We start from the raw sequence: 115,343 nt of genomic DNA, 5'->3' as shown, positions 1-115,343 counted from the left end.
CGGGACTATCACACGCTGTGGGACATCGCGGAATACTGGCGGTTGTGCGGAATCAAAAAAAAGACATTGTCGGCATGATGGCAATGTCGCGCTTCCCTAATCAGCCTAGACTGATAGTACATTTCTATTACATCTCGAGGCTGTTTCAGGGCGCAGAGCGCAATGACGTGCGTTACCGGCTTTTCTGTCAAGGTGCAGATATTGTTCGGGCGCTTGGCAACGAGTTTACGGCCGTTTCGTTTCCGCTCGTCACCGAACGGATTAATCGACACCTGCTTAGGCTGCCTGAAGTGACAGCAGATGCACGCAGAGCTGGTCTTAAATGGCTCAGATTGCCAGAGGTAGACATGCGTGACGTCTTGCGATCCTTCACGCGGGATGCGGAATCGCCAAGGTTGTCGGCATGAACATGACCATAATTAAAAGCGCCTTTGTACCACTGGTACAAAGGCGCTGTTTTATTTGCAGGAGGTTTGAACTGATACCTCTTGAGCCAGTATGCCGCGATGGTCAATGCTGGCTTTTGATGTAACTGTGCCATCGATTTTAAGCGATGCTTTTGCGTCAACCTGCGGACAGTTCAGTTTTGGCATGGTGTTTAGCCGTGTATTAATGACCGCTTCGTTGAAGCCAGCGTATGGGCTCGTCACTTTGACGAACCCGCTGGTGTGTCGAAGGCATCCTGCGAGCAGCATGCATGCGCACACTGCTGCTATTGCTTGGGTGTACGTTCGCATGACAGTCTGATCCTTGTTCTTGCGCCAGAATGGTAATCATACTCGTCGTATGTTCCATGACGATTTCGGCGATCACCAAAGCCGTAGTTTGACTCAGCCTCAGCGTCAACGGTAATCCGCTCTTTTACTGTTCTGGTTGTCAGCTCTGGGCAAGTAATGGTGTTTACTGCGCTATCGACTGACATTTTGTGTACACGGTTTGATTCGTCAATGTTTTGACGAATCAATTCTTGGCGAGACAGACAGCCTGTCAGCAGGGTGCCTGCAACGAGCAAAAGAAAAATACGCAGAATCGGATTCATGATTCGTGCCTCCTCAAAATATGATTTGTGAGTGCTCACTCAAAAATGAGCAAACTACTATACTGTTTGCTATTATACATGAAAAAGTATATTTGTCAACGGTTTACACCGCTCTCCTGCCGAGGTTTTCTGCAGTTTTCTGCCATTTTTGACGAACGGTATCGTCTACCTTTTCACATGGCCCAAAGGCACTAACTTCAGTCTTGATGCCGGCAAACTCAAGGATGCCGTACTGAATTTCGTTGGTGTAATCACCAAACTGCCACCAAGTCTTAAATGGGCTGTGTGAGCCAGAGAGAATGAAAACACGAGCTGTTTTGCCTTTAAGATGTTGTTCAATTTTCTTTGTTTCCTTATTAAAATTGAACGCAAAACCAGGTAACCAAAAACGGTCAAACAAGCCTTTAAGAAGAGCTGGCATGGTACACCACCAGTTTGGGTAGCCAATTACGACATGGTCGCATTCGCGAATAGCGTCTTGCAGCATGAGCAAGTCTGGCTCAAGATGCTGAATCTCCTTATAGCCCTTGTGGAGAATGGGGTCGAATTGTAGCTCGCCGAGATTGAAACGGTGGACTTGATGACCAACCGCTTCAGCTCCCCCTTGGTAGCTTTCGAGCATGGCGCCAGTGAAAGTGTCTGCGTCCGGGTGCCCGCAAATAATAACGATTTTTTTAGGTTCCATACGCTCCATTGTAACGCCAAAGGGCGCGAGCGAAGCTCGCGCCCTGTTGATTATGCACCTCAAGTTACTGCCGGAAGCTTCCGTCAGCGTTAAATTGCCCTTGCGCGCCCATGTGCATTTTCATGAGCTTTTCTTTCATTTCTGGGCTCATGATGGCCATTATTTGCTGCTGGTATTTAGGAAGCACCTTGGCGGCGGCGGCCATCTGGTTGTTACCATTATTTTTAAGCTCTTCCTGCATTTCTTTAGCAATTTTTTCAAAGAGAGCCGGGTCTTTCTCAAGCATCTCCATAATCATCTGCTGCTGATCCTCAGGGACGTTTTTCATTTGCGACTGAAGAACTTTCTTCATCGCGAATTGCTTCATTTTTCCAAACATATGCGGCAGATTGTACCATACGTTTCACTCTCAAAAGCCTCGGTAAACTATGGACAAATTGACTGAAATATGGTATTGTGGCGCAATTATTTTGCAGTATAAATAGTAAACTAACAGTGTATATGAAAGTTATTAATGATTTGAAGGTAAAACTGAAGCTGAAGCGCGCACGTCAGGTGCTCATTGCTGTCGTAGTAATTGCACTGCTTGTAGTGTTATTCGGAGGAAAATCAGCTGATGAAGCGGTGACTTCTAATTCTAAACCACAAGTATCGCTCACTACTCCGCTTGAATACTCTGGAGGTCAGTCGCTCTCACTTATTGGAACCGTGCGTGCTTTTTCTGAAGCTGAAATTACTTCTGAAAAGTCTGGTCGTGTGGTCGGTGTAAACGTTTCGCTTGGTCAGTGGGTATCGGCTGGTCAGGTGATTGGTAGTTTAGAAAATGCCGCTGAGCGCGCATCTGTCCTTCAAGCTGAAGGTGTCTATGACGCTGCAGTAGCTGCTGCGGCTCAAAGTGGTGTGGGAGTTGATGAAGCGAAAAATGGTCTGGTGAGTGCACAAAATAACGCTGTAGCTACCTTCCAGTCTTCATACAACACAACCAACGGCATCGTGCGAAACAATATTGATACGTTCTTCAGCGATCCAGATGCACGTGTGCCAGGGTTGCGTATTGATGGTAAAGGCATGACTACGTCTCTCAATGCTGAGCGTGTAGCGTACCAAACTCTCTTGCCAGAATGGCAGGCAAAATCAAATACTATTTCTATCACTGCAAATCTCGAAGCTGAATTGGCATACGCAAAGACACAAGTACAGCGTACGACAGCTTTTGTAGACTCATTCTTAACGCTATTTGCGAACCAGGATAACGGAAGTCGGTATAGCGATGCTGAACTACAAGGTTTCGTAACGTCATTTACAGCGCTCCGCGCTAATCTCATTGGGGTTGAGTCAAACATTAATGCTGCCCTAACTTCTCTTCAATCTGCGAAGGATGGTGTGCGCCGTGCTGAACTAGCTGCGCAAGGTGGTACTACTTCTGCTGCAGACGCGCAGGTAAAGCAGGCGCTTGGTGCGCTACGTGCCGCGCAAGCAAACCTCTCAAAGACTATTTTCCGCACACCAATTAGCGGTACGGTTAATTCTCTCTCAATCCGCCAGGGTGACTTTATCAATTCATTCGTGCCAGTGGCAATTGTGGCTAATAATAATGCGCTTGAAATTGTGACCTATGTAAGTGACTCAGAACGTTCACTGATCGCTGAAGGCGACGAGGTGTTGGTAGAAGGTGCCTACACTGGCGTGGTGACACATATCTCGCCAGCGGTGAACGCAAACACTGGTAAAACAGAAGTGCGTATTGCTACTGAAAATACTGACATTGTAAACGGTGATACCGTTCGCGTGACAAAGCAGGCTTCAAAAGCGCAAGCTGCTACCAAAACAATCATTGTGCCACTTTCAGCAGTGAAGTTTGATATCGCTGATGGATTTGTTTTTGTGGTTGAGGATGGTCGCTTGGTAGAACGTCCCGTTATGCTTGGTATTGTTCGCGGAGGTTCTGTAGAGATTACCAATGGTCTGGCGGCTACTGACGCGTTTGTTAAGGATGCGCGTGGACTCAAGGCTGATATTGAAGTAGAAATCACAAACTAGCTATGTGGGATTTTTTCATTAGAAACGATAAATTTGCGTATCTCTTTCTTGTCGCACTGATGGCAGTAGGTACGTTTAGTATCGTTAGTATTCCAAAAGAATCTGCACCAGAAGTGGTCATTCCGGTTGGAGTGGTAAGTGTAGGCTTTCCCGGTGCTCCAGCGGCTGATGTAGAGTCACTTGTAACCAATGAGATCGAGCGTGGCCTAACCAGCCTAGAAAATGTAAAGAAAATTACGTCTACTTCACGTGAGAGCTTTTCTTCAGTGGTAGTGGAATTTGAGGCTGATGCAGACCTCGATGCTTCGATTCAAGACCTAAAAGATAAGGTTGATGTGATTAAGAACGACCTGCCTGATGATGCTAATGATCCAAACGTGTCGGAGGTAAACTTTGTTGATCAACCGATTCTTACGGTGTCGCTTTCAGGTGAGCTCACTGATTTTGACTTTACACAACTTGCTAAGGATATTGAGATTCAAATCGAGTCAATTTCGGGTGTGTCTCGCGTTGAGTTTGCGGGCGTTCGTGATCGAGAAGTATCGGTAATTGTCGACCAAACTGCGCTTGCTCGCTACGACCTCACTTTGAATGAAGTAGTGGCTGGGATTCGAAATGCCAATCTCACCTTCCCGATTGGGCAGATTGTAAATGATGGGATTTCGTATAACGTTGCGTTTGAGGGCGATATTCCAGACAGCTCGTATATTAAAGATATCAGCATCGCAGCGCGCGGTGGTCAGCCGGTGTATGTGCGTGATGTGGCGATTGTAGAAGATGGTTTGACGCCAGCTTCATCACTTTCACGCCTGAGTGTGGCTGGTAAGCCGTCTGAAAGCGCCATCACCATGAATGTGTACAAACAGTCAGGTGGTGATATTACGACACTTACAGCAACGGTGCTTGAGCGTATTCACGAGCTAGAACAGCCAGGTGAACTGCTTGATGGTATCGAGGCAGCGACGGTGCTCGACTCAGGTGACCTTATTAAGCAAGACCTTACGCGCCTCTCTTCTTCTGGCTTTCAGACGATTGTGCTGGTAGTGCTTTTGCTTGTACTAGCAATCGGCTGGCGTGAAGGACTCTTGGCTGGTGCAGCGATTCCACTTTCGTTCCTTTTCGGATTTATTGGGTTGTATTTCTCAGGCAATACTATCAACTTCCTTAGTCTCTTTTCACTCATTCTCGGTATTGGTATTTTGGTGGACTCGGCAATTGTGATGGTTGAAGGTATCAATCGCAAAATGAAGGATCATCCGACGATTGATAAAAAGCAGGCGGCGGTTGAAGCGATTCATGAATTTGCGGCGCCGCTTATCTCTGGAACCCTTACAACCGTAGCGATGTTCGCAGGACTCTTTATCGTGAGCGGTGTGATTGGGCAGTTTATTTCAAGCATTCCATTTACGCTCATTTTCTTGCTCTTTGCTTCTCTCTTTGTGTCACTCGCCATTTTGCCACTGTTTGCTGCTTCATTCTTGCACCGCAAGAATACGTCTAAGCTGGAAGAAAAGCAGGTAGCGTTTGCGCACCAGCTTGAGTCTTGGTACCGCGCTCACTTGAGTCCATACCTCCATAGCGAGCATAAGCAGCAGCAGTTCTTAGCGGCGCTTTTTGCGGCACTTATCTTTGCTGTTTCGCTGGCTATCAATGCCTTTGCAGGGCTAGTGGTGGCGCCACTTCTCTACGTGCTCTCAATGAAGATTCGTGACGTACAGCTGAAGCGCGGCTGGGCAAACTGGAAGCGCGGCCTTGTGTGGTACCCGAGCGCACTCGTGACAATCGTGCTTGTCTTTACGATTGTTGGTACAGTGCTTCCAGCTTGGAATCCAGTTAAGGTGACTTTCTTTGAACAGAGTGATGTTGATTACATTATTGTTGAACTAGAAAACCCTGAAGGCACTACGAAAGATGTAACTGATATCGGCATTCGTCGTATCGAGGAATTCCTCTATGGTGAAGCTGATATTGATTCATTTACTGTTACTGTCGGTAGTGGAAGTGAGTTTGGTTCTGGTGGTACTGGTGAGAAGTTTGCAAATATTTTTGTGAACTTGAGTAAAGATCGTGAGCGCACCAGTACGGAAGTGGTTGAAGATCTTCGTGCAAAATTTGCAGTACTCAAGGATCTTAATGTTACGGTAGCGCAGCCTAGCGACGGACCGCCAACTGGTGCAGCGATTGTGATTAAGTACCTTGGTGCTGATTTGCATGAGATTACTGCACTCGCCAATGACTCAGCCGAGCTCCTAAAAAGCCTTGATGGTGTGGTAAATGTAGAGACAAGTACCAATAACAACAGTACTGAATTTGTACTAAATCTCGACCGTGCAAAGACGGCTGCCCTAGGGCTGAGTGCCTTTGAGGTATCGCAAATCGCTCGTACGGCCGTGTATGGCACTGACGCAACCTCTCTCACCACACTTGATGAGGATATTGATGTGACGGTACGTCTTAATGTAAATAACTCCGACGCGGTGACAGCAGATACTGCCAACATAACAACTATCAATGCGCTTGAGCAAATTAGCATTCCGACTCGTGATGGCAATGTGCCGCTTTCGAGCTTGGTAGATGTGACGCTTCGTGAATCAAGCACGGCTATCTCTCATGAAGACAGTAAGCGTGTGGTAAGTGTAGAAGCTGACGTGGCTGAGGATGCAAATGCACGCGAGCTACAAGCGGCAGCTCTAGAGAAAATCAATACTGAGCTTTCTGTGCCTGCTGGAGTAGAAATCAGTACTGGTGGCGGTGAGACTGAAGAGTCAAATAAGGCATTCTTAGAAATGTTCATGGCGCTTATTGTGGGAATGATTTTGATGGTTGGTATCTTGGTGCTGCAGTTCAATTCATACCTACACATGCGTTACGTACTTTCGATTTTGCCGTACTCACTCATCGGTATTATGGTTGGTCTTGCGGTCACGGCAAATCCACTTTCCTTCCCTTCAATTATGGGCTTCATTGCGCTCTCAGGAATTGTGGTAAACAACTCAATTCTGCTCATCGACATCATGAATCGACTGCGAGTTGAGCAGCCTGAACGTGATATTGCCGAAGTGGTAGTGGATGCTGCTGGTCAGCGTATTCGGCCAATTCTCCTTACTTCTATCACGACAGTGATTGGTATCTTCCCGCTTTCATACGCGGGAGATATGTGGGCGCCACTCGCGTACGCGGTGATGTTTGGACTCATTTTCTCGGTCATTATTACTCTGCTCCTTGTGCCAATCTTGTACTTGCGCAAGCCTGGTACGGTTGAGCGATAGTAAATACAAAATGGGCGGCACCCAAAGGGTGCCGCCCGTTTTGTATTTACTACCCCCGCTTTGCTTTCAAAATTGCCATGATGAAATTCACGATGCCGATAGCTAAAATAACCCATGCAACATAGCTCACCAGAAACTGAACATACGTAAATCCAGCGTGTGACGCCGCTGCGAGTGCGGTGAGTGTGCCGAGTGCGTACCAACTTCCGGCTTGAAATGCTGGGCCAACTGTCGTGGGTACTAAATGGGCGCTCATGAGGAGCGCGTTTAGATACAACACAAAAAGCACGGTGAGCTCGGCTAATGAATATGCCGACAGATGGGCAATGCCTACAGCACTATATTCAGTGCCGACGAGGAGCGCCACTGTGGTAAGAATAAGCACCATGGCAATGCGTAGAACAATATACACAACGCCCATCATGCGTCGCTCGGTTTCGTCTATTTCACCGTCAGCGATGGCGACGAAGAAGTTGGTAATGGCGAGCGTTGATGAGCCAACACCAAGTGATATAGCAAAGGTCTTGAGAATAGTAGTAAGCAAAAGAAAGGTTTCCATTACTCTATGATATCAAACACTAGAGCATAGCTTATCCTGGTCTGTGAATTTACACTGACTTCAAATACCTTTATGCTACTGGCATGAAAACCTACAAGCACCTTTTCTTTGATATGGATCAGACAATTGCGCCAGCTCGTCAGCTTATTCTTCCAGAAATGTTTACGCTGCTGAATGAGTTGCCGCAGGATATTATCATTGTATCTGGACAAGAGGTGCCGAAGATCGGCTGGCAAAGTAATGGTTTGCCGGCGTATACACTGGGCCAAAATGGAAATCATGCCACTGACGTGGCTGATGAAGAATTGTGGAATATTCCGCTTGATGAAACGCATCGTGCTGAGATTCTTGCGCACATCGATGCGCTCCTTGGTGAGCTGGGTGAGGCTCCCAATCCAGACTGGTCGCCGGTTGAAGACCGTGGTGCGCAAATTACGTTTAGTCCGATTGGTAATACTGCTCCAGCTGAGCTTAAGATGTCGTACGACCCAAATCGTGTAAAGCGCGAGGCACTTATGGCGGCTGTGCCGTTTGAATCAGAAGAGTTGGTGGTGAAAATCGGTGGCTCTACTAGCTTTGATTATATTCATAAAGATAGACACAAGGGTACCAATGTCCAAAAGCTTATTGATCTAATGAATTGGAGCAAGGACGAGTGTATCTACTTTGGTGATGGACTTTTCCCCGGCGGCAATGATGAAGCAGTCATTGGCGTGATTGAGACAGTCTTGGTCGAAGATCATCACGACACGTATAGGAAACTACGGACATTGTTTGGTTAGTGAAGCGTGTTTTGCCTAGTTTTCAATACTCTTCCGTTTAGCCACCTTTCGTGTACATCGGGTTCATGAAGCTATAGTATTTAAAACGCCCTGAGCGCTTTGCGTCAGGGCGTTTTTACAAAGCGCTACTGTCAGTCAGTTTCTTCCGGCTTGAGCAGATTCTTTGATTTTACAAAGTACGAGAAGAGCAGCATAGCACCACCTACCATCATGAGTACGATAATCTTACTTTGCATTGACATGGTTGCAATGTCATACAAGATAACCTTGATAAGTGTGATGCCGAGTAGGAGCAGTCCGAGCAACTTTTCAGAATGATAATTCCTACCTAGCTTGATGCCTTTGTAGAGCATGAAGATGGCAATTGCCGCCCACCATAATGTAGTAGCTAGCGCACGTGGTCCGCCATCTATATGCGCGATGTTTAAGTCATTTGCAATCGCAGAAATGAGATAGTTACCAGTAAGTAGCAGTGTCGAGAAGCCAAAGATTACCAGAATGAATGATGGACGCTTAATGACCTGTTCTTTTTGAAGTTGCCTGCTGAGCCATAGACCGATGAACATAATCGCGGTCGCAGTAGTACCCTTGATCATCAGCCAGTCGATTGGCATTTCAGGGTGTGTGAACAAGTATACATTTGTTGGAGCTGGATACACATTCGTCACCAGCATAAAGAACGGGGCAATGAAGCCAATTCCGAACCACACCATTATTACACGGAAAATACGAGACCGTACGTCATGTGACATCTGCCTTTGCGCTTCTGGGCCAACCCACACTAAGTACAATAGTACAGATAGCGGCGTAAGATAGAAGAGTAAGAAATCAACGTCAATGTAGTCAATAAACTCTGCAATTACAAAGAGTGATGCAACAATCGTCCAGACAAATGAGTAAGCCGCAGCGGCCGGTATAATTCTCTGATCACCAACCTTTCTAGCAATGAAGAAGCCAAGCATGGCAGGAATCAAGGCAATGACTACAAGTAGTGTTTCGTAATCTAAACTAGCCTCCAGAATATGTTTCATTGAAAGCACTGAACCAGTCAAAGAGACGATAGTGTAACTGACGAAACGTTCCAGCTTCCCTGCTCCAGTCATGTAGAGAACTCCGAAAATAAGACTTGAGTATGCCATAAGCATGCTCGTGTACACATTAAATTCATCAAAGAGCGCGAAGACTGCTAGAAAAGCTGACAAAAGTCCAGCTGCGTAGACAGCGGTGTGTTGGAACTTTGTTTCGGTGTCTTGCAAAATATGCCAGCCCGTAAAACAGCAACCCGCAATAAATGCATACAAAAGACCGATTGCCACATCAGGCACCGTTTCTAGATTGCTGACATTGAGTGCAAACCAAATCACTGGCGCAATGTAGCCAAGTGAAAGGTATCCATCGTCTTGTTCCTTAAATCGTTTGGCTGATAGCAAAATGCTCAAAATTGAGAATCCTACCAACACTGCAAATAATACTGCCGTGAAGAGTTCACTCGTAAAGAAGTCACCTGTGTGTACTTGGTTTATGTCGTCTGAAGCAGAAAGTCCCCACAGGGTCGTGACACCAATGAAGAGGCCTGCGATGTTGAGTGGAATAACTTCTCTAACGGAGATTTCTCTACCCATCAAAAATACAGCAGCGTTAATTGCAAGGAAGTACAAGAGATAAGCATTGAAGGAAATATTCTCCACCCAAACATCATTCTGACCAATCACAAATGGCGTGATGTAGGCGCCAATCATGCCAAGCATGAGAATTACTTTTGAGCTGCGCTTGGATGCAAAATACGCAATAGCAATGGTGAATAATAAGGCGGTAACCAACGTTACTACTTCTGGAATCATGGCGGTGGCAAGATCGGTAGTGCGCGAACCGTAAATGAGTGTTCCGTACAACAACAAAATACCTGAACCAATGCCGATATCTGTAAAATATCGCATTCGCTCTGAAAAAGAAAACGAACCCCCAATAATCACAACACTAAAGAAGAATCCAAGCGTTAGACGAATCTCCATTGAAAGGTGTATCCACGCGTTGGCGTAGATTAAGTATCCAAAACCAATAATCAGAAACAGCGCTCCCGCAATTGGGATAAATTTGTCAATTATCTTATCCATAGTGAGTTCTTCCTGAACGAAAGATTTCTCAACCAGCTTTTCCTCAATTATTACTGTTTCCTGTTCCACTGGCGCAGGAATGCGAGTTTGTGCGACATGATCGCGAATATCAATTCCTAAATCAGCAAATGCAGCCGTTGCTTGCTCAGGGGACCACTGATTATCCAGTAGTATCTGGTAGATGTCCCGAACTGAAACCCCGCTGTTTAGCTGCTCGCGTATGTAAACAATCAAGCGTTGATAAACATTATCCATACATTATTTCTTACTAGTAACCTTAGTGCAAATCTATCGCTAATCATAGCACTAAAGTCAGCTTTTAATCGCTGGAGTTCACAATAAGCAAAATGTTCGTTTGTGTCGTGTACAATTAAAAGCATGTCACGCAAGAAAAAATTATTTAGGTACGTACTGATATGTCTTTCAGTAATTACCGTTTTTTATCTGTCTCTATTACTCATATTCCAACCATCGCATGACCGGGATTGGGAATTGGGTCACGAGGAGCTTCCACGTATTGTGTACTCAGCGACAAGTAGTGGTGTCACGGTTGAGAACTATCGTGACTTTTCTTGGACAACAGCTTCATCAGCCGATGTGATGTACACAACCAGGTCCTTTGATCTTGATGAAATGACAGGGGTCGATGTGTTTATTTCACACTTTGCTGATTTTGAAGGGCTGGCGCACATATTCCTCAGCTTTACCTTTAGTGACGGAGAACACATCGCGGTATCTCTTGAGACGCGTCGTGAGTCAGACGAAACCTTCTCTCCCCTTCTTGGCATACTTCGTCAGTTTGAAATTATTTATGTGGTTGGTTCTGAAGATGACGTGGTTGGTGTGCGTACTGGTCACCGCAACGAGCGAGTGTATTTGTATCCAACCAAAGCAACTCCGCAACAGGCTAGGCAATTATTTGATCTCCTTGCAGCTGACATTAACAATATCCACGAGACACCGCGTATGTATAACACTCTCACTCACAACTGTACCAACGAACTTACGCGCCCTGTTGAAAAGATGTCTGACGTTACGTTCCCGCTCACCTGGAAGACCATCTTACCTGGATACTTTGATGAAATTCTGTACGAGCTAGAATTGATTGAAACCAGCTTCTCGTTTGCGGAAACCAAGGCTAGACACCTCATCGACAACAATCTGGTAGATGTAGAAAGTGATACTTACAGCGCTGATTTGCGGACGTCGATAGTTGGTGGACCATAGCGGACTCGAACCGCTCGCCTCATCCATGCCATGGATGCGCTCTACCGGATGAGCTAATGGCCCGGTGGCAGCATAGTAGCATAAAGTTACGCAGGAGCCGAATTGCAATCTGAGCGTAATTTGATTTACTGAACATAGATCGGTAACAAGGAGGTTGTCATGAAGAAAATCACTTTTCTTTACATGTTCTTTCTACTTGCTTTTCCATGCTCTACGCACGCATCGTCTGACAGTTTTCTCATTAGTGTCAATTTCAAGACAGCGACGCTTTTCCTTAGTAAAGCTCACCAAATCATTGCTGCGTATCCGGTGGTGCTGCCACGCGCTACGGTGCAGACGAGAATGCGCCTGACAAAAGTTATCTACGGTGAAGTCACGCAGGTTGACTATAAGCCGACATGGTGGCCAACCGAGAATATGCTCCGGCATAATCCTGCATTACCTACTGCAATTCCGTATGGCCACCCGAAGCACCCGATTGGTTTGTACCGCATTCGTGTACATTGGATTAACCCTGAAAATCCTAGTTTTTGGGTGCCGATACGGATTCATGGAGGAGCAAAAGATCAGCATCTAACTGGCAAGTTTTCTTCCGGTTGTGTGCGCATGAAGGATGAGGATATTAGTTCGCTTGTTGAGCATATTGATTCAGGAGAAGCTCGTGTCAGTATTGAAATCCTTCCCTAAGAATGAGCCGCGTACATGACAGCACGCGGCTCTTACAATTCAACCATTCCTCCTTCAAGTAGGTCGGTGTGAAAGCCGTTTTGCTCGAGCCAAGCATTTGCCGTGTGACAACGACCACCACTCATGCAGATTGTTACGATGGTTTTGTCGTGTGGTATTTGACCAGCAGCCAAGACAGCTGGAAGTTGACTCATCGGAATATGAACAGCTTGTGCAATTGATGGCAGCATTCGTACTTCGTCATCTTCACGGATATCAACGAGCAGAAACTTGTCATGGTCGAAGCTGGCGAGGTCTTCTTTTTTCATAAATTCTGACTACTGTACTACAAAATAAGCATAGCGTCACCAAAGGAATAAAAGCGGAATTTTTCCTCAATGGCAATGTTGTACAGATCAACTAACGAGTGCTTTGCTCCTTTGCTTTGAAGAAACGCTTCAACCAAGCACATCAGGCTTGATTTTGGCACGTGAAAGTTGGTCAGTAATGCGTCTGCGTGGGTGAAAGAATACGGTGGCCGAATAAAAATTTCAGTACTGCCGAAGGCACCGGTACCAGCTTTGATCTCATCTTTAAAGCTCTCTAGAGTGCGCATGACAGTGGTGCCAATAGCGACAACTGGTTTGCCAGCATCTCTTGCCTGCAGGATTGCTTTTGCGGTACCTTCTGGCACAGAGCAGAATTCTGTGTGGAGTTTGCCGCTTTCAAAGTGCTCTGGAAAAATTGGCGCAAAGGTACCAAGTCCGACCTGAAGTGTTACCGGAGCAAGGTGTGCGCCGGTGGTGTGTAATGACTCAATTAATTCACGTGTGAAGTGTAGTGAGGCCGTCGGTGCAGCAATTGATGCTGCGTCTTCAGCGAAGATGGTTTGATACCTGGTGCGCTTAACTTCCTCGCTCTCAGTAGAGTGAATGTATGGTGGTAAGGGTGTTTCCCCAGACGTTTCTAGTAGTTGCGAGAGCTCCGTCCTGCTGCCGCTAAACTGCATAAGCATGCTTTTTTCGTTATTTTCAAGTATGGAAAAAATGTACCCGTCGACGTGGATTGCTTCGCCAGTGGGTGTAAATCGGTTTACGAGCGAGCGGACTTCCCCATGCTCGCCAAATCCTTGGTCTACCAGAACTAAGAGCTCTACGGGTTTATTGGCATTCCCAATCCCTTTGAGCCTGGCCGGCTCTACTCGTGTGTTGTTGTAGATAAACTGAGCGCCAGGCAGCAATACGGACAGGTCGCGCACGGTGTGAAATGATACAGCGTTAGTCTTGGTGTCATAGACAAACAATCGCGCACTGTCACGCGGTGAGGCTGGCTCATGAGCCACGAGCTCTTCCGGTATTGAGTAATTGTATTCCTCAAGAAATGACATCGGCAGTACTATATAACAAAACACCCGCTAATGCAGGTGTTTTGAATAGTGGACCAGACAGGATTCGGTCACAAGTCACTCCTTTCAGTCGTGCTCGCGACCCCGCCTCCTTCGCAAGCTCAGTCCGGCTTTCGAATTCGCTCCCAGCGATCCAAAGCCGCAAAAATAAAACCAGCACAAGGCTGGTTTTATTTTTACGGTGGACCAGACAGGATTCGAACCCGCTGCCTCCTCAGTGCAAATGAGGCGCTCTACCAATTGAGCTACTGGCCCGAGTGAGTAGCTATATACAAGCTTGCTTGTATATACGCTGCGAACGACGGGCCAGAAAACTTGTTTACTGGCCAAACGAGGTTGCTCGCTCGGACTTGGTTTATTCCCAAGTGCCGCCTATATTAATGGTCTTCAGCGTGTAAGTCAAGGACTTTTACTCGTTGTTAGTGTGCTTAGTGTGTAAGCGCTGTTTTGACTAAGTGGTCTATGAGTTGGGGGTATTCAAGCCCAACTGCCGCTGCTGCTTTTGGAAACAGTGATTCTGCCGTGAGTCCGGGAAGTGTGTTTACTTCTAGGAAGTACACCTCTCCGTCCTTTACGATAAAATCGCTACGTGAGTAATGGCGACAGCCAACAATTTCATGCACTTCGGCCGCTACGCGGGTAAGCTCAGCTTTCTCATGATATGAAAAACGACCAGGTACAATTTCATCGGTCTTGCCATTATACTTATCTTCATGAGAGAAAAGCGGCAGGCCGTTTGGCGGAACGATTTCAATCACCGGCAAAACATAGGCTGATTCGTTGCGGAAATTGCTGAGGACGCCCACTGTCGCCTCTTTGCCGCGAATAAATTGTTCCACCAAAACAGTTTCATATTGTTGAAGAAGCTCTTCAAGGGCAGTTCGGAGAACAGTCTCAGTGGGAACGTACTGGGCTCCAAATGATGATCCACTAGCAAGCGGTTTAACGAATAGTTCGGCACCGATTTCCTTGAAAATGTTAGGCAACTCTTCGTCCAGCTGATCTAGGTCGGCTCGTGTTACGCGCCGGTGGCGTGGCATTTTAATTTGGTGTGGGAGAAGAGTTTGTTTGGTAAGCTCTTTATTAAATGCGATGGCTGAGGTGAGAGCAGCACTGCCAGTGTACGGGATACATTTACGTTCCAGAATACGCTGTACTTGCCCGTCTTCGCCATAGGTGCCGTGTAAGGCAATAAACACCACATCAACGGCTTCTAAGGCACGTTCAGGCGCTTTTACGAAGCCGTTGTCGAGCCACTCGCCTTTCTTGGTAATCACGATGTCTTTTCGAGGGTATTCAAGTGCGTCTAAAGCAGCTAAGACTCGTGAGCCAGATTGCATTGAAACAGCGTATTCTTCGCTTGGGCCACCGCGTAAAACTGCGACTCGAATGTCGTTCATGTGGTCATTTTAACATGCTTCGGCTGTTGTTGTGACTGAGGCTGGGAATTCACTTTAAGAAAGCATTTTGCTCAGCACCAAACCAAACATGGCTACGATCGCCAAAGCTGCAAGCACTACCTTTAATGACAGTCGAGATGTGTTTGACTCATCATCTTCTGCTTCAGGCATCTGGTCGTGTAATTCGTTCTCGTTTGTGGTCATTGGTTCATTATCCATATTCAAAACTTATGATTGCAATTACTTAATCATAAGTTATCACTGCTCATCTAAATATTTTTATACACACTACGTGCCGTATACTCCTTCTAGGAGGTCAAGGTCCTTCTCTGATTCTCGTAAGAGCTGATTGTTGTATGAGCGCATGCTGGTCAGCATTTTGTATCCAGTGTCTTCTCCCATACGTTGTGCGTAGATTCGCAGAAACGCTTCGAAATCTTTGATAAAACAGTGACCACCAGCTCCTCGCCCGCTATCATGCACCGGCTTGGTGTGACTCTCGCCAATGCGTGGATCGTGTACCACGGCTTCACGGATAGTTTCGTAATCTGCGCCACTTTGCTCAACCAAGTCATACAGCGCATTCATAAAGAGCACTTTGGTATAGAGAAAGCAGTTTCCAGCGTATTTTACTAATTCCGATTCCTTGGCGGTCATAATCTTTTGGTACGGTGCCTTTGGCAGCACCGCCAACACAGCTTCTGCCGCCATGCGGTGTTTTGGCGTTTCTATTGGTAAACCAATAATATTTCGGTTCGGGTTGGCAGCATCGTGAGCAGCTGTTTTCTCTACCAAGAACTCAGGACTATGAAGCAAAATAATATCTGGAAAATCAGTCTGGAGTGTAGCGATGAGGCCTGGTATGGTAGTTGATTTAACTACTGCAATCTTGCCTTTACCAACGACGCTCAATGCGTCACGAAGCATACTGTCGTCAAAACCATCAGGAGTAGTGGGAGTTGGTACCGCGATGAACGTGATAGCGCACGTAGCAATCTTTCTCTTGTTCTGTACGTACGGCTCTTCAAGTGCGTAGCGTACAGTGGTGTATTCACGTGCTTCAAAATCATCTGCGTAGTGTTTACCAATCCAGCCCTGACCAATAAATCCAATGGTTTGTGTGCTATTCATGTTGTTTGAAACGAAGTATGTCAGTAATTAGTTACGGAGGTGTTTGCGACGCTTTTCCTGGTGGTACGTAATGGCGAAGCGATGCGATTCTGCATTGGCCAGTAAAATGGAATACTGGTGCTTTTCGATGATGCTCTTTTGTCCAATGAGACGAATTGGTTTGTGCTTGTCGTCTTTTACGACACCTACTACCGGAATAACAAGTTGTTTGGTGCGGAGCGCCGCCTCCAGTGCGTTTTTCTGAGCAGTAGAGCCGTCGACGACGATGAGTTGCGGGAAGGGCCACTCAGGATGTGCGAGGCGGCGCAAGAGTACTTCTCTAAGTGCTGCTGGGTCATTGGCGACTGTGAGTGACTGAATTTTAAACTTACGGTACTCACTTTTTACGGCTTCCCCGCCTTCGACGACCGTCATGACGCCAACCATGTCTTGGCTTTGGAGATGTGCGACATCGTAGGCTTCAATGCGCATATTCCGGTCGTCACGGTAAATCCGCATATCATCCTTGATAAGCGCAATGTCTTGAATGTGTGTGAGCGCAAAAATGCGTTTCTTGATACTGCCGGCTGCCTCGAATTCTTCCTTTTTGGCGCATGCCATCATTTCCTTCTCCAGTTCTTTGATGATTTGCTGCTTTTTGCCTTCAAAAAAAAGCTTGATGTGGCGAATGGTCTTAGCGTATTCTGCCTTTGATTGTTGGCCTGGATAGAGTCCAATTTGGCGATTAAAATCTATTTTTCCACGAGCCATTTTTGTTTTCTCGCTACCGACTGGCACTCTGGTGTCATAAAACTGAAAGAGTTTACGGATAATTTTAAGCGCCTCGCGGAATAGTGAGCCACTCGGAAATGGACCGAACTCATACTTAATGTCGTCGTTACTAAACTTTTCGGTCAGGTCTTTACCACGTACTACTAGTACTCGTGGAAATTCCTCATTAGTGATTACCAGATGGTTGTAACTTTTGTCGTCTTTGCTGCGAGTGTTGAAATGAGGCTTGTGACTGCGAATGAGATTGGTTTCAAGGATAAGCGCTTCAAGCACGCTGTCGGTTTCGGTCCATTCGACAGTCACAGCTTCCTTTACCATCTTGTCGATAAGCTCGGAGCGCTTCTCGATGAGGTCGTCTGAGAAATAGCTGCGGACGCGGTTCTTGAGTGAAGTTGCCTTTCCGATATAAAGGATTTTCTTTTTTGATCCAAGAAAAAAATACACACCAGGTGCATCAGGTAGCTTTTTCTTGGCCAAATCCGCTTTTTTCATGCTGCTAACTATAGCAATTTTAGAATTGTGCACAAATGCGCAGATTAGTTTCGTTACTGGTGGTATAGTTAGTTTTTAGAGTGTTCTAGTTGTCATATGGAGGTGCGCAATGACTGTAAAAGTTGCTGTTCATAAGCGGTCTGATCCCATGTATCGCGCTACGCGCAAGCGGCTGCTGCGCTTTATTCGCAAGTCAAACAATTGCGAGTTGGTTCGCCAAACCACTTCATCAGTAGACGAAGTATTTTGGCGAGAATTTTTCATCTGGGTGTACGGTGATACGCCAAAGTCAGCAACTGATCCACGTTGGGACGAGCTTTTCCACGAGCATGGCGCAATGCAAGCATTTGGACGCATTACAGCTGCACTCGAGCGGAAACATGGCTCCCCTTTGCTTTCGCCACTCCTTGATGTGGCATAACCAAAAGCGGCCCTTTGGCCGCTTTTACAATTACAATATTTTCTTTAAGTATCGTCCGGTGTGTGACTTTTCTACCTCGGCGACTTCCTCAGGGGTGCCTTTGGCAACAATCTGACCGCCGCCTGCTCCGCCTTCAGGGCCAATATCAATGATGTAATCAGCACTTTTGACGAGATCAAGGTTGTGCTCAATTACCATTACGGTATTACCACGGTCGACGAGCTGCTGCAAGATTTCAATCAGCTTGCGCACATCTTCGTAATGAAGACCAATGGTCGGCTCATCGAGAAGATAAATCGTCTTCTGGGTGTGTGGTCGGTAGAGTTCAGACGCAATCTTTACGCGCTGTGCTTCGCCACCAGAAAGTGTAGTAGCGCTCTGGCCGAGCTCGAGGTAGCTGAGTCCCACATCAAGGAGTGACTTCAAGCGCTCCTGAATTGCCGGGACATCAATGAAGAAATCATGTGCTTCCTCGATGGTCATGTGGAGCACTTCGTGGATATTTTTCTTCTTGTAGTAGACTTCAAGCGTCTCTTTGGTGAAACGCTTGCCGTCACAGACGTCACAGGTCACAAACACCGTCGGCAAGAAATGCATTTCAACCGCGATCACGCCATTACCCTGACACGCCTCACAGCGTCCGCCCTTCACGTTGAAGCTGAAGCGGCCTGGCTTCCAGCCACGCGCTCGCGCTTCGCTCGTGGCCGCAAATAAGTCGCGAATGTGCGTAAACGCACCGGTGTAGGTAGCGGGGTTTGAGCGTGGTGTACGCCCAATCGGAGATTGATCAATCAGCACTGAACGTCCGAGGTATTCGGTACCCGTGAAAGTTTTGCAGTTGTAAATTTTTGCCGTGCGGTGACGTTTCTCAAGGCGTGCCTTAAGATTGCGGTCTACGATCTCGTACATGAAGGTAGATTTACCAGAGCCAGAAACCCCAGTGACACAGATGAGGCGGCCGAGTGGAATATCGACATTTAAGTTTTTAATATTAAAGGCTTTGCCACCCTTAATTTGAATCTTTCCTTTTTCACTCGTACGACGTTCTGGAATTTCAATTTTTCGGTCGCCACGCAAGTAGTCGAGTGTGATTGAGCCGGACTCATTTTTCTTATCACTAAGGAGCTTCTCCAGATAGTCAGCTACAATTACATTACCGCCATGAACACCGGCTCCAGGACCAATGTCTACCAAATAGTCAGCAGCGTAAATGGTATCTTCATCGTGTTCAACAACCACAATGGTATTTCCGAGGTCGCGCAACTCCTGCAGGGTTTTAATCAGCTTGTCATTATCGCGCTGATGAAGACCAATCGTTGGCTCATCGAGCACGTAGAGCGCTCCTACGAGTCCTGAGCCGAGCTGAGAAGCTAAGCGAATACGCTGTGCTTCGCCACCAGAAAGTGTGTTGGCTCGACGATCAAGCGTGAGATACTCAATTCCTACATCCTTCATAAAGTCGAGCCGTTCGATTACTTCACGAAGCGCTGGCCAGGCAATTTCTTCATCTTTCTTTGAGAGCTTGAGGTTTGACACAAAATCGGCTGCTTCTGCTACCGTCATATTGGTAAAACCAACAATATTCGTACCTAAGTTCTTTTTACCATCGCCACCGAGGTAGACACGCAGCGCTTCTTTGCGCAAACGCGCACCCTTACAGACTGGACACTCGTCGTTTTGAAAAATTCCCACTACACCCAGGCCATTACACTCTGGGCAGGCTCCGTACGGTGAGTTAAATGAAAAGAGACGTGGTTCTACTTCTGGAAATGATGACCCGTCGACTGGACAAATAAATTTTGCTGAGAGTGTGCGCTCTCCGCCATCGGGGCTTTCGATTTTCACCAGACCATTAGCTTCATGCAGTGCAATTTCCACCGCTTCAGACAATCGCTCACGTGATCCTTTCGGATCGTCAGTAAATTCGCTGACATAAATCTCATCAATAAGAACATCGATATCATGTCGCTTTGTCTTCGTCAGCTCAATGCGTTCACGTAGCTGCTTAATTTGGCCGTCGATCTTTACTGTCTCGAATCCCTTGCCGAGCAAATCATAGAGGAGTTGATAGTATTCGCCTTTACGCCCCACTACCATCGGAGCAAAAATTGCCACGCGACCCTTTGAGACCTCAATCCCCATCACCTTTTCCGACTGCTTTTTAGTAGCAGCTTTTACTTCTTTTTCCTCGATTGATTTAAGGACGATATTGAGGATTTCGTCTTGAGACAGCTTCTGAATTGGCGTGTCAACATCAAGACAGTACGGCTGACCAATACGCGCGTAGACGATACGGAGGTAGTCGTAAATTTCAGTGATGGTAGCAACTGTTGAACGTGGGTTTCGTGAGGCAGATTTTTGATCGATAGAAATGGCTGGTGAAAGACCAGAGATTTCGTCGACGTCAGGCTTTTGCATTTTGTTGAGGAACTGACGCGCATACGGCGAAAGTGACTCGACATAACGCCGTTGTCCTTCGGCGAAGATGGTGTCAAACGCTAAAGATGACTTTCCTGAGCCTGATGGACCAGTAATCGCAATCATCTTGCCGCGAGGCATCTCGACATCGATATTTTTTAGATTGTGTGTGCGCGCACCGCGAATTGAGAGCTTGCCACCGCCTACTCCTGTATCATCTTCCCACTTTGTTTTAGTTGTTTTTTTCTTGTTGTTTTCTGCCATATGAGCATACCTTCACATGATGGTGAAGGTCGTATAGTCATTATACAAATAAGCGGCCTAGGTGCAATTACTTGCAAGTAGTCGAGCGAATGAGCGCACGACACACTTTTGAGCAGTGCAGCAAAATAGTGCGTTACTTTGTTTTAATGGTAATCACCACGTGACTGCCGACACCTTTAATTGATTCAATTCCAATGGTGCCGTGTAAAATCCCTACCAACTGTTTCGTGATGTACATGCCGAGACCGGTGCCGGTAATCTTTGCATTATCAACGCCCCCGACGCGCATGAATGGAGTAAAAAGCTTTTTTTGATCTTCGGCGCTAATGCCCATTCCCGTGTCCATAACTCTAATGCTCACTGTGTTGTAGTCTGAATCACACCGGAGTTTAACAGAGCCGTGATTGGTGTACTTAATAGCATTTGAAATGATGTTGGTCAGCACTTGCGATAAGCGGGCCGGATCAGTATGAAGTTCGAGTGGGGCGCTCGGCTCCTCGAATTCGAGTGCCAACCCCTTTTCTTGCGCTAGTGATTGCATGTTTTCAAGGGTGTTTGCTACGAGCGTGCGCACGTCCACCGTCTCTAGGTTTAGCTTCAAAGTACCAGACTGTAGGCGAGCTACCTCGAGGAAATCGCTCACAAGTGCGATAAGTCCTTGAGCAGATTTATGGATATTCCCTGCAAAACGACGTTCGTCAGGAGGTAGGTTTTGTGATTCCTCAAGAAAACTTGCGTAGCCCTTGATAGCTGTTAGTGGAGACCTAAATTCATGGGCAATCATGTTAGAAAAAAGGTCACGCTCGTGCATGAGTTCAGACAAATGCTCGTGTTTAGCCTTCCAGTCAACTTGCTTACGTAGCCAATATGCCAGCGCCAGCAAAAAAATAAAGATGCCAGTCAGTCCGAAGTACGACTGCTGACGACGATATGACATGGTGCGGTCCACGCGAGATAGGTCGAGTTCCGTAAAAATATAGTAATCGTTACTTGCAACGGGCACCCATTTATAGGCTTGCCAAACCCTATTGCCATCAATCAGAAATTCTAAGAGCTGGAAGTCTAACACATTTGAGAAACCAAGCTTTTTGATCTCTTCGGCAGTAGGATCATAATTCCCAATCAGTGCATCATCAGCCGCAGCTACCACCAGGAGGCCGTTTGGCGTCTGTAGATATACTCTAAACTTTGAAACGTCCTCGTTATCGGTTTTCACCTTTTTTATGACGGATGTTAGGAGCTGCCTGTCTGATTCGGCATTCAGGAGAAGTGCGGTGACTGTGTCGTGTGCCATTCCTACTCGCTGTTTTTGCACAGTGTGAATATTCTCGTATGAGGCGCTAAAAAAGCTCTCGGTGATCCAAATAAATGCTAGAGGAAATACAAATACAAGCACTCCAACGAGCATGAACCGAGTATTCAAGCGCATCGTGCGTAAACCGTTTTCTAGTGCTGTGAGTACACGTGAAATCATATATTTTCAGTGTCGTCATTCAGTACAGTATCTTCAGGTACAATAATTTCCTCGTTACGCTTTCGGAGGCTGATGCCAAGCATGAAGAGAATTAATCCGAATGCGAGTACACCAATCCCTAGTGCTGCATTATAGCCACTTTGCTTAGACTCTGTCACAGCAAGTGGAGATGGAGAAACCGATTCTGCCCCAGCGGCAGCAATCGGTGTGATAGCTTGTGCCTCTTTCACAAAAGAAAATGGACTGCTCTGTGCAAGAATTTCTCCCGCATTGTCCGTGATGGCTACATATACGTCATGAGTACCATCTTCGAGCTCTTTATCAAAAGAATAAACAAATGAACCATCAGCATCAGTGCGCACAGTAACAACTGTTGGAGAACTAAAGATATAAATAGTCACATAACTATTTGGTAGTGCAGTGCCGCGAATTTCTGCGTTTAGCGTACCTGAGGTGGTATTTGCGGCAATCACTTCCACTGGAGTTACTGTCACACTGAGAACATCATCTCGAACAAGGCCAACTGACTCCTTTGGCGACTCAAAAGAAATAACGGCTTCGACGGCAGGGTCAATAGGATTGTAGCCACGCACAATTTCTATACCGTCGGCAAAACCATCTCCGTCGGTGTCAGGTGATGATGGGTCAGTTTTATACAAGTTCACCTCATCAACGTCTGAAATGCCGTCGTTATCGCTATCCTTCGAACTATTACCGCCAGATTGCTCTTTCCGAAGTGATTCAAAAGTATCGATGCGATCTTGCAAATCGATAAGCCGTTCTTGCAGCTCCGTGTCGATGCTGTCTGAAATATCCCTGGTGCGAAGATTGGTTGTGGTTTTGATGGCAATGCGTTCCTGTTCTTCAGATAAAGCATTGCGTGCCGCCTGCACCAATGAGTCATCGCCGGCTTGCTTCGCTGTGGCGTAGCGTTTGAGCAGTTCGTTGATGCTTTCTTCGTTTTCTTTAATAATCAAATCTGTTTCGTGCGCAACTTCTGGTAATGAAGCTGCTTTTGATGATGGAAGGAAATCCGCTGTTGTAATTACTGGCCGATCTTCAGTGCTTGGAAGTGATACGGTGTTGGATGTCGTGTTGACTGTATTTGCAACGCGAAGTGTGAGTGATGGTGAAACTACTGATTTTCCGTCAACCTTTGTTTTGACAAAAAAAGCGTAGCTTCCGTTCGGAAGATTGCTACTGTCAAACTGAAAAACCCATCGATCAAGTCGCTCCACTCCTAAAGTGACAAATGTTGGCGTGGTCGCTGATGTCGATCGTGCGTACAGTTCCACAAATGGGGGTGTTGCAGATGTCCGTAAAGAAAGAACGGTAGTGCCGGTAAGTATGTCAGCGGGAGGAGTCAATAATTGTAGGGTTAGCGCCTCCTCGTCTGTTGTCGCAGCAGTGTCAGTGTTTTCCGCAGAAGGTGCATCCTCAGGAGGCTCAATTTCATCTTTGTTGATAACTTCAGGAGTGACTTCTTGCTTTACTGAAATTTCATCAACAGGCTCAGCATGAGACTCTTCGGAAATGATTCCTGACTCTGTGACTGCCTCCACTGGCTTATTGTACCAAGCTTCAACATCTTGATTGCCCATGAAGAAAAGATCACTACGCTTCTGGTATCGCTCTCCTGAGGGGGTCTTAATAAAGAAAAGCAGCGTGTAATAGCCAGCAGAAATTTTATCTGGACCACTGAACGTTACCGAGTATTTGCTGTCACTAATTTTCTTAAGCTCAGTGGAGTAACCATTAAATTTGTCTTTTGGCGCCACCACTACTTTTACATCCGCTGCATTTGTGACTTCAAAAGCAACTTGAGTCGGTGCGGTGATGTTTGCTGGTATATCAGAAATAAGTCTAAATGTTGAGGCAGAATTGTCGACAAGACTATCAGCAGCGCCAAGAATGTTGTCTGCAGTACTCTCAATCACTGTCGCTCTCTGCAGTTTCGTGTCAGCAATGTGTCCTAAACTCAAATATGAAATGCCAACCAACAAAAAACAAAGGCCGCTTGCATACGCGATTTTATACATCGCATTGCGGTAGAAGTAATCGAATTCCCTCTGATAGACCAAGCTCTTTTCGATTGAGCGGACGCTCATATTTTGGGGAAGATGTATGTCATTTTCGGCTGGTTTCTTAGGTTGCTTGGATTCGCTTTTCTTAGGAGCAGATTTCGGTGCAACTTTTCTAGCAGCGCGCTTTCGGGGAGCTCGTTTAGGAACAGCTTTCACAGCCGCTTGCTTGGTGGCATTTTTTTTCTTAGATGCTACACTGCGCTTTCGTTCAGAATCCGCCATATGTAAAGTATACACGAGCTCGCGTCAGGCTCGTGCGTTGCATGTTACTTAACTAAAGACTCGATTAATTCAATAAGTTCAGAGAGATCAGTCATTGCTTTTACATAAAAACCTCGAGCTCCCATCTCTTGAGCCTTTTGCTTATCCTCCTGAGTGTCTTTATTTGAAAAGATAACAACTGGTACTGATTTTAGTTTTTCATCTCCCTTTATTTCAGCTAAGACATCAAAGCCACTTCTGCCTGGAAGCATGAGATCTAGTACAACAATATCTGGCTTAAACTGACGCATCGCTGGCAGCACGTTCATGCCGTCCTTGCTGAATTCATATGGAAACTTTGATTTATCCATCTTAAGCGACAAGAGATTGCGTAAAAGAGGATCGTCTTCAACCACAAACACGCGAATGCCAGTAGCAGTCACTTCTGCATCAACGGTTGAGATGTCGATTGCGGTACTGCCAGAAAACGCGTCGCCTTGCCCAAACACCGCTTTCATTTTTGCTACCACAGATTCGTGGTCTTCTTGCGGAGTAATGTAATCAGCAGCGCCAAGGGCGAGCACCTCCTGGATTCGCTCTGAATCGTCATTAATTAGTACGAACACAGGAATGGCCTTTTCAGTGAAAAAGTCACGAATCATATGCAGCGCTTCATTGCAAGCTGGGTCTACGATTAAGTCGTTTACTAGAATGAGCTCAATATGTAATTCTTCAATTAAACTGGCACTAAAATCAGCACAGCTAGTGTGATGAAGCTTAGCGTCCTCTGCGACAAGTACTTCTGAAAGTTTTGTGACGTACACATGTTCGCTTCCAACGATAAGAATATTTTTGTGAGTTAGTACCGACATATCTAAATATTAGCACCTTAGAGACGTTAGTATTTAGAGTAACTCACAGCTATTTCTTGGCTGCCAATTCTTCTAGATATTTAATTTCATCACGAATGATTGCGGCAGTTTCAAAATCCAGGATAGCCACAGCTTCTTCCATCTGCCGGCGCTTGTCTTTGAGGACTTTCTTAGGATTCTTTTTATAAAGCTCAACATCTACCTTAAGCAGTGTATCTACAGTTTCATCATGACTGGTGCGCATTTGGTCGGCGATGGACTTAATTTCCTTCATGATGGTCTTTGGTGTAATACCGTGCTCTTTGTTGTATGCCAGCTGGAGCTCACGGCGTCTAGAAGTTTCAGTCAGCGCATAGTTGAGTGATTTGGTTATCTCGTCAGCGTAGACAATCACTCGTCCATTTACGTTACGGGCAGCGCGACCAATCGTCTGAATAAGGGCGGTTTCGCTGCGTAGGAAGCCTTCTTTGTCGGCATCGAGAATGGCCACCAGCTCTACTTCAGGCAAATCGAGACCTTCGCGGAGCAGGTTTACGCCCACTAAACAGTCGAACACACCCTTTCTAAAGTCAGTTAGAATCTCAATGCGTTCAATGGTTTCAACATCACTGTGAATATACTTGGTTTTTAGATTTTTTTCAGAAAGAAACTCAGAGAGATCTTCCGCCATTTTCTTAGTAAGGGTTGTCACTAGTACGCGTGCACCGCCCTTTATCACTTTCTCAGCTTCAGCAATAAAGTCTTTTACTTGCCCCGGATACTCACCCTCCTCTACCACACCGCGCACATCAATCTCAGGGTCTACAAGACCAGTTGGACGAATAATCTGCTCTACCGGTTTTAGCCCTTCCTTTTCGAGGGCTGCCAGTTCAAACTTGCCTGGTGTCGCGGTAGTGTAAATCTGTTGCCCTACGCGCTCCTCAAACTCCTCAAAACGCAACGGTCGGTTATCAACCGCGCTTGGCAAGCGAAATCCGTGCTCGACGAGCGTCTTTTTTCGTGACTGATCGCCGGCAAACATACCGTTGAGCTGCGGAATGGTGACGTGAGACTCGTCGATAATGGTCAGGAAATCGGGCGTTCCATCCTCTTTGTGCGGGAAATATGAAAGCAGCGTGTACGGGGCCTCACCTGGCTTGCGGCGATCAAAATGTCGTGAGTAGTTCTCAATCCCGTTACAATACCCAATCTCGCGAATGAGCGCCAAATCATGGTCGGTACGGCGCTTGAGGCGCTCGGTTTCGAGTAGTTTGCCGTTTTTTTTAAATTGCTTTAGCTGCGCATCTAGCTCAAGCTTAATGTCATTAATAGCCACTTTTCGTTCATCTTCCGGAGTAACAAAGTGCTTGGCTGGAAACAGATAAAAGACGTCTGGTTCTTCAATAATTTCCCGCGTTACCCCATCAATCTTAGTAATGTGTGACACGCTATTACCTGAAAATGCTAAGCGATAAATGGTTCGCTCGTTCGTGGGCATGATTTCGATAGTATTTCCTACCGCGCGGAAGTGACCTGGTGTCAGGTCGGCGTTGGTGCGCTCAAAGTACATATCGACTAAAATCCGGAGCATTTCAGTGCGGTTTGTCTCGTAGCCACGTTCGATTTTACGATGGACGCGCTCATACTCAGCCGGCGAACCAAGACCGTAAATGCACGACACCGAAGCGACGATAATCACATCCTTACGAGTCAGGAGAGCTTGGGTAGAAGCGTGACGTAAACGGTCGATTTCCTCATTGATTTGCGCCTCCTTCTCAATATACGTGTCAGAAGTGGGCATGTAGGCCTCTGGCTGATAGTAGTCGTAGTATGACACAAAATAATGCACAGCATTATTAGGAAAGAAGTCTCGATACTCCTGAGCGAGCTGTGCAGCCAAGGTTTTGTTGTGCGCGATTACGAGCGTTGGCTTCTGGATTTGCTGGATAACATTTGCAGCGGTAAATGTTTTCCCTGAGCCGGTCACACCCAAAAGCGTCTGGTGTTGGTGCCCAGCCTTTACTCCGTTTACCAATGCTTCAATTGCCTTTGGCTGATCCCCTGCCGGCTGCTTGCTCGTTGAGATTTGAAATTCCACTGTAGTACTATACTGGGTTTTTCAGGATTTTAAAGTAATTGGATAAAAAAAGCCGAGGAACATAGTTCCTCGGCACCTCAATGAGCTGGCACTTTGCTTGTGAGGTAGACGGATTGCTCGCCAAGCGCAGCGACGAGTTCCGGAATCAGAAAGCTGATCTCGCACGCAATTGGCATCACGTGTTGTACGGTCTGTAAAATCTTCCGCGTTTTCTTCTTAACTTCACCAACCAAAGTCAAGAGATTGTGCAGACGATCAATGCATTTGATTTGCATCGCTTTGATTCCTCCAGCACGCACTTTTGCGAAGACCGCTTCATCATGATCTTCCTCGGTAGCGTAATCCTCCTTCGGGGGTTTGCTGACACTGTCTACAAGTTGCGCCACCTCTGCACCACGCTTCCTTTCAATCTTAGAAAGAGGCCAGATGTCTGGGTAGTCTTCGTACATATCGTGGTAGACAATCGCCAGAAGCGTTGCTAGGTCGCGAATCCTGCAATACACAAGTGCAATCGCCAGCATGGCGTACTCGTGCGACTTCAGAAACTGACCGTCATCGCGACGTCCTTTGTCGTGTGTGGCGGCAACATCATCTAGTGCACCCATGAGTTCCTGATGCTCGTGCGAACCTTCAGCAAAGATGGAAATGATTCTCGCATTAAGCTGCGAGCGGTATTTGTGGGCCCGGATGATTTTCCGTACCCGCTTGAGGTCTTGGTGCATGATGCACCTCCTTCGAGTACTAGTCTGGGTGCATAATGACAGAGAATCGTAAAAAAGCAATACCTGCCTTGACCTATTCTGCTACTGCGTAGCGTTACTAGAGGGTAAGAATCTGCTCGCGTAAACGCTTGGTGAAATTGACGATGTAGTAAAGATTGTGCAGTGAGGCAAGATGGGCACCAAGCATTTCCTGGCTCCTAAAGAGGTGTGCCAGGTAGGCCTTGGTGTAGTGCTGGCACACATAGCAGTCACACGATTCATCTGGCTTACCGAAATCACGTTTGTACTTGCTATTAAGGAGATTGGTGCGCTTATGACCTTCACTAGTGCGCTCGTAGATAGTGCCGGTGCGTGCAATACGGGTTGGCGCTACACAGTCAAACGTATCGCAACCAAGCTTTACCCCCTCGGTGATATCTTCTGGCTCACCAATACCAAGCAGGTGCCGCGGCTTATCTTCTGGCAAAATTTCATTAACTACGCGAAGCGCATCGCCTAGGTCTTCTTTAGTGAATGAGCCGCCAATGCCAAAGCCGTCAAAATCCATTGCCGCCAAGACTCTGGCGCTTTCTTCGCGCAAATCAAGAAAACGTCCGCCCTGCACCACACCATACAAGCCTTGCTTTTTTAACGCTTCGTAGTTCTGTTTATGCGCCATTATACTGCGCTTCGCCCAGCGGTGTGTGCGCTCCATAGCTTCACGCTGGTATTCTTTATCGGCAGTCGGACTCGTGCATTCGTCAAAGGCCACAATGATATCTGCGCCGATGTTGTGCTGAATATCAATTGAGCGTTCAGCCGTAAAGCGGTGCATAGAGCCATCGAGATGCGAAGTGAAGGTCACTCCCTCCTCGTCAATCACACAGAGTTTTCCGTGTTCTTCGGCAAATTTCTTTGAGTAGACATTGAGTCCAGCCTTTTCAACTGTTTCTTGCGCTTCTCCTTTAGCAAACTTGGTCACCCCTTTACCAAACGCGGCACCAAGTGAAAATACCTGAAAGCCACCACTGTCGGTCATGGTTGGCGTTTCCCAGTTGGCAAATTTGTTTAGTCCCCCACCCTCTTTAACAATATCGTCGCCTGGCTGCAAGAAAAGATGATAGGTATTTGCTAGCGTTACTTGGTTGCCAACATAGTCACGCAAATCTTCTGGTTTGAGGCTTTTTACGGTACCTTTTGTACCCACGACGACAAACGCCGGCGTCTGTATGTCGCCATGTGGAGTATGAATCACACCAGCTCTCCCTAAGGTGCCGGGAATCCGTTTTTCAATTTCAAATGTTACTGGTCTGTCGCTCATAATGAAATAAATAAATGCCAGCGACTGCTGGCATTTAGAGTCGTCCTGGTTACTTGATGTCCATCAGCTCGATAGAGAACACCAGTGTAGATCCTCCCGGGATAGGGCCAATGCCTTGATCGCCATAGGCCATCTCTGGTGGAATAACCAGCACTCGCTGACCACCAACTTTCATGCCGAGTAATCCCTTGTCCCAACCCTCAATAACCATCCCTCCACCTACTTTGAACTCAAATGGTTCACCGCGCTTTCGGGAATTATCAAACTCCTGACCATTTTGTAGTGTGCCAACATAGTGCACCGCCACAACATCACCTTCTTTTACTTCTTCCCCTGTGCCAAATTTAATGTCATCAATTACCATACGATAAATATTACCCTGATTATCTGCTGCGGCTGTGTATGCCGCGGTGCGAGCAGCCGTTCTGTCACCGTCATTTGCAACCACAACAACACCCTGATCTGTTGCTGAAATTACCTGAGCTGCTACATCGGTCTCAAGCGGACGAAGCAGAGTGGTCTGTACTTGTATCAAGTAGAGAGCTAACCCCATTGCAAACACGCTAATACCAGCCCCGATTAATTCAAATTTATTAAACATACTCAAGAAATTATTAGTTTATCATAGCCATTTTTGTTGAACTTGCAACCAGACTATGCAATGGCAACCTGCCCGCCTCAATAAATGAGTGAAGACTCGAATCACTCCGATTTGCAAGTGAGGCAAGGAATTTTGCATGATTTTTTGGTGTCATAAGCTCTGGTTGCGATAACTGGTTTTCGCTAGTAACAGGCAGTAAATCAATGGTTGCTGTTCTGCCTAGGTTTAGTTTAAGCACGAGGCTTTCTTGTGTGTCGCTTGTGTCGTATTGGTCAAAAATAAAATTTCCTAATGAATAGAACACAAGAATTCCATCAATTCTTTCAACATTTTGCACCACATGAGGGTGATGTCCGACAATCAAATCAATCCCGTTTGCAATAAACAGCTCAGCAAAAAAACGTTGTGTTTTATTGTTTGTCAAGATGTACTCATCGCCCCAATGAACGTACAAAATCTGCATATCAGAAACACTGTTTGCATACTGCATTAACGCGCGCACTTCTGCCTCTGACGGTACGCTCTGAAGCAATTCCACGGCTACAAGGGCCACTTTTTGTGATTCAGTATCCAAAATAGTCACAGACTGTTGCGATAAGCCACGCGGATCCCCTACCGGCTTTATTTCATTATTAATTAAAGTTTGCCAAGTGTTTTGATATCCAGACGAGCCGTAGTCGAGAGTGTGATTATTAGCTAAAGAAAAGTGAGTAAAGCCAGCTTGCTTAGCAGCAGGTACATGTGCTGGGTTTACTGAAAAACGCATTTGCCCAGCTTCGGTCGGCAGGTGAACATTTGGTATAGCGGACTCAAAATTGCCCACCAAGTACGAGTTAGTTTCAAACTGAGAAAAATCAATACCTCGAAAAGGATAATCTGAGCCTTTCTGGTTCATTAGATATTCTACGTTTCTCGCCAGAAGCACATCTCCTGTAAACATGACGGTGTCTGGAACACTACTCTTCGCCGTAGTAAATAAAGCTGGAAGCGCACGCTGTACTCTGGCCGGGAGCGCAAACTCGGCTCGTAAAGCTGTAATGCCGTATGAATGGGCCGTCATACTAAAAGAAAATTGCAGTGATACAATTTCAAATAGCAAAACTCCGCCAGCAACAAGCGAGAAGAAGGTATAATTGGTCATTTGTTACTAGCGTATACGCTTGGGTGAAAAACGCCAACTTTTTGCATATACATATAAAACATGATTCCAGAGACTGCGACAGCCACCGACATAAGCCAAACAATCATAATCTGTAAAGTCGAAAGTTGTCTTGCTTTCTGACGCTGTTCAATTGTGTCAGCAATGGATACGTCGATTCCCAGCAGTGCCGAAACTTCAGCAGGGGCAAGTGCTTCATTGGTGCGAAAGACTTTGTGCAGTCCGTCTACTCTCGTTTGTTTGGTCTTTACATCTTCTCGCAGCACCATTATAGCGGTGTCGACTTCATCCTTCGTGTAACGAGCACTGAGTAACACCGATCTAATGTGCTCATCTGGAGAGGAAGATGAGACTCCATTAATCTTTAAAAGCGTTTCAATTTGGTCGCGTGAAATCATAGCTCGAGTTCATTGATTGTCTCTATTGGCTGCTCCTTGATGATGTATTGATGATAAATCTCAAGCAGGACCAAGAAGAAGGTCACCACTACAGGTCCAATAATAAAACCAATTGGTCCAAATAAAGCGATACCGCCAAGTACTGAAATCAGTACGATGAATGGGTGTAGATTATTACCCCGGCTTATAAGATATGGACCGATTAAGTTGTCCACCAAACCGACAATAAGCATTGACCACACCAGAAGACCGGTTGCGCTTAACATGTCTCCAGTAAAAAAGAGGTACACAATTGCCGGAGCTGTGACAATTGTGGTACCAACGCCAGGCATAAGTGCTCCTACAGACGCTAATGACCCCCATAAAATAGCTCGTTCAATGCCGAATAACGCAAATCCTATTGCCACAAGCGACCCTTGAATAATCGCCACAAGCACTGTTCCTGTCGCTACTGAGCGCACAGCAACCGCAAGTCTATCAAAAATAATCCGATCTTCTTTGTCAGGAAGAGGGCTCGCTTTGATAAGCACTTCCAAAAATTCCTTACCATCTCTAAAAAAGTAAAAAGAACCAATCAGTGAAATGAAGAAGACAAATATCGTTGATACCGTTCCTTTGAAAATGGCACCAAGATTGCCTGTAAGCCACTGGGCAGTAACCTTTATCTGCTCGGTTAAGTCAATTCTAAAATCTGGTGCAAAGGTATGAATTTTTGTCTCAAGCGCTGCAATACTTGGCTGAATTGATAAACTGCCAGTATCTAAGTCTTGATAAAAACCCACAATTTCTCTAACTACCAATGACGAAAGTAGTACTACTGGAATGATTACGACGACCAGTACAACCATAGTCGTAATAAAGGCAGCAAGTGTTTTGTTCTGGCGAGGCAATCTTCGTTTTATGCGGAGATATAGTGGATGACAAATAGTGACAATCACTGCCGAGAGCGCAAGTGCAGAAATAAAAGGTGAGATAATTTGCCACACCATATAGCCCGCTAACAACAGAAGGGCAAAGAAAAAAACGTATTGAACGACCCGAGCTAATTGCATGTTGTATATTAGTATACAGCATCTCTGCCTCATGCAAAAAGGCTCCTGCGGAAAGCAGAAGCCAGATGTTTGCTAATCTCCAATTTTTGCTTGTGTGACAACTGCTGCTCGTTCAATGAGTTTGAATGATTCACGAGCTGCGTCATCCGCCGCTGCAAAAGCTGAGGAAAAGAACTGTGATAATCCCCAAAGTACTATCAAAAAGCCAACTGCTCGAAACATAGATTGCTTGTTGCGATTACAAACTCCTTCTCGACAGAAGGAGTTCTCAGTATATTGAGAGTAATCGCAGGTTGGCCTCTTGCCCTTTTATATCATGACAAACTTTTTAGTTAGTGTAAAGCTACTCAGCTTCAATCGCCCTTCTAATATTTGCACGTAACACTTCAGTGGAAATGCTGCCATGCTGGTGAAAAACTACCTGACCTTGTCGGTCGTATATTAAGGTTTCCGGCATAGCATAGCCTTCAATTGATTCGTAATATCGATCATCTGGATCCAGAACAAGCTTTACGTCACCCGAGACGCCAATTGATCGTAAAAATCTTTCTGCCGTGGATCTAGGCTCTGCTCTATTAACAGCAATGATGACAATTCCTTCTTCTCTGAATTCATCTGCAATCGAGACTAGGCGTGGCAACTCTGTTGCTGATTTTGGACTCCAGCTCGCCCACGAATTGGCAACAATAACATCACCGACATACGTATCTAGAGTCACAGCATTTCCCTGTAGGTCTGTGTATGGAGTTTGACCCTCCTTGTTGCTAAAGGCGTGTGCTGCTGGATTGTCTGCTCTTTCCGCCTGTTTCACCTTTAAGACAGTATAGGCAGTGTATGTCAACGCAATAACCAGGACGACTAACATCGCTCCAAGCGTAACTGCTCGTTCTCGTTCTTTGGTCACCATTTACCCCTTAATGAATAATTCAAATTCGTCAGGTGTTTCGCCTGCGGCAGCTGGAATAAGGTTGAGAGTAACTTCTCTACCCATAAAAACTGCTTTTATTGAAGCGTTTTCCGAGGCTTGAAAAGCTACTTTAAAGCGCTGTGCAGTAATAACCTGCGTACATATGTCCGCATTGTTTATCACGGTAAAATCAACCATAACCTGTTCAGGATACGACTCCATAACAAGTGCAGAAGATTCCACTAAATCACACGGCGTTGGCATTTCAATTTCACCCACGAGTGTATGAACGCCATCAATAAAATAGTGTTTCGCATCAATACGTGTAATGTTTGGATACGGGACAGAAGGAGCTTGTTCTTCCTCGCTTGGCGTCGGCACCGCTTCAAGTTCTACTTTCTTTAGATGTGCATAACTAAACATCCCAATGATAATGAGCACAAAGAGTGTCACGATGAGAATGATTGTTTTTTGACTCATAGTAGTTTTACTTACACTAATAATTCTTCTTATTCTACCGCATTTTGCAAATCATTGCCGATATAAATAATTAACGGTTCTGCCTTTGCATCACTGTTTGTGTTTGCTGAAAGCAGTGCTCCATGGAGAAGTTCACTCAAGACTAATGCTTCATCTGTATAGCTACTCTCATACACAATGACCGTCTTGCTTTCCGCAGCATCAAGATCATTTCTCAGTTCCCCCACCGCATATCCTTCTTGTTCCAGTCGCAGTCTCCACTCAGCCGCTAATCCTGCCACACCACTACGATTGATCACGGTTATTGATGGTGTACCTTTCATTTTTACTTGAGTTGTTGCAGGCGACTCCTTACGCATGTTTTCATATTGCATTTGCTCTGACGAAAGTGTGATGTTTTGATCAATCCCATCGATAGTGATATTAAACCCTCTCTCCTCTTTGACTGAATCCAAAAACCAGAAAGCGAGTGAAACAAAGACAGCAAACAGCACAGCAGCAATAAAGAATGTTTTGTACGCAGTAATAAAAAACCATGCCTGTTTTGTGTACTCGCGCCACGTCACCGAATTTTTGAAACGACTTCTAAGGTCAAGCATGCCTTCCTCAAACGGTGCGACGATAGAAAGCCTCTTCGCCTTCCCGTTAGTTAGAATATGCCGAGTATCAGTATTGCCAGCTTCTGCGACCTGTTTGCGCGCCTTTGTCTGCTGGTGCATTTCTGCAGGCTGCTCTGACATTACGGAAGTGACTCCTGCTAGTTTAAGCATTTTTCTAACGTATAGTTTAATTGCCCAGGTCAAGAAATAGAAGAAACTGCAGATAAGCAACAACACAGAGCCAACAGCTTTCCAAGGCAATACCCAGAAAGCGGTTTCTGCATCAGTAAATTTTCGACCATCTTCACCGTAGGCCAAAGTGGCAACGGCAGTGTATCTTCCAATGTCAGCCAAGGACCACTCACCAGACCAGCTAAAGCTATACTTTCGAACACTATTTGGAAGCACATTACCAAACATGGTTTGTCGATTTACTGGTATAACACCTCGCTCATGGCCCCACATATTAAATATGCGTATTTCACCCTGCGGCAATACGTGCACGTTACCGGTATTCTCAAAGCGTAGTTCAAAAGACATTTCTGGTTTTTCAGCGAGGCGCTTACTGCTACGGAACTCACGAATGCTGCCATTCTCAACCACGTCACCAGTAACTCGCAAAAAAATGAGCGACGTTACTACTTGTGACGTTTCTACTGAGCTTTGACCACTCGCATTGCTAAGGGGTCGAGTTCCAATCATTATCGCTCCGAAGTGACCTCCGGGTGGAGCACTTTTTGGAATTGAGATTTGAAACGGAATCTCAACCGTTTGGCCCGCTGGAATAGTGTACGAATCCTGATCTAAATGGACCCATTCTGCCAGAGTGTTTTCAGTCGTTGCCGCGTCCAGAACCGGTAAGAAGCTAGCTCGACCGGTTTCATCTTGCGCTTCAAAATTTACCACCCGTGCATATACATCTAAATCAAAACCATTTGGATTTATGACTCGCACATTGCTGGTCCAGACCTGCATTGGATCTGCACTCATCTCATAGAGTGTTGGAGACACACTTAAGGTAACTGAGCCATCCGCCGCTTCTGACGCAAAAGGAAAAAACGTGATGCCACAAAAGAATAGCAGCGAGGCTAGCAGTGAACTAGTTTTGTTTAAGGTCGATGTCATGATCTTGCGGGTTAGGTTCGTGTCCGTCACGAACATACATGGTTACTTCATGGTAATCATCAGGTGATTCGTGACTAAAGAATGCGCGTCTAAACATCAAAGCAATCGCAATTGAAATGAGTAGTACAATGCCAAACAGCATTAACAGTGGATACATCGGCACAAGATAAAAGTATGTGGTATCAAACAATGAGGCTTGCTGTGTGTCACCATAATGCAAGGTCACATTCGCCTTGAAGCGACCCAATTTTTCAGAAAGAGGAACAACACTAGTAAGCGTGCCCATTTCACCAGGATTGATAGCTTCTCCCTTTACCGTAACAGAATCAACTTCTCTCCCCCGAGAATCGTAAAATATAATTTCTCCGGCTGGTGCAGAGGTGATATCACCCTTATTTTCAACACTAATCTCAATTTTCTTCCGAGCTTCACCAGTCACGAATCGATTAATCATAAAGCTGGTAATGCTCATTGTTTCCTTACGCTGATCACTCACTGTCACTTTAAGTAATACACCCTTCGCTTCACCAGCCAGAGCAATGGCTTCCGCCTTGTCTCGATTTGCCGCTTCAACCAACCCAATAAATGCCGTGTACTCACCTGGCTGAGCTTGTGGATGTACTCGTACGGTCAGTGGAACTTCAACAGTCTCACCCGGCGGGACTTCAATTCGACCACGGGACACCTCGATCCAACTAGTAATAGTGTTGGTTCGATCGGTCATTACTGGAGAAACAAACTCTTTAATTTCCCCCTCAGAGTCTAGAGTAATCTCATTGACCGTTGCAAAAAGAACAGCTTTTCGAATATCGTAATCGCTTTTAATAGTGATTGTTTCCGTTGCTGTGTCTCGAGGTAAAAGCGTTCGGTCTATAAGAAATGGACGAACAGTCACATCAGATGCTTGTGATGCTAAAGGAAATATGACCAACGCAATCGTAATGGCATTTAGAAATTGAGTGAACCCTCTTTTCATCTTAGTCTTAATCATACCATTTATTCATTAAAAGACTGGAATCACAATGTACTGCAAATCAGCCGTATAGTCGCCCGCTGGTTGATCGGGAGTAACGCTCACACGATAAATAATTGAGTGACTTTCGCTACTCGAGGCTGAGTTATACATAATCTCTTCTGGACTTGTACTTAATGGTGCGTAGGAGTCTATCGGAGCAAACCTGGTTGAGCCTCCCCATAAAGTGGCGTCAGTAGTGTGATAACCAAAGCAACCCGTCGAACCATCACAAGCCGCTGTCCAACCCTGCGGGGCCGCATTAGTACTTGCTATTGGATTGATTGCATCACCGTATGAATTTAATAATCCTTGTGTATTGAATACAAGTAGTTGATACCCTTCCGTCGCATTGGTGCTCACATCAATATCCTGTGCCGCAGCTACTGAGCTCCCGACTGGCAAAGAGCCGAAATCCACGCCCGTTGCGGTAGTCGTCACGTCAGTTGTGATTCCTGCGATAGACGTTCCGCTGTTGACACCGTTAACCGATAACGTGAGTGATGTTGGATCAACTCCGATTGAGGGAATCGTGTAGCCATTATTCACTGCGACAGGCTCATCGTTGGTGACGTCGTATAACCTAAAGTAATACACTTTACCGAAGTTGCGCGTGGCGCTGCTATATTTAATCGTAAACTCATTTTCAATCGTTCTGTTGCCATAATGGGTAAAACCATTTACTGCGTATCCTGCTTCGTTATGTGTACCACAACCATCACCAACCCCTGCGACACAGCCGTCACTGTCACTAAGCACGCTTGTAGTGATGAGTGCAGTATCGACCCCTGCACCGTCAGCGTAACACCACAAGGAGCTGGCTGTACACGATGTGGTCGCAGACAAGTCATACGCAATGCCAAAGTTTGGCGACTCAGAATATTGCAACTTGAAGCGGGCATTTAGTTGCGACAGATTCTTAAGCTCAGTCAAGCTGATGCGAAGTTTTATTTCATTCTGGTCAGGCAGACCGGTTGGCGTAACATTTTCGGCAGCAAGTGCGAGCGAAGGGGTTTCGTTTGTCTCGTCATCATACCAACGCCAATTCTGCGTTGCAGGACTATACCCTTCAGTGCGAATTTGTGGGTAATAAAAATATCCGTCTAGTTCAGTATCATCCGCCTTAACCATGCGAAAACAATACGTTGTACGCTGTGGAGCCCCGTTGTGTTCAATGTGCCAATCATATTCAATATCCTCAGTTCGCAAAGTTGCATACTGGTTTGCAGAGCTAGGGTTACTTTCAGTGTAGCGACCCGCTCGATCAGCCACTGAGATAAGCAAATCACCACCAGTCGGTGGATTACCAGACAAAGAAGCGCCATCAACTATTCCTGCAGCATCGTATCCTCTCCAGATAGCACCACTTCCAGCTGCCCCCACATCGCTCCAGACAGAAACAGCAGAACAAGTCGTTTCTAGCTCACCGTATTGTAGTTTCGTAGTCAAGAACCCACTTGGCAGTGTTGCGTTTGCAATTTGCAACGTCATACGTACTCGAATATGTCCACCATCCGCCGGCGGCTCATCGACAGCAGTAATGGGAGCATTTTCACCCAAGTCGTACGCACCAATTGGCCACGGATCGGAGGGGGTAAGGTCATCATTATCCGCATACAGACGGTAATAGTTTTGCCGAATGGCGAGGTCAGCTGCCGGCCATTGCACAATCTCCGTACGATAGCTCAAAACACCACCGCCAGAGGCTTCACTGCGCCAAAGCTGGTAGGTAGAAGTTGATGTGATGAAGGCACCGGCAATTGGTCGGGGCATCGTGTCTCCCGTTTGATTAACGTCTGTCGTGACAAAGATAGAAGCATTATTTACAGAGTTGAGACTCGTAGAAATAGGTAGTGAAATAAGAACAGGCTCCGTTCCACCCGTAGTATTACCAGAACTACGCTGCACAGACATGGCACCAGTTCCGGTTTGAGTATTTTCAATAATCCAGGCAACGGAGGTGTGTGTCACCCCTGTGATTGTTGCCAGATTGTTGACCTCAAACGAAACCGCTCCAATACTCGAGAGCCAGACTTCGTGCCCCACATTACCAATGCCGCTAACTGCTGTGTATCGCTTTTGTGCATGTATAAATGTTCGTCCAAGACTATTTACTGCAGTAATTGGTTCAGTTTCTGTCACTCCGGCGGCAGCGTAATTGTGCTCAGTGCGCTGCACTTTCCAATTGAGGCCAGTAAACTCTACTACCGCATAGCTCACTTCTGCCGCATTACCACCATTATCTCCGCGCTCAAACGTTGGCTCACCAGAACCTGCGCTCCACGTTGATGTGAACTGGTGGGAATACGTCTCAGTTCGATTACCGGTATGATGCATCTGCCCAGTAATGAACACCACAACATCCGCATCGTCAGCGACCGTTGGCACCGCGGAACCAGTGGCAGTATTTGCGGTAGTACCGAGACTCAGCGTGCTTTGGTCTCTCACAATAATTTCATTGTCTCCGCCGGCCGCGCCGACATACTCGATAATTTCCCAAGCGACATAGGTATTATTGATTGAGTCAGTATCGCGTGAGATGGTAAAACTCGTTGTAAGATTTGCTGGATTTGAGATGTACGCACCGTAGTCGTCTGCATTTTGTGCACCGCCTGCTGCATCGCGCCCTGCGCCAGTCATGTGTGAATTTGTAATCCGAACAAAAGCAGTAGAAGCAGAACTTGGTGCTTCGTAGTCGACTCCCGCAGTTAGTGTGAGACCGGTTCCACTTACAATTGATTCTCCCTGCTGTATCTTAAAATCGCGCTTTGGTTCAATATTGAGTTCTGCGTACTGAGTGTAAGCCAATAGCGGTGATCCATTTTGCGTTAAACGAAAACAGAAATCAGTCTCGTATGGCGTGTCCTCTGTCGTTGTGATGCTGTACTCAAATTCTGTAAATTGGCTATTCGTAAGTGTGGTAGTAGCTGAAAATGATGAGATATCACGCACCCCTCCATTTGGTGTTAAAAATGTTTTACCACCGGGGTTACTGACACCTCCTGAACCAACAGAAACATCTGTAGTGTCAGCGCCGTGCGTCAAATTGCTTGAATCACTCATTGCCCAAATGAGCCCACCGCCATCCACGTCCGTCCAAACACTAATCGCATCACAAGTGGTGCTTTTAACTCCGTATTCCAGCCCATATTGACGAGGCACAGAGGTCGTCGATCCCTCATTAGAAATTTGCATACGCAACCTGATTGCGCTACCGTTCTCAAGATCAGCCAGCGCCGTGTTTTCTGCCCCCCCTGTTGCCGACGTGGCACCACTGGAGGTTTCGTCACCGTCATCATAGCGCCAATGATATCCAGTTTGTGTGACGATTGCTCCCGCCAATGTTGTTGAGCCATTTATATCAAGCGGCGTTGATGGAGAGACCGTGCCCCCGCCTGACACCACAATGTCGGTTGCGGGTGAAGCAAGTAAAATGTTTATATTCTCTCCATTTTGAGCGGTTTCTGTAACATCCGCCACAACGTACACACACATCGTTTGCGTGGTGGTAATACCAACAGCATCACTAAAAGTGGACGTGCCATTTGCCGCACTAAATGCGCTTGAGGTTGCCCCATACTGAAATTCAGTACCGCTGTATGATTCACTCGCACAATCGTACGGCGCGCTGGTGTCGAGATCATAATACAAACGAATATTCGCCAGACCAGCAGAAGCATCAACAGTGCCATTTTCAGTGATTGTGATTCCAGACACCGTTCTCGCCGAGCTGTTTTCCGTAATAGTAAATGCGCCACCCAAGTACACGTTATCCGCTGGTATGTCGGCTGCAGCTATCTGGGTACTTGTAGCACGCACGCGCACATCTGCCGCAATGACGGCCGATGGATAGGTATTGTATTGCGGTAATGGTTCACCTGCATTGGTTAGTCTAAAACAGTAGCCATCACCCTCTTGTGCAGAGCTTGAGGCAACAATTGCATATTCAACCTCCGTCCAATTTGTTGGCAAGAAAGCAAGCGAACCTGTTTCAGAGGAAGTGTCGAGCTGTCCGCCGTTTGGAGTTAGGAAAACACTATTTTCATTGTCTACGCCTCCCGAGGCGACGCTTATATCTGTAGTATCCGTACCGTTTACCACGTATGTCGAATCATACAAGTTCCAAGCATCATCCACCACATCAATATCTGTCCACCCCGTTGCAGCTGAGCAGACTGAGGGATTGGTTGCATATTCGAGTCGCAATGTTGTTGGAAGTGTCGTGGTTGACCCTTCGTTGGAGACCCCAAAACGCAGACGTACTGGTGTTTCTTTTTGCAGCGCTGTCAGCGGAATGTCCTCTGCACCACCCGTTCGAGAAGTTGCCAGCAGTTCAATATTATCGTCATTACGCCAATGATAATGAGTTTGTGTTAAGTCTGAGTCAACAATATTTGTAGTGCCGCCGATTTGCTGAGCAGTCGGAGGCACGGCCGTCACGCTTCCACTCACAAGCACGTCAGTGGCTGGATTGGAAATCTCAACATCCAGTGTACTGCCGTCTACCGCTACTTTAAGCACGTCCATGACAACATACACACACATTGCCGTCGTCGGAGAAATACCGACCGAGCCAGTAAAAGCAGAAACGCCATCTGCTCCGGAAAAGCCATTGGTGTCCGTACTACCAAACTGACTTTCAGTACCGCTGTATGATTCACTCGCACAATCGTACGGCGCGCTGGTGTCGAGGTCGTAGTAGAGCTTAATGTTGTCTAGAGCATTTGCAGCATCAACACTGCCGTTCTCCGAAATAATGATGTCGGTAACATTTCGACTAGCTGAATTTTCAACGATTGCAAAGCCTCCACCAATATACGTATCCGTACTACTTGCCCTGACTTCACTACTCTGAGTACCAAATGAACTAACAACGGTAATCGGTGAAATGTTCGCGATTGTGTCACCTAAGATGTCATCGATTGCTGGCTGATACCATGAAACATAAATGCGCTCCTTGTTGTAGTTGTTGAGATCAACTCCGTACATATCGTCTGGTGTGCTGTTGACTGGGCCTTGCACAGACCCCCATGAACTCATGGCAGCGGTCGATGTTGCCCAATAGATATTTGCTGTGTTTGCCGTGCCTGGAGTGACTCGCGCAGAAAAGGCAACATAAATCTCAGAATTATTTCCATCCATCGCCATTGAGAGTTTTGTCAGACCCATTGCGCTATTGGTAACCACGTTGGCAGTATTGGTCCACGAACCCCCTGAATATTTGGCCGTTCTGATGTTGTCATTGCCTCCACCAATCGCGCCCGTTGTCCCGTTGTCTATATACACTAAAAAAATATCTCCCGAATCAGGATCTGCCATAGCGGCAAAAGAAGGATCGTAGGTGCTGTTTTCAATAGCGTTCGCATCGATTATCGTCCAAGTGCCCGACCAGGTACCGGCGCTATCATCCCAAATTTTGCTGCGCATATCATCTGCGGACCGATCTCGTTGAATGAGAATTATATCTCCGTCTGCAAGCGGCAAGATGAGTGACTTGTCTGGCTGCAGGTCCATGGGGTTTGTGCCAGTTTCTGTCCAACTGGTTGCTGAGCCACAACTCGCAGAACATTCAACGACATAACTATCAGTGTTGTCTGCAATGGCAATGTACAGTACGCCATTAGTAGCCTTTGTGATACTTGGGTTGTTAGCAGCCGTTGCAAGTGTGCCGGTTTGACCAGAGTTTGATGAGACATTTACTGGAGTTGAGCCGAGCAACAGCGTATCAGATGTGGTGTCTAGACGGTTGTACCAAACAACGTCGCTGCTGCTATCTGCGCTGATGATATGGATGTAATTCCCAGTGTCGCCGGCAGTCCACTGATCGTACCAAACCACTACTCCCCAACAGTCGGTCTGGCTATCGAAGGTAACTTCTGTGCCCCAGCTCGTGCCACCATTGCTTGTTTTGTTGTACACACAAGTACCATTGCTGTTAGTATAAAACTTATAGCCAACCTGATCACTCACAAAAACTGTCTGTGATCCCAAAATATGATGCTCAGTGGGGGTAGTGCTTACGGCACTGTCGATAGTAACCTCTGCCGCCTGGACGAGGGTAAATACCGAAATCAGCCGGTCAAGTGGAACAGCGAAGCGAATTGCTTCTACCCACACTAAGGCCAGCAGCAATCCAGCCACAGGAACAATACACCGACTCCAAAAGCGTTTCCTCCACAACATAAATTATCTATATTTTACAAGATAAATTAAGCAAAAACCATGCTATGGTTGTGTACTTGATGAGGTTGTCGAGACGACCACATTGGCGACACTGTCTACTTTTATCGTGCTTGGCGTAGTAGTCGGAACGATTACTAAGTCATATTCGGTCAGCTCAAAGTCAACGGCTGGTGATGTAGTTGCAGGTGCCATAGGCTCTGAAGCCGCGTCAGATTGGATCTGTTTAATATTTAAGATGTCTGTAGAAGTCGCTGTGCTGGTTGCAAGATTTAAGTCACCATCTGGTGAATCAGTTTGGGGAGTGGTATGCATTACGTCCTTTTCCTTTTGAGCAGATTTGTTCTGAATCAAAGCCCTAATCTCTCCGGTCGGGTCTGCCTCCGGTATATCGACTGGGTCCTCGGCCGGCTTAGCAGCAATTGGAGCCGAAAGCCCAGTAGCAGGGTCAAATCCTTGCGTCACTACGTCACCGTTATCGAATTTTGTGTCATAAACCAGCACAAAACGAGGGTTTTCAATTACTCCCCCTTCATGTCCTGCAATCGCCATACTCTCACCGCTCTCTAAAGAATACACCATAGCCTCTTGTTGATCTTTCCCTAGAACACTCCACAACACATAACCGTCTTCAATTGCAGGCGCAACATCTTGTGCAGCGTTATCGGTGAGCTGATCCGTGTAAAATCCATCAAAATACATAATCTCCCAGTCATGACCATCCCACGCCTGCCACACAATGCCCTCACTAGAAACTTTTGGCTCCATGTTGTTGGTACGAGAAAACGTCAACTGTCTCTCTTCACGACTTCTTAAGTCATACAAAATAATTTGATACCGACCATCAATGAACCGCTGCCATACAATCTGCATTGACTCTGCGTCTAGTTGAGGCGAGGCGTCATCGAGTTCGTTGTTCGTTAACTGTTCAATGTCTCCACGTTTTGTTTTCAAAAAAATCTCCATGTCACCATCGACGTCACGCGCACTGTACACCGTTGACTGCTGATCAACTGGTAATTCAGAACTAATACTGCAGTGATAGGTTCCATTACCAACAGCGACGCAAGACTGTCTGCTGAACTGATAATAATTATCATCGGTAACGAGATACTGCCCATCCAAAGTGAGGCCAGGTTCAATGGTGTCTACAGGCAGGTCGTTTTCCACAGTTGAATCATCTGTGTGATTCACTACGATAAGTTCCGCCTCATCATCTTCAGAGGGAGCTTCTGCCCCAGAATCTGAAACCTCGTCATCTGAAACATCAGCAGGGTCTGTTTCTGTAGAAACGGTCGTTGTGTCGTCAGCGCCATCAACCGAACCTTCTGTGCTTGTTTCAGCCGCTTGGCTGGCCGTGCTTGTTGCACTTGCCAGCACAGACGTAGTCGCTTGTAGAATGCTTGTAGAAGCGTTGTTTTGCGGAATGACAGTCTCTGGTACGACAGGACTGTCATCTGTTGTTGTAGCGGAACCAGTTCCTGATACACTATCTACCGCCAAATCTTCAGCGCCTGATTGATTTTCCTGCTCTTCAGCTTGGCTACCATCATCAGCGTCATCGCTCACGTCATCTACCACAGACAAGGTGTGTGTATTTGGAGTTGTTGCATCTTCGTCTGACACAGCACTAGTGCTCTGTGATGCTTCTCCCATCGCTTCAGGCTGTTCGTTATCAGAACGTTCTTGAACCTTCACATCGTCCGCAACTGGAACCACCACGGTTTCCACTTCAGCAGCTAGCTCTTCATTTGCTAATACTTTATGAAATGGTTGCAGTAAAAACGAACCGAATAGACACAATACTAAAAAGAGTGAGAAATTACTTCTAAATACAGCAAAATACAACCACGATTGGTGGCTTCTTCCTCCATTAAAAAAAGTTCGGTTTGAGCTCATTCTTGTATTGAGAACACGCTCTACGTTGTACCGATGTGGCGGCTATACCACATACATATGATACCAAGCAGGACTCACAATTGTGAGTCCTGCTATCAACATATTTTGACTTACACACTAGAAAAAGAAATTTGCCAGTATGATCGAAAAGTCTCGGAAGGACATTTTGCCATCGTTATTGAAGTCATAAAGTGTGTTTTTATTATGCCAAGCGGCCATAAATGCGCTTATGTCAGTCAATGTAACCTTTCCATCACCATCAATGTCGGAAACCACTTTAATTTTAACGTCTACGCCTATGTTTTCTGGAGAAGTATTCTCGTCATACACATACAAGCTTACTGACGAGCTATCCGTCTCAGTTGTTGAAACAGGGCTACCGGCGCCGTCACCCGCCAAAAGCATGACGTCTGAGACGCTAAACGTGCTCTGACCAGTCTCTTTAGCCACCATGTCGAGAGTTGCAATCTTGTGCTCTTTAACAAACCCGCGCCTAAACGTACCGCCGCTTAATGATACTGTGCCGTTTTTAATCACCGGCTCTTCAGTCCAAATAGTTAACACAGATTGACCTCGGTCAACCGAAAGGACGGTGACAGCATCTGGATCAAAGTGAAGAGTTATATCAACGGCGTTTACAGGCACGTGAGCATAGGCGTATACATCAATTGAAAAACGTTGGCCTGACTCAACCGTGGCAGCAGAAGTAGCGAGCCGAATATACGAAACATCAGAAGTACTCGTGATTGCTGCTGCACCAAGCAACATCGCAGCGGTGAAAACTGCAGAGAACAAGAAGCGTACCGTTCTCGTACTTTTTCTTTTTCTCTGCAGAAGATACTTCTGAATAAATGCGTTCATACTCCAGTTTAGAGCGGCACCAGCTCAGCACGGAGGGTTGAGGCTTGCTTATTTGCTACCAGGAGTGTTTCTTGAATTTCTTTTGCTTCTTGTAAAATTTCCTGGATTTCATCTGAATTTGCACTCTTACCAGAAAGCAACGTTGCGATTATTTTGTCTTGTGCGCCAACCAGTCTCCCAAAAAGTTCGCTTTGTCGCTCCTCCTCAGCCGCAAGCGCCTTCCATTTTTGAACTAAAAAGGCTCCACTTAGATTGTCCCCTAAAAGAATACTTAGTTGTGTAACGTACGTTTCGTATATTTCAATTTCTCGAGTAAGTCGTGAGGACATCAAAGACTTTCGGTCAGAAAAAAATGAACCACAACGACCGAATAGACGTTCTAAAGTTATCAGTTCAGTTTGAGATAATCCAACATTTAAGCGGCTGAGCAAACTGTCAAACTCCGTCCTTTCGTTTACAGCACAGTCATGAATAATTGACTCACCTGCAACGTCTACCCCGTTTCTACCAGTAGCTTCTGCAATAGCAAGCAAAACAGTCTGTTGATCTGCAATTTGTAACCGCGACGTCTGCTCATAAGCACTAAGGCGAACGTCGACGATCGCGGTGGTTGCAAAGTAAATTACCAAGACTCCAAGCAAACATGCACCTACAGTCTTTACGGTAAACCAATTTTTGATTGCTGTTTTCATATTCATTATTTCTTATCTGACTTATTTGTAAGGTCCGCGATATCAACAATTTCCCTCTCTACTTTCTGTTGTGAATTGCGAAGTGCTGCGGCAAAAAGCTCAACCATTGACTCTTCAGCGATTGTTAGTTTTTTTGTTCGACGCGACTCGGCCATAACACGTGACTGCTGCATCAAGGTAGTTTGCAGGTCAGCAAACTCGCGCCTCAAGATTTGCAATGCTTCGATGGATTCTACGCGAACAGCTTTTCGGAAACGGCGTGCGTAGATAAACGAGTACCACACACCAAGCAACAGCACGGCAATTAAGACAAGTAGCGGTATCAAAACTGACAAAGCACTTACCAGTAATGAACCAATCCGAACAAAGCCCGGCTGTTGAACAGCGATTCGCACCACATCTGAGAGTTCACTTTGTGCCCCAAAAGTGTCTGTGGCGCGTGCCGTAAGCTCATACACACCAAGACTAAATCTTCCTTCTGGAATAAAGGTAAACTCCCCTCTGTCGTTTGCAGTCACCTCATAGGATAGCGGCTCACTCCCCAGCTTCGTAACAAAAACCTCCACTACTGCATTCGGTCTGGTCTGACCCTTTATAACAGGAATAACTTGTTCGCTAACTTCACTTGGATATTCAGTAAAAATTGGGCGATCAAACGCTGCGATAGTAAATGAGAACGTGCCCACGATGCTATTTCCAGCCTGATCAAAGGCCTCCACAATTGCTGTGTGGTACCCCGGCTCCAACGATGGCAAACGCACACTGCCAGAGGCAACTGAATCAGTTACTTCAAATGGGTCGTCTGCGTCAAGCTTAATCTTAAATTTCTCAATTCCTGATGTTTCATCATTTACGTCTATTTTAAGTACCTGAACAGGATTTGCCAAATCAGCCTCTGCCGCCAACGAAATATCAATGCGAGTAGGCTTTTCGGTGTCAACTGCTAAGCGGTAATGTGCGACCTTACCCCAGCCTTCACTGTTCTTAAACTGCACATGGAAGTACTGCACACCTTCATCTAAGTCATCTACGGTTATGTGTGAGACGGCTTCTTCGTACACTTTAGTTGGGATTGAACTCGGGTTTGCGTCGAGCAGTGTCCGTACCGCAGTCACTCCCTCCGGCACGAGCCAAGCAAGCTCTGCTTTGGTGTTTGTATACCAGCCTGTGCTATCCGAATGAGAACTAGAAGTCACCTTCGGAGCTGCTGGTGTATTGGCAGGCGCCACATATTCAATTACTTCCGGAACTGGTGTTGAAACGGCTGCTTGAATTGTATAACTGCCACCATTCATTGCGGTTAGGATGTTTGTACCTTTACCGTCGTTGGCCAGCACCGAACCGTTCTTAAAACTTACCCGGGGTGAGCCAGCAGTTACCGCTCGAAATGTAATGGTCATAATGGTTCCACTTCGACCGGAGTAACCAGCCGGTGAACCACCGCTAAAGGATATTGTTCCTGCACTGTTTGAAAACGTTGGCTCCGTCACCCATAGATTAAAAATCGAGCTGCTACGGTTCACAGAGACGACTGAGAGCTCGCGCGGATTGAACGATAGCGTCCCTTCAGCGGCATTAATTGATTTTCCATCAGGCGCAACACTCACACTTACTGAAAAAGTGCTGTTTACTGGGTATACACCGGTGTTTGGCGAGAGGCTCAATGTTGCAGCATAGGACGTTGCACTGAAGCATACGAAATATGCCAAAACAAGCCCAAGAAGAAGAGCAGCTTTTTTTGCAAAACTGACTATAAGATTTGTTTTATACATCATACTCATCCTTGTTACGCTCATCATTTTGATCTGGAGTAGCAGCTAACTCATTCTCACTCACTCGCTTTTGACGCTTACGTTTAACATAGAGCAGGCCACCAACAAGAAGCAGCAACATTAACACGAGTGAAGCTCCTACAACGGCAATCGTTATAATTTGTGAGTATGACATCGTACGCATACTTTCGTCCGGCAGAAGATTTGCAATACGCTCATTACCTGCTTTGTCCACCGCCTTAACCCTAACAATACTGTTTAGACTTTGGTCTTTTAGTACGTACGGACTCCGCGCTGTAATCCATGGCGCATCTGCTCTTCCCCATTGAAATGCACCAAATTGACTCATAGGCTCCTCAATAACCTCATAATGATCAATACCAGTTTGCTTGTCTGAGGTGTTGAAGACGATATAGTACTTTCCAGAAAAAGCCTTTTCGTCACGCTGTAGTGAGATGCTAAATTCTTCAGGCAAAACCCTGTCTGCATCAACTTCTTTTTGCCACGCGTTCTGTAATTCTGCACCTGGCTTTCTGATAATTGAAATTCTTGATGGATAGCTTTCAACCGGCACAGCAGTACCTTGTCCATCATTGAGATACGCAAGACTCTCGTCTGTAAAGTAAATTTCAGCGATATTACTATCAGCAGCACCACCAATTGAAAAACCCGGCACCATTACAACTAACTTCATGAGAATATTACTGAGTCGCGGGTCTCCAATTACTCGGCCGCAATATCCATTTGGAATGCCGCCAGCGAAAGTTATTGTTCGCTCCGTTCGATTGATAGTAGGCTGTTCTACCCACATCGAAAAAATTGATTCGCCAATCGAAACGTCTACTGGTTCAATATTGGTTGGGTAGCTAATCACTGCACTCACGGCATTAACGCACTCCTCTGCCATTTCATCTACATCAAGTCTCACCGCGAGTGTCGCCGAGTCGCCGCTATGTAATGTTGGAGTGCCCGGGTCAATATATAGTGAAGCCGCGTAAACGTTAGTTGATGACAACATCCAGAAAAAACTGGCGAGAAAAAACAAATACGTACCTCGTTTCATTACACACAGTATAGCAACCTCATTTACAAATAATCCGCTCTGTACACAAGCAAAAAACCCTTCTCGTGGTGGGAGATAGGGTTTTTTGTTTGTTAACTCCAAGCTTGAAGCCAATTTTACTAGAAAACCGGCGTTGCTACATATGTCAGTGTAGCAGTGTAGTCGTCGGCAGCTTCCTGTAGTGAGGAAACCTCGACCTTGTAACCAACTCGAGTGGTTCCTTCACCCTGTGTTGTACCATTTGATGGCCCAGTGTGACGAAATACTTCTGTTGGCGTAGTCAGTACGGCTGCGAATCGATCGCCGCCAGAACCAACATTGAACGGATTGGTGAGACCTGATGTCAATGTGTCGTCATCAGATGTAATACCCCAGTGACCGTATGTATCTTCATCGCCAAGCGTCTGTGACGGTGCTTCCCAGGCGGTTGGAGTAGTATCTCCGTTACCGTTGCGGAAGCTGTCGATATCAGCACCATTAGACGATGTAAGCTGTTGATCTGCCTCTACCGTTACAACAAAACCATTACGTGCGTTGGTCACAACAACCAAATCCTGTGCTGCAGTACTCGCGGTATCAATTTCCAGCTGACCAAATGGAATGGTAGTTGCTGTCGTTGTACCGCCAGTGGTTTCACCGTTAACTGTTTGACCTCCAGCAACGCCAGTTACTGTAAATGTAAACTGGGTGTCAACTGAAGCGGTAACAGTAACTGTTTCAACAATTGCAACACGTGTTGCGCCTGTATCAACAGAACCTGCAGTAAGGTTGATTTCGTATGAACCAGCTGCTGGATTGGTTAGTTGCTGATCACCAAGAGTTTGGTTTGTAGCATTAGTACCAATCTCAATCGTTGTGGTTCCATTTGCTGCGATCAAGCTGCCGTCACCAGCACACATAGTGATGGTGAGAGTTGTGCCTGAAAAAGCAGCGCTAGCCATTTCTGAGCCTGAACAATCAGCTGCCAGTGAGAACTCACCAGATGATGTGGCTACATCAATATCAGTGAAGTCGACTGAACCAACCACAAACGGTCCATCTGAGAAATCAACCGTGATTGTTTCTCCGTTGGCCACTCCGGTTGGAGTAGTGAACGCAATGGTATGGTCAGCGGCTGCTGCTGGAGCAGAGCTAGAAAGGGTGTTGCTAAACGTCGTGACATTTGCAGCTTCCGCAAAGCGGAATGTTGGTAAGCCAAGCGACCAAAAAATGATTGCTGTAGCTACGATAGCTGCGGTAGCTTGGAGCACAGTGAACGCGTTGGACGCTCTGTGCATATACTCTACGTTGTATTAGACTCACAGCCTGTTTTTGTGGTGTAAAAACAGATGGGCAAAAACCCATGCGTGTAGTACGGTCTCCACTCCGACTACAACAAAATACACTGTAAGCATACCTACAAAGTAACACTCGGCTGAAGTGCCCTCGTATGTGATACAAGCAGTAATGCTAATTGATTACCTCCTTTGCAAGTACAACTTAATTTTACCGCAAGAGTTTTTTTAAAAATTAGTTTATTCACAAAATTTTATTTCTGAAATGCATAATTTCACACATTCATTCATGAGTTTATAAAAACGGCAAAACCTGCCGCAAGGCAGGTGTTAGCCACTCCAGTTGAAAAGTAAAATAGAAAAGTCTTCCAGACTCACTCGCCCATTACCATTGATATCTGCTGGTGGATTTGAGTCACCGCCGTCAGTCTGCCACCAGAAAATCAGAATAGAAAAGTCAATCAAGTTTATGAACCCATCACGATTAAGATCAGATGGCGTGGTCGCGCGACCTTCAACACCAACAAACAGCTGCAGTGAGGCACTAAAGCTACTATTGGTAGTAAGTGGGGGTGTATCAGTAATAGTACGAGCACGCAGCGTGTGTTCGGCTATTGAAATCTTAGAGGTGTCAAAAAGAATACTCCACTTACCGTCGCTACCCGCCGTTGCTTTTTCAATAAGTGAACTATTGTCAACATGCAGTTCTACGGTTGACCCTGGCACACTTTGTCCCGACACTGTTACCGCAGCACCCGGATCAACATTCTGGCTGGGCACAGAAATGGTTGGCGGCAGAATGACACCATTGATGTTTGTAATTGCGCCTTGCGTTACATCAAACGTGTTGTTAAGAGTGATTGAGCGGTTACCACTATCGTCATTAGCCCAGATGCCTAACGTAGCTGTGCCTGGATCTGCCTCGGTTGTAAATTCAAAACGTCCGTCACTGCCTGAACGAACCGTGCCTACGGTCTCTGTATCAAGAAGAAAGTTTATTGTACGAGAGGGATACGCTCTTCCGATGATGCTGATTAAAGTATCACCAACACTTTTTGAGCTTCCGCCGCCGCCAGACGAACCGCCGCCAGACGAACCGCCGCCGCCAGAACCTGCTGGCTCAATTTTACAAAGCGCGGAGCAAAAATCACCGTTATCATTATTACCATCATCACACTCTTCTCCGTGTACGGTCTGGAGAATACCGTCACCACAGTACGGACCAAAATTGCAGGAAGCTGTACACTGCCTACCTGCAATTGTTTGACTGTACACTCCAGTCTCTCCAGGCACATCGCACTGTTCGCCCGAATCCACAATAGAGTTTCCACAAATACTTACACTTAGCGTAGTAGTTGCGTAATCGAGTGTTGCTGCCAGCAGAAAAGTTGGCACCACAAGAATGTTTAGGGTGAAGAAAAAGAAGAGGTACTTCATACTTACCTGCGACGACGAACTTTATCCTTTTGTCGTGACTGCCACGCGTAAATACCGGCAATAACAAGTGCGAAGATTGGAAGAAGTACTGAAATCTTGTGAGCAAAAGAAAGACCAATGAAACCAAAACCTGCTGTCTGCAATGTGCCGTACGCAAGGATATTTAAGCTAATGTCTCCTTCCTGCTTAATGTCCTCACCATTGAAGATTCTGTATCTAGCGACATAACTACCGGCTGGAAGCCTAGTCGGGAGCTCTGCGGTAATTGTCTCTGTTCCATACGGCGCAACCTTTACAAGCTTTCCGATGTTTTTTGTTTCTTCAAGTAACACCTTACCTGCTCTATCAAAAATTCTAAATTCAATTTTCGACGGTGCAATGTCCACGTTACCGGTATTCTCAATCATCATGTCAAAATCAATTTTTCCCGGAAAATAGAGCCAGGCTACTTTGTGTCCTTCGTTTAAATCTGCCGCTGAAATTTTGCGAACACGAAAATCTTTGATTTGTTTATCAATAACAGAGAGACTAATATCTACCAGTGCGCCGAGGGAAATACTGACAGCTCCCGGTGACACCTTCCCATCTTCAGGTAGTGTACGGATGCGAATGGCACCCTCGTAATCCTTAAATTCAGCGTCAGACGGTACTGTAACTCGCACTGTCATTGGCACTTTTTGAGCACCCTTGGGCATGTGAATTTCTTCACCTTCAACGATTTGTATCCAACTTTCAATTTCTGGAGCATCAACAGAAATTTCAGCTATCTGCCCGACATTCGTGTCACTGCGAACGAGAAGAATCTGCTGCTCGTACGTTGAATTGCGAGTTAGGCTTGTATTTCGCACATACGGCGGTGTGATACCAAAGCCAGCAAATACATGCTGCGCACCCATGCTAAAAAAAAGCACAGGTAAAAAAAGAACAAGCATCACGAAATTTTGCACAACCCTATTCATGTGTATGCTACATATTATCGATAAAAAGTACCTAAAAAGCAACAGCCACTGCTGGATAACAGTGGCTGTTGCTTTTGTGCTAATTGGAGATATGCGTTACCAGTCGATTGCTTCTGCAGTCACTGCAGTAAAGGTGTTAAGGCCTTGGTAGTTACCGGCAAGAGTAATCGCTACCGGAACTGCGATACCCCAGTAAGTATAATCTTGTTCCCAAGAGGCACTTGAAGTACCTGTTGTTTTTGGAATGTTAAGTTCTACTTCCTGGTTTGTGGTAGAAGACAGCGCGAAAGCCAACCCACTTGCGTATGACAACGAGGTAGAGGCGAACTTCTGCTGATCGTCAGGAATTGTAGAAGTAGCTGAATTGCTACATGGTGTAGATGGACTATAGGTGCCACACATTGAATCTCCACGGACTTCCTGGTCAAGGCCTGTATTTCCCACATTGAGCGCCGATGAAGTTGCAGACAGTGTACCAGAATCACTTCCTGGCTCAATTGATCCATAGGCAATCTGGGCACTTTCAATATCAATGGCAGTAAAGCTATTTAATTCAACAGGATTTGAGGTCGTTGACATTGGACCCGTCAAACCATCATCGTCGGTCCCAGACACACCGGCTGACCAATTTTGTGCAGCAAGTGCAGCTGGTGTTTCAGGACCAGAGTCGGTAGGATCTGCAATAAACCAGAGCGGGAATTCACACGTGTAATCCATGTAGTCCTGAAGTGGACTTGCACAGGTGGTGGTAGCAGTACAAGAAAGGTTCCAGGTTGCAGTTGGCACACCGCTTGGATAACAGTTGTTTGGATCATATGAACCAGCGCTTCCATCACAGGTTGTTGTTCCGACACCAGACCGGAAAATCGATACGGTGAAGCTAGCGATTTCATCAGTAGTTGAAGCTGCCGTTAAACAGCTATTAGCATCTCTAATGGTGAAATCAAGTGTCGTACTTGGTGTTTCACCAGCTGGAATAGTGAGCGTGATATCAGAACCACCGTTGAGATCAATGTCTCCACTCAATACCACCGGAGCAACGTTGTTTACATCAAAGTCCTGGTTAAGCGGGTTAGCAGTAGCTTCGTGGCCGTGTTCATCCACAATGTACCCATAGGCAGCGTATGTATCATCTCGAATGATTGCTGGCAATGTGTAGGTTGCCGAAGCATCACTCAAAATAGTAATGGTAGTTGAAGCGATAAAATCGTTTGGACAAGTGTTGAGTGTGGCATTGTAGTCAGTGTTTGAGCTACAAACCACAAGATAGATTGCATCTTCCCCACCAACCACATCCGGGTCGGATGATGTTGAGTGGAATACGAGAGTAGCTCCAGGATCAGCTGGTCCATCGTTACCGAAATCGGTGAGTACAGGACGACTATTTACGTTGAACGGAGATGAATTTGTTGCGCTGTAACCCTGGACTGGAATATTGTTACATCGCGGATTGAATGGGTCGTCGTCACATACCCACGCGTACCACTCTTGAATTTCTGCGAATGGCGCAGCTTCAGTCGTGGTTGTTGCAGCTGTTGCTACTGCCCCACTTGTCGTACTAGTGGAAACGGCCCACTGCGTCGCACCTACACCACAGTCAGGCGGCGCTGTTCCCAGACTTCCAGCATCAGCTGCCTGATTGGCAGTTGGTGACGCATTAGTGCTGCAAATGAGCAAGAAATACGGTGCACCGTTACTATCCTCTCCAATTGCGTTCCAGACAATCTGATCACCAGAGTTGGTCGGGGTTGAGGTTGACGACTCTGTCTGCTCATGTGCATTTAAGGTAAATTGCGGCGGCGTATTAAGCACGGTTAGAGTCGTAGTAGCTGTCTGTGCAGACACACGATTGAATTCCTGTGTCCCCACATCAAACATAAATGCGACCATAAACACTAATAAACCAGCTAAGGCGGTAACGATCGTTATCTTCCCTGCTGTGCGCACGTAGCGCGGAAGCTCTTCTCGGTTGTACGACATAACAATAAATTTCTAAATTACTTTTACTAACATTGTAACGATAACTTCTTCCCTCGATGACGAGTTATACACAGAGAAATGAACTTTCTGTGGATAACGCTGCGCCTATCCACTACTCATATCTGATTGCATCAAGCGGGTTTAGTTTTGATGCACGGCTGGCTGGGAAAATACCGGTCAAGTATCCTACAGCCGCAGAAAAAAGTGCAATAAAGCTCAAAAAGTCCAGTGGGAATGAGAACAGCCTTACCGACTGGCCACCAAATTGTCCAGCCACAATATTGAGGAAAACATTCACCGTCACCCCCAGAACGACCCCCATCAAAATACCGCTAAGACCGCCGAGAAAACCTACCACAATAGACTCCGACACGAAGAGATATTTCACATCATTAGGCGAGGCACCGATAGTACGCATGATTCCAATTTCTTTAGTACGCTCGAGCAAAGTAACGGTCATCGTGTTGAACATACCAATAGCAGACACAACGAGGGCAATACCTCCGAACGTGGCAAGTACCACCTGGATACCCTGGAAGATTTTTGACGCCTGCTCCACTGTCTTGGAGAGAGCTGACACTCTATACCCCTCTTCAATCAAGCGTTCTTCTACGATTGGCAGATTTTCATTCGTATCCACACGCACCTGTATGCGCTCGTACTCTTCAATACCGACGTGATTACGCAATTCTGGCAACATCATCATGACGTTCAAAACAGCCTCCTCTTTGGTGATGCCTCTCACGGTGTACTCTTTATCAATCAGAATTTCGTTTACGTTGTCCGTTCCATCATTTGCAGGCACCAGAAGACGAATAGAAACTTTTTGGCCAATAAAACTATCCATCTCGTCATCAGCCACACCAAACAACTTAAGGGTTGCTGGTGAAATCATGATTGAATTAGCGTCTCCAGCATCTTCATCAGTAAACACCGTGCCAGCTTGTGCGGTCACACCAGCGTAGCGCAAATATGGTGGTTCGACTCCTTGCACGAAAACGTTGCCGGTAAGACCCTTAAAGGTAATAAGTGCCGGAAAACGTGCCAGCGGCGCAGCGTCAAGCACTTCAGTCATATTTTCAAAGCTCGTTACTGTTTCTGGCGTAAGACGTAGGCCTTGTGCTCCGGTAGAGGAAACACCGAGCGAAAGCAGCGTTTCACCGAACACAATTTGCTCCAAAATAATTTGCTGCAAACCGAAACCGAGTCCCACCAAAACTACCACGGCTCCGGTCCCTACTCCCATACCAAGAATCGTCAACCACGTACGCATTGGGTTCGTTTTAAACATTCGAGTGGAGAGTGATGCAAGATCTTGTACACGCATAATTATTTCTTATAGTCTACATCAACGCCTTGAGCGATGACTTTTTCAAAGTATCGAGTAAGATCATCGGCTTCACGCTCAGACAGGCCGAGTCCGCCAGCTCGAATACCTTGCAACATTCGTTCGTTCATAGCAGGTTCCTCGATTACGCCCGTCACACGGTCAGCAATGAGCTCGGTCATGTTGGTATCTTGTTCTTTGGTAAGCTTAATATGATACTGGTGCAATAAATGTTCCTTTAGACGCTCTGCAAGCTTATGCTGACTAAAGAACACGTTGTCATTTTCTTTTCTCGCTCTAAACCTTCGCACGTCGGCTGCCTGATCCATCATCTTTGCCACCACGCCAGCCATGTGACGTGCTTCTTTTTCCGAAATCTCGACTCCTCCTCGCTCAAGCGGCATCATGAGAGCCTTTATGAAAGCGTCCCGGTCAATTTTGCCTTGGATGAAGAAATTGATTGCACGCTCAAGCTTGCCAAGCTGATCAAATGTATATTGTTGGGTTAAAAAATTAACCATACTTTTAACGCGCCATGTCTCCACCGAATCGTACGGATACAAACGGGCAAGCTGCTCAAGCTCAGTTACAATTGTCTCTCCCTCATTTACAGGCTTGATTTGCTTTCGTTGCGGATTGACGACCTCGCGTAAAATCCAACCATCTTTTAGATAGTACACACGGTGCGCATAACTAAGATGCGCCGCATTATGTGACACCATGATAATCGTTCGGCGATCAAACGTGTTAATTTCGTCAATTTTATCCATCACCTGTTGCGTAGAAACCGAGTCGAGGTTTCCCGTTGGCTCGTCAGCCAAAAGAATTTTAGGGTCGTTAACCATTGACCGCGCTACTGACACACGCTGCTGCTGTCCTCCAGAGAGCATCATGGGCAGCTTATGGGAAACATGTCCTACCCCAAAACGATCAAGCAGAGCCTGGGCACGTCGTTCTCTCGTTGCTTTATCGGCATCGCAAAAAATCATTGGCAGAGCCACGTTATCAAGCACTGATAGTGACATGATGAGGTTGAATTGCTGAAAAATAATACCCATCACGTGGCGCTGAAAATACACGCGCTCTGCAGGCGGATACGCATACACGTCATCACCCTTGATAAGAAGCGTTCCCTCACCTGGCGGTAAAGAACCTTGAATGGAGTACATGAGTGTAGATTTTCCACAGCCTGACGGACCGAACAAAATAATGTACTCACCTTCGTAGATGTCAGTATTCACCCCTTGCAGGGCTTTAAATTCATTCGATTTACCCTGATTGTAAATAATCGAAAGATCCCGAGCTACAATGAGCGGTTTTGCCATAGCACTATTATGGCACTCTTCGGCAAAAGAAAGAGTTGGGGTATCCCCAACTCTTTCTAGCCACCGATATTTTTGACCCATCCAAAGGTTGATTCAAAGTTTTCGAGAATCAAGTCAATGATGTTCTTTTCTTGAATTGGCGTAAACAGCACAAAGTTTTCTGACCGAATGTCATTCCCCGCTTCGTCAACACAATCAAGGTAAAACTGATACACCGTAGCCGGGGCAAAATCTACTACTACTTCAACATGGCTTGTCTTATACTCAACTTGCTCTTTCTCAATCGTATATGCATCAGTACCGCCAGCCACACCTTCCTGGTATGTCATAAGACACGACGCTGGCTCGTCGGTATCCCATTCAACAATCGTCTGAATGCGTGACTCACCCCCGGGGAATAACGTTGATTCATTAGTCACGTTGGTAATAATCGGTGGTGCAATGTCTCGGACGGTAATGAACTGAATTGGCTGACTACGTACGCGATCACCACCAGAGTTTTCCGCAGTCACAAAGGCTACGTATCTAGTACCCAGCGTAAGGTCTGACAAACGCATCTGGTGCGTTGTTGCTAGCGTTGGACGGCCGACAGACTGTTGTTCACCAGTGGTTTGGTCTTGATATTCAACCAACGCCTTGGTTGGAACATTTGTGTCCCAGGCCAGCGTAGCTGAGTTTTCTTCCACCTTGACCACGCGCAAGTTTCGAATCTCAGGCATTGTTGCTTTGGTCTGGAAGGTGTAATTACGACTTTCACCAGTAATACCGAACGTATCAGTAGAGACCACTTTGAAACTATAATCAGTGAAAGCAGTGAGACCGATGAGCTGTACTTCATGTTCGGTAGTATCGCCAGCGGTTGACTCTTGGGCATACGCATAATTTACTCCGTCAAAGCCACGAGTTGCTGAAAAGAGCACTTTTGACGTTGCTTCACGGTCTGTTGTCCATTTTACTATGGCAGTGGTTGTTTCTGGGATTACCGTTGGCGGACCCACAATAGTGAGATCCTCCGTAATACCCTCAATTGCCTTCACGGTTTCGTTAAGAATTTCCTGTAACTGCTCGGGGTTAGTGATTTCGTTAATTTGCTCAATAATTTCTTGGGTTGTCTGACTCTGCGTCTGTGAGGTGGTGGTCGTCTCTGTTTGCGAACTACTTCCATCACCGGCAGCTGTTCCCTGCCCATCTGAGGACGACTGACCATCACCGGTCTGTGGTGTGCCCGAAGTCTGTACGCGGTAATCCGCTGAAATGCCTTGATTGCCACTGTCATCAGCTGAGACTACTCTGAAGTAATACACACGACCAGGCTCAAGGTTATCAAGCGTAATAGAGTGAGTCGTGCGATCAGCCACCGGCACACGAACGATACCGTAGTCGGGTTGGAGGCCATAGTTTACTGCTGAGTCAGCATTTTCGTCGGTCTCCCAGGTAACCGTGACACTGGTTTCGGTTACATCAGTTACTTCCACACCAGAAATATTTGGAGCTGACTGATCTGCAGCGTACACGCCTACAGGCAAGAACGTAGCAAGCAGTGCTGTGAAAAGTACGACCGAAAGAGCTCGTTTCATACGTAGTAGTCTATCATGCATTACCTTTTCTTTTTGGAAATTCACAGCCATAAGATTAATCTGAAATCGCCGTGAAGGTGTTTACGCCGTTGTGCGGGTTACTTGCGATACCAAACGGCACTTCAATGCCCCAATAAATCTCATCCGTAGTTGCTGGTGTTGTCGTGGTTGGTTTTGAGAGATCAACTTCTAGATTGGTGCCCAATTCTGAAAGCGTCTGACACTCAGTACACACATCGTAATCAAACGTTGAAGTAGCGAAGCGTTGCTGTGAGGCAGGAATGGTAGAAGCGGCACCATCAGTCATACTGGTTCCCGCTACTTGCACGTCAATCGCTTCGTTTCCAAAGTTTTCAATAGTCACTGTCGGGTTATAGGTACCAGTATTTTCGTTAATACCAATTGAACCATAGTTGATGCTATTCAAAACCTCGAGCGCACGAATAGTCAGTACGTCCACACCAAGTGATGTGTCAAAGTCAGTTGCACCACCCTGATCAGAGACCTCCATAAAAGCATACCAGAATTGCCCACCGTCATTATCGGTCGCATCAGCATGGAATTCAAAATCCGCGCTACAGGTGAGCGTACAGGTAGCGCCAGAACAGTTCGTAAACGAACAAGCTGCACCGCTAGCTACGTAACAATTGTTATTGTCTGGTGTACAAGCAGCTGAGACAGTGCTCTTGTAGAAGGTTGTCGTGGCCGCAAACAAATCGCCATATCCGTTGTAGTCAGTGACCGTAGTAGACGCCATGATAGTAGTCGTCGTTCCCGGAGTAAGCACGATATCTGCTCCGTCATTAAGATTGATACTGCCAAGCTGTGGGTCAAACGCCAGGGTAAGTTCTGGCATGATGGCGTATGAGTCAAGCGCTGAGCCGCCGTCGGTAACACGGAAGCAGTACGAATCACTCGTTGCGTTTATTGTGAGGGCAATTGCGTACTCAAGCTCGGTGTAACGGTTTTGGTCAACGTCAAATGGAGTTGATTGATTACTTGTCTCAACCACCATTTCACCAGGCAGGAAGTTGCCTGCGTCAATCACCAAATGATCAGTGGTTGGATCAGCGTTGGTGGTACTGGCGGAAGCAGCCATACACACCGCCGAGCTACCGCAACTTGCAGCTACTGGTACTGCAGTAAATGATCCCCCAGATACCGCTTCACAACTAGGTGCAGTTAGTTTTGGCGCAAATTCTAGACGGAATTGTTGACTTTCAATTGGTAGCCCCGTGTTATTGATACCAACGCGCAAGCGTGCTGTTTCACCGAAGTTAAAGCCGCCAACTGACGTATCTTGTGGCGCTGCCCAGGTTGCACCCCCTTGCTGCTGTTCAGCACCCACGTACACAGTTGGCTGCGTTGCAGTGCGCGGCCATGACACGTAGCTATCCCAGCCACCGTGCTGGAACCAGAACGTGAAGCCGATACCTCCAGAAGAGTACGTACTATCTGTAGCTGAAGTGGTAGCCTGCAGGGCGCCCGAGCTGTTGAAAACAGACACGTCGATATCGTTATTGGTCTGCCAATCAATCATCACTTCATACCAACCCGTGCTCAGTGTCATGTTCTTTGAAGAAAGCAGAGTACCAGTAGAGTCTGTGTTTTCTGCATTTTTAACCAAAGATACACGATCAGTACCAAACTGCTCCAGACACACGGCGTAGTTTTGATTTGCGGTGACCGGGCTCTGCACCGCAAAGAGTGTACACACTTCATCACCACTACCCGCGGTCGTGTCGACGTATTGCATGTAGCGAATGATTTGTCCTTGTGCAACGGTGAGGTCAGTTCGAGCAATGCCGTCAGTTGCTTTTGCGCTCTGATTTGGTGACGCATCAAGACCATAACCACCACCGTAGGCATAGGTACCGGCAGTAGCAAACTTTGTAATGTCACCAGAATACTCAGTAATATTATTGTCTTCGAAGTCTTCGGCTACAGTAAACACGTTGCTTGGGTCGCTCAGTGATGATGCGGCACCATTACCGTAATACATATAGATTTCAGTTACGGCTGCAGCAGCTAAGCTAGGTACCTTTACCCACACGAGCGCATCACTACCTGTATTGTATGTTTCAATCCAGTACGAAAGTGTCGTTGTACCGCTCGCATCAGTGAAGCGAAGGTCATCAAAGCTTGTCTGCATATTAGCCTCAAAATCAACCGGAACCTTCACAGCAACGTCGGCATACGAGCTGGCGTCATCATTTACGACTCGGATGCGCTTTCGATCTGTCCAGCTGGAATCAAACCAAGTACCGGCCGGCGCTCCTTCTCCACCATCATCATTACGCCAGCGGTAGGCTGATTGCTCAGTGAGCAAACACTGGCTGTCGTCCCAACGCACCGAACTACAATCATCAGAGCCGTCAACATCGAACGCCTCACCCCAGAGATTGCCAGTGGCGCCAGTGAAGCGCCAGCTATTGGTAGTTGTGGCGTCGAGTGAAACGTTTGCACCGCTTACAAAGCCACCAGTAGCAAAGCGAGTATTTGTGACGAGCAAAGAGGCATTGGCGTTTAGTGTTGTAGATGCCAAGCTAATCAACACCGTACTGTCAGCCGCTTGCTCAAAGTCTCCATAACTGAGCGACGGTACACTCGCGTTACCAGTAAACTGTAAGCCGAGCGCCGACAGATTGCGGAACGAATAAGAGCTTGCATTGAAGGTGCCGTTCTTTACCTTGAAATCAAACGTACCTGATCCTTGATTGGACACGGTCGTAGTTCCGGCAGCATTTCCAAGCAAACGAAGGACTCCGCCGTCAACGTGCACTGTTGAACCACTGGAGATTGCAACAGTTGCCGCTCGCGGCGAACCGCCAAGCGCAGCACCATCAAAGTCAGTCGCGTAGCTCCAGTACTCAGTGGTAGTTGCCACATGGTAATCACCGTAAATGTACAAGCTACCGTTAACCGCTGCATGATCTTGTGAATAGAGAGAACCAGTCGGAGAAACAGTGACTGCGACGGCACTTGAATTCCACATGCTTACGTCTGTGTTTGCTCCAATCTGAAGGTTTTCATACAACTCTGTCGCCACGGTCTTGGCACCGATTTCATACTCAGTACCGCTGTTTAGAATGAGCTGTGTATTTGCCCATGTCGTAGCCGTGCCACCAACTGCGTTTGAAAACACTCCTTCGACCGTCAGACTTTCACCAGAAGCTAGCGTGAAGCTGTTTGCACTAGAGAGAGCAAAATTTCGAGTCGTTGTTGCACTAAAGAGCGTCCAACCACCAGCAGCGCTACCAAAGATGACATTGTAGAAATCATTTGCACCCGGATCGACAAATTCTCCAGTATCAGCTGAGTTGAAGAGAACGGTGCCTGAACTGTGCGTAAACACGCCGCCAGTTGCATCAAATGAGCCGCCGATCGAAAGGGTTGCTGACGGCGCAATCAACTCACCATTAGTCACAATGACACTACCGAGCGCAGCGGCGCTAGCGTCTGTCATGGTGTAGTCCCCCGTACCAGTAAGGTCCAAGCTGTACAAGCTACTACCTGAAAGCGTAATGAGATTGCCGGCATCAGACGCGGTCAAGACAACGGTGCCATTTGAGTGATTTACTGCCCCGGTTACCACAAAATCTGAACCGACTACCAAATTACCTGTCGGCAGTGTTACAGTACCTGCGCTAACGGTGAATGAGTCAGTGGCGGTAGCATTAGTATCACTCATGATCCACGAACCACCTGCGCCATTGAAGCGGACTGTTGCCACATCTGATCCCCCAAATGAAACATTGTTGCCGGCGTCGGCAGCAGTGAAATAGAGGAGTCCTCCATTGGCATCAAACGTACCGCCAGAAACAGTCATTGCACCACCAATCGTTGTGGTAGCTGTCGGCAGTGTTACCGCTCCAGCATTTTGCAGATAATCATTAGCGACCGTAAGGGTTGTGTCGGTCACTGTCCAGTCGCCGCTTCCAGTAAGTGAAAGGTTGTAAAAACCAGCGTTATTTGTATCGATAGTCCGACCGGCATCATCGGTAGTGAACACGATTGATGACTGCGCTGGAGTAAAGAGTGCACCAGCACCCGCAATCAAGCTACCACCGATGGTATGCGTTTCACCATTTGCAGCGGTAAACGTTGCGCCAGTCTGGAGCTCAAGCGTGCCATCAAATGAAGCGCCCGCGCCACCGCCCGAAACGGTCACGTCACCATTTGGCGCAAACGTACGACCAGTCCACACGATTAGCTTGGTGTCAGCTGGTAATACAAGCGTATCAGTGCCAGTTGTTTCTGCATCAAAGAGCACATCAGGATCGTCATCACTATCCCACGCCGCCATGTCAGCAATAGTAAGTGGCGCGCCACTCTGATGACGCACGATCACGCGATTTTGATACAAATCAAGACCGCTGATAGATGACACAGGATCCTGTGTGACAGTCACTGCCTTTTCAGCCTCACCATTGATGTACACCGTAAGCGTATCGCTAAGACCATAGCTGATACCAGTGAAGGTGTACGCACCTGTACCAATTCCACAAGTGGTAGACGCGAATGTGAGTCCAGCGATACTTAGTTCAATACTCTTCGTGATTCCGTCACAGACAGTGATGCCCATCGGCGTGGCACCTTCATCACTGTAGACCGTACCTGAGATATTGATAATCGCGGCTGAATCTTCCCACACAACATAGCCTGGGTCTCCTGCCGGATCTATATCCTTCGCTTCACCATCAAGGTTTCCAATTACATTCACAAAGCGCCATGCACTTGCGCTCGTACCAGTTGCAGTTACGTTGTATGCATTGATGGCTGTAGTTGTAGCAAAACGGATGCCGGTAAAGTTCATCGCCTGATTGGCACTAATGACTGTTCCACCCACTGTCATCGCTGTTCCATCAGCAATCGCAACTTCAAAATCGCCATTTGAAATATCTGTCACACTTGGCACACCAGTAAACACCAAACCTGCGCTCGTAGTGTCTCGTACTACGTAGTGGTCAAGCAACACATCAGTGGAGCCGCCAATAGTAAAGTCATAGGTACCACCGGTCTGTGAAGCAATAGTGGTTGATGCGCTTGCATCGCCCTCAACAGTAAGCGATCCGCCAGTGTATAAAACAGAACCATTGTCTTCAACCAAAACATTGGCAGTACGAGGTGAGCCAAGCACTGCTCCATCGAAATCTTCAGCATAACTCCAGTAATCAGCGAAGCTGCTATTTACATAGTCGCCAAAAATATATAGATCGCCAATCACGCCCAAATGATTTCGTGAGTAAAGTGAGCTACCGCTGGTAGTAACAACAGCTGATGATGTTGCGTTCCATACGCGAGGATGTGTACTGCCTGACACAACGACTGTGTCAAAGGTTTCAGAACGATTCTTAGCATTGATGTTGTATGACTGACCGCCATAGAGACTGAGCGTTGTGCCCGCCCATGTGGTAGCTGCATCACTCATTTGGCTGGAGAAAATACCACCAACCGCGAGCGTTGAGCCGCCGGCCAATGTGAATGAACCGGTGCTGAGCGTTAGATTTCCGGTTGTAGTAGCACTCTCGCTCATAGTGTATGACGCGGTGCCTGCAATACTGACGGTACCAAAACTCGAATTCCCTGCCGCGATAGTTGCCGATCCGCCAGTCTTCACAAACTCTACCGATCCGCCATTTGCAGTAAAGACACCATCATTGTCCCAACTGCCAGCAACGCTAAAGAGTGCGGAGTTGCTACCGAGGACTGTTCCTTTAGTACCAATATAAACGTTGTTGGTTACAGCCAAAGCTGGGTCATTGGTGTTCACGTTTAGCGTTGATGTGCCGCTTGCACCCACCGTCAAGTTGCCCAAAATCTGCAGACCAACCGTTGGTGCGTTTGCGGTAACACTGAGGCCACTGTCAGTATCAATCTTAAGGTTGTAATACGGAGTGCGGAGAATATTTGGTGTCAGACCGCTATAGCGGAAGGTACTGGTTCCCTCAAGCAGCGTACCACTCTCAACGAGCACATTGCCGCTTCCTTGCAAATCAAACGTTGAACCAAGCGCGTCAAGGAAGTGCGCTGAAGCAATCGTGAGTACACCTCGTACTGTCGTCGTAGCTGATGAAGCCGGAGTAGTCACGCCTGCCACGCCACCACTACCAAGCGTAAGATTATTAAATGTCCACGCGCGAGCTCCCCCAAGAGTATTAGTTTTCTTGAGCAATGCTGTACCGCCAGTCAGAGAAACAGTACCGTCGCCGTAGAACGAGCCGTCATTCACAGTAATGTTTGCCACGCCAGAAACAGTACCCGTGGAGACAAGGATATCAGTCTCAGACACTAGCGGTGTCTGCACCGCCCATGCACCGCCTACGCCAGTAAATGAAACATCGTGCAGCGTAATAGTGGAACTAGCAGCTGAAGTGATGGTCTGTCCGCCGTTGGTAGCCGTGAAGTCAATTAAACTTGTCGCTCCTTGGAAAACTGCTCCAGAAGCAAGATGTAGTGAACCACCAATAGTGACACCGTCTGCTGCGTTTGCTTGCAGCGTTGCTCCGGCACCAATAGTGAGCGACCCATCTGCTGCAGTTGCACCACTACCAGCCAGAATCACTTCACCCGCCGGTGCAAACGTACGGTTTGACCACACAAACAGTCCACTTCCCGGAAGCACCGTGAGCAAATCAGTTGCTCCAATTGTTGCGGTAAATGGTAGATCAAATGCGTCATCGTTATCAAAGATTGCCATATCAGCAATTGAAAGCGGGCTAATGTCTTCGTGGCGCACAATCACGCGGTTCTGATACAAATCCATATCAGCAACGGTGTCTGCAACTGACAGCGCTGCCGGACGCAATGCAAACTGACCAACGTTTACATCATCAGTGCTACCACCAGTCATAACCGCTGCTCCGGTGTTGCCATTTGTTGCCATGTAGCGACCAGCTACCGCAAGAAGGCGGTTGTTTGTTACCACGTCTTGCGCCAGTGTGATCCACGGTGACCCAGGCATGTCCATTGCGCCATCGTCGATTACATACCACGTGGCCAGTACATAGGCGCCATCAGAAGCAGTAGTGACAGCCGGCGCGGCTGGAGAAGAGTCATTCTGCAAATTAGACCATGCCGGCGTAACGTCGAAGACATTATTCGTGTCAACACCAGAGAACGAACCAATCCAGTATGAATACTCTTCAGTTGTAGTATCGTTGTTTACAAAATCATACGTACTTGGTTCTGCCCCAGCGTTTCCAACCACTCGATACCAAATTGCCGTATACATATCATTTCCCGTCGCTTCAATACGTTCGTCACCCAAGACCCAACCTGCTGGTGGAGTGATGTTGAAGTCATCTTCCTTTCCTACTATCAATACCATCACATCACCATTTTCAATCTCTGGGCGTGTAACAACGATATTTGCAGCAGCAGCAGCTGTACCATACGCACTTGTCTGATCCCGAAGCGTAATTGTGTCGTACGGCAAGCCAGTGTTACCAAGCGGAGTCTTAGTAACAGCCGCAGCTACGATTGAACTCGTTGCAGTTGGTGCGCTGGCTGGCCTGAAGGCAAATTGCGCCACGTGCGTTTCTCGACTGGAAATAATGCCACTTGTCGTCGCTGCACCGGTTGCACCTTGAGTGAGCATTGACTTAGAAGAAACACTAAGGTTGTTTGTTTCTGGACCAACGATATTCTTCCCTCGGTCAGACCAGCCATACACTGGAGTAATCATTTCAGTGTCTCGATAGGTGTACCACGCACCCAGTACCAACGCACCGTCTGTCACTGTAGTAATACTTGGTGCCGCCGGATCGTACTGATTTTGCAGTTTTGACCAAGTGCTAGCAACATCAATCGGAGTACTAGTATCAACATTGATGAGCGTTCCCATCCAGTAGCTGTAGCCTTCACCATTGTCTGCTGGAAAATCATACGTGGCTGCTTCAGTGCCAGCGTCAGCGACCACACGGTACCAGGCGCCTGTGTCAATTTGGTCACCCGTTGTATTTCCGAGCACATCTATCTGTGTCCAGCCTCCTGCTGCCATTATAGTTGGGTCATCGTCTTTACCAGCAATCAAGACTAACACCGAACCATCAATCACATTTGGTCGTGCGACAGTCATGACTCCACCAGACACTGTGCCGGTACCGGTAGTTTCGTCGTAAATCGCAACGTTTGTTTGTGGCGTTGCGGCAGAACTACTGATGTACGTGACAATTTCTGGCTCGCCGGTGTAGACAATGCCAGTGACTTCAAAACTACCGTCACGCGGATCACAGGCTGCAGTGTATGTATCAACTCCATCAAGCACCACAGTGACCACCTCAGTTGAAGCATTACAAAGCGGTGCTGTTGCCGGAGTAGTTCCATCGTCGTTGTACACCACACCAGAAATGGTAATTGAGAAGTTACTATCATCCCACTGGATTGAACCCGGGTCTCCATCGTCGTTATCAAATGCTTCACCGTAGCGGTTACCAGTCCCAGCAGAAAATAGCCAGAAGGTGGTTGGCACACCAATGACCGACACGTTAAATGAATCAGTCAAAGCAGTACTGGTAGCGTACAAGCTGGTCGGGTCAGTGAAGTTGCGGTACTCCACATCAATCCAATCAATTGACCGAGGGTCGGTTGAGAAACGGAGCTCATCAACATCAATATCCATGTAGGTAGTTGACTGATACGCGCCAATTCGCAAGCCTGTGTTCGTTGGATTTTCACTAGAGCCAAGCTGTGTAACCGAATCCTGCAGTAAATTATCTTCATAAATATCAATACTTTCACCAGCCGTCGCTCGACCGTTGGTAGTAAAGTGGTGCCAAATGGTGCTATTACGAGCAAAGTCATAATCACTACCACTGGTCACACCAAAGCGGTTGTAGCCACGTGTTGCAGTGTTGTACCAAGGCATGAACGATAGATACGTACCGTTATCAGCTCCGTTACCAGTACCAAACTGCCACAGCGCGCCCGTATCATTACCACTCATGAAGTACAGACCAGACGACACTAGGTCATCTCCCGCTTGCCAGGTCCAGCCAACATTCTCAAGCCGAACATTGCTAGCCGTCGTATCAAGTGCTGTACCAATAAGACCAGTGGTAGTAGCCGGGGTACCAACCGTTGCATACAAGTTCCGACCGTTGCCTGTCATATCTGTAATCTGCACTGTCGGATCCTCATTAAAGTGGTACACCGCTTCATAGTCAGTCCATACTGCATTAGCACCGTACGTGTCATCTGCAGCATACGCAGTGGCAGCCGGATTGCCAAAGTGAATATAGAATGAAGTATCGTTATTTGACGAAATACTTGAAGCCAAGAAATGCAGTTCACCCGTTTGCGCAGATGCGTCAATCTCCACGAGATCAATCGGTAACTTCGTACCATTATCTGTCGTTACACGAATATCGCGACCATCACTCTGCACCCCGCTCCAGAATGAACTGCCGAGGGTTGAAAGATCAACGTACACTGGATAGTTTGATAAATCTCCTGGAATAACACTTGACTGCAGAGTAATCACGACCTGATCAGTCCAAGCTGGCTCATACACACTATTGGCGCTTGAAGTACCAAATGTGACATTGGTGTACTCAGTTGACGGTTGTGCATTCACCGTTGCAGCATCGACCGTGATACCGCTCCGTCCTCCCGCTATTGAAAATTCAGTGGCAGTAAGGCTGCTGAGTACTGTGCCGTTGGTTAGATACAGACCTTTCGGACCAACGTTTTGGAATGAAGCGTAGGCAATATCAGCAGTTCCGGCATTTACATTAAGTGAATAAATACCTGAAATTGCGCTCACTGTAGTGGTCGCCCCTGCTGCACCTTGCACAGAAAGTGTGGTGCTGGTTGCTAGGTAAATGCTGCTACCACGACCAATCTCAACAGTCGCCGGCCGCTCACCACCGCCAGTGAGATCAGTGCCGTCAAAGTCAGTATCGTAACTCCAGTGCTCAGTACCAGCTGTACGTTCGTACGCACCATAAATACGTAGCAATCCCGGCGTACCTGCAAACGCTGGCATATACAACGATGAGGTATCAAGTACCGTTGAGGTACTTGCACTAGAATTCCACATCACCAAATCAGAATCACCAGACACAACAAGTTTTGCGTAGGTGTCACCCGAATCGAGACGGTCAGTAACAGTGTAGTCACCGCCAGTAAGCACCAGCGTACTGCCAGTCCACGTTGTGGCCGCAGAATTGAAAGAGTTTTGGAACGTTCCAGCCACAGACATGGTGGTGTTTGGTGCCAGCGTGAAGTCAGCGCCAGTTACCAAGGAAGCGTTATTGAGCACTGTAGTCGTTGCAATCGTCCAGCCTCCTCCAGCGCCGTTGAAGCTTAAGTTATAAAACGCACCATCACCAAAGGCTACTGTTTCGCCAGCGTCAGTACTATCAAACGTGGTAGTCGCATTGTTTGGGTTATACGAACCACCGACATTTAGCGCTGAACCACCGATGGTGAAGTTATTGGTTGGAGCAACCAGATCTGCGTAGTAAATGGTCACGTCACCATGTACGTCAGTTAGCGCTTCGTTCAGTGTGAATGAAGAAACAACATCTAGATAGGACTCAGTGGATGTGCTGTAAAAAGTGTCAACATCAGTTAAGTTGTTGTACTCGGTAACAATCCATTGCTGGCTGCGTGTCGTAGTTGCAAAGCGAAGCTCATCAATGTCGATATCCATGTAGGTATTAGTGACGTATCGACCAATTTGGAGTCCAGTCTGACTTGGGTTTTCACCGGTGCCCGTCTGCAAGTAGCTGCCGCGAAGAATACCGTCTTCAAAGATACGAACTGCCTCACCATTTGTTGCTCGTCCATTGGTTGTAAAGTGATGCCACTTTGAGTTGTCGCGAGTAAAGTTGTAATCATTTCCACTCGTCTCACCAAAACGATGATACCCGCGAGTCGCATTGTCATACCACGGCATGAATGCTAGACAATCGTCAGTGGCACACGATGAGCCAAACTCCCAAAGCGCACCGGTGTCAAAGCCAGTCATGAAGTACAATCCGGATGACACCAAATCTTCACCCGCTGTCCACGTCCAATCGGCGTCCTCAAGCATGACGTTACTACTTGTCGTATCAAGCGCAGTACCCAGCACACCTGCTGTGGTTGATGGAGTACCTACCGTCGGAGCAAGGTCTCTGCCGTTGCCAGAAACGTCAGCTACACCCTCGACTGGATCGCCATTAAAGTGATACACCGCTTCATACTCCGCCCAGACAGCTTCAGAGCCATATTGACTCGCCGCGTCAGGCTCGGTCGCGTCAGTATTATCAAAGTAAATGTAGAACGTGGTATCGCTAATTGGTGAGAGGGCTGGCGCTAAGAAGTGTAATTCACCCGTCTGTGCACCATAGCTTATTTCAGCGATTTCAACCGGCAGCTCTGTTTTGCCATCAGCGCTGGTAACGCGAATATCACGCCCGTCGGTCGCAACACCTCCCCAGAAACTCGCACCCAACATTGAAAGATCGACATACACTGGGAAATTTGCAATATAACCAGCCACAGAGGTTGAGGCTACTCGAATAGCAGCACGCTCACTCCAATCAGCACTGTACCAACCATCACCACCCTCATTAACACCGAAGACTACGTTATTGAAAGATGATCCCCGAGTAGTAATTGATTCATTATCTTCAGAAATAAACTCAACCGTACCGTTGTTGGCGTTGAAAATACCAGTCCCGGTTACCGACAAGTGACCGCCAATCGTAAGCTTGCCGCTTGGGAACACAACGGTTCCTTTCGTAATACTCATGTCGTTGGTGGTGGTAGCATTTGTATCAAGGAAAGTGAATGTACCGTTTCCAGAGAAAGTAACATTGTAGAAACTATTGTAAAACTCCGTCCCATTTAGCGTGATAGAAGCTGGTGAGTTTGAAGTGAAACGTACTTCTGCATTGTTATGCTGGAAGTAGCCGGTATTTGTGAAAGAACCCCCAACGGTTAATCGGGTCGTTGGTAGTGTCACATCACCGTTTACTACAACGAAGTTCCGCGACACGGTTACTGCAGTATCGATAAAGGCTGCTGACGTGGTAGCATCATCAATCGTCAAATCATAGAAGGTTGAACCACCCATCTTGATATTGTGTGTTGCTTCATCGAGCACTAAATCAGGCGTGTATGTTTGTACGGAAGTAGTCGCATAAAAGATTTTAGGTGTCTTTTGGTTACTGTATTCAGCTTGCACCCAACCCGCACTACGAGGGCTGGTAGTAATACGGAACTCATCAATTTGAGCCTGTAATGAACCACCTGTACCGTTGCGACCAACCTGTAGTCCGGTCGCAGCGTCATTATATGGATTTGCTACCGTCTGTGTCACACGCTCAACTTCAATAGCATTTTGGTACACAAGATTATCCTGTCCAGTAGTGGTTGCACCAACAGTAGTAAAGTGCAGCCAATTTACCGTATCACGCGGAGTAAGTGTATACGTCGCACCACTGGTCACACCAAAGTAGTGTAGACCACCCGTTGTGTTGTACCACGGCCTGAACTCGAGGTTGTCTGGTGATGCGCCAGTACCCCATTGCCACAATGATTCATTACTAGACGCAGGCATCTTGTACCAACCAGAGGTCACGAGCGGATTGCCCGCTGTCCAAGTAAAGCCGGCGTTACGCAAGATACCAGTAGACCCGATAAGGTTGATACCTTGCCCAAGACGACCGGTCGATGTTGCAAGCGCAGCCCCTTCAATCAAGAGGTGACGCTCATTGGCTGTTGCATCAAGGGCGTAGCTATCCACCGCAACCGAAGAGTCACTAAAGTGATACACCGCTTCATACTCCGCCCAGACAGCCTGACTGCCATACGTATCAGTTGGGTAATATGCTGAAGCGGCTGGATTGTCAAAGTACACGAAGAAATACGTAGTGGTCGCACTGTCTACCGCATCCGCCAAGAAGTGTAACTCCCCTGTTTTTGCAGTCGTGTTAATCGACACAAGATCGTGTGGCAACTCGGTCTGGCCGTCTCCACTCGTAACGCGAATATCACGACCGTTACTTGCGACAGCTGACCAAAAATTAGTGCCGAGTGTTGAGAGATCAACATACAGCGGGAAGTTTACCAAATCAGCAGATACTTCAGCTGGATTAACCGCGATCATAATACGCTTATCAAAAGCGCTATCGCTATACCAATTCTGAGAACCAGGCACCGCCGGTGGGTACGTGCGATCGTCTTCAATGATTTCTACTCGGCTTGACTGAGCAGTAAAGGTACCATTATTAATCCAGTCCCCTGCCACATAAATCACCTTTCCGGATGTGCCATTCAAACGGTCATTGGCACCAATAGTGATGTCGTACGCCGCAACATTTGTAAGAGCGGTCACATTGGTTGATGCGCCATCAATAAGCACATCACCCACTTTTTGCGTGAGCAGATTGTCATCACGCCAGGTCTTAGCACCGGCGCCGTCAAATGTGGTAGTGCCTGTACCCTGCCAAAATCCGCCTGTTCCTGTAGTGAGATTACCTGCAATTGAGATTGCATAATCGCTACGATCGAGCGTACCACTTGCCACAGTCAAACTACCCGCGAGATCAAGGCCGGCAGCAAGTGTAAAGAGGGCCTCTCCGGCACCGCTACCAAATGAAAGGTTGTAAAACTGCATTGGATTCTCGCCGCTGTATACAGACTCGGTGCCTGTAGCTGCGGTGAGATTTATGGTCGAGGTATCTACCGATGTAGTGGCATTGTTCGTCCAAGAACCTGAAACGTTGATGGTATTGGTATCAAGCTCCAAGAAACCATCGTTAATAACATCATGAGTTGACACAGACACCCCGCCAGCAGAAGCTGGTGTATATGTATTGCCTGGGCCTACGTATATATTTGCATCAGAACATGAACCAGCACTACAAACCACCAGATTGTTTGAACCATCTACGTTATAGAAAATGTCTTCGTCACCAAGTGCAAGATTATCATTCTGTCCAAGCAAGGCGTTTGTCACTACTGCTTCTTCATCTGCCGAAATAGAGAGATGCTGCTCGAACAGCTCAACACCAGTGATGTCGCCGGTTCCATCGTAGACAAAAGCGGCTACTGCTTCTTCTGATTCAGTTGCACCATCGACCCACACGGTTACTATTTCTCCCGCAAAAGCAGTCACGTTGGCCACTGACCAGATACCACCAGACACGGTGCCTGTACTTGGAATAATACTGCCATCTACCGCAACACGAATTGTACCAGTAGCGACCCCCGTAAGTCGGTCATACTCTTTAAGAGTACCAGACATGTTAACCCCCTCGCTCCACTCGAGCTGCCAGTCGTTAATTTGTGGACAGGTGCCACCCGAACAGGTAAGTGTTGCAAACGGTCGAATCACTGGATACGTATTAATATCAACACTGGTGAGATCAATTGGACTGGTTGAGGTTCCGGCGCTATTGCCTGGAATAGCAGTGTTTGGCACTAGCGCATACACTCCTGGAGATACTTCATATTCAATCTGATACAAAATATCACTACCACCAGGAGTGGAGTCATTCCAGGAGAAATTATCGTACTTCGGTCCGGCACCATCACTAAAGATAATGTTTTCTCCAGCAATCGTACCTGAGAGGCCCGGGCCAGCGTAGCGCTTCAAAACACCAGAAACATCTTCAAAAGCCAAGGTTAAAACTGGCTCTGTGGTGTGATTGCGGTCGGCACCGGTACCATCCTCATCGATAAATGGATAGTAGTTAGAAGTAGTTGGCGGTGTCGCTGCGTAGAGACCAGCGTATCCACCATTGCCGCCCTGTTCAGCTGCCTGCATCACGATTACCACTTGTGGCGCGCTAGAAAAAGCCGAGGTAAATGCTTCAGCAGACACCGGAGGCTCGTCGTGATTGTCAGTACTAAAATCAGCATCGAATTCGGCACCATTATTGACTCCATGGCCGGTCTCGAATGCAATATAGTCGATATCTTCAGGATCGTGTACCGCACTTTCAAAACCACGACCAAGATACAAGCCCATGGCAGACGCAGTCGGCGGATTATTTCGAGTGTTTCCATCATTTAAATGAGCGGTCACCCAGGTTGAATCATTATCACTAGAAACCGTCGCAATCACTGCTGGTGGACTGCTGAAGGCTGGTGAGAATGTGACATCAGCACCGTATCCAGCCGCAGCATACGTATTTGCCTGTACATCTGACACATCTTCATACGTACCGGCAATTACTTGCGTACCAGTACCACCATCATCGATATTCCATACTCCAGCTTCCATTACCAGGTAATCCACCACCGTGGTACCACCCACAGACGAATCAAAATTGTCGGCCAAGACTTCAAACGAAGTAGTTGTTTTGTTGCGAACGCGAATTGAGCGCTGCGTATCACCGAGCGGCGTATAGCGTCCTGACGCAACCACCACTGGCGTATTGTATTCAGATTGGAGATTGACCGTGGTCCACGTTCCGTTAGTCACCGTAGTCTTGCCGTACTCTCCCACCAGATCATTTACTACCACAGAACCAGATGTGGTTGCGATGGTTCCTGTTAGTTCACCTTCTTCAAATTGACCTCGCGTGGTCTGGAACCACGTCGAAACCGAAAGGCCCGTGTCTACGGTGAACGAATCCGGTTGTGACCACGGAGACCAGCTATCATCACCGTTCGGGTCCTTGGCACGCGCACGCCACCAATACGTCACACCATTTGTAAATGGTGAGCCAGGCTGTGTGGTGTATGTGACCGTATCACCGGAAGTAAACGGAGTGGTGTCACCACCATTAGAAAGGTTGGCAAAACCGGCATCTGATCCAGAGTTATACGTGCTACTGCCGGTGACAAATGTTTTGTCCGTACTAAATGAAATTTCGTATTCTAGATCATCACCTTGTGGATCTGAAGAGATAAAATCAAAGATTGGCAAGGTATCAACTGTTTTTTGATTATCGAACAAATCACCCAGAACCGGCGTCTCCACGCGCAAGCCCCAGCGAATGGTCCAGTCCTGTAGCGACAATGTACTACCGTCAAACGTAGCTACTAGGCGGAGCTCATTATATGTATCAGTATCAAGCTCTCGTAAATTAATCGGCGCAGTACTGATACCGGTTGAGTTTGAAGGAATTAACGAATCCGGAATAAGTTGCCATGATCCACCGTTTTTATACTCAACTTGTACACGAATTTCGCCTGATGTTTCAGTATCATTCCAGTCCACCTCAGCCCAGGCGTTTCCAACCACTGCATCATCAAAATCTACTGATGTACCTACCATAGTTCCCAAAATACCGCTTACACTCACCGAACCAGCCGCAGTAGTAAGGCTGCTGAGAGAGTTGGTGTCGAACTGCGCGCCAGTTGTTTGGAACCACTCACTCGTCTCTAGATTTTGGTTGGTAGTGAAGCTCGTTGGGGTAGACCAGTCACTCGTAGTGGCTGAGCCATCTGGGTCTGATGCACGCACACGCCACCAGTACGTCGTACTCGAAGCTAACCCTGTCGGTGATGTGAAGCGAATCAAATCGCCTGAAGTAAACGGCGCCTTGTCAGGAGGATTGGTAACGTTTTCAAAATTAAGAAAATGATCAGTTGAGTTTCGATCAATATCAATACTCGCGAACGCAGGATCATCGTCTACTTGCACCTGATACTGAATATCATCACCAGCTAAATCAACCGCCACAAATTCAAGTACAGGAGTGAGGTCTGTTGTGTGCTCGTTATCAAAGTAGGTTAAATTGGTTGGCACGTTTGGTGGACCAACAGTAATAAGCTCTGGGTATGCTGTGTAGGTCGTAAGCTCTTCTCCTGTCGCACGAATCATACGGAAACAGTAGGTGGTATTAATATCGACAGCACCCACTTCAAGAGCCCAATCCCATTCTGCCACTTCACCAACACCGATTTCATACGGATTGAAATCTGAGTAATTTCTTTCTTCGTAGGTTCCAGCTACGGTTGTTTGACTGAGTGTGGTTGAGGCCAAGGTCGTGCCATCTTCAAGCACTGCGTTATCATGCCCACTAAAGAGCGCGGTCGTACTGCCAACACCGCCAATATCTGTCCAGCCGGCTGCCGCTGAACACTGACCTACGCCAGCCGCCGCTGCATACTGTAGTGAGAAAGCTGAAGACTGCGCTGTAGTGGTTGCACTACTGACTGCTAGATTGAGACGCAGACGGAGAACATCACCTTCATCAACCGCACCAGAACCACTAATCGCAACACCTTCTTCAGCATCTTCAGTCGGACCAATTGGCCAACGCACTGTTGGTGTTTGGCTTGTTGTATTCTCGTACCAAGCATATGAAAGCTGCTCGTGATTATCGTCATATGTAATTGTAGTGGCTGGTTCTTCAGCGCCGAACGTTATAGCACGATCGGCAGCACCATCAAATTTGCGCCCTTGCACAGAGCCTAAAATATTCTTTTCGTCCTGATCAACCGCCACATCTTCGTAAATTACGTAGAATGGTTTACCGTTAGTGGAAATAATTTCGTGACCTGCTGTGAAGTTTATCGAGTCCCCATTACCAGTACCATTAGTGAAGTAAGCTTTTCCTGGATTATTACCGGCCGGGGAACATGTAGCGCTTTCAACTAAACCGCCAACAGTATCGTGCACTTCAAGGTTCACGTCGCCAAAGCGTGGTGAACACACAATTGCTGCGTATGCTGAATCATTTGTCATGTAATAACGAGTACCAAATTCATGCTGTGGCCAGAACACTGTACTTTCATTACCATCGGAGTCAGCCTGTTGGATAGCAACAATTGGATATGTTTGACTGCGGTATCGCACCGCATTACCCGCACCTTCTGATCCATTGCTACAAACAGTTTCAGATTGCGCCTCACCTCTCGTAATACCAGACACAGTTCCGCTACCACCACCTGAACAAGTTACCAGTGGATTTGGATTGTCAGTGACTGTTGAAATGTAAATAGTGTTTGAGTAGACACCGTACAAGTCACGCAAGGTTGGCGGATATGCCACCACTCCGTCACCCGGCGTATTACTACGTTGTGTGAGCAGCACTGGACTCGTTGACTCAAAGACCACACCCTGATTTGTACCAGGATTAGTCGTGATGGTAGCCGCGCTACTGGTCGCGATATTGATCGTTTGGTTTGCAGTGCCACTATTGGCTATGTATGAACGCACTGTGGTAGAAGCAAATGGCGAATATAGATACCAACTTTCGTTGGCACGATTGGTTGGAACTACCATAGTTGTAGAGGCAAATGAAACTGGCACGATTGTGTCGCCGCCGTCATTACCAGATCCAGTCACCGTCCCTGAAATTGGACCAAGGGCACTAATGACTGAAGCAGCAGTGAAGGTACCGAAGGTGGTTCGCTCACCTTGGTGTAAGATAACTGGTGCGCCGCCATCAATTGATACTTGATTATTATCAATCAAACTCTGTACCGAAATACTGGTTGCGCCGGAATTATCAACCACATAGTACAAATCAGTCGATGTGCTGTAAGAGAAGGTAGCCAATTCATCGCTCGCTGAGGACGCGCCGGTCGCACCGTAATACATGTAGATAACGGTTTCTTCTCCCGCCGGAAGATCTGCTACCTGCAGCCAGATATCAGCCTCGTCAGCAGTACTGTCAAAGTGCTGCAACCAGAAATCAAGTTCAACAAAATCTGTAATGTTCAGTTCTTCAGCCGTAGTAGTGGCAATGAAGGTAGTCACATCACCCATGTTGGCATATTCGGTTGCTACCCAATCAGCATCGCGTACCACGTCTGCAAAGCGCAGTTCATCGAGCTGACCTTCGAAGTTTTGGGTAGTTTGGAAGCCGCCGCCGAGTGCATCTTGTTCCTGCCCTACCACCAAGCCTCCATTAGCAATCGTAAGTGGAGCAATTGGTTGAGGATCAGGGTTTTCGGTGTCGCCAACACCATTTACATAGAAATTAACCTCATCGATAGCGTCTTCTGCAGTAGACACGAAGTAGTTCCAGTTACCAGTATCAATGTTTGTGATTGTATCAGAGAGTCCAAACGACTCGGCTGCATTTTGATAATAAATCTGAAAATTTGTGCTTGAGTTAAACCATACAATATACTCATTGGCACCGGCACCCGTATTGTCCATTGCGCCAGACACGATACCTTGCGCGCCACCATTTACCGTAGACATCCACCATGAAGTGGTAAGATCTCCCACGCCATCCAAGACAGTATTTGGAAGACTCAAGTAGTCATTTTGATCATCACCAAATTCCTGCCCCTTACCAAAGAGACCAGTTTTGTCATTTGAAGTGTTGTAGTCATCTCCATGATACTGATTGGCAGTTGAATCCTGATAGACATTAAGATTGCTAACGCCAGCCATATCCTCCTCTAAGTGATACACCGCCAAGTAGCCATTGGTCCAAACATTATTTGATCCATAGGTATTAGTGCGAGCGTAGGCAATGGCGTCTTCGTTTTGGTAATACACATAAAAATCATTTGCTGCGTTGCGGTATAAATCAGTCTTAAAGTACAATTCACCGGTCTTCGCTCCAGTGTCGATTGCTACCAACTCAATCGGCAGTTCAGTAACACCATCGCCAGTTGTAACGCGGATATCAGCACCATCATTTTGTACCGCAGCAAAGAAGTCGGGGCCAAACATTGCCAAATCAACGTAGACAGGAAAATCAGTCAGGTTTGATTCAACCTTCCCCTGTGGAATTGTGAACTTCGCACGCCGCTCCCAGCTAGTACTGTACCAGTTGAGATTCGCAGCATTGTCTGGCACTTGAGAGCTGCTCACGGCGTAGAAGTGAGTCGGCTCAGAAAGGTTGACCGTCTCCCATTTTACTCGATCCTCAGTACGAGTGGTTGTAGCAATACGAAGCTCATCAAGCAATCCATCCCACCAACCATTCGTGCCTGTGCGTCCAACACTAAAGCCATTACCATCAGTGTTGGTTGGATTACCGACTGTTTGAGCAACTGTTTCAACCAACACTCCATCTTCGTACACCAAGTTATTGTCTGAGGCAGAAGTGGTACCGATTGTCCCGAATGCATGCCATGAAGACGTAGCACGAGCAAACGAATATGTCGCGCCGCCAGTAGCTCCAAAATAGTGAAGCCCTGAACCATTTGTGTCTGCACCCGTATACCAAGGGCGAAACTCAATATCATCTGGCTGCGCACCGGTACCCCACTGCCAAATAGCAGAGTTATCTGAAGACGACATTTTATAGAGACCGGTTGTAACAAGCGGATCACCACCATCAAAAGTCCATGATGATGCTGACAAATACCCAGCCGAACCATTGAAGTCATAGGCTGTACCCATCTGACCAGTAGTGGTTGCTTGCGCAGAAGTAGTGACAATCAAATTATTTCCATTACCCGTTTCGTCGGTCAGTGTATTTCCAATTGTGGTTGGATCGTCGCTAAAGTGGTACACCGCTTGGTACCCAGCACCAGACCACACTGCTTCTGATCCAAACGGATCAGAAGCTGCATACCCACTGGCGCTTGGCTTGTCGTAATACACATAGAATGTATTTGCAGCATTAGCAGCGAGAGTATCTGCCAAGAAGTGCAGTTCACCCGTTTCTGCTGTGGTGTCAATTTCAACTACATCAATCGGCAGCTCTGTTCCATCACTGGTCGTTACACGAATATCTCCACCATCCGTCTTCACCGCACTCCAGAAACCAGCATCAAAAAGTGAAAGGTCTACATAAACCGGGAAATTTTGTTGATCACTAGTGACTGTCAGTGGCGGAATAGTTACCGGCACACGTCCACCGAAAGAAGTATCAAACCAGTTGTTCTTGGCTGTGCCAGCATTACTAAAGTTATTGACAGAAAGTTGCTGCGCGAAGCGAATGTCACTACCGTCTGACTGAACGTTTGTCCAGAAGTCAGTCAGTGAATTATCGAGTTCTAGGAATACCTGGTATTCAGTGAGATCAGTGGTTCCGTTTGTATTATCGATCGTAATCGGCATACGGTAGCTCCAATCAGACGACCAAAACGGGTCAAGCAACCCATACTCACTATCGCCGACCGCTTCAATCCAATACTCACCTTCTGAGAAGGCTGGGAATGCAAGCTCCATCTTGAAGTACATTGTTTCGCCCGGGCGGATATGATAGGTGTCGGCCGAGTGCTGACGAACCTCAAACTCATCAGGCACATCTTTACGATCCGGGCCAAAACCAACGAACTGAGCCAGGCGTCGAAGCATGTTTGGCTTTGGCATCACTCCATCATTTGTGGCGACGGCGTCCCAACCTGGTGCGTACTGGATTGTTTCATGGTCGGCTACCTTTACTCGATTCACACGGCAAGACGTGTTACCTCCATCAAGCTCATCACACTGACGCACGAGTCCAGACTCGCGACACGCATACCCCGCGGTAAGAAAATCATCCTCAGCCGAAGAGGCACGTAACTCAGTTGATGTTGCCACTTCTGATGTATTTGTACCTGCAAGGAGTGACATTTGGAAAAGTGGCGCAGGTGTTGGTTCTGGCAGAATATCGAGCACTGATGAAGTCGACAAGTCTGTCGCCTCAGCATCAACAACTTCATCAAAAGAAGAGCTAGTGGCTACTGCTTCGGTTGGTATCTCACTCACAGCATCACTGGTGGACGAAGAAGTGCTTGAAGCGTCTCCTGGTGCACTTGGCATAGTAGGCAATTCAACTGAAAGTTGCTTGGAAAGGTCTTGTAGTGTTCCTGGAGCAAACTCACCAGCATACTCCCAGCCGGCTTCACAGTGGTAGACGTAGGGATGGTATTCAGGAATTACTGCATCACGTTCTTTGTTTTGGTTAAACACCTCCAGGCTCTTCACTTCACCGACTCCTTTCGGGAAATATGTCTGCAAAGCAAAATCATCCTCTGCGTCTGATGTGTTGGTCACACTGAAGTAGGTCACCGCTTCAGAAATACCTGCATAAGAACGCTTGTCTGCTTTAATAATGAGTGTTTCTCCGGCATTCTCGTCAGTGTATGGAATTTCTACTTCAGTACCATCAGGTAACAGCAAGTCATCACCCTGTAGCATCTCGTCGTCGTATCCATCATTACTAAGAAGCTCTAAGAAAGAACTCGGCTGGTTACTGTTTGGCGCCTCCAAGGTAAAGAGCTCGAGCCAAGCGCTCTCAATGAGCAATGATTCAAGCATGTATGGATCATCGTTGTACACAAGCTCAATCTGCAAGCTGTCGAGCATCTCCTGATTTTGAATTTCAGGTAGCGCAAACAAAAAGTAACCACCGTTGATACCGTTAGAAACCTCATCGTTAATAATGACAGACCCAGCCTCACCCCAGGTTGTACCACCATTATATGTGTACTTGATGCTAAGCATCGGGATACGCTCTCGTGTCGGCCGCTGCTTTGCTGCTAAAGACAAGCGCAATTGCGCACCCGTAATTTCTGAATTTTCAGTTAGAGGAAAGCTGAAGTCACCAAGCTCGATAACATACGATCCGCAATTTTTATCACACGGCTGTGACTCTTCCGCGACCACTTCCTCAACTTCACGTTCAGGTGTTGCTATGGTAGTTGTCGCTGAGAAATTAGACTCATCTTCTTGCGTCGTAGTAGAAGACGCATTTTCTGGAATAATCTCGGCAGTATCAATCTCCACCGCAGTATCAGTTTCTGGTGCCACATCAGTATTTGCTTCATTCGCATTCATCGTGTCCTTTGTGGTTGTAGACGAAGTACTTACAACAGGTGAAATCGGATTAACATCCTGCTCTTGTTCTGCAACTGAATCATCAGACGTTGAAGCAATGGCATCAGGCGCTGCCGCAGGAGTTGAGGTATTGGTTGTAAACTCAGTAAGCAAATCTGCAGTAGCTAGCATGTAGCGAGACGTCGACAACAGTGACACTGTTACAGGTTCAGCCGACTCTCCTGCAGCTGGCTCAGTAGCGTTTTCCGAATTTGTCTCCTCAGGCAATACTTCTTCGCCTTCAGAGACTTCTTCCGACGAACTTGCCTTATTTGCTTCGGTAGGCACTTCTACTACCTGAGGTTCTGCTTCCTCCACCACTTCAGTCTCAATCACATCCTGTAGCGCAGACTCACTACTAGAGGCAGTGGTTACTTCAGTATCAACTTCCACACGCTCACTCATCTCGACAGAGCTGCTACCCACATCACCCACCAAAGAACCGCTCGCTTCTCGAGGTCTCCTTGACTCGCTGAGCGAAGCAGAGTTTATGCGGTTGAAGTCCTGATACAAAGCGTATTCACCGAGGTTTTGGTTTGAAATAGCAGCAACATTATCCCAACCATCAGCCGTGATATCAGTTGGAAAAACTTTGATAGTACGAACCACGAACACATCGTCGTCAAAAAATTCAGCGTGCACAAATTGCAGTACACTTGAAAGCAACAAGAGCACTGAGACAAATTTTAACGGCTTGTTCTTAAATAAATTACGACAAACAGCCCCAGTAAATAATTTTGGAGCTCTAAAACGTTCATTTATTTGATTCCTCAGTTTTTTACTGTGAAAAAAATTACTCACTGTATCAAAACATCCCGCCCTCAAAATACATTGAGACAGAATACATATAGTATAACGCGCGCTCCCTTTGAGAGCGCGCGTTATCATCAATTTTCTGTGGATTCTGAAAGCACGTTTACTTCAAAATCGTTTTTACATCATTGATTTCTTTTTCTATCAAGGTCTCAGAAACTTCAAGTGCAAGTGTGAGCGATTCAACAGCTTCTTTCTCCTTAGCTGATAGCCGCTTTCGTTTGGTGATGTTAATGATTTGATCATAAATTTCATCACGTAGAGCTGAGAATATTTTCTCCATCTGATCTTGTACCTCGCGAGTTTCCCGACGTAATTTCTCTTCTTTTTCTTTCAAATTCTTGTGTTCGTGCCAGAAATACACAATCTGCAGAATGATAATCACAATCAAGAAGAAGATGAAGAAGTTGATTGGCGTCAGGAAGTCCCAGAATGATCCTTCATCAACCACTTCAAGTGGTTTAATCCAGCCAGCAGTAATGAGTACTGCTACGCTACTTTCCCGCACATTGCCGGCCATGTCAGTCGCCTTTACTTTCACCGTGTAGGTGCCATCCTCAAGTTCCTTCAACAAGTAGCCTAGTTTTGCTTCATCAGGAGTGATGCGGATTGGCTCCTTATCAGCAATGGTCATTTCGTAGTACTCAATGCCAGAAGTTACATCTCTCGCTTCAAAGCGAAGCAGTGGGAACGACTCCTTACTAGTGCCGGCCTGAACGTTAATTGCAAACGGTTCTGGCGGCGTTGTGTCAATTTTTAGACGACGATTGGTGACCGCACCCCAGCCAACTTGATTTTTGAAGTTTACACTCACGTACTGAATGCCATCATTTAGGATGTCGGCACTAACCGTGAAGTCTTCAACCGGTGGATCTATAATTGCATCTTCATTATCTTGCGGCTTATTCTCCGGATTGTCAGTAATCTCGACTGCTACCACGTTTACGTCAAATGGCAACGTCCAGCTAAATACTCCTTCTGTTTCGTTGTACCACACATCTGGGTCGAGGAATGTCTGAGAACCAACTTCTGGAGCTCGTGGCGGATCGCCGAAAATTATCGCTTCTTCAGTATCATCGGTATTTGTTGATGCTGGAGTTGGTTCTGGATCAGCCACTGGAGTTGGAGTAGGAGTTGTTGCAGCAGTAATGGTAAATGACGCCGGGGCACCATTCTTATACACATCAGTGCCGCGACCATCAGCCGCTAAAACAGAAGCACTGGTGAAAGATACTGCACCGGTACCAGCAGTCACGGCTCGAAACGTTACGGTGATCAAGTTTGAAGTGCTGGTAAATGGCGTTGGGCTTCCACCACCAAACTGAATGGTGCCAGCCGCATTAGAAAATGTTGGTTCTGTAGTCCAAAGAGAGAAAGCGGAGCCATTTTTGCTGATGCTTACTACAGAAAGCACTGCCGGGTCGTATTTTAGACTTGCTTCAACCGCATTTACATTATCACCATTAGGCACTGCACGAACAGTAGCGGTGAATGTTTGTCCCGCGGAGTACGAACCAGTATTTGGAGTAATACTCAAATCAGCCGCGTGCACAACCACACTAGACATCAAAAATAATCCAAACGCGAGAATGAATTGCCAGAGGTGTGAAGATTTTTTTTGAAGGTACAACATAAGAACAAATACAACTGATAATCCGCTAGGGGGTCATGCTTTTAGTCGCCCCTCTGCCGCTTGTAACTTTAAGTGCCACTTTTTCCTTTTCGCTCGGCTTGAGAAGTGGCAAAACTAAGATAAGCACGCCATTTTTAATTTTTGCCTCAGCTTTATCAATGTTCACGCTTTCAGGCAAAATGATACGTCGGTAAAAATCTCCCCACACACACTCTTCTGCCACAAAAGACCCTTTAACTTTTTTCTTTGGAAATACAATGTACTCTGGACGAATGCGCTTGCCTTCAATAAGGACAATATCAGCGTCGCCCTCAATAGAAACATGCACATCGTTCATATCGGCGCCAGCTGACTGTGCGTAGATGACAATCATGCGCTCAGTCTGGAACACATCAACGTACAGCTGCGCTACTTTATCGACGGCAGTTTCTTCAGCGTCAGACAAAAGCCCCGCATCATCGCTACGCACACCTCGCCCTTTGAGTCTCTGCAGAAAAGACATATACAAATATTATACTGACCACTTCATAAAAAATGCTGGGTTACCCACACTAGCAGAAATCGGCGGCCACAAAGTGGCCGCCGATTTCTGCTAGTGAAACGTCCCGCTACCCTGAATCTTCATTGTGCCTTGAATTTTGTGCTGCGAATACCTGACTGCCGCAATCTCTGAGATAATGACATACACTCGACCTTCATTTGAAGAAACATCATACCCAGCATCACCAATTAAGAGATCATCGGTGCCATTATCATCAATATCAGCTATCAAGAGGGCACCGGACACAGGTACCATCAAATCACTCAAATCATCAGCCAATCCCGTCGCGAGACTACTACTATACAGAATATCTGATTTGCTGTTTGTGGAATCAGAAATAACTAAATCATCCTTGCCATCATGATTTAAATCACCAACAGTTGTATAGGCACCGAAACTCGAATCGACGCTACTGATAACTGAATCTGGAGTAACCGCACCACTATACGACACAGCATCAAAATACACACGAACTTTCTTATCAAACGAATCGCTGATTACAAAATCGAGGTTCGCATCACCATCAAAGTCTGCCACTTCAATATCAGCAGCGATAGATGCTGCAAAAGTGGCGTCAGCAGCAGAAGACACTGTTGCAAAACCGGCGCTATTGTAAAACAAATAGGCTCCACCACCATACGTAATTGATGCAGCAAGCAAATCATTATCTGCATCATTATCCAAGTCCGCGCACGTGAGATTGCCTCCGATGTATGCGAAATTAGTACCAAGAATAGTTGCATCCGCAGACCCAGCAGCAGAAGGATATGCGCCGTCATTGTAGTAGAAGTAGATTTTTCCAGTACTCAATGCTCCGTAGTAGGGATCAGAAATAATCGCATCATCATCGCCGTCTCCATCTACATCTGCTACCGCCACACTAAAGCCAAAGTGCTGTCCAGACACTTCTCCAGTAATAACCACGTCAGCTGAGGCGGCCGCCGATGGAAATGCTCCCCCGCCATAGTAAATGTACGCTTTACCATCTGAACCTTGATCGTGAGCCCCGACCAGCAAATCGTCTATCCCGTCTGAATTTAAATCACCCACTGCCACTGCTGAACCAAAGCTTGCCACTCCACTTTCACCGGTGATTGTGTAATCGGCCGTTGCTACGGTCTCTGAGAGATTATCGCCACCATAAAAAATATACAAGCGTCCGAGATTTGAGCTATAAACAGGTGCACCAACAGCAAGATCTAGCTTACCGTCGGCGTTGAAGTCGCCGGTTGTGAGAGTGGTACCAATACCCTCATTAGCAGTCACACCTGAAATCTGAAAATCATTGGTGGTGTAAAAATACACGCGTCCTTGATTAGAATTAACCCCCCAAGCTCCCACTGCCAAGTCATCTTTGCCGTCGGCGTTGAAGTCGCCGGTGATTATTGATTTACCAAACAAATTAGAAGTGGTTTCACCTGTCATAATCACATCTGCTCCCGAGGCGTTTTCTGATGTCATGCTGCCGCCGTAGAATATGTAAGCGCGGCCTTGGTTGGAATTGTAGCCAGCTGTACCAACTACCAAATCATCCTTGCCGTCATGGTTGAAGTCTCCAGTTTGGAGAGAATCTCCAAAACCACTACTAGTACCGTCACCAGTGAGAGCAACATCAGCTCCCGTAGCACTTTCGCTTATCATACTACCGCCGTAGAAGAGGTAGGTGCGGCCTTGGTTGGAATTGTAGCCATACGCTCCCACCGCCAAATCGTCCTTGCCGTCGGCGTTGAAGTCGCCGGTTTGGAGGGAGTAACCAAAAAAATTTATTATGGCAGCACCAGTGAGAGTAATGTCTGCTCCTGAGGCGTTTTCCGAGATCATACTGCCGCCGTAGAATATGTAAGCGCGGCCTGTTAAGGTGGAGTAGCCCCAAGCCCCCACCGCCAAATCGTCCTTGCCGTCGGCGTTGAAGTCGCCGGTTTGTAAAGCGGCGCCCATAGCATTATTAGTACCTCCTCCAGTTAGAGTCACATCTGCCCCACTAGCACTTTCGCTTATCATACTACCGCCGTAGAAGAGGTAGGTGCGGCCGGTACTAGCAGAATACCCCCAAGCTCCCACCGCCAAGTCATCCTTGCCGTCGGCGTTGAAGTCGCCGGTTTGGAGAGTATTACCGAAGTAATTAGAAGTAGCTCCACCGGTCAGGATAACATTTGCACTAACAGCGTTTTCGGTCACTATGCTACCACCGTAGAATATATAGACGCGGCCGGTGTTGGATGAGTATTGTTGAGCCCCCACCGCCAAATCGTCCTTACCGTCGGCGTTGAAGTCGCCGGTTTCGAGGACAGAGCCAAATTGGTTAGAGGTAGCTTCACCAGTTATAACCACGTCAGCACGGCTCGCTTTTGTCTCGTAATTGCCGTCATTATAGAAAATATACACCCGGCCTTGTCCGGAATTAAATTCATTCGCCCCCACCGCCAAATCGTCCTTGCCGTCGGCGTTGAAGTCGCCGACTGCCATACTGGTGCCGAATTGCCCGGAGCCACTTTCACCGGTGATTTTCATCTCATGTCCCATGATTGGATGAACACGTACGCCATCTACTAACGATTGCCGCTGAATTTCCCAAACGTAGTTTTCACGGGTTTCGTAGAAATAGATGCGACCAGTATCACCACCGTTGTTGTACCCTGGTGCACCCACTACCAAATCATCACGACCATCGTGATTGTAGTCGTAAGTGGCAAGTGAAGTTCCATAATCATCATTGGCGACGTCACCAGTTAAAATCACGTCAGCACCAGTAGCATTTTCACTCACCATGCTGCCGCCGTAGAATATATAGACGCGGCCGGTGTTGGATGAGTATTGTTGAGCTCCCACTGCCAAGTCATCTTTGCCGTCGGCGTTGAAGTCGCCGGTGATTATTGATTTACCAAACAAATTAGAAGTGGTTTCACCTGTCATAATCACATCTGCTCCCGAGGCGTTTTCTGAGGTCATGCTGCCGCCGTAGAAGATGTAGGCGCGGCCTTGGTCGGAATTGTAGCCCCAAGCCCCCACCGCCAAATCATCCTTGCCGTCGGCGTTGAAATCGCCGGTTTGGAGAGCGGCGCCAAATCGGTTAGCGTTAGTTTCACCAGTTAAAATCACATCAGCGCCAGAGGCGTTTTCAGTAATTATACTACCGCCGTAGAAGAGGTAGGCGCGGCCGATACTAGAAGAGTATACAGAAGCCCCCACCGCCAAGTCATCTTTGCCGTCAGCGTTGAAGTCGCCGGTTTGGAGAGAGATACCTAAAAAGCTAAAAGTAGCTTCTCCCGTCAGAGTCACGTCTGCTCCTGAGGCGTTTTCCGAGATCATACTGCCGCCGTAGAATATGTAAGCGCGGCCGGTAAAGGTGGAGTAGCCCCAAGCCCCTACGGCCAAATCGTCCTTGCCGTCGGCGTTGAAGTCGCCGGTTTGGAGAGAGACACCGAAGTAGTTAGAGGAGGTTTCACCGGTCAGGATAATGTCTGCTCCCGAGGCGTTTTCTGATGTCATGCTGCCGCCGTAGAAGATGTAGGCGCGGCCTTGAATTGAGTTGTAGCCGTAAGCTCCCACCGCCAAATCATCTTTGCCGTCGGCGTTGAAGTCGCCGGTTTGGAGAGAATAGCCGAAGTAGTTAGAGGTGGTTTCACCAGTGATGTGTGTATCGAGATTCACCTGCCCAGACTGGGAGTAAAAAATGTAGGCACGGCCAGTATTTGAAGAGTAAGCGCGTGCCCCCACGGCCAGATCATCCTTCCCATCGGCGTTGAAGTCGCCGGTGGTGAGGGCGTAGCCGAAGGAGCTGGACGTGGTCTCACCGGTCAAGGCGATATCCGCGCCAGAAGCGTTTTCTGAGGTCATGGAGCCGCCGTAGAAAAGGTAGACGCGGCCAGTGTAGGTGGAGTACCCAAACGCCCCCACTGCCAAATCATCCGTCCCGTCGGCATTAAAGTCGCCGGTGGTGAGGGAGTAGCCGAAGAAGTTGGAGGTGGTTTCACCAGTTAAGGTCACATCTGCTCCGGAAGCATTTTCTGTTGTCATGGAGCCGCCGTAGAAAAGGTAGACGCGGCCTTGGCCAGAAAATGCTCCACCGTTATACCCAGTCGCCCCCACTGCCAAATCATCCGTCCCGTCGGCATTAAAGTCGCCGGTGGTGAGGGAGTAGCCGAAGAAGTTGGAGGTGGTTTCACCAGTTAAGGTCACATCTGCTCCGGAAGCATTTTCTGTTGTCATGGAGCCGCCGTAGAAAAGGTAGACGCGGCCTTGGCCAGAAAATGCTCCACCGTTATACCCAGTCGCCCCCACTGCCAAATCATCCGTCCCGTCGGCATTAAAGTCGCCGGTGGTGAGGGAGTAGCCGAAGAAGTTGGAGGTGGTTTCACCAGTTAAGGTCACATCTGCTCCGGAAGCATTTTCTGTTGTCATGGAGCCGCCGTAGAAAAGGTAGACGCGGCCCTTACTTGACGAGTACCCACGTGCCCCCACCGCCAAATCATCCGTCCCGTCGGCATTAAAGTCGCCGGTGGTGAGGGAGGAGCCGAAGTTGTTAGATGTAGTTTCGCCAGTCAGCGTCACATCGGCGCCAGAGGCAGACTCTGAGGTCATGGAGCCGCCGTAGAAAAGGTAGACGCGGCCGGTGCTTCCAGAGTAGCCAGTCGCTCCCACCGCTAAATCATCCGTCCCGTCGGCGTTCCAGTCGCCGGTGGTGAGGGAGTAGCCGAAGTTGGAGGTGGTTTCACCAGTTAAGGTCACATCTGCTCCGGAAGCATTTTCTGTTGTCATGGAGCCGCCGTAGAAAAGGTAGACGCGGCCGGTGTTAGTGGAGTAGCCATCAGCCCCCACCGCCAAATCATCCTTCCCGTCGGCATTGAAGTCACCCACTGCAAAAGACCAGCCGAAGTTATCACTCGTATTCTCCCCTGTAATAACACTCCCCGCTTCGGTGTACCCTGGTGCAGTAAACTGCAGTGTTGGATCAAGCGCAATTGGATAGCTAAGGAGTGGTACTTCGAACTTGGTCGACAGGATAAAGTCACCCGAGGTGTCACTTGGGTTAATAGCGTCAGCTGGCGTCACGACCCAGTCATGGGTGGTCTGGGCGCCGTTGGTATCGATAGTGTATGGCGCGGGGATGATGAGGTCTGGCTCAGTGTGTTCGATGTTGGCGACCAGGTCTTCCGCGAGAACAGCCTGGGCGCGAGCCCAGAGGTCGTCGCCTACCTGGGCTTTAATTGATTCGTCTTGTGGCTGGATATAACGCACTTCCACCGTACCACTGTCGGTGAGACGAAGGTGCGCATTAGAGAAACGATATGACTGTGATTCTTCCCCATCACCGTCGGTGAAGATGGTCCAGTGCTTGAGGTTGCGGTAGCCGTTGGCTTGATCTTTTTGGTAGGCGTAGTACGTGTTGATGCGGGCGTCGGGAGTGGTGTATTTGAGGTACTGCGCAGACTGCTCTCCGGCAGAAGCTTCCTCAGAGAGAGGGCGCTCCGGGGCGCTAGCCCAAGTCGTACCCTCTCCTTGAGGAACCTCTGCCGGAGAGTTTGTAAGCAGCGAAACGGACGCATCAGTATTGTCTTCTTGTTGGACTAAGATAGTGCGGCTACCAGAGAGGGTGACGGCGATTGGCTCTTCGAGAGTCTTTGGGAACTGGAGAGACAGTGACTGTGCTAAGTCTTCACTTTCGAGTGTGGTGCTTGGTGTATTGTTGCCATAGGTAATTTCAATTCCGTCTTTCAGCGTATCAGTGAGCGTATAGTCATCAGTGAACGTGAGGAGTAGGTACTGATTAAAGTCTGATTCGATACGGTCGCCAAGGTCGTTGTATAGAGCAAGATCTTCGGTGATAGAGGTGGTAGTTGACGTACTAAAAAAGTACCAGATTCCAAGGAAGATGGCGGCAATAGCGAGTACACCGAACGTTCGGTACGTGGTACCTGACATGGATATATTCTAGCATGAGTACATATTAGTGATGGTGGTATTGCGGGGAATAAAACCGGCCGGAAAGCGAAGCTTTCCGGCCGGTTTTATCATTCTAGCCCGTCCAGTTAAAGAGCATAATTGAAAAGTCAGTGAGACTAACGTTGCCATCACTGTTGATGTCTGCTGAAGGATCAGAGTCACCGCCGTTTGATGCCCACCAATATAGCAAGATTGAGAAGTCGATTAGGTTCACCTTACCGTCGCGATTGAGGTCAGCATTAATAGGCACATCAGCTGCTTCGCCAACACCATAATATGTATAGTCAGACCAGTTCGTTTCAATGCCAAGTCCTTCATTTTGCTTCGACTTTGCTCGAATTTCATACGTACCATTACTAAAACTAGCGGTATCAACGGTGGTTTTCCAATATCCCTTAGCATCTGAAGTTGCCGTTAAGTCTTTTTTGATACTCGAGCGCATCTTTCCGTTTTGAATTGAGACCGTTGCTCCGGGTAGAGCGTATCCAGACACCGTCAGTGCCTCACCCGGATCTACCGGATCTGGCTCGACCAAAATAGATGGTGCGATATTGACGTTGCTAAGCGCCGAAGTGCGCGCGCCTGTAACCGTAAACGACGTACTAAATGTGGACGAGCGCACATCATCTAGGCCAATCGCATACACACCGAAGGTATACACACCGCGTGCAATCTCATCAAGCGTGATGGAATAGGAGCCTGAACTTCCTGCCTTAACCGTGTCAAAAAAGTTTCCATCCACAGATATCCCAACCGTGCTGTTAGGATATGCATAACCTGAGATTACCACCCGACCATCACCACTCTGATACGGAGCATCTGTGCTTTCAAATCCTCCTCCAGCAGTGCTCCCGGTCTTGCCTCCTGAGCCACCACCACCGCCGCCGCCAGAGCCACCAGAACCGCTTGAACCTCCTTCAAGTGGCTGCTCACCACTCGATTCGCCAGATTCTCCTCCCTCGCCAGCACCGGTACCAGTACCACTATCACCAGTACCCGTTCCGTCACCGTCAGTCGTTCCGTCAGTGTTCGACTGACCGGTTGGAACATCATTGACCGCAAACGCAATCAAGTAATCATCGATGTTGTAGTTCCCTTCATCATCCATACATCGCACATAGAATGTCTGAAAGGTACCCGGGGTCACTGCTACCACCTGTGAGTGGAAGATGAAGCCTGTATTTGAAAAGGTATTTGGCATGGTTGCGTAGCTCGTACTAGCAACCGTAGAAAACTTACAGATAGCCAACTCATCCGTCTCAAGTGAAATTTCTACACTAAGCGTAGTACCGCCCACCGTACTGGTTGGCGAGCCGTTAAACCGAAATGGCGGGATTTCTTCCGTTGTATCCAAATTTGGAATGCGGACTTTTTCATTGATAAAAATAACAAAACCAGCATTTGCCACGAGTGATCCATCGTATATCTCCACCTTCACATCATGACGACCGGTCGCAGCAGAATTTGTAAGTGGCACACTATCACCAGGAGTCGTGGTGGTTCCGGTCGAGGTGCTAAATGAAGTGACCGGCACTAAGGCAGTGCTCGTATGATTACCAATCATTATTTTCAAGCGACTCCCCTTACTGATACTGAAATCTGGCGCAAGCGTGTAACGAATAAACCCTGGACTGCCGCCGGTAATCTCTACTTGATCAACTCCAGGCGCCGCCACAACGTCAGCTGTCCGCAAAGAGCCATTAACGGAAAGCTCCACATTTCGAGCCGCAAAAGTAGCTGAAGCAGGCTCAAGTGCATAACCATCAGGTGGAGTGATTTCGATTGAGCTACCCGGGGACAAATCAGTATTGACCACAAACTCAAGCGTGTGATTGGCAGTCATACTTGGACCAGAGTCAGAGACAGTATCTTTGTACTCGTGAATATTGATTGCTGCAGCATATCCGGGCGCAAACACAAACAAGCCAACGCAAGCACCAAGCAAACCGAGTACCGCTAGTGAACAAATTCTGTATAGAGTCTCCATACGTACCCTACATTGTACCGCGCTGATCGCGTGTTTTTGGGCGCATTACACAGTCTGCATCTCTTCTGCTTCACGCGCGCGCAAATAATCGAGTATGTAATTAAGCAAGATGAGTACGAGCAATATAAACAAAATACTGGCTAGTACATAGGTAGCAGTATCAGTGTTCGGAGCATCATCAGCTGAAAGGCCAATGGCAATCTCTCGCTCGCGTAGCGCAGCCTCACGATTATCGAGTTCGCGCTCACGCTTGGTGAGCTCTGCAGTGTAGGTATTTAGCTCGGTCGGCGCTACTGATGCATACATGCCAACGGCGTTGGCTAAATACATGTTGGTCTGGAGCGCTAAGCGCTCGGTTGACTCACTGACCAAACCACTTTCAAACAAAAGCACCAACGCAAACACCACCGCCGTCACGCGAAGTACCCGATGATAGGTAGTGTCTTGCCGCCGCTTCATATGCTTCAGTATACCACTAGGCAAATAGTGCTAAGAGCACGATGAGGAAAATGGCAGTAACAGTGAGCGAGACCACAAGTGTAAGTGTGGCTGCCGATGATCCACCGCGACGGCGCTGTCGTACAATTCTCCTGCCTTGACCCAAATGAGCCAATGAACGCTTGATATATAAACGAACGAAGACAAAAACAATCAACAGCAGCACAGCAAGCACACCAAGGGCTGGGCCAATAATATTCCACGGTAAAATCCAGAAAGTAACGGTGCTCGACATCGTCTTCTTGGCCCCAATATCGCCATAGACAGGGCTTACAATTGCTTCATACCGACCAAAGCCAATTGAGTCTCCTTGCCACATGATGTTCGTAAATTCTCGTGTGTCATTAGGGAAAACAGCGTTTTGATTTTCATTGAAGGTGAGCGTGCCTACCTGATTACCGAGCATGTTGTACACCTCAAGTGGCCCACTTGGACGCACTAGTACATTACCGCTATTTTCAATACGAACGGTGAAATCAACATTTTGTGATCCGTACATAAACTTTGACGTAGAAAATTCACGGATGTCCGCCATTTCTACTGCGTCACCTGATACGCGTATGCTGATTAAGTTTGCCACCTGGTAGCCGACGGCAGCTCCGCTGTTTTTAATTTCTGGCGGATCAACTGAAATAAACACACCACCAAAGTGACTACCTGGTGTCGCAAACTCTGGCACATTAATCGTGAAATGTATTGGTGCTGACCCTTTTGCAGGAACAGTGAGTTCGGTTACTGGCAGATGAATCCACTCGGACAATTCGTAGCCTGTTCGTTCATTATCGTCTTCTGCAAAAATTGGACGACCACCATCAACAACACCTTTGATGTTGCGCGTAAACAAATAATATGTCTGCTCACTGTCAGTAAGATTTTCGATGCTCACGCTATAATCCTTAGACACACTCGGGTCAAGCGTCTCTTCTATAGTTGCTGGCTTGATTCTGACTCCTGCCTGCTGGGCAAAGGTATGATTGAAAGAGTAACCAAATGACAATAAGCAAAGTGTAAGTACAAGCGTACGGAAAAAGATAACAGTGCGTGACAGTTGCATGTGACGATAAAAATAATACTAATCCATCCATCATAGCATTTGAAAGCACAGTTTATTATGACTTGTCTACACAGAGACAACAAAAAAACTTCCCGTGGGGGAAGTTTTTTGTTGATTGCAATACGTTACTTAGAAAGTAGGAGTTGCAATGTAGGTTAGAGTTGTATTGTAGTCATCAGCCGCTTCCTGAAGTGGCGTGATTTCAATCTGGTACCCAACTACTGTTTGGCCAATATCGTCCCCAGAAGCATCGTCGTTACCGAAGACACCGTCCGACACGCTATTATGTGCCATAACAGCCCGTGGAGTTGTACTAGCTGACACCCACTCATCTACACCGAAGTCAGAACCTGCCCCCTGTAGATCATTATCAGAACTGGTTAGACCCCAGTGACCATAAGTATTTTCATTACCTAGAGTATTTGATGGGCTAGCCCACACCGCTGGAGTATCGTCGTATCCCCCATCTGCGAAACCGTCGATATCTGCTCCGGTTGAAGACTGTAGGTTGCTATCTTGTTCCACTGTAACTACGAAGCCTTGAATTGCGTTTGTGGTTACATTGAGACGCTGTGCCATCGTCTTGATTTCTCCAGCTGTCAAAACTCCAAACGGAATTTCTGTTGCTGAAGTTGAACCAGTAGTTGATGTTCCGTTAATAGCTGTTGAGGTAGCAAGACCAGTGATTGTGAAATCAAAAGATGTCTGCACGATAGCTGTGACGAGAACGTTATCAATGAGGGCTACTCGAGTTCGACCAGTGTCAGATGGTGTTGCAATAACGAATTCTGCAGAACCAGCTGTATCTGGATTGGTGACTACACCGCTGTTAAGTGCGACTACTACTTCTTCACCAGCGTTTGCTGTTGTATCGAATGACAATGTGACGACCTGTCCAGTTGAATCAAAGTTGTCAATCGCAACGCTGCCCCCCGCCACTGTTGCGCTGAAGTCTCCAATTACTGAAGCTGCAACACCAGTGAATCCAGATCCAGGACCTGATGGGAAAGTGATGGTAAAGTCACTTGCCGCATTAAGGGTTGAACCAGTTGGAATTGTGAAAGCAAAAGTGTGACCCGCCGCGACGCTTAGATCTGAATCACTTAGTGTGTCACTTACGTTTGTTAAGTTAGCTGCTTGTGCTGTTGCGTATGCTCCAATAGACCATAGCAAAGTTGCACCTGCAACAAGTGTCGCGACCACCCGTTGCGCAAAGCCAACATGAGTTGTATTTGCGAACATGTTTATTATGAATATTTATTTTTTAAATAACTATTCTTCTCTCGTTGTACAGTTGAGAAGAGATCGGTTGAAGAATTGTGGAGACGATATGACGTGGTCTTATAAGAAATACTCAGCCTGACTTTGTCTTATCGCTTCAACCGAACTTCCCTAAGTATACTAAGTCTTTTTTTGTTCGTCTTTGAGCTGCTGTTGATAACTCATTTTACCTGACCTTTTCCTTTAGATAAAATCCTTGTTTTTCAATTATTTTTCATTACGCATCGGACATGACCATTACAAAAGATTAAGTACAAATGTCGAATACTTTTACTGCGCTTTAACTTCACGCACGTCTGCCCACTTGGTGGTATACGCTGGCGACCTTAAGCCTGTGCGGGCTTGCCAAACATCACTACGAAGTCGACTCCCCACCAGCACAACCTCTTTTCCAGCAGCGGCATTGAGAGTGTCGAGCACAGAGAGCACGTGCGCTCCTGCGCGCACACGACCACGTACTGCAAACAAACTCCCCTGCTCCACCTGAGCATCAGTAAGACCAGCCACGGTTACACCAGCCTTTTTATACGGCACACCCGCCTCAAATAGCTCGCAAAGCGCCGTGTTTGCAAGCGAAACCAACTCAATCGTGTCATTGCTTGGAGCTTCCAAAATTACTTCTCTCACGCCCTCACGAAGCACAAAATCACCATGTCGACTAGGCTGAATTGTCACCCGTAACACACGCGCTTTTTGCCCCATTTCACGTAGCTCCGCCGCAATATGACGAGTGTGATACGCCACGGCGTCAGCCATAATTTCCAAGTCTGACACAGGATTTTTAAACGAGCGCGAGCTCATAATGCTCTGTTGTAAAACGGCTGACCTGGACCCGATCGTATGAACTGAAACTCCTGCCAATTCCTGTTGCAAACGTAAGCCCACCACCCCAAATAACTGGTCGATTCTGGCTTGATCAGCAGACACTAAATCTGCCACTGTTTTCAGCCCCTGTGCCTTAAAGGCAAGCTCCATTTTGCCGCCCACGCCCCAGATATCTTGCAGCGGTATGCGTGCTGCCATATCTTCCCACTCGCCGGCTCCCAGCACTTGTATTCCGGTTCCCTTCTTCGCCAGCTTGCTTGCGTATTTTGCTTGGGTCTTTGTAGCTGCTACTCCAATCGAAACCGGTATTCCTACCACTTGTTCAACCCGCTCCTTCAGCTGTTTGGCCACTGCCGTCGGATCGCCATCAATGGTAAAAAACGCCTCATCAATCGAGTATTGTTCAACCTGTGGACACACTTCTTTCATGACTGAAAATACCCGTCTGGAGATATCACGATATAGCGCAAAGTGCGAAGAAAACGTTGTGATACCGTGCTTTTTCACAATGTCCTTTATCTGAAAATAAGGGACACCCATAAGGACACCGATGTCCTTTACTTCTTGTGAGCGCGCCACCACACACCCATCATTGCTGGAGAGCACCAACACCGGCTTCCCTAGTAAGTCGGGCCGAAAGAGTCGCTCGCAAGACACGAAAAAATTGTTGCAATCGAGAAGCCCGATACGTGGTTTGGTCATGAGATAAGTATACTAAAAAGCGGGCGGTCCCTGTAGGGACCGCCCGCTTTTTAGTAACCTAGAACAGTTTCCAAATATCAGGATCTTCTTCACCATCTACCTTAAAGATAGCGGTGCCTCTGAGATCGTACTTCTTGACCAAATCCAGCTTCTCCTCAATTGCCTCTGCATCACTCCAAGAAACAAACCGGACTGGGATTTCGATGTCTGCATAGGTGGCTACCACGAGCGCTTTTGCTGCGGCTTCAAAACCTTTTGGGGTTCCTTCTGGAGTCGGTAGTGCATTGAATATTTTCCAGATTGAGTCTTCTGGAAAATACGTGATCACCGCCTCGCCGGCTTCAGTGCGGCCGATTGGTGCATCGTACTTTTTTGCCAATTCAAGAATCCGCGGAGTATTGAGTGACGCAACCGACTTGTAATCTTTATACCAATCGGCCGCCACTGTCACATCCCAAGCCCGACCGTACGTCGGCACGCCAAGCATCACCTTGTCTTCATCAAAATCTTCAAGTGCTAAGTCAAGCACTTTCTCTACCCAGTCAGCATCTGCCACCGGCATATACGGCACGCCGCGTCGCTCACTATTGAGCCTGAGGTCGGCGCGCTGTTGGTCATACGCCATGATCTCTACCCAATCACAGTACCTATTCATCGCTTTGTAATCATTGGCGTACTCGATGACTGCTGGCACCTCTTTCCAGCGAGAATCAGCTGGTGTTCTGGCCTCTACTGTACACGACAAATCACGCCGTCCAAGCGCAGCTTCAAGTTCTTTAAGGAAGAGGGAGAAGTTGTCTTTGGTCTTTGATAACTTACTTTCGTAGTCGATATTTACCCCCGCAAAATCGTATTCCTTGACCATATCAACAATTACTTCAATGTGCGCTGTGCGGGCTTTTTCATTGCTCAAAATGGCATCAATTGCTTCGCCATCAAACCACATGACTGTAGGCATAACAGCTACATTGCGGCGGTCAGCTTTTTTAAACAAATCTTTCCAGTGCTTTTCATCAAAATCGACCCGATTTTTGAGCGTACCATTAGCCTGTACTTCGTATACAAATGGATACACAACATCCAAATCACGAAGATTCTTAAGTGTACTTTCAACCCCAGCTTCCTCAGACCACCATGGAATCCAGGCCGCCACCTCACCAGTAGCACCATGCGCCACTCCCGGCAGCAACATAAAACCAAGCAGAAGCAGCGCAACATACCCCTGCAATAAATAATTTGTAGTCTTACTTTGATTCATGTACGCAATGACGTTTGCCATGTGAAAATCTTACGTGTTATTAAAATACTCTTGCTAATCCTGTTACGACACCCCAAATAAAACAACCTTCCACATCATCTATCAAAATTGGTGCATACGCTTCATTTTCTGACACGAGCGCCAGGCCAGAAGCAGTCTTTTCTAGTCTTTTTACCACTAGCTCACCATAGACCGCTGCTACCACAATAACACCTGAAGTAGGCACTATTGAACGATCAACCACCAGAACATCACCATCAAAAATTCGCGCACCTTCCATAGAATCACCTGACACCCGCACGAAAAATGTAGCGGTTGGGTTATCAACCAACAAATCATTCAGGTCAAGTGGTTCTTCCACCAAATCATCCCCAGGGGCCGGGAAGCCGGCTGCCACGCCAGCGCTATATATAGGGCTTGTTTGCTCGTCTTGGACGAGTGCGGGAGCCGCCGCCACAACCCGGGTAGGAGTTTTTTTCATGAGTACAGTATACGGCGCTTGAAACCTTTAAGCCACCACGGCGCCGCTCGTGAGCAATGCATGCACATACCACAGCGTGCCCATGCCACACAGCAGCATGATGCCGTACGCTACTTGAGCCAAGCGAAGTCGACGCGCTTCTAACACAATTGACAAACTAAGCAATAAAACAACCACCGAACCAACCACGGTGTATACAAACTGCAATAGCTCGTTTGGCTTTGTGAGTACTGCAGAGACCGTAGCGCCAGCATGTAAACTACCGGTTCCTCTAGTAATCTGCGCCACCGCCAAGCCGGAAGAGGTTGAGATAACCGGCATTTCAACCACTACCACATCATTAGCCATGGTTACAGTCTTGGTAACAGCGGGTGCGGGGGAGTCGGGGACATTTTGCGCAGTCTGAAGCGGGGGAGTCGGGCTGGTTTTTTCTGGAGCAGGCGGGGGAGTCGGGGCAATTTCAGTCGCTACTTGAGGAGCAGTGACAGCAACTGACTCCCTCGCAACTTCCACTTCAGCTTGAATAACATGCGACCCTAATACCTCTTTACCCTCTACCTCCACCGCCGCCACGTCTGGCAATGTCGCCACAACCTGACCTTCCTTCTCTGTCACCACAGCTGCGGGTGCTCCAAACAGCTGCACTACATATACCGTTTTGTATCCCTCATACTCCCCTTTGGCAGTTCCGACGCCGATTTCGGTATACTTTTGGTCAACGATATTTTGCCGATGAGCCGGTGAATTCATCCAGGCTTCCACCACTTCATCTGAATCAGTAAAATGGATAGCCAGATTTTCACCAGCGAAGGCATAGCGGTATCCAGCCTTATCAAACCAGTGCCAGGGCGACACGCCGTCAGGGCTAAAGTGTGCGAAGTATTCATACTTGGCCATATGTTCGGCCTTTAGCCGCGCCGCTTCGTCAAGCACAGCATTACGCTGAAGCGGCGCGGCGTGGTTCATTGCTCGCTCTTCGTTGGTCAAATCAACCACCACTGCTGGCAAAACAGTGCCTACCAACCAGCTCGACTGCTGCCACAAAAGCGCATGCAGATTTGAACCCACAAAAGTGAGCACTGCCAACACCGCCATGAGCGTCATGGCTATTTTTTGTAAGGCATCAAATCCGCGTACATTCATACTCTGAATATCAGTATCTAAAGTATACACCACAGCTTTTATGAACGTAGCAGCAAAAAATCCCTGTACAGGGATTTTTTGCTGCTACTATAGACCTCTACGTTAATTTCTCGTGATATCTACATTCGAAGAGAGATTCTCTCCGTCAAAGCTCGGATACGCCTCCCAGCCTGGACACACGATATCATTAATCTTCCACCGAGTAGTCTTGTATACAAAACCAGTCGGACGATCGTGCGGCACGATGCCTTGTTTGTACCACGGGTCAAGAATTTCGCTACGGAAGTGCTCCTGGAAGGCTTTAACGTTGGCATCAGTTGTTGCATCGAAGGTGCCCGTCACTGGATTATCGGTGCCACCGAAGATTCCTTTGAATAGATTGAGGAACAACTGCAACTTAGTCACCTCCCACGAGTCGTTCTCCCAGCCAATCTGCATGTAATCGACAATAAACGGACAGAAACTAGTGGTCGATTCACCAAGCACTTGCGGGGTTGGCCGCTTAATCTTGGTGCCGGAACCACCGCTTGATGAGCGAGTAGTCTGAGGCGGTGTGACCGTTGATGGATTGACAGTATCTTCAGGGTCATACACGTTGTAGAAATCACAGACGTAATCAGACTCATTATCAGGCACCTGAACCGCACAATAAGCGTAATCTGTGTCCGTGTCTACCGGATACCCATCATACGTTACCTGATCCTGTACCCAGTCTGCCTGCATCACTTCATACACCTGATAGTCACCGGCTTCTACCTCAAAGGAGTATTGGCCATTACTGTCGGTTGTTGTGGTAGCAATGAACACTCCCAGCCCATCGCGAAGTTCGATTGTCCAGCCGAGCACCGGAGCGTAATAATCATCACCAACTTCAAACTTATGTCCAGAGATAAACCAGGTATCCGGATCTGTCTTTGGATTTTCTGGTTCAGTATCTTCGTCACAAGTCGCCACCGAATCGTCGTCGAGCGTGATGGTAATACCATCAGCCTTAGTGTCTACCCAGAAGTCGAAATCAACCGCTGAATTATCGCCAACGACGGCAAATGAATCAAAATTATCATTTGACTGTACCTGATCTGTTTCAGAATGGTTTTCTAGTACGAAGTTACCTGGAATCTGTGCGACCGAAGCAACCTTTGCGTCGTTAAATTCAATCGTGGCACGGAGAGATTCGTAGTGTACGTCACCGCCTGGGTTGTGATACCCATACAACGCTACCTTCACCTGACCATTACCCTCACGACTCACAAAAAGTCCTTCGAGGTCGGCCGGATTAGGGAAATTAGTGACCGTATCAGCATCATCATGCCAGACAGCAGAGTCACCTGGATTCGGCGCTTCTGAAAGCTTAAACCACTCTCCAAACGGCACGATTGTACCATCACCAAGAATTACCTGTGGCTTTAGGTTGCCAAGACCACCATTAGCAATCTCGGCACCATCCTCATCGCGAATGATCACGCGCGCCTCTACTTCAGCATCACACTCAATACAATCAAACGGTTCACCATCAAGCACCTCGACTGCCGCCGCGTCGTTACCAGTAGTAAGCCAGAACTTAAAGTCGAGCGCAGCGTCGCCATCTTTCATAAAGACGTCTTTGTAGTCACCGCTGTTTTCAAGTGCCCAGCCGGTTATTGTGTTGCGATTTAGTGTGCCAAGCGCAATACCAAGGGTTTCAATACGTCCAAACGCGTAATCGAAATGATTTTTAGCATTATCACCGACAACCGCCAGGCGGAGAGCTGTCGCAGTACGCTCCACAGCTAATCCGTCGACACCAAGCGCGGTGACATTTAGCGGAGCATCTCCTACTTCGTCAAAGTTGAACCACGCACTGCTTGGAATCACGTTACCAGTTGATCCGAGGTAGATATCACCATCAAATGATTCTGAAGCGGGCGCCTGTGGATCGAGGGTAATTTTAACCAAACGAAGATCTGAACACTGGTTTGCGAGCGTACAGTAGGCGGTACAAGTCTCACCTCCAGCTACATCGTCACCATCACACTGCTCCCACTCTTGGTTCATCTCACCATCACCACAGTAGTTTTCATACCGCGGCTCTTCAATAACCTGAATATCGTGATAGTCGTACTTCCAGTTACCTTCAGCGTCAAACGCCTGCACCTTAAGTCGATAGAAGCCTGGTTGGAGATTGAAAGCCGGGAATTCCCATGCGTCGGTTCCGCTCGCGATACCAGACGCCACATTTGCTACATACGTACCACCAATCGCATCAATCTTAGTGATGGTGTACTTCACTTCAACGATACCCGAGTCGGTATCAGTCGCTGTACCAGTGGCGATGATTGTACCCGGGAAAAAGACCGCACCGTGTTCTGGATACATGATCCTCACCTGCGGCTTCTGATCGTCTACCACTGGAGGCACATATGGCACGTCACAATCTTCTCCCTCTCCAGTAATTTCAAGCTCGTAGTACAAGCCGGCAGGGTTACTTTGCGGAGTTGATCCTTGCAGCGCAAAATTCTTAACAGCCACCGCAAGCTCGTTATTGCCTGGCTGCACTAGACCTGTGACGTCGTACGTTTTTAAGGTTGTGTAGTTGTACTGACCAAGGTCTTCAGCTGCTGTTGACCCGTTTAAATCAGCTGAAAATGAGTTGTCAGCCGCGATGGTGAGTGTTGCGTGAGTAACAGACGGCAAGCCCCAGCCAAACTGATTGACGAAGGTTTGTGTTTCGTCTACGAGCGGATTCACCACGAGCGCATCACCCCAAATCCAGTCAGCGTCGATTAAGCTTTGAACCCAGCTATTGTGCACAAAGGTAAGCACTGCATTTGCACCAAGTTTCTCAATCACTGTATTTGATGTGTCACTCTTAAGTTTCAGTGTACACATTTGCGGTGGTGGTGGAACATCCCCACAAGAATCATCGATAATTGTGATGGCATCTACGTCGTAACCGTCATCGTTACTGTTTCCTTGGTCGATCACCTTTACGTACTGCACAAAATCAAGGCCGGCGGGTGCAATATCTAGCGCAGCAGAACCAACAATCACTCCAAGTGACTCATACGTCACACCATCTTGTGACACAAGCACCTCAACGCTTTCGTTGGTTTCGCCAGAAGGACCACCAGTGGTCTCCCAAATCGCGATATCAGCACCGGCCTGATCATACGCGACTTTATCAGTAAATTTATAGACAACCTCACCGTTCATGCCAAGTGAGAAAAAGTCTGGTTCTTGGTAGGTTGATTCTTTACCAAAGAAGTTGGCATTGGCAGACACACCAGCTTCAATTCCAGCCACACCGCGACGCAAAGCAGACACTTCTACGTTGTTGATTCGGTACGCCGGGTCAGTATATGAAATTACTTCACCAACGTAGGCACAGACCAGCGGCGCTTGCGGACCAGGATTGACTGGAGCAATCACACAATCATTTGCCAGCACCTCCGCGCCAGTCATGCCGTCATATAGAGTATCGAGATTTTGCCCAGCGTAACCGTCAAAAATAGGAATAATGTCATTATGATTAATGCCACTTTCTCCATGTCCTCCATTTAGAATTGAGGCAGTGTTGATTTCACTTATATTAAATGGGTTGGAATCACTATCAGTAGCCTTGCAAATGACCACCTTCTTTTCATCACCTGATAGCGACTGTTCAGAAACAGTCACTTCCAATGTTTTCGCATCACCAATTATTTGACTTTGTGAATCAAGCAGTGTGACGGTAACTGTGTACACACCGGGCGTGGCGTTACTGTAACAAATACCCTTGTTGCTCTGAATCGAAAATGCATTATCTGAGTCTGCAGTATCTTCATTGCACTGACCATTTGTAGCATTTCCGTTGAAAAACAAACCTCCTTGACTACCGTCAGACACAGAAACTACCGTGCCGGCTGTTGGTTCGCCAGACTTAACTGTAGAAACCTTAAAATTTAACTTTTCATCCACCGCCACTGAAGCAGTGGTTTTATCAAGAATAATACCTGTTGTTTCAGCCTCGGCCACAAAAAAAGCCGCGGGAAAAGCGGACAATACTAAAGAAACCATCGTTACTGCTGCATAGAAGCGAGCAACCAGGCCACTCCGGGAAAAAGTAAGAGTGTTCATGATTTTGTACATTACATTATTAAACTTACCAACAAATATACCGAACTTCGGTACTGACATCAAAACGCTGTCTTACACAAATGATACTCCTTTATTTCAGACAAATCAAGAAGAACACAAAAAAACAAATTTGGCAATAGTATCCCGTCTGACTTCTTGCGCGGGACAGAATCTACTCAACCAAGAGCTATTCAGGCATGCGCTTTACCACGTCAAGATCAGCGCAACTATTCCGGCGCTTTACCACTGCCGTTGGTGTCGTGCGCTCCCCTGCTTCATCAACAACCGCCTCACGCACCTCTTCTGCAAACCGCTCTTGAACGACACGATGTCGTACAATCTGTTGCACAAAATTTTCTCGCTCCTTACTCATGTCAGCAACTGTAGTTTCTGGGCTCAGCATCCACGGGAAAGCGCCACACGCATGAAATACGTACGCTGTCTCGTTTTCAACCATACCAAGCAATCGTACGGTCTGTTTACTTGCTAAAAGCTCCATATCAGCTGAGGTTAAATCAGCCATTTCAACTCGCCACCGCTGCCCCAAACTATCTTCAAATACTACAGTGGTGGTTGGCGCAACAGTGGTATACACCAACCTTCCAACCAGACGGCCTTGCTCTGGAACCTGCCACAGCTCACGCTCCATTTTTTCTTGCGACATATACATGGCCAAATGCTGCCCCATCACTTCATCAAGACGATACCCAAGACCAAAGTAATGTAATGCCGAACCACCAGCAAAACTAAGCACAACGCTGCTCGCAACAATCATCCACACAGGATACCGATACCCCCGCTTGGTGTGCCGGACATTGTACACGGCGCCAATCGTAACTAAGCCTAAAATAAATATCCACAAATATGGCAAAACATCCACCATAAAGGTGAAAAAGTTTTCGTGCGTGGCTTCATAGAGTGCATACTGACCATGTAAGGTCACCAGCATTGTGACAGCAAACGCCAAAGCGCCCACAAGAACGGCAAGTCCCCACAACACCCAAAAAGAACACTCTTTCCCCCAAAAAATGTACTTTGGTCGCGGACAGACTTTTTCACTCTCAATCCTCGCAAAGAGCGCTTCTTTGAGTAGATGTCCTTTTTGTGTTTCGTTTGTTTCCATACTCACTTACTGCTTATATACGTACCGCATCACGGTTTAATGCATGTGCCAGCTGCTTCTTCCCCCGATGCAGCAGCGTACCCACTGATCCAACGGGGATTTTTAAAATATCTGATATTTCTTCGTATTCTTTGTGTTCAAAAAAACGGAGAATGATTACCTCACGATATTTTTCGTCGATTTTCATCAACGCGTCATTGACCACTTGTGCATTGATATGTTTATCGAAGACCACCTCCTGCGTATCTTCTTTTGCACTTAAGAATGAAATCAGTTCTTCACTATCTGCAATTAAATGACCTTCAGGACGAACGTTTTTCTTTCGATACCAACTCACAGCTTCATTGTGCGCGATACGGTAAATCCATGAAGAAAACTGTAGTGACGTATCAAAACCATTGAGATTGCGATACGTCTTCAAAAAAATTTCCTGCAAGACATCCAGCTGATCTTCGGGATCGCGGACACCAAGTCGCGTGATGTACCGACGCAACTTTGCTTCGTATCGATCGACCAAGACAGCAAAAAAGCGCTTATCGTCAAGAGTTTTCCTGACCAATTCCTCATCACTTGGAGGTAGCTTGGGTAGTTGTTCCATATCGTTCGTACAGTTAGAATAGTGACATGAATACACACAAATTGAAACTTGCCGCGCTCTTATTTGCCTTTTATGCCCTTTGGACACCACAAAGCTCAGAGGCCTACTTTACCACCGACCAACAAGCCTACAAACTCACGGACACCACCGCCCTTTTTACCATCACCTATCGATTCGGCCTTGAAAAACGAGACGTATACATGCCGATTGGTGCCCTCCGAGACAGTGCCGATGCTGATGCGCTTATACTTACCTATCAACTACTTTCAGATAACAAACCGATAGACAACAGTATTACCAATGGTCTGGTTTTAACCAAAGATACAAACGTTACAATAATTAACAACACCTACCACGTGCCTGCTGGTAGCAGCGCAACATTTACGCTCTACGTCCTCACTACACTCACCGACACAGCAGCAACGAATGACGATTTGTCAGTACTAGTAACCCAATTGCCCTTTGTTATGAAAACTGATGAACTGACTATTGATGCGCATCTTAATCCATCTGAGCTGCAGTACTATCACACTCCAGCCATCACCTTTTAAACAAGGTGCCCTACACACAGTGCGAGCTATTGACTGATCGATTAAATCAAAGTATAAAATACACGGAATTTTACGGGTGGTTCACATGTACACCACCGCACAAACGCAAAGCACTGATGTTCTGAACATGCCGCTTGAATACTTTCTGCACGAGTCCTTCCTGCGGAAAACACCGATTGGCGCCGAGCTTATCCGAAAGCAGCGTTTTTACGCTGTTTTTAAAGAAAAGTGTCAAATGGTTGCGTGGTCGCTGAATCAACCACTGTCCCGCTCGACCATCAATGACCTGCTCAACAACGCGGCGTTCTACAAGTGGCTTTCAAGCGACACGCCCGTGTCAAATCACATCACCGTACTTTTTCTGACTCACGGGGTTCTGCTCTCGTGAACAGTCCAAGGTCGACCATTTCATGGTCGACCGTTTTGTTTGCCAGATACAATTTTTTATGACATAATCACGACCTATGGAATTCCCAATGCGAATTAATAAATACCTTGCACACACTGGCGTAGCTTCTCGAAGAGAGGCTGACGAACTTGTAACCAAAAAACAAGTCAAGATCAACGGAAAGCTTGCCGAAATGGGCCAGCAGGTTCTTGAGCATGATCAAGTAGAAATAATCGGAAAAACCAAGCCTAAAACGTACCTCGCCTACTACAAAGGTCGCGGCATCATCACACACTCTCCTGCCGATAGCGAAATAGACATCGCTTCACGTCTTGCACACGACTACGGCATTACACACGTCGCGCCAATCGGACGCCTCGATAAGGACTCTGAAGGATTAATTCTACTTTCAAACGATGGTCGAATTACTGGTCCGCTACTTAATCCTGAATCTGGTCACGAAAAAGAATACGATGTCACTGTGGACAAAGCTGTTTCTGGCATGTTTTTAAGAGCAATGGCTGCTGGCGTGGACATTGAAGGCTATCGCACCAAGCCAGCAATAGTCGAAGCTAATCCACGCAACGACAAGCGCTTTCGTCTTACTATTACTGAAGGCAAGAAGCACCAAATTCGCCGTATGTGCGCTGCGCTCGGGTATCAGGTTCAGTCGCTTAAGCGCGTTCGCATCATGAACATAGAACTTGGCAAGCTAAAACCAAATCAATATCGAAAAATCCAGGCCGAAGAACTCCATGTTATGCTAAGGGACCTTGGCTTGAAAGGTACATAAAAAAACCGGGGTAGAACCCCGGTTTTTTGAAACAGGTCAGACAGCTTACGCTGCAGCCATGTCGTCCATCATGGAAGCCACGAACTCAGGCCGAAGCGGCCGCTGTTCCTCCCAGGCTGAAGCAGAAACCGCGAAGACAGAGCCAGCCAGAAGGCCCGTGCGAAACTCACGACGACCAGCTTCCGAGCTGATGAGCACCCAGTTCCCATGGCCATTGATCACGTGGGTCAACCGGCACTTTTCCGCTTTCAGAAGCCAGGCATAGCGACTGGAAACGCTGTCGTTAAGCGAGACCGCTTGCAGACGAGCATTGCCTTTGATCATCACTTCCTGGCAGTTACCGGTCTCTTCATCATAGAACGGTTTCCCGTCCTGATTGCAGAGCAAAAACAGCGGCGGTTTTCTGGCCGGCCCATCCGTCCGCAGATCGGGACAAAGCCTGACATGTACCAAACCATTTTCTTGTGACATTTACGACCTCCAATGAAGCAAATGTGTTATTGAAAAAAAAGAAAGAACGGACCAAAGTCCGCCTGTGACTATACATTTTAAATGCCTAGTATGTCAACCTTGCCTACCGTGCATAAAGCAAAACCCGGGGCAGAACCCGGGTTATTGGTTTACGTTTGGTCAAGCCAGCATCCTGGCACAGCACAGTCGAAAGCACTTCTTGGCAAGTGAAACGGTGCAATTCCTACCAGTTTGATTTGTACTCCTTCATACATAACCAGCTTAGCAAGTAACACTGCCACATTATGTCCCGCACCTGGCACGGACGGGATAAAAATACCAGCTTGACCCTCAGCCACTACGTACAAGCACTCAACACACGCAGCTGTCTTGTACCTCTGCCGAAAACGCTTCGGCAGATTAGTTAACCTTAAGCGATCTTGAGGACGAAGCAGTACTTCTTCGCAACATCCTTCGGGGTCTCGAATGAAGACGACACGACCATTGGAGCCTTGCCTGAGCGCCATCTCGTCCTGGTCATGACACACAACCGACCTGTCACCGTCTGGCATTACGTAGTCCTCCAAAAAATTATAAACAACAGAAATCCTGTAAAAATAATACTGATTTATAACGAGTTAGTCAATATCTCTGTCCACCGGATCCTCATCATCTTCGTCAACAATTTCCTGTTGGATAATCTCTTCAATAATGTCTTCTAGCGCAATGACTCCAACAAAACGCTTGGCTTGATTGCGCACAACGGCAAGATGCTGATGTTGCTTCAGCATACGCCCCAGAACAACGTCCAGCTTATCCCCCGCCCGCACCGTCAAAAACTTTGCATCAAACGCACCCTCTGTTTCCTTAATTGAAATATTCTCATCCTCAACAATCAAGTCTTTTACATACATGACACCGACAATATTCTCTTTGTCTCCACTATAAACCGGCAAACGTGAATACCCGTGCTCATACACCTCCTCAAAGAATTCGTCGTTGAGACGTTGGTTTTCATCAAAAGATACTACCCGCTCAGATGGCGTCATCACTTCACGGACAGACAGATGGGAGAACTGCAGTGCACCGTGCATAATGCGCTCTTCGTCCTCATCGATCGTACTATGCTCTGAATCTTCATGTTCAGAAATAATATCCATCAACTCACTACGTGAATACACGACTGGAAGCTCAGAGCCAAGAAAGTAGTCGAGTGCCTTCGCAATTGGGTACGCTACTGGCCACGCTAAGACGATGGCAATTTTAGTAAACCAAATTGTCTTAGCACCAAACCATAGCGCATAGCGAGAAATAACCGCCTGTGGAATAATTTCACCAAATACCACAATAAGCCCCGTCGCGATAAAACCAGCCACTACACCTGAAGCAATTGTGCCAAGAAAGATAGAAAGTGTAGTGTTTACCGCTACGTTACCTAAAAGCAGCGTTGCCAGCAGCAAATTACCTTTTTCTCGAATTGGATAAATGATAGCAGCGTCTTTATCGCCATGTTTGGCACGACGACGAAGTGATTGCGTATCGAGCGAAAGAAGTCCTAGTGTTAAGCCCGAGAAGAGCCCTGATAAAAGCACTAAGACCGTGGATATTAAGTATTCCATTTATATAAATAAATCGTTGTGGGTACCATTTCACCACAACCTAACAAAAAAAGCAATGAATTATCTACTCATGAGTTCAGCAGCTTCCTCAGCTACATCAATTGCTTCACTATACGTATCGCGCTGCCCAACCGGCTCTGTTACTGAGCTGTTCTCAAATAAAACAGGAATTTCTAACGCATCGTCATGTTCGGGCAAGCCAGATGGATTGTCACGCTTGAGTATAAGTGTACCGCGGCGCATAAAGTCCGGATCACCGGCGTGATAGGGGCTTGTAAAATCTACTGTAGCAGTGAACGGCACAAAATCCTCAGTCATCCAATCCCCAGCCGCCGTCGCATATGACTCTGCAATAATTTTACCGTCCCAGTCTGTCAGCACCACCGGGAAACTCGCTTCAAAAAACCAGTACCCGCGCGCCTCCCCACTTACAACGAGTGGACGAGCAATAACATCATTCACCACTGGCACCGCAAGCTGAATAAGATCAGCCTTAGCTGCTATGTGTGCCTTAATTGCCGGATCTACTCTAGTTTGCGATGAAGCTTCAGAGAAGGCGCTCTCCTCCGGCGCATGAGCCGGAACCGCACTCACAAACCACCATCCAACTACTACCAAACTAAGGAGTAATGAAATCAATCCAAAAAATTGCATACTGGTTCATTGTATCACTGGTGGTTCAATAAAAAATGAATGCCGTGCAAATAAAAAAAGCCCGTCGCAATTGCGACGGGCGTTGGAGGTCAGTGACCCTGCCGGAGCTACGCACCAGAGGCGCGGAAAAGAGCTCAGACGTCACTAGTCATAGTGTAGCACATGCTTTTTGTTTGTAAAGATGCTCAGCCCAGCTCAACTTGACGTCGAACCTTCGCGAGCGACCGCACCTTCGCACAGCGAGCATCACGGTGCATGAACTTCAACACATCCTGAAATTCTTCTTCGAAAACCTGTTTTGGCAATGTTACACACAAGTGTGTATACCCCGCCAATCGGCCGAGACGAAACTTGCACTTGCCACGCAGGTACATCGACGCAAATTGAAAAAATATTTCTAATTCGGTCGTATGCAGGGTGCTCCAGACGATACTCAATCGGCACACCAACTACTGCAAACAAATATTCAAAGCTCACATCAGTCACTTGCGACACTACGTATTCATACCGCCAATTACATACAGACATGACACGTCCTCATCAACAAAAGAAACAAAACTGCCACGAGAATAGCACACGCTGCACATATTAAAAAGGCTGCCTTTTGGCAGCCTTTGGAGGTTTACGCATCTTGAAGCGCCTCGAGAAAGTTGTGTCGTTCACGCTTTCGAGTACCAGATGGAACCACCACCAGGCAGCGTGTACCCGCATGTTCAAAGACCGTGAGTGGAAAAAGGTGACCGAACTTCGGGCAACACTTTCGCCATAAGCCCTCGATGACCGATTCTTCCGGCAGCGTCGAAAATGAACTGATGACACACAAGCTTTGCCCAGTAAGCTTGAACGGGTTGACATGCTGCATACGCAGCGTCGAAACTGGCATATCCATGACAATCTCCTTTGCGGTTATCCCTCATTAGAGTACCACATCAAAACTGCATTAAGGAACTTGCCTCTGTGACCGTTTTAATGAGTGCTGGAACAGCAAACAAAAGTCCGACCAAGGGCAAGACAATAACTGCCAAGGTTACCCACGCTGTTATGAGCATGTATTTACGAGTCTTTTCAACGGAAACATATATTGCTGCCACTTTTCGTTCAATTTCATTAATTTGTTCTTGTGTTTTCGAATCCATACTCACCAGTGTAGCACCAAGCAGTGTTCATCAGAAAACCACGCGAACGATTAATTGTTCGCGTGGTTGCATTACAATCCAGGAAACACAATTTGTAGAAACGCTCCAAAATTCTTCGAGACTTCCACGGCAATGATTTCCTGAAGATCAGCATCGATGTCCGGCAGCCACATGACAAGGTGTACTTGTACCGGCGCCTTATTCTCAAAGCATACACGACGTAGACCAACGAGCGAAAAATTCTTACCTAGCACTAATCCTCCTTGATTTTTATGCTCAGCCAACGCGACCGACATAGCAGCCAAGTAGCGCTCAACAATCTCTCGCTCCAATCCTCGATGTATACTAAAGAACTGATCATACTGAAGTGGCACACCCGTTGCAGTTGGAAATGACATGCACAACAGTACACTTGCTGGACCGAAATAACCGCGTTCAGCAAATATCGTTTGAATCTTTTGCCTAACTGCCGCTTCCTTTTCATACTGGCCAGGAATAAGCGAGCGGCTTCTTTGCGATGACATAAGACACTCCTTATGTTGTATAACAACTAAAACTACCTGTCTTTAAGGCAAAGGCTTTCAAATTGAAAGGTCGCCTTTCGGGCGACCTTTACGTCATGAAAGTCCAGCGTCTCGATACAAAAGCCGCAACACATCATCCCACATTTCAGGCGCATGGAATGCGATGTCACGAGCAAGCACACTTGATGTATCACCTGGCGCCCATACCGAAATAATCATCACGCGACGAGCATTCTGTGGCACATCAGGCTCAGACAAACCTGCCACCGTCATTCCACGCACAGTACTGCAGTGAAAATGCGGATTAGCGTAGGGATTTACACACTTTATAGCTGCACCGAGAAGGCTCTCTAAAACCTGATCCTCAAGCACCGGGCCTGCATGCAGTGTTTCGGTGTGCCTGAAGTAGTTCTGAGAGTCAAAACTATTCGCTGGATATTGGAAAGAAATCGTCACCGACACTCTACGCTCAAACGACTTGAGATTAAGAATGTGGTCAACAATGCCCCATATAACATTCCGAATGAGTACGCGAGTACATTCGGTAACAACAAACGCATGAGACATGACGCACCTCCGAAAAGAACAACCTTACGCAAGTATTACCCAAGTAGAAATCAGAAGTCAACCACTCCCTAGAAAAGACCTATAGTAAAACTTGAATCAATACCATCACAAACACGACAATAAGAACGTATCCACTATCAACAGCAATCGCGTAGCGTGAGTTTTTCATAAAAAAACCACGTGCTTTCATTAGTGCAGCCACCGCAAAGGCGACCAAAATCGCCAGCATGTAATTGTCGATGGCGTCTGCTACACCCACCACCCAGGAGAGCAAGAAAGTGCCAAAGGCTTGCGCCACCATAGCATCGCCATACGAAGCAGAAGCGGAGTCGGTATCGAGCCCGACTCCCACCGCCCAGTCAGCACCGAAAAGATGTCTGCTGTACCACAGCCAGCCAATAAAATAGGCCAGGATTGCACCCACCACCACTGCGGCCCAATCCACGTGAAAAAGAATCGGATCCATACAAGCTAGGCTTAAACGAGTAAACAACTCTATCTAGTATACTCTTCTGTCGAGAAAATGGGAGATATAAAAAAAGGCGCATACTGCGCCTTTTGTATCGTCTGCATGGTTAAAACTCAGGCTTGTGCCAAAATCTGCCCCCAAGTAACTTGCACCCGCAACACAGGGCCAAAACTGGGGCAGATATCAGATCTGCCAAACAGACAGGCAACCAGCTGGACATCACAGCGCAAAATCTCTCTGCGCAACTGGTCAAGCACGGTGAGCATCCGGTGCTCTTCTTCTTGCGTAGCCGGAATATACATCCAGCCACAGCCAGCTTCAGCAGCGCTACCAATACGAGAATCGGCCCGGCGTCCGAAATGCCACAACAGAAGATTGTTGACAGCAATAAACCTGAGCGTATTTTCAAACATGTCGCTCGGCACAGTCATCTCACACCTCCTTACAAAAGAACGGTAAACACTGTACGACGAAGCCTATCCCTTGTCAATAATTAAACCGTACCGAGTACGGCATTAAGATACTTGAAAACGATGGAGGCATGTCGCAAAAGGACGAAGCAAATCAGCAATCCCTACAATACCAGATTGACCGCCACCATCACAAAAATCACCGCAATGATATATCCAACCTCAACCCCAATCGCAAATCGTGTCTTGCCTGCGTAAAAACCATTAGCTTTGATAAATCCTGCGATTGTAATGGCTACCAAGATGGCGTGACCAACGTGTCCGTCATTGGCGGCGAGGTTGGTGATAATTGCAAGCAGCAGTGTACTTCCCGCCTGAGCAGTCATTGGCATCCACATTGGATGCTGCACCACCTCGCCGCCTTTGCCGCTACGCCACTTTTCATAAAACATCTTTGGTGAATACCACAACCACCCCAGACCATACGCCAGCACAAACGATACCATCACCGGCGTCCACGTAATATTTGCAAGTAGTTCTTCCATATCCAAAAGCTTATTTGATATATCGTAAGTATAATACTCGCCCAAGCAAAAACCACCCAAGCGGGTGGTTTTTGCTTATTTACTTCGCTTTCGGTCAGATTCCTTCAGTCCCTGCTTGCGCAAGCGAACTGAAACTGGACAGACTTCGAGATATTCGTCTTCCTGCATGATTTCAAGACCGAGCTCGATTGAAAGGGCGCGGTGTGGTGTGAGTGTTACCGCGTCATCGCTACCTGACGCACGCATGTTGGTGAGCTGCTTACCCTTCGTTGGGTTTACCGTCATTTCTTCACCCTTTGAGGTATTTCCAATCACCATCCCTTCGTATACTTCCGCTCCGGCACCGATGTAGAGCTCACCACGATCCTGGAGACCAAAGAGCGCAAACGCGAGCGCTTTGCCAGTTGCCATAGAAATCATAGAACCAACCTGACGCTTCTTGATTTCGCCGTAATATGGACGGAATTCGATGAAACGTGACGCGATAATTCCCTCGCCCTTAGTATCGATAATAAACTGATTTTTGTAGCCGAGAAGACCGCGTGTTGGACCTTCAAAGAGAAGACGCACCTGGTTTTCGTGCATAATCATGTTCTGCATGATAAAGCCGCGGTTGCCGAGACGTTCAATTACAGCACCCTGGAATTCACTCGGCACATCAACCGTCACCTCTTCATACGGTTCCATTTTCACTCCGTCCACTTCCTTGATAATTACCTGCGGCTGTGAGACAGACATTTCGTAGCCCTCGCGGCGCATGTTTTCTAGGAGAATCGCGATGTGCATTTCACCACGACCGCGCACATCGTACGCGTCACCACCAGCCGATTCCACCTGGAGACCAACGTTGATTTCCATTTCCTTCATGAGACGCTCACCAATCTGGCGTGAGGTCACGTACTTTCCTTCTCGACCAGCAAATGGTGATGAGTTTACCAAGAACTGCATTGCTACCGTTGGCTCGTCTACGTTAATTGCCGGTAGTGCTTCAGCGGTTTCTGAGTCAGTTACGGTATCGCCGATATTAATATCTTCAAGACCAGCAATCAGCACGATGTCGCCGGCAAAAGCCTCAGTCACTTCTACCTGCTGCACACCGTTGTAGCCAGAGAGCTTTACCACCTTACCCTTCTTGGTTTCTTCACCCTTGTGCTTGATGATTACTGGCTGGTTCTTCGCAATTTTGCCTTCGTAGATACGCGCTACTGCGAGACGACCAAGGAAGTTGTCGTAACCGAGATTGAACACCTGCGCACGTAGATTCTGTCCCTCCTCATATACCTTCGCTGCTGGAACGTGTTCGAGAATAGTATCAAGGAGTGGTGAAAGATCAGTGAGATCATCTTCCATCTTGCGCTTCGCTACCTTATCGCGACCAATCGCGTACACCACGGGGAAGTTTGACTGCTCGTCTGAAGCGCCAAGCTCAAGGAAAAGCTCCAATACCTGCTCTTCAGCACGATCAGGATCGGCTGCTGGCTTATCGATTTTATTAAGAACCACA

General features: G+C 47.2%; 78 protein-coding genes and 2 tRNA genes (2 of these 80 only partly in view). 10 read left to right on the top strand and 70 right to left on the bottom strand.

Features of this window, described 5'->3' with window-relative positions; genetic code table 11:
- Positions 1-407, top strand: partial view of a hypothetical protein gene (locus H6780_04335; protein USN88685.1) — the 3' portion only. It extends 127 nt beyond the left edge of the window; 407 of the gene's 534 nt are visible here — the last part of the coding sequence; its start codon lies off the left edge, out of view; it ends in the stop codon at positions 405-407.
- Positions 408-712: 305 nt separating this feature from the next.
- Here the strand turns inward: H6780_04335 and H6780_04330 are convergent, their stop codons facing one another.
- The 3 genes from H6780_04330 to H6780_04320 all read right to left on the bottom strand — a co-directional run bounded on the left by H6780_04330 (position 713) and on the right by H6780_04320 (position 2,103).
- Positions 713-1,039 carry a hypothetical protein gene (locus H6780_04330; protein ID USN88684.1) on the bottom strand — a complete coding sequence of 109 codons (327 nt, stop codon included), beginning with the start codon at positions 1,037-1,039 and terminating at the stop codon, positions 713-715.
- A 103-nt stretch (positions 1,040-1,142) separates the two neighbouring features.
- Complete coding sequence (locus H6780_04325) at positions 1,143-1,724, bottom strand: NAD(P)H-dependent oxidoreductase (protein ID USN88683.1); 582 nt, start codon at positions 1,722-1,724, stop codon at positions 1,143-1,145.
- A 64-nt stretch (positions 1,725-1,788) separates the two neighbouring features.
- On the bottom strand, positions 1,789-2,103 hold the full coding sequence (locus tag H6780_04320) for a hypothetical protein (GenBank protein USN88682.1): 315 nt from the start codon (positions 2,101-2,103) through the stop codon (positions 1,789-1,791).
- Between the two features lie 122 nt (positions 2,104-2,225).
- Here H6780_04320 and H6780_04315 point away from each other — a divergent pair, with 122 nt between their 5' ends.
- Both H6780_04315 and H6780_04310 read left to right on the top strand, forming a co-directional pair.
- Positions 2,226-3,764 (top strand): HlyD family efflux transporter periplasmic adaptor subunit, encoded by a 1,539-nt coding sequence (locus H6780_04315; protein ID USN88681.1) that lies wholly within the window; start codon positions 2,226-2,228, stop codon positions 3,762-3,764.
- Positions 3,765-3,766: 2 nt separating this feature from the next.
- Positions 3,767-7,033, top strand: a complete 3,267-nt coding sequence (locus H6780_04310) for an efflux RND transporter permease subunit (GenBank protein ID USN88680.1) — start codon at positions 3,767-3,769, stop codon at positions 7,031-7,033.
- 49 nt (positions 7,034-7,082) lie between these two features.
- Here the strand turns inward: H6780_04310 and H6780_04305 are convergent, their stop codons facing one another.
- Positions 7,083-7,592 (bottom strand): hypothetical protein, encoded by a 510-nt coding sequence (locus tag H6780_04305; GenBank protein ID USN88679.1) that lies wholly within the window; start codon positions 7,590-7,592, stop codon positions 7,083-7,085.
- Between the two features lie 83 nt (positions 7,593-7,675).
- Between H6780_04305 and H6780_04300 the strand changes: the two genes are divergently transcribed.
- Entirely contained in the window at positions 7,676-8,374 is a 699-nt protein-coding gene (locus H6780_04300; GenBank protein ID USN88678.1) for an HAD-IIB family hydrolase, read from the top strand.
- A 131-nt stretch (positions 8,375-8,505) separates the two neighbouring features.
- Here H6780_04300 and H6780_04295 read toward each other — a convergent pair whose 3' ends face one another.
- Positions 8,506-10,743 carry a DUF2339 domain-containing protein gene (locus H6780_04295; protein ID USN88677.1) on the bottom strand — a complete coding sequence of 746 codons (2,238 nt, stop codon included), beginning with the start codon at positions 10,741-10,743 and terminating at the stop codon, positions 8,506-8,508.
- Positions 10,744-10,866: 123 nt separating this feature from the next.
- On the opposite strand from H6780_04295, the gene H6780_04290 reads away from it, so the two are divergent.
- On the top strand, positions 10,867-11,715 hold the full coding sequence (locus tag H6780_04290; protein ID USN88676.1) for a DUF4105 domain-containing protein: 849 nt from the start codon (positions 10,867-10,869) through the stop codon (positions 11,713-11,715).
- On the opposite strand, the gene H6780_04285 is transcribed toward H6780_04290, so the two are convergent.
- A tRNA-Ala gene (locus tag H6780_04285) sits at positions 11,703-11,778 on the bottom strand. The two genes, H6780_04290 and H6780_04285, sit on opposite strands and share 13 nt — an antisense overlap.
- A gap of 96 nt (positions 11,779-11,874) precedes the next feature.
- Here H6780_04285 and H6780_04280 point away from each other — a divergent pair.
- Positions 11,875-12,402, top strand: coding sequence for a L,D-transpeptidase family protein (locus H6780_04280; GenBank protein USN88675.1), 528 nt, complete (start codon positions 11,875-11,877; stop codon positions 12,400-12,402).
- Positions 12,403-12,434: 32 nt separating this feature from the next.
- Here the strand turns inward: H6780_04280 and H6780_04275 are convergent, their stop codons facing one another.
- The 7 genes from H6780_04275 to H6780_04245 all read right to left on the bottom strand — a co-directional run bounded on the left by H6780_04275 (position 12,435) and on the right by H6780_04245 (position 17,580).
- The gene (locus H6780_04275) at positions 12,435-12,710 is read right to left on the bottom strand and encodes a rhodanese-like domain-containing protein (GenBank protein USN88674.1); all 276 of its coding nucleotides are present in this window, start codon (positions 12,708-12,710) and stop codon (positions 12,435-12,437) included.
- A gap of 17 nt (positions 12,711-12,727) precedes the next feature.
- A complete protein-coding gene (gene queA / locus H6780_04270; protein ID USN88673.1) occupies positions 12,728-13,768 on the bottom strand; it encodes a tRNA preQ1(34) S-adenosylmethionine ribosyltransferase-isomerase QueA in 1,041 nt (346 codons plus the stop codon).
- A gap of 200 nt (positions 13,769-13,968) precedes the next feature.
- Positions 13,969-14,041 (bottom strand) — tRNA-Ala (locus H6780_04265).
- Between the two features lie 173 nt (positions 14,042-14,214).
- Positions 14,215-15,186: a D-alanine--D-alanine ligase gene (locus H6780_04260; GenBank protein ID USN88672.1), complete on the bottom strand. Its 972-nt coding sequence runs from the start codon at positions 15,184-15,186 to the stop codon at positions 14,215-14,217.
- 54 nt (positions 15,187-15,240) lie between these two features.
- Complete coding sequence (locus H6780_04255) at positions 15,241-15,405, bottom strand: hypothetical protein (GenBank protein ID USN88671.1); 165 nt, start codon at positions 15,403-15,405, stop codon at positions 15,241-15,243.
- A 69-nt stretch (positions 15,406-15,474) separates the two neighbouring features.
- Positions 15,475-16,317, bottom strand: coding sequence for a UDP-glucose/GDP-mannose dehydrogenase family protein (locus H6780_04250; GenBank protein ID USN88670.1), 843 nt, complete (start codon positions 16,315-16,317; stop codon positions 15,475-15,477).
- Positions 16,318-16,344: 27 nt separating this feature from the next.
- Complete coding sequence (locus H6780_04245; GenBank protein USN88669.1) at positions 16,345-17,580, bottom strand: GIY-YIG nuclease family protein; 1,236 nt, start codon at positions 17,578-17,580, stop codon at positions 16,345-16,347.
- A gap of 109 nt (positions 17,581-17,689) precedes the next feature.
- Here H6780_04245 and H6780_04240 point away from each other — a divergent pair, with 109 nt between their 5' ends.
- Positions 17,690-18,001 (top strand): hypothetical protein, encoded by a 312-nt coding sequence (locus H6780_04240; GenBank protein USN88668.1) that lies wholly within the window; start codon positions 17,690-17,692, stop codon positions 17,999-18,001.
- 30 nt (positions 18,002-18,031) lie between these two features.
- On the opposite strand, the gene uvrA is transcribed toward H6780_04240, so the two are convergent.
- From uvrA to H6780_04020, 44 genes are all read right to left on the bottom strand, one after another.
- Complete coding sequence (uvrA, locus tag H6780_04235; GenBank protein USN88667.1) at positions 18,032-20,683, bottom strand: excinuclease ABC subunit UvrA; 2,652 nt, start codon at positions 20,681-20,683, stop codon at positions 18,032-18,034.
- 133 nt (positions 20,684-20,816) lie between these two features.
- The gene (locus tag H6780_04230) at positions 20,817-22,157 is read right to left on the bottom strand and encodes a HAMP domain-containing histidine kinase (protein ID USN88666.1); all 1,341 of its coding nucleotides are present in this window, start codon (positions 22,155-22,157) and stop codon (positions 20,817-20,819) included.
- Complete coding sequence (locus H6780_04225; GenBank protein USN88665.1) at positions 22,154-24,463, bottom strand: hypothetical protein; 2,310 nt, start codon at positions 24,461-24,463, stop codon at positions 22,154-22,156. Before H6780_04225 ends, H6780_04230 begins: the two co-directional genes overlap by 4 nt.
- A gap of 44 nt (positions 24,464-24,507) precedes the next feature.
- On the bottom strand, positions 24,508-25,314 hold the full coding sequence (locus H6780_04220; protein ID USN88664.1) for a response regulator: 807 nt from the start codon (positions 25,312-25,314) through the stop codon (positions 24,508-24,510).
- Positions 25,315-25,363: 49 nt separating this feature from the next.
- The gene (gene uvrB, locus H6780_04215) at positions 25,364-27,391 is read right to left on the bottom strand and encodes an excinuclease ABC subunit UvrB (GenBank protein USN88663.1); all 2,028 of its coding nucleotides are present in this window, start codon (positions 27,389-27,391) and stop codon (positions 25,364-25,366) included.
- A gap of 77 nt (positions 27,392-27,468) precedes the next feature.
- The gene (locus H6780_04210; GenBank protein USN88662.1) at positions 27,469-28,113 is read right to left on the bottom strand and encodes an HD domain-containing protein; all 645 of its coding nucleotides are present in this window, start codon (positions 28,111-28,113) and stop codon (positions 27,469-27,471) included.
- A 97-nt stretch (positions 28,114-28,210) separates the two neighbouring features.
- The gene (gene tgt, locus H6780_04205; GenBank protein USN88661.1) at positions 28,211-29,413 is read right to left on the bottom strand and encodes a tRNA guanosine(34) transglycosylase Tgt; all 1,203 of its coding nucleotides are present in this window, start codon (positions 29,411-29,413) and stop codon (positions 28,211-28,213) included.
- 49 nt (positions 29,414-29,462) lie between these two features.
- Positions 29,463-29,777, bottom strand: a complete 315-nt coding sequence (locus H6780_04200; GenBank protein USN89262.1) for an FKBP-type peptidyl-prolyl cis-trans isomerase — start codon at positions 29,775-29,777, stop codon at positions 29,463-29,465.
- Between the two features lie 250 nt (positions 29,778-30,027).
- Positions 30,028-31,113, bottom strand: a complete 1,086-nt coding sequence (locus H6780_04195) for a CapA family protein (protein ID USN88660.1) — start codon at positions 31,111-31,113, stop codon at positions 30,028-30,030.
- A gap of 38 nt (positions 31,114-31,151) precedes the next feature.
- A complete protein-coding gene (locus tag H6780_04190) occupies positions 31,152-31,571 on the bottom strand; it encodes a hypothetical protein (protein ID USN88659.1) in 420 nt (139 codons plus the stop codon).
- The gene (locus tag H6780_04185) at positions 31,568-32,560 is read right to left on the bottom strand and encodes an AI-2E family transporter (GenBank protein USN88658.1); all 993 of its coding nucleotides are present in this window, start codon (positions 32,558-32,560) and stop codon (positions 31,568-31,570) included. The genes H6780_04190 and H6780_04185 overlap by 4 nt, the downstream gene beginning before the upstream one ends.
- Before the next feature lie 135 nt (positions 32,561-32,695).
- The gene (locus tag H6780_04180; protein ID USN88657.1) at positions 32,696-32,845 is read right to left on the bottom strand and encodes a hypothetical protein; all 150 of its coding nucleotides are present in this window, start codon (positions 32,843-32,845) and stop codon (positions 32,696-32,698) included.
- A 121-nt stretch (positions 32,846-32,966) separates the two neighbouring features.
- Positions 32,967-33,530: a TlpA family protein disulfide reductase gene (locus H6780_04175; protein ID USN88656.1), complete on the bottom strand. Its 564-nt coding sequence runs from the start codon at positions 33,528-33,530 to the stop codon at positions 32,967-32,969.
- Positions 33,531-34,010, bottom strand: a complete 480-nt coding sequence (locus H6780_04170) for a hypothetical protein (GenBank protein USN88655.1) — start codon at positions 34,008-34,010, stop codon at positions 33,531-33,533. It abuts the gene before it with no gap.
- Between the two features lie 29 nt (positions 34,011-34,039).
- Positions 34,040-35,770: a LytR C-terminal domain-containing protein gene (locus H6780_04165; protein USN88654.1), complete on the bottom strand. Its 1,731-nt coding sequence runs from the start codon at positions 35,768-35,770 to the stop codon at positions 34,040-34,042.
- Complete coding sequence (locus H6780_04160) at positions 35,709-36,725, bottom strand: hypothetical protein (protein USN88653.1); 1,017 nt, start codon at positions 36,723-36,725, stop codon at positions 35,709-35,711. Before H6780_04160 ends, H6780_04165 begins: the two co-directional genes overlap by 62 nt.
- A 12-nt stretch (positions 36,726-36,737) precedes the next feature.
- On the bottom strand, positions 36,738-42,929 hold the full coding sequence (locus tag H6780_04155; protein ID USN88652.1) for a hypothetical protein: 6,192 nt from the start codon (positions 42,927-42,929) through the stop codon (positions 36,738-36,740).
- A gap of 42 nt (positions 42,930-42,971) precedes the next feature.
- A complete protein-coding gene (locus tag H6780_04150) occupies positions 42,972-44,825 on the bottom strand; it encodes a hypothetical protein (protein USN88651.1) in 1,854 nt (617 codons plus the stop codon).
- Positions 44,826-44,942: 117 nt separating this feature from the next.
- On the bottom strand, positions 44,943-45,686 hold the full coding sequence (locus tag H6780_04145; GenBank protein ID USN88650.1) for a hypothetical protein: 744 nt from the start codon (positions 45,684-45,686) through the stop codon (positions 44,943-44,945).
- Between the two features lie 8 nt (positions 45,687-45,694).
- Positions 45,695-46,378, bottom strand: a complete 684-nt coding sequence (locus H6780_04140; GenBank protein ID USN88649.1) for a hypothetical protein — start codon at positions 46,376-46,378, stop codon at positions 45,695-45,697.
- A 5-nt stretch (positions 46,379-46,383) separates the two neighbouring features.
- Positions 46,384-48,153: a hypothetical protein gene (locus H6780_04135; protein USN88648.1), complete on the bottom strand. Its 1,770-nt coding sequence runs from the start codon at positions 48,151-48,153 to the stop codon at positions 46,384-46,386.
- Positions 48,143-49,213 carry a hypothetical protein gene (locus H6780_04130; GenBank protein USN88647.1) on the bottom strand — a complete coding sequence of 357 codons (1,071 nt, stop codon included), beginning with the start codon at positions 49,211-49,213 and terminating at the stop codon, positions 48,143-48,145. Before H6780_04130 ends, H6780_04135 begins: the two co-directional genes overlap by 11 nt.
- A 119-nt stretch (positions 49,214-49,332) precedes the next feature.
- The gene (locus H6780_04125; GenBank protein USN88646.1) at positions 49,333-50,490 is read right to left on the bottom strand and encodes a hypothetical protein; all 1,158 of its coding nucleotides are present in this window, start codon (positions 50,488-50,490) and stop codon (positions 49,333-49,335) included.
- Between the two features lie 327 nt (positions 50,491-50,817).
- Positions 50,818-51,924: a DUF4215 domain-containing protein gene (locus H6780_04120; protein ID USN88645.1), complete on the bottom strand. Its 1,107-nt coding sequence runs from the start codon at positions 51,922-51,924 to the stop codon at positions 50,818-50,820.
- Positions 51,925-51,926: 2 nt separating this feature from the next.
- Positions 51,927-52,883, bottom strand: a complete 957-nt coding sequence (locus H6780_04115; GenBank protein USN88644.1) for a hypothetical protein — start codon at positions 52,881-52,883, stop codon at positions 51,927-51,929.
- A 96-nt stretch (positions 52,884-52,979) separates the two neighbouring features.
- Positions 52,980-54,863 (bottom strand): hypothetical protein, encoded by a 1,884-nt coding sequence (locus tag H6780_04110; GenBank protein ID USN88643.1) that lies wholly within the window; start codon positions 54,861-54,863, stop codon positions 52,980-52,982.
- 112 nt (positions 54,864-54,975) lie between these two features.
- Positions 54,976-56,190 (bottom strand): ABC transporter permease, encoded by a 1,215-nt coding sequence (locus tag H6780_04105; protein USN88642.1) that lies wholly within the window; start codon positions 56,188-56,190, stop codon positions 54,976-54,978.
- Between the two features lie 2 nt (positions 56,191-56,192).
- Positions 56,193-57,515: an ABC transporter ATP-binding protein gene (locus H6780_04100; protein USN88641.1), complete on the bottom strand. Its 1,323-nt coding sequence runs from the start codon at positions 57,513-57,515 to the stop codon at positions 56,193-56,195.
- 56 nt (positions 57,516-57,571) lie between these two features.
- Positions 57,572-59,092 carry a fibronectin type III domain-containing protein gene (locus H6780_04095; protein ID USN88640.1) on the bottom strand — a complete coding sequence of 507 codons (1,521 nt, stop codon included), beginning with the start codon at positions 59,090-59,092 and terminating at the stop codon, positions 57,572-57,574.
- 55 nt (positions 59,093-59,147) lie between these two features.
- Positions 59,148-82,400, bottom strand: coding sequence for a DUF2341 domain-containing protein (locus tag H6780_04090; protein ID USN88639.1), 23,253 nt, complete (start codon positions 82,398-82,400; stop codon positions 59,148-59,150).
- Between the two features lie 274 nt (positions 82,401-82,674).
- A complete protein-coding gene (locus H6780_04085) occupies positions 82,675-84,204 on the bottom strand; it encodes a hypothetical protein (protein ID USN88638.1) in 1,530 nt (509 codons plus the stop codon).
- A gap of 25 nt (positions 84,205-84,229) precedes the next feature.
- Complete coding sequence (locus H6780_04080; GenBank protein ID USN88637.1) at positions 84,230-84,706, bottom strand: Hsp20/alpha crystallin family protein; 477 nt, start codon at positions 84,704-84,706, stop codon at positions 84,230-84,232.
- Between the two features lie 90 nt (positions 84,707-84,796).
- Positions 84,797-90,667, bottom strand: a complete 5,871-nt coding sequence (locus H6780_04075) for an FG-GAP repeat protein (protein ID USN88636.1) — start codon at positions 90,665-90,667, stop codon at positions 84,797-84,799.
- Between the two features lie 94 nt (positions 90,668-90,761).
- A complete protein-coding gene (locus tag H6780_04070; protein ID USN88635.1) occupies positions 90,762-92,675 on the bottom strand; it encodes a hypothetical protein in 1,914 nt (637 codons plus the stop codon).
- A gap of 45 nt (positions 92,676-92,720) precedes the next feature.
- Positions 92,721-93,134, bottom strand: coding sequence for a hypothetical protein (locus H6780_04065; protein USN88634.1), 414 nt, complete (start codon positions 93,132-93,134; stop codon positions 92,721-92,723).
- 16 nt (positions 93,135-93,150) lie between these two features.
- Complete coding sequence (locus H6780_04060) at positions 93,151-94,227, bottom strand: hypothetical protein (protein USN88633.1); 1,077 nt, start codon at positions 94,225-94,227, stop codon at positions 93,151-93,153.
- 129 nt (positions 94,228-94,356) lie between these two features.
- Positions 94,357-95,469, bottom strand: a complete 1,113-nt coding sequence (locus tag H6780_04055) for a hypothetical protein (GenBank protein ID USN88632.1) — start codon at positions 95,467-95,469, stop codon at positions 94,357-94,359.
- 309 nt (positions 95,470-95,778) lie between these two features.
- Positions 95,779-97,035 carry a DUF4113 domain-containing protein gene (locus H6780_04050; protein USN88631.1) on the bottom strand — a complete coding sequence of 419 codons (1,257 nt, stop codon included), beginning with the start codon at positions 97,033-97,035 and terminating at the stop codon, positions 95,779-95,781.
- Between the two features lie 58 nt (positions 97,036-97,093).
- Positions 97,094-98,314: a hypothetical protein gene (locus H6780_04045; protein ID USN88630.1), complete on the bottom strand. Its 1,221-nt coding sequence runs from the start codon at positions 98,312-98,314 to the stop codon at positions 97,094-97,096.
- A gap of 19 nt (positions 98,315-98,333) precedes the next feature.
- The gene (gene umuD / locus H6780_04040) at positions 98,334-98,774 is read right to left on the bottom strand and encodes a translesion error-prone DNA polymerase V autoproteolytic subunit (GenBank protein USN88629.1); all 441 of its coding nucleotides are present in this window, start codon (positions 98,772-98,774) and stop codon (positions 98,334-98,336) included.
- Positions 98,775-98,801: 27 nt separating this feature from the next.
- A complete protein-coding gene (locus tag H6780_04035; GenBank protein USN88628.1) occupies positions 98,802-99,917 on the bottom strand; it encodes a hypothetical protein in 1,116 nt (371 codons plus the stop codon).
- 102 nt (positions 99,918-100,019) lie between these two features.
- On the bottom strand, positions 100,020-104,012 hold the full coding sequence (locus tag H6780_04030) for a hypothetical protein (protein USN88627.1): 3,993 nt from the start codon (positions 104,010-104,012) through the stop codon (positions 100,020-100,022).
- A 187-nt stretch (positions 104,013-104,199) separates the two neighbouring features.
- Positions 104,200-105,135, bottom strand: coding sequence for a hypothetical protein (locus H6780_04025; protein ID USN88626.1), 936 nt, complete (start codon positions 105,133-105,135; stop codon positions 104,200-104,202).
- A gap of 13 nt (positions 105,136-105,148) precedes the next feature.
- Positions 105,149-105,733: a sigma-70 family RNA polymerase sigma factor gene (locus tag H6780_04020; protein USN88625.1), complete on the bottom strand. Its 585-nt coding sequence runs from the start codon at positions 105,731-105,733 to the stop codon at positions 105,149-105,151.
- A gap of 26 nt (positions 105,734-105,759) precedes the next feature.
- On the opposite strand from H6780_04020, the gene H6780_04015 reads away from it, so the two are divergent.
- From H6780_04015 to H6780_04005, 3 genes are all read left to right on the top strand, one after another.
- Positions 105,760-106,284 carry a hypothetical protein gene (locus H6780_04015; GenBank protein ID USN88624.1) on the top strand — a complete coding sequence of 175 codons (525 nt, stop codon included), beginning with the start codon at positions 105,760-105,762 and terminating at the stop codon, positions 106,282-106,284.
- Positions 106,285-106,369: 85 nt separating this feature from the next.
- Complete coding sequence (locus H6780_04010; protein ID USN88623.1) at positions 106,370-106,672, top strand: hypothetical protein; 303 nt, start codon at positions 106,370-106,372, stop codon at positions 106,670-106,672.
- An 88-nt stretch (positions 106,673-106,760) separates the two neighbouring features.
- Positions 106,761-107,465: an rRNA pseudouridine synthase gene (locus H6780_04005; protein ID USN89261.1), complete on the top strand. Its 705-nt coding sequence runs from the start codon at positions 106,761-106,763 to the stop codon at positions 107,463-107,465.
- 45 nt (positions 107,466-107,510) lie between these two features.
- Here the strand turns inward: H6780_04005 and H6780_04000 are convergent, their stop codons facing one another.
- The 13 genes from H6780_04000 to typA form a co-directional block, all read right to left on the bottom strand.
- Positions 107,511-107,936 carry a hypothetical protein gene (locus tag H6780_04000; protein ID USN88622.1) on the bottom strand — a complete coding sequence of 142 codons (426 nt, stop codon included), beginning with the start codon at positions 107,934-107,936 and terminating at the stop codon, positions 107,511-107,513.
- Positions 107,937-108,085: 149 nt separating this feature from the next.
- Positions 108,086-108,502: a hypothetical protein gene (locus tag H6780_03995; GenBank protein USN88621.1), complete on the bottom strand. Its 417-nt coding sequence runs from the start codon at positions 108,500-108,502 to the stop codon at positions 108,086-108,088.
- Between the two features lie 51 nt (positions 108,503-108,553).
- Positions 108,554-109,534, bottom strand: a complete 981-nt coding sequence (locus H6780_03990; protein ID USN88620.1) for a DUF21 domain-containing protein — start codon at positions 109,532-109,534, stop codon at positions 108,554-108,556.
- A 60-nt stretch (positions 109,535-109,594) separates the two neighbouring features.
- Entirely contained in the window at positions 109,595-110,188 is a 594-nt protein-coding gene (locus tag H6780_03985) for a hypothetical protein (protein USN88619.1), read from the bottom strand.
- Between the two features lie 246 nt (positions 110,189-110,434).
- On the bottom strand, positions 110,435-110,716 hold the full coding sequence (locus tag H6780_03980) for a hypothetical protein (GenBank protein USN88618.1): 282 nt from the start codon (positions 110,714-110,716) through the stop codon (positions 110,435-110,437).
- 94 nt (positions 110,717-110,810) lie between these two features.
- Entirely contained in the window at positions 110,811-111,077 is a 267-nt protein-coding gene (locus H6780_03975) for a hypothetical protein (protein USN88617.1), read from the bottom strand.
- A 40-nt stretch (positions 111,078-111,117) separates the two neighbouring features.
- A complete protein-coding gene (locus H6780_03970) occupies positions 111,118-111,324 on the bottom strand; it encodes a hypothetical protein (GenBank protein USN88616.1) in 207 nt (68 codons plus the stop codon).
- A 71-nt stretch (positions 111,325-111,395) separates the two neighbouring features.
- Positions 111,396-111,848, bottom strand: coding sequence for a hypothetical protein (locus H6780_03965; protein ID USN88615.1), 453 nt, complete (start codon positions 111,846-111,848; stop codon positions 111,396-111,398).
- A 93-nt stretch (positions 111,849-111,941) separates the two neighbouring features.
- Entirely contained in the window at positions 111,942-112,415 is a 474-nt protein-coding gene (locus H6780_03960; protein USN88614.1) for a hypothetical protein, read from the bottom strand.
- Between the two features lie 79 nt (positions 112,416-112,494).
- Entirely contained in the window at positions 112,495-112,881 is a 387-nt protein-coding gene (locus tag H6780_03955; GenBank protein ID USN88613.1) for a DUF1761 domain-containing protein, read from the bottom strand.
- Positions 112,882-112,997: 116 nt separating this feature from the next.
- Positions 112,998-113,297, bottom strand: coding sequence for a hypothetical protein (locus H6780_03950; protein ID USN88612.1), 300 nt, complete (start codon positions 113,295-113,297; stop codon positions 112,998-113,000).
- 161 nt (positions 113,298-113,458) lie between these two features.
- Positions 113,459-113,839: a hypothetical protein gene (locus H6780_03945; GenBank protein USN88611.1), complete on the bottom strand. Its 381-nt coding sequence runs from the start codon at positions 113,837-113,839 to the stop codon at positions 113,459-113,461.
- A gap of 75 nt (positions 113,840-113,914) precedes the next feature.
- Positions 113,915-115,343: the 3' portion of a translational GTPase TypA gene (gene typA, locus H6780_03940; protein ID USN88610.1), read on the bottom strand. It continues 356 nt past the right edge of the window; only the last 1,429 of its 1,785 coding nucleotides appear in the window; the start codon falls outside the window, past its right edge; its stop codon occupies positions 113,915-113,917.

The organism is Candidatus Nomurabacteria bacterium (assembly GCA_023898565.1).
Taxonomy (GTDB): domain Bacteria; phylum Patescibacteriota; class Minisyncoccia; order Phycocordibacterales; family UBA918; genus OLB19.
The sequence above is the reverse complement of the archived record's forward strand: the minus strand, read 5'-3'. Positions and strand labels throughout refer to the sequence as shown.

What these genes read in the sequence shown, in the direction of transcription:
- H6780_04330 (USN88684.1), bottom strand. Translation starts at nt 1,039, where the DNA reads ATGAATCCGATTCTGCGTATTTTTCTTTTGCTCGTTGCAGGCACCCTG.
- H6780_04325 (USN88683.1), bottom strand. Translation starts at nt 1,724, where the DNA reads ATGGAACCTAAAAAAATCGTTATTATTTGCGGGCACCCGGACGCAGAC.
- H6780_04320 (USN88682.1), bottom strand. Translation starts at nt 2,103, where the DNA reads ATGTTTGGAAAAATGAAGCAATTCGCGATGAAGAAAGTTCTTCAGTCG.
- H6780_04315 (USN88681.1), top strand. Translation starts at nt 2,226, where the DNA reads ATGAAAGTTATTAATGATTTGAAGGTAAAACTGAAGCTGAAGCGCGCA.
- H6780_04310 (USN88680.1), top strand. Translation starts at nt 3,767, where the DNA reads ATGTGGGATTTTTTCATTAGAAACGATAAATTTGCGTATCTCTTTCTT.
- H6780_04305 (USN88679.1), bottom strand. Translation starts at nt 7,592, where the DNA reads ATGGAAACCTTTCTTTTGCTTACTACTATTCTCAAGACCTTTGCTATA.
- H6780_04300 (USN88678.1), top strand. Translation starts at nt 7,676, where the DNA reads ATGAAAACCTACAAGCACCTTTTCTTTGATATGGATCAGACAATTGCG.
- H6780_04295 (USN88677.1), bottom strand. Translation starts at nt 10,743, where the DNA reads ATGGATAATGTTTATCAACGCTTGATTGTTTACATACGCGAGCAGCTA.
- H6780_04290 (USN88676.1), top strand. Translation starts at nt 10,867, where the DNA reads ATGTCACGCAAGAAAAAATTATTTAGGTACGTACTGATATGTCTTTCA.
- H6780_04280 (USN88675.1), top strand. Translation starts at nt 11,875, where the DNA reads ATGAAGAAAATCACTTTTCTTTACATGTTCTTTCTACTTGCTTTTCCA.
- H6780_04275 (USN88674.1), bottom strand. Translation starts at nt 12,710, where the DNA reads ATGAAAAAAGAAGACCTCGCCAGCTTCGACCATGACAAGTTTCTGCTC.
- queA (USN88673.1), bottom strand. Translation starts at nt 13,768, where the DNA reads ATGTCATTTCTTGAGGAATACAATTACTCAATACCGGAAGAGCTCGTG.
- H6780_04260 (USN88672.1), bottom strand. Translation starts at nt 15,186, where the DNA reads ATGAACGACATTCGAGTCGCAGTTTTACGCGGTGGCCCAAGCGAAGAA.
- H6780_04255 (USN88671.1), bottom strand. Translation starts at nt 15,405, where the DNA reads ATGGATAATGAACCAATGACCACAAACGAGAACGAATTACACGACCAG.
- H6780_04250 (USN88670.1), bottom strand. Translation starts at nt 16,317, where the DNA reads ATGAATAGCACACAAACCATTGGATTTATTGGTCAGGGCTGGATTGGT.
- H6780_04245 (USN88669.1), bottom strand. Translation starts at nt 17,580, where the DNA reads ATGAAAAAAGCGGATTTGGCCAAGAAAAAGCTACCTGATGCACCTGGT.
- H6780_04240 (USN88668.1), top strand. Translation starts at nt 17,690, where the DNA reads ATGACTGTAAAAGTTGCTGTTCATAAGCGGTCTGATCCCATGTATCGC.
- uvrA (USN88667.1), bottom strand. Translation starts at nt 20,683, where the DNA reads ATGGCAGAAAACAACAAGAAAAAAACAACTAAAACAAAGTGGGAAGAT.
- H6780_04230 (USN88666.1), bottom strand. Translation starts at nt 22,157, where the DNA reads ATGATTTCACGTGTACTCACAGCACTAGAAAACGGTTTACGCACGATG.
- H6780_04225 (USN88665.1), bottom strand. Translation starts at nt 24,463, where the DNA reads ATGGCGGATTCTGAACGAAAGCGCAGTGTAGCATCTAAGAAAAAAAAT.
- H6780_04220 (USN88664.1), bottom strand. Translation starts at nt 25,314, where the DNA reads ATGTCGGTACTAACTCACAAAAATATTCTTATCGTTGGAAGCGAACAT.
- H6780_04210 (USN88662.1), bottom strand. Translation starts at nt 28,113, where the DNA reads ATGCACCAAGACCTCAAGCGGGTACGGAAAATCATCCGGGCCCACAAA.
- tgt (USN88661.1), bottom strand. Translation starts at nt 29,413, where the DNA reads ATGAGCGACAGACCAGTAACATTTGAAATTGAAAAACGGATTCCCGGC.
- H6780_04200 (USN89262.1), bottom strand. Translation starts at nt 29,777, where the DNA reads ATGGTAATTGATGACATTAAATTTGGCACAGGGGAAGAAGTAAAAGAA.
- H6780_04190 (USN88659.1), bottom strand. Translation starts at nt 31,571, where the DNA reads ATGATTTCACGCGACCAAATTGAAACGCTTTTAAAGATTAATGGAGTC.
- H6780_04185 (USN88658.1), bottom strand. Translation starts at nt 32,560, where the DNA reads ATGGTGTGGCAAATTATCTCACCTTTTATTTCTGCACTTGCGCTCTCG.
- H6780_04180 (USN88657.1), bottom strand. Translation starts at nt 32,845, where the DNA reads ATGTTTCGAGCAGTTGGCTTTTTGATAGTACTTTGGGGATTATCACAG.
- H6780_04175 (USN88656.1), bottom strand. Translation starts at nt 33,530, where the DNA reads ATGGTGACCAAAGAACGAGAACGAGCAGTTACGCTTGGAGCGATGTTA.
- H6780_04170 (USN88655.1), bottom strand. Translation starts at nt 34,010, where the DNA reads ATGAGTCAAAAAACAATCATTCTCATCGTGACACTCTTTGTGCTCATT.
- H6780_04165 (USN88654.1), bottom strand. Translation starts at nt 35,770, where the DNA reads ATGTTCGTGACGGACACGAACCTAACCCGCAAGATCATGACATCGACC.
- H6780_04160 (USN88653.1), bottom strand. Translation starts at nt 36,725, where the DNA reads ATGATTAAGACTAAGATGAAAAGAGGGTTCACTCAATTTCTAAATGCC.
- H6780_04155 (USN88652.1), bottom strand. Translation starts at nt 42,929, where the DNA reads ATGTTGTGGAGGAAACGCTTTTGGAGTCGGTGTATTGTTCCTGTGGCT.
- H6780_04150 (USN88651.1), bottom strand. Translation starts at nt 44,825, where the DNA reads ATGAGCTCAAACCGAACTTTTTTTAATGGAGGAAGAAGCCACCAATCG.
- H6780_04145 (USN88650.1), bottom strand. Translation starts at nt 45,686, where the DNA reads ATGAACGCATTTATTCAGAAGTATCTTCTGCAGAGAAAAAGAAAAAGT.
- H6780_04140 (USN88649.1), bottom strand. Translation starts at nt 46,378, where the DNA reads ATGAAAACAGCAATCAAAAATTGGTTTACCGTAAAGACTGTAGGTGCA.
- H6780_04135 (USN88648.1), bottom strand. Translation starts at nt 48,153, where the DNA reads ATGATGTATAAAACAAATCTTATAGTCAGTTTTGCAAAAAAAGCTGCT.
- H6780_04130 (USN88647.1), bottom strand. Translation starts at nt 49,213, where the DNA reads ATGAAACGAGGTACGTATTTGTTTTTTCTCGCCAGTTTTTTCTGGATG.
- H6780_04125 (USN88646.1), bottom strand. Translation starts at nt 50,490, where the DNA reads ATGCACAGAGCGTCCAACGCGTTCACTGTGCTCCAAGCTACCGCAGCT.
- H6780_04120 (USN88645.1), bottom strand. Translation starts at nt 51,924, where the DNA reads ATGAAGTACCTCTTCTTTTTCTTCACCCTAAACATTCTTGTGGTGCCA.
- H6780_04115 (USN88644.1), bottom strand. Translation starts at nt 52,883, where the DNA reads ATGAATAGGGTTGTGCAAAATTTCGTGATGCTTGTTCTTTTTTTACCT.
- H6780_04110 (USN88643.1), bottom strand. Translation starts at nt 54,863, where the DNA reads ATGTCGTACAACCGAGAAGAGCTTCCGCGCTACGTGCGCACAGCAGGG.
- H6780_04105 (USN88642.1), bottom strand. Translation starts at nt 56,190, where the DNA reads ATGCGTGTACAAGATCTTGCATCACTCTCCACTCGAATGTTTAAAACG.
- H6780_04100 (USN88641.1), bottom strand. Translation starts at nt 57,515, where the DNA reads ATGGCAAAACCGCTCATTGTAGCTCGGGATCTTTCGATTATTTACAAT.
- H6780_04095 (USN88640.1), bottom strand. Translation starts at nt 59,092, where the DNA reads ATGAAACGAGCTCTTTCGGTCGTACTTTTCACAGCACTGCTTGCTACG.
- H6780_04085 (USN88638.1), bottom strand. Translation starts at nt 84,204, where the DNA reads ATGTTGTACCTTCAAAAAAAATCTTCACACCTCTGGCAATTCATTCTC.
- H6780_04080 (USN88637.1), bottom strand. Translation starts at nt 84,706, where the DNA reads ATGTCTTTTCTGCAGAGACTCAAAGGGCGAGGTGTGCGTAGCGATGAT.
- H6780_04075 (USN88636.1), bottom strand. Translation starts at nt 90,667, where the DNA reads ATGTCAGGTACCACGTACCGAACGTTCGGTGTACTCGCTATTGCCGCC.
- H6780_04070 (USN88635.1), bottom strand. Translation starts at nt 92,675, where the DNA reads ATGGAGACTCTATACAGAATTTGTTCACTAGCGGTACTCGGTTTGCTT.
- H6780_04065 (USN88634.1), bottom strand. Translation starts at nt 93,134, where the DNA reads ATGAAGCGGCGGCAAGACACTACCTATCATCGGGTACTTCGCGTGACG.
- H6780_04060 (USN88633.1), bottom strand. Translation starts at nt 94,227, where the DNA reads ATGCAACTGTCACGCACTGTTATCTTTTTCCGTACGCTTGTACTTACA.
- H6780_04055 (USN88632.1), bottom strand. Translation starts at nt 95,469, where the DNA reads ATGTTCGCAAATACAACTCATGTTGGCTTTGCGCAACGGGTGGTCGCG.
- H6780_04050 (USN88631.1), bottom strand. Translation starts at nt 97,035, where the DNA reads ATGACCAAACCACGTATCGGGCTTCTCGATTGCAACAATTTTTTCGTG.
- H6780_04045 (USN88630.1), bottom strand. Translation starts at nt 98,314, where the DNA reads ATGGCAAACGTCATTGCGTACATGAATCAAAGTAAGACTACAAATTAT.
- umuD (USN88629.1), bottom strand. Translation starts at nt 98,774, where the DNA reads ATGAAAAAAACTCCTACCCGGGTTGTGGCGGCGGCTCCCGCACTCGTC.
- H6780_04035 (USN88628.1), bottom strand. Translation starts at nt 99,917, where the DNA reads ATGAATGTACGCGGATTTGATGCCTTACAAAAAATAGCCATGACGCTC.
- H6780_04030 (USN88627.1), bottom strand. Translation starts at nt 104,012, where the DNA reads ATGAACACTCTTACTTTTTCCCGGAGTGGCCTGGTTGCTCGCTTCTAT.
- H6780_04025 (USN88626.1), bottom strand. Translation starts at nt 105,135, where the DNA reads ATGGAAACAAACGAAACACAAAAAGGACATCTACTCAAAGAAGCGCTC.
- H6780_04020 (USN88625.1), bottom strand. Translation starts at nt 105,733, where the DNA reads ATGGAACAACTACCCAAGCTACCTCCAAGTGATGAGGAATTGGTCAGG.
- H6780_04015 (USN88624.1), top strand. Translation starts at nt 105,760, where the DNA reads ATGAATACACACAAATTGAAACTTGCCGCGCTCTTATTTGCCTTTTAT.
- H6780_04010 (USN88623.1), top strand. Translation starts at nt 106,370, where the DNA reads ATGTACACCACCGCACAAACGCAAAGCACTGATGTTCTGAACATGCCG.
- H6780_04005 (USN89261.1), top strand. Translation starts at nt 106,761, where the DNA reads ATGCGAATTAATAAATACCTTGCACACACTGGCGTAGCTTCTCGAAGA.
- H6780_04000 (USN88622.1), bottom strand. Translation starts at nt 107,936, where the DNA reads ATGTCACAAGAAAATGGTTTGGTACATGTCAGGCTTTGTCCCGATCTG.
- H6780_03990 (USN88620.1), bottom strand. Translation starts at nt 109,534, where the DNA reads ATGGAATACTTAATATCCACGGTCTTAGTGCTTTTATCAGGGCTCTTC.
- H6780_03985 (USN88619.1), bottom strand. Translation starts at nt 110,188, where the DNA reads ATGCAATTTTTTGGATTGATTTCATTACTCCTTAGTTTGGTAGTAGTT.
- H6780_03980 (USN88618.1), bottom strand. Translation starts at nt 110,716, where the DNA reads ATGTCTGTATGTAATTGGCGGTATGAATACGTAGTGTCGCAAGTGACT.
- H6780_03975 (USN88617.1), bottom strand. Translation starts at nt 111,077, where the DNA reads ATGGATATGCCAGTTTCGACGCTGCGTATGCAGCATGTCAACCCGTTC.
- H6780_03970 (USN88616.1), bottom strand. Translation starts at nt 111,324, where the DNA reads ATGGATTCGAAAACACAAGAACAAATTAATGAAATTGAACGAAAAGTG.
- H6780_03965 (USN88615.1), bottom strand. Translation starts at nt 111,848, where the DNA reads ATGTCATCGCAAAGAAGCCGCTCGCTTATTCCTGGCCAGTATGAAAAG.
- H6780_03960 (USN88614.1), bottom strand. Translation starts at nt 112,415, where the DNA reads ATGTCTCATGCGTTTGTTGTTACCGAATGTACTCGCGTACTCATTCGG.
- H6780_03955 (USN88613.1), bottom strand. Translation starts at nt 112,881, where the DNA reads ATGGATCCGATTCTTTTTCACGTGGATTGGGCCGCAGTGGTGGTGGGT.
- H6780_03950 (USN88612.1), bottom strand. Translation starts at nt 113,297, where the DNA reads ATGTTTGAAAATACGCTCAGGTTTATTGCTGTCAACAATCTTCTGTTG.
- H6780_03945 (USN88611.1), bottom strand. Translation starts at nt 113,839, where the DNA reads ATGGAAGAACTACTTGCAAATATTACGTGGACGCCGGTGATGGTATCG.